The following is a 115,343-nucleotide window of genomic DNA, read 5'->3' on the forward strand; positions in this document are numbered from 1 at the left end:
TACGGCCGCGTACCGGGCGAGCGCCGCCTGCGCGAACCTCGCCCCGTACAGATGGTCCTGGTGGTCGGAGTAGGCGCCCTTCGCGGTGCGTCCGGGGGTCGGGTCCTGAATGCGGACGTGGGTCGGACGGAACCGCTCCAGCAGCCCGGCGACGGTGTCCACGACCTGCCGCTTCGTGTACGCGAAGTCCTCCCGTACCGGCGTCCCGGAGGACAGCCGGGACGCGAGGGAGTCCACCTGGCCGTCCCACAGCCCGTGGAGGCTGTGGGGCCGGTCGCCGTTGATGCTGCCGGCCTCGCGGAGCTGGACCCAGACGAGACTGATCCAGGGCTTGGCACGGAGGGTGTCGAGCTCGGCCGTCCCGCCGCCCGCGGTGCGTACGGCCGAGCGTGACCAGGGGCTGGTCCGGTCTCCGGTGGCCATCTCGGCGTAGGCGGCGCGTATGCCGTTCTGGCGTGCCTCGGCGTACGCGGCCTTGTCGGGGGCCGGGGGATCCGGGTCGTCCCGCCGGGCGTTGACGCCGTCGGCTTCGCCCGCGGTCAGGTACACCGACGTCAGACTGCGGCCCGTGGCCAGGGACTGGGCGGTGTCCGGGTTCATGAAGAACAGGTCGTCGTCGGGATGGGCCACGATCTGCACCACCCGCTCGCCCGCGGTGGTGCGGACGGGCTGCACGGCCGGCCCCGCCGGGGGAACGGCCCGCGTGCCCCGGCGGTCCGCGGCCGCGTCGGGCACGGCCACCAGCGTGCCCAGGACGCCCAGCAGCAGCGCGCTGGCCAGCCCGGCGACCAGCCCTCGCCGGGCGCGGCCGGCCATGGGACCGGAGCGGGCCGCGAGCCCGGTACCGTCCGGTGATCCGGAACCGCCCGGAGCCTCGGGGCCGTCCGCCGAACCGGGACCAGGAGGGGTGCCGGGGCGGGCCGTTGAGGGGCGGCCGTGCGAAGAACCGGAGTCGGCGCGGTCCGCGGCGGCGCGACGGAGCGCGGAGCCGAAACGGGGCGCGGGAGCGCGGGGCGCCACCGAAGGGCGGTTGCTGCGGCGGGGCCGGCTGGGCATGGTGGTCGGTGCTTTCGTGATCGGTGGGGGCCGGTGACCGCCCGGGCGCACGTGCCCGCGGGGGCACCGGTGTCCTGCGGGCGGACGCGCGCCCGCCGGCCACCGGGCGGCCTGCGGGCGATTCGGGGCCCGACCGCGCACCGGCGACCCGCGGGCGCGGGTGGTCCTCGTGAACGTGCTCGTGCCGTCCGGGCACGCGGTGCCCTGACACGACGGAAGACGGAGATTCCAGGAATACGGGTTGTCCCGCACGAACCACGAAGAACATGGCGAACATCACGGAACCGCACCGTCGGCGACGCCCTCCGGGGCGCGGCTCCCGCGCCCCTGCGACTACGCTCGGACCCGGATCCGGACCTTGATCGGAGGCGGCGGGATGACATCGGTGCCGGGGCGCAGAAGCAGTACCTTCACCCGTCTGCTGCGACACGGCTTCACCCACCCCGCCGCGGCCGAGCGCCTGCTGGACCTGCCCGAGATGGCGCCCGTGCGCACCGACTCCGTCCTCCTCGACGCCCTCGGCGCCACCGCCGACCCCGACCTGGCCCTGCGCGGACTCGTGCGCCTGGTCGAGGCGCAGCAGCCGGACGAGCGGCAGGTACTGCTGGACACGCTGCTCTCCGCGAAGCCGCTGCGCGACCGGCTGCTCGGGGTGCTGGGTGCCTCGGAGGCGCTCGGCGACCATCTGGCCCGGCACCCGCACGACTGGCAGGCGCTGGTGATGTACGAGGCGTCCGATCTGCATCCCGGGGTGGACGACTTCGAGCGGGGCCTCGCCGAGGCGACCGACCCGGTGTCGCTGCGCGTCGCCTACCGCCGCTGCCTGCTGTCGATCGCCGCCCGCGACGTGTGCGGCACCACCGACGTGGCGCAGACCGCGGCGGAGCTGGCCGACCTCGCGACGGCGACGCTGCGCGCGGCCCTCGCCATCGCCCGCACCGACGCCCCGGAGGACGCCGCCGCCTGCCGGCTCGCGGTGATCGCCATGGGGAAGTGCGGCGGTCACGAGCTCAACTACGTCTCCGACGTGGACGTGATCTTCGTCGGGGAGCAGGCCTCCGAGTCCGTGGACGAGTCCACGGCGGTGAAGGCCGCGACCCGGCTCGCCTCACACCTGATGCGGATCTGCTCGGAGACCACGGTCGAGGGCGCGATCTGGCCCGTCGACGCCAATCTGCGGCCGGAGGGCCGCAACGGCCCGCTGGTGCGCACCCTCTCCAGCCATCTCGCCTACTACCAGCGCTGGGCGAAGACGTGGGAGTTCCAGGCGCTGCTCAAGGCGCGGCCGGTGGCGGGGGACCCGGATCTCGGCGCCGAGTACGTCGAGGCCGTCTCGCCGCTGGTCTGGCAGGCCGCAGAGCGCGAGAACTTCGTGCCCGACGTGCAGAAGATGCGCCGCCGCGTCGTCGACAACATCCCCGTCGCGCACATAGACCGCGAGCTGAAGCTCGGCCCGGGCGGGCTGCGGGACGTCGAGTTCGCCGTGCAGCTGCTGCAGCTCGTCCACGGGCGAAGCGACCCCACGCTGCGCAGCGGCTCCACCCTGGAGGCGCTGCGGGCGCTCGCGGCGGGCGGGTACGTGGGCCGTGCGGACGCGGCACAGCTCGGCGAGGCGTACCGCTTCCTGCGCTCCATGGAGCACCGGATCCAGCTGTACCGGTTGCGCCGTACGCACCTGGTCCCGGAGGGCGAGGAGGACCTGCGGCGCCTCGGGCGGTCCCTGGGGCTGCGCGCCGACCCGGTGGCCGAGCTCGACAAGGAGTGGCGGCGGCACGGCTCCGTCGTCCGCAGGCTGCACGAGAAGCTCTTCTACCGGCCCCTGCTGGACGCGGTCGCCCAGCTCGCGCCCGGTGAGACCCGGCTCAGCACCCAGGCGGCGCGGCAACGACTGGAGGCGCTCGGCTACGCCGATCCGGCCGCGGCCCTGCGGCATCTGGAGGCCCTGTCGTCCGGGGTCTCGCGCAAGGCGGCGATCCAGCGGACGCTGCTTCCGGTGCTGCTCGGCTGGTTCGCCGACTCGGCCGATCCGGACGCGGGCCTGCTGGGCTTCCGCCAGGTGTCGGACGCGCTGGGCAAGACGCCCTGGTACCTGCGGCTGCTGCGCGACGAGGGGGCGGCCGCGGAGAACCTCGCCCGGGTGCTGTCCGCCGGCCGGCTCGCCCCCGATCTGCTGCTGCGCGCCCCGGAGGCCGTGGCGCTGCTCGGCGATCCCGAGGGGCTGAAGCCGCGGGGCCGCGACCATCTGGAGCAGGAGGTGCTCGCGGCGGTCGGGCGCGCGGACGGCGCGGAGGCGGCGGTCGCCTCCGCCCGCGCGGTGCGGCGGCGGGAGCTGTTCCGTACCGCAGCGGCGGACCTGATCGGCTCGTACGGCACCGAGGAGAACCCCGCCGAGCAGGACCCGGGGGCGCTCGTCGACCGGGTGGGCAACGCCGTCACCGACCTCAACGCGGCCACGATCGCCGGCGCGCTGCGCGCCGTCGTCCGCGAGCGGTGGGGGGACGAGCTCCCCACTCGGTTCGCGGTCATCGGCATGGGCCGCTTCGGCGGACACGAACTGTCGTACGGTTCCGACGCGGATGTGCTGTTCGTCCACGAGCCCCGCGACGGCGACGACGAGCACGAGGCCGCCCAGGCCGCCGCGACGGTCGTGGCGGAGATGCGGCGGCTGCTCCAACTGCCCAGCTCCGACCCACCGTTGCTGATCGACGCCGATCTACGCCCGGAGGGCCGCAACGGCCCGCTGGTGCGCACGCTCGCGTCATACGCGGCCTACTACCGTCGCTGGTCGCTGGTCTGGGAGAGCCAGGCCCTGCTGCGTGCCGAGCCGATGGCGGGTGACGCGGAGCTGGGGGCCCGCTTCATCGAACTGGTCGACCCACTCCGCTACCCGGCGGACGGCCTGGGCGAGGAGGTCCGGGAGATCCGCCGGCTCAAGGCCCGGATGGAGACGGAACGGCTGCCGCGCGGCGCCGACCCGACCCTCCACACCAAGCTGGGCCGCGGCGGCCTGAGCGACGTGGAGTGGACGGTGCAACTGCTGCAGATGCGTCACGGCTGCTCCGAACCGGGTCTGCGCACGACCCGCACCCGTTCCGCCCTCGCCGCCGCCCGGGACGCGGGGCTCCTGTCCCCGGAGGACGCGGAGATCCTCGACGAGGCGTGGGTGCTGGCGACCCGGGTCCGCAACGGCGTCATGCTGGTCAGGGGCCGCGCGGGGGACACCTTCCCCTCGGAGGCGAAGGAACTGGCCGCGGTGGGCCGCTACCTGGGGTACGGCCAGGGGCATGTGGGGGAGATGGTCGACGAGTACCGCCGTGCGACGCGGCGGGCGCGTGCGGTGGTGGAGCGGCTGTTCTACGGGGCGTAGCCGGAGGTTCCCGAGCGCCGGCGGTACCCGCGTCCGCCGGGCGCCGCGCAGGCCCCGTCCTCCGGTCCGGGTGCCGGGGAGGCTGTGTTCGTGGGTCTCGTCCTCCGGGCGGGGTGGAGGGCGCCGCGCAGGCCGCCTCCGCGGACCCCTGTGTCCGGTCCGGGTGCCGGGCGGGCTGCGTTCGTGGGCCCCGGCGTCCGGGTGGAGGGCGCGGCTTCGGGGACGCGGCCTTCCGGGCGTGCTCCGTGCGCGCCGCGCGACCGGCCCGGCTGCGGGTACCGGGAGAACGGGGTCGTGGGCGGGCGTCCCGCCACCACGGACCGTGAGGGCCGGCACCGGCCCGCAGTACGGGAGTCGGCCCGGCGTCGCCGGGCATTCAACCCCGCCGGGCGGAACCGCGCAGTGTGCACCGCGCCGGGCGGTCAACCACGCAGTGCGAACCGCGGCGGGCGAACCGCGGCGCGGGAGGTGCGGTCGCTCCGGGCGCCCGCCGTGCCGGGCGTTCGGCTATGCCGTGAGTACGGCGCCGCCGGGCGCCGGGGCCGGCACATGGCGCGGCAGCCGGTGCGGGAGGGAGCCGTACCAGGCGTAGGACAGGCCGTAGCCGAAGCCGAGGCAGAGCAGTCCGCCGACGGCGTCCAGCCAGAAGTGGTTGGCTGTCGCCACGATCACTATGAGGGTCAGTGTCGGGTACAACAGACCCAGGATCCTTCCCCAGGGCGCCTTCGCCAGCGCGAAGATGGTCAGCCCGCACCATAGCGACCAGCCGATGTGCATCGACGGCATGGCCGCGTACTGGTTGGACATGGTCTTCAGGTTGCCCGAGGCCATGGAGCCCCAGGTGTGGTGCACCAGCACGGTGTCGATGAAGTTCTGGCCGTTCATCAGCCGCGGCGGGGCCAGCGGGTAGAGGTAGTAGCCGACGAGGGCGACACCGGTGGTGGCGAAGAGGACGAGGCGGGTGGGGGCGTAGCGGCCGGGGTGCCGGCGGTAGAGCCACACCAGTACGCCGATCGTCACGACGAAGTGCAGGGTGGCGTAGTAGTAGTTCATCGTCACGATCAGCCATGTCACCGAGTTGGCTGCGTGGTTGACCGTCTGCTCGACGGCGATGCCGAGGCTGTTCTCGGCCTCCCAGATCCAGTCGGCGTTCCGCAGGGCCTGGGCCTTCTGCTCGGGAACGGCGTTCCGGATGAGGGAGTACGTCCAGTAGCTGACCGCGATGAGCAGGATCTCGAACCAGATGCGGGGCCGCCTGACCGACCGCAGCCTGCGCAGTCTGCCCTGCTCCGGGGCCGGGCCGTCCTCGGTCACCATGGGTGACGGGGACGCGGTCCGGCCTTCCAAGGTCTTCACGGTCGCTTCACCCATAGGACGAGAGTCTGCCAGATGGGTGCGCCCGCTCCGATCATCCTTCGGTCGGGTTCGGGAGGGCCCCCGGTCCCTCCTGAGGACTAGTCGGATCCCCCGTGCTTCCCTGGTATGTCGCGGAACTCGGGGGTCCGGTCGAGAGGCCCGCCGACCGGGTGGGGCGGATCAGGGCGAACCGTGCAAAGGGCCCGCCGCGGTCGAGCCGCGTACCACCAGTTCCGGCATGAAGACGAACTCGCTGTGGGGTGCGGGCGTTCCGCCGATCTCCTCCAGCAGCGTGCGGACCGCGGCCTGCCCCATGGCGGGGACGGGCTTGCGGACCGTCGTCAGCGGCGGATCGGTGAAGGCGATGAGCGGGGAGTCGTCGAAGCCGACCACCGAGATGTCGTCGGGCACCTCGAGCCCGCGCTGCCGCGCTGCCCGGATCGCGCCGAGCGCCATCATGTCGCTCGCGCACACCACGGCCGTGCAGCCGCGGTCCATCAGCGCGGACGCCGCGGCCTGGCCGCCCTCCAGGGTGTAGAGGGAGTGCTGGATCAGCTCCGACTCGATCTGCTGCTCGCTCAGGCCGAGCTGGTCGCGGACCGCCTTGACGAAGCCCTCTATCTTCCGCAGGACCGGCACGAAGCGGCGTGGCCCGAGGGCAAGTCCGATACGGGTGTGGCCGAGGGAGACGAGATGGGTCACGGCCAGCTGCATCGCCGCACGGTCGTCCGGTGAGATGAAGGGAGCCCGCACCTGCGGGGAGAAGCCGTCGACGAGGACGAAGGGGACGCCCTGGGCGCGCAGCTTCTCGTAGCGCTGCATGTCGGCCGTGGTGTCGGCGTGCAGCCCGGAGACGAAGATGATGCCCGATACGCCCCGGTCCACCAGCATTTCGGTGAGTTCGTCCTCAGTGGAGCCGCCGGGGGTCTGGGTGGCCAGCACGGGGGTGTAGCCCTGACGGGTCAGCGCCTGTCCGATGACCTGGGCCAGGGCCGGGAATATGGGGTTCTCCAACTCGGGCGTGATGAGCCCGACGAGCCCGGCGCTGCGGCGGCGCAGCTTCACCGGGCGCTCGTAGCCGAGGACGTCGAGTGCGGCGAGCACTGATTCGCGGGTGGTCGAGGCAACGCCCGGCTTGCCGTTCAGCACCCGGCTGACCGTCGCCTCGCTGACCCCCGCCTGGGCTGCGATGTCGGCAAGCCGTGCGGTCATGGGATTGGACTGTACCGGTCGCATGTCAGATTGCCCACCAGACGGTCGAGTCGGCGGGCAGCCGGACCGTCCCGCCGCTGAACTCGGGGGTCGCGGAGGCCAGCAGCGGACTCCCCGGGGCGGGGAGCCCCACGTCCGTGCCGCGGGTGTTCGTCGTGCAGACGAACCCGTCACGGGCGAAGGCCAGCACCCCCTCGGGTGCGTCGAGCCAGGTCACCGCTTCACCCGCGCCGAGGCCCGGGTGGTCGCGGCGCACGGCGAGGGCCGCCCGGTACAGCTCCAGGGTGGAGCCGGGCACCCCGGTCTGCGCCTCCACGCTGAGCTCGGCCCAGTCGGCCGGCTGCGGGAGCCAGCTGCCGCCGCTGCCGAAGCCGTACGAGGAGCCCTCGCGGGTCCAGGGGATCGGCACCCGGCAGCCGTCGCGGAAGCCGTCCTGGCCCTCCGCCCGGAAGAACGACGGGTCCTGGCGCACCTCGTCCGGCAGGTCGAGGACCTCGGGCAGGCCCAGTTCCTCGCCCTGGTAGACGTACACGGAACCCGGCAGGGCCAGCATCAGCAGCGTGGCGGCGCGGGCCCGGCGCAGGCCCACCGGGCCCCCGCCGTAGCGCGTGGTGTGCCGGGGGACGTCGTGGTTGGACAGCACCCAGGTGGTGGGTGCGCCGACGGACGCGGTCGCCGCCAGCGAGGCCTCGACGACCTCCCGCATCCGCTCCGGGTCCCAGGGGCAGCGCAGGAACTGGAAGTTGAACGCCTGGTGCAGCTCGTCGGGGCGTACGTAGAGAGCGAGCCGCTCCGGGCTCGGCGCCCAGGCCTCGGCCACGCCGATGCGCTCGCCGCCGTAGCCGTCCAGCAGCCGCCGCCAGGAGCGGTGGATCTCGTGGACGCCGTCCTGGTCGAAGAACGGCAGCACCTGTGCGCCGATCATCTTGGCCTGTTCCCGGGCCCCGATGTCGGGCAGCCCGGCCGCCTTGACCATCCCGTGGGCGACGTCGATCCGGAAGCCGTCGACGCCCAGGTCCAGCCAGAAGCGCAGCACCGCGTCGAACTCCTCGCGCACCTCGGGGTGCTCCCAGTTCAGATCGGGCTGCTCGGGGGCGAAGAGGTGCAGGTACCACTCTCCCCCGGCCTCCGGCCGGGAGCTGCCCCCGGTGCCGTCGGGGTGCGCCGTCCGGGTCCAGGCCGGGCCGCCGAAGACCGACTCCCAGTCGTTGGGCGGCAGTTCGCCGTGCGCGCCCCTGCCGGGCCGGAAGTGGTAGTACGCGCGCTCCGGGCCGCCCGACAGCGCGGAGCGGAACCACAGGTGCTGGTCCGAGGTGTGGTTCGGGACGATGTCGACGATCACCCGCAGCCCGAGCCGGTGGGCCTCCCGGACCAGGTCGTCCGCGTCGTCGAGGGCGCCGAAGAGCGGATCGACGGCGCGGTAGTCGGCGACGTCGTAGCCGCCGTCCGCCTGGGGCGAGGCGTAGAAGGGGGTCAGCCAGACCGCGTCCACACCGAGTCCCGCGAGGTGGGGGAGCCGGTCGCGGATGCCGCGCAGGTCGCCGACGCCGTCGCCGTCGCTGTCGGCGAAGGAGCGGACGTACACCTGGTAGATCACGGCGTCCCGCCACCAGTCACCGGTCCGGCCGGGACGCCTGGGCGGGGCGACCGTGCTGACCTGCGGCGTGGTGGTCGTGCCGAGCTCCTGCGTCATGGGCGCTCCTTCGGATGCCTGTCTCTCGGTGTTCCGGGCGTTCCGGGTGTTGCAGATGTTCCGTGTGTGCCGGATGTTCTGGAATATCTCGACCTTCCGGATCTTCCGGATCTTCCGGATCTTCCGGATCTTCCGGACCTTCCGGCTCAACGCCGACCTGTCTCGAAGGTAACAGCGTTGCAATCTCTTGCGGAAGCGGTTGCGCAGGCGCATGGAGGCGCAGGGGCGGGTTCAGGCGCTGTTGGCAAGGCGCACAACGGCAACCGTGTGGACACGTGGATGTAACGATCGCAGCTGCTTGCGGAAATCTCTCGCAAGGTCTTTCGGTCTTCTTTCAACCTTGTTACGTTCCTGACCGAATCGGCGCCGTGATGGAGCGGCCCAGGTTGAAGGAGTTCACATGCGACGTGGCATAGCGGCCACCGCTCTGGTCGCGAGCCTGGCGCTCACGGCGACCGCGTGCGGCGGGGACGACGCCGAGAGCGGCAAGAGCGCCTCGGGCAAGCTGTCGGGCACGGTCACCTGGTGGGACACGTCGACCGTCGGCAGCGAGGACAAGGTCTTCAAGAAGCTCGCCGAGGGCTTCACCAAGCTGCACCCCGACGTCAAGATCAACTATGTGAACGTGCCCTTCGGTGAGGCGCAGAACAAGTTCAAGAACGCCGCCCAGTCCGGCTCCGGCGCCCCCGACGTGATCCGCTCCGAGGTGGCCTGGACCCCCGAGTTCGCCGATCTCGGCTACCTCGCCCCGCTGGACGACACCTCCGCCCTCAAGGAGGACAAGGACTTCCTTCCGCAGGCCGCCGCCTCCACGAAGTACAACGACAAGACCTACGCCGTGCCGCAGGTCATCGACTCCATGGGCATCTTCTACAACAAGAAGATCTTCCAGGAGGCCGGCGTCCAGCCGCCGTCCTCGATCGCCGAGCTGAAGACCGTCTCCAAGAAGATCAAGGACAAGACCGGCAAGACCGGCCTCTACCTGCGCGGCGACGACGCGTACTGGTTCCTGTCCTTCCTCTACGGCGAGGGCGGCAACCTCGTCGACGCCGAGAAGAAGCAGATCACCGTCGACAACCCGGCCGGCGTCAAGGCCATGAAGGTCGTCAAGGACCTCGTCGACTCCGGCGCCGCGAAGACCGACGCCACCGACGGCTGGAACAACATGCAGACCGCCTTCAAGGAAGGCAAGGTCGCCATGATGATCAACGGCCCGTGGGCGGTCACCGACACGTACGGCGGCAAGGAGTTCAAGGACAAGGCCAACCTCGGCATCGTCCCGGTCCCGGCGGGCTCCGACGGCCAGGGCGCTCCGCAGGGCGGCCACAACCTCGCCGTCTACGCCGGTTCCAAGAACCTCGAGGCCTCCTACGCCTTCGTCGAGTACATGACCTCGGTCGAGTCCCAGACCACGGTCGCCAAGGAGCTCAGCCTCCTGCCGACCCGCACCTCGGTCTACGACAAGCCCACCGTCTCCGGCAACGAGATGGTCGCCTTCTTCAAGCCGGTCGTCGACAAGGCCGTCGAGCGCCCCTGGATCCCCGAGGGCGGCAGCCTCTTCGCCCCGCTGGTGACCGAGTACACCAAGGTCCTCACCGGCCAGACCACCCCGGAGAAGGGAGCCGAGGCGACGGGCGACGCCTACCGCAAGCTCCTGAAGGACTGGAAGTAAGAGAAGAGGAAGACCGACCGATGGCTGTCCACACCAGCGGCCAGTCGGTGGCGAAGGCCGCGGAGCCCGGGAGGGCCCGCGGCCGCCGCCGCGACACCGCAGGCGCGCCCGGCAAGCTCCGCCGCGCCCTCTCCACGCACTGGTACGCCTGGACCATGGTCGCCCCCGTGGTGATCGTGATCGGGGTGATCATCGGCTATCCGCTCGTCCGCGGCGTCTATCTGTCGCTGACGAACGCCGACGAGCGGAACGTCGAGCGGTCGATCGGGGTGAACCACCTCCCCGCTACGTACGAATTCGTGGGACTCGACAACTACGCCGACGCGCTCACCGGCAGCCAGTTCCTGGACACCCTCGGATGGACGCTGGTGTGGACGGTCTCCTGCGTGGCCGTCACCTTCGGACTGGGCCTCACTCTCGCCAACATCCTCAACCGCAGGATCGCCGGCCGGTCGTTCTACCGGATGATGCTGATCCTCCCGTGGGCCGTGCCCGGCTTCGTCTCCGTCTTCGCCTGGCGATTCCTCTACAACGAGGACAACGGCCTGCTCAACAAGCTCCTCGCGGGCGGCGGCATCGATGCCGTGCCGTGGCTGAACGACCCGACCTGGGCCAAGTTCTCGGTGATCGCCGTGAACGTCTGGCTCGGCGTCCCGTTCATGATGGTCGCCCTGCTCGGCGGACTGCAGTCCATCCCCGGCGAGCTGTACGAGGCCGCCGAGATGGACGGCGCCAACGCCTGGCAGCGGTTCCGCAACATCACCATGCCCGGGCTGCGGTCGGTGTCCACCACCGTCGTCCTGCTGAGCACCATCTGGACCTTCAACATGTTCCCGGTGATCTTCCTGCTCACCCGGGGCGGTCCCGGAGAGGCCACGCAGATCCTGGTCACCCAGGCGTACAAGTTCTCGTTCGAGATCAGCCCCCGCGACTTCGCCCAGTCCTCCACCTGGGGCGTGCTGATCCTCGTCCTCCTGATGGTCTTCGCCGCTGTCTACCAGCGCGTCCTCCGCAAGCAGGGAGAAACCTGGTGACCACGACCAACGTCCCGGCGAACGCCCCGGTGCGCGGCCGCCGCACGCCGCTGGCCTCGACCGCGCTGCACCTCACGCTGCTCGTCACCTCCGTGATCGCCGTCTTCCCGGTGCTGTGGGTACTGCTGACCTCGCTGAAGCCGGCGAGCCACGCGACCACCACGGACTTCGTCAAGGAGACGACGCTCGAGAACTACACGAAGCTGCTGGCGGACACCGAGTTCCTGACCTGGTTCGGCAACTCGCTCCTCGTCGCCGGCCTCACCACGGTCCTCGGTGTCTTCGTGGCCGCCACCACCGGCTACGCCGTCAGCCGCTTCCGCTTCCCCGGCAAGCGGGGCCTGATGTGGACGCTGCTGATCACCCAGATGTTCCCGGTCGCGGTCCTGATCGTGCCGATCTACAACATCATGTCGGGACTGGGCCTGCTCAACGAGCCGGCGGGTCTCGTCATCACCTACCTCACCATCGCGGTGCCCTTCTGCGCCTGGATGATGAAGGGCTTCTTCGACACCATCCCGCGCGAGATCGACGAGTCGGGCCAGGTCGACGGGCTCACCCCGTTCGGCACCTTCTGGCGGCTGATCATGCCGCTGGCCCGCCCCGGCATCGCGGTGACGGCCTTCTACTCGTTCATCACCGCCTGGGGCGAGGTGGCCTACGCCTCCGCGTTCATGGTCGGCGACGAGAACCTGACCCTCGCCGGGGGCCTGCAGAAGTTCGTCAACCAGTACGGCGCCCAGTGGGGTCCGATGACCGCGGCCTCCGTGCTCATCGCCATCCCGGCCGCGATCGTCTTCCTCTTCGCACAGCGCCATCTGGTCGCGGGCGTTTCGGCGGGCGCCGTCAAGGGCTGACCCGCACGTGCCGTACGTTCCCCCCAACCACCACCATCCCAGGGACGAAATGACCCAGCACCTCGCTGCCCCCGCCACCGCGACGACGTCCGGCCACCGTGCCGAGCCAGCGCCATGGTGGCGGGACGCGGTGATCTACCAGGTCTATCCGCGCAGCTTCGCCGACGGCAACGGCGACGGCATGGGCGATCTCGCCGGGATACGCAGCAGGCTCCCGTACCTCAAGGAGCTCGGCGTCGACGCGGTCTGGCTCAGCCCGTTCTACGCCTCCCCACAGGCCGACGCGGGCTACGACGTCGCCGACTACCGTGCCATCGACCCGATGTTCGGCACGCTCCACGACGCCGACGCGCTGATCCGCAGCGCCCACGCACTGGGCCTGCGGATCATCGTCGACCTCGTGCCCAACCACTGCTCCGACCAGCACGACTGGTTCCGGCAGGCGCTGCGCGAGGGCCCCCGGTCCCGGCTGCGCGAGCGCTTCCACTTCCGGCCCGGCAAGGGCGAGGACGGTGAACTGCCGCCCAACGACTGGGAGTCGATCTTCGGCGGGCCGGCCTGGACGCGGACGGTGAACCCGGACGGCTCGCCGGGCGAGTGGTACCTGCACCTCTTCGCCCCCGAGCAGCCGGACTTCAACTGGGAGCACCCGGCCGTACAGGACGAGTTCCGCTCCATCCTCCGCTTCTGGCTGGACCTGGGTGCCGACGGCTTCCGCGTCGACGTCGCCCACGGCCTGGTCAAGGCACCCGGCCTGCCCGACATCGGCTCCGGAGAGCAACTGAGACTGCTCGGAAACGATGTCATGCCGTTCTTCGACCAGGACGGCGTCCACGAGATCTACCGCTCCTGGCGGCGGATCCTCGACGAGTACGAGGGCGAGCGCGTCCTCGTCGCCGAGGCGTGGACCCCGACCGTGGAGCGCACCGCGCTGTACGTCCGCCCCGACGAGATGCACCAGGCATTCAACTTCCAGTACCTCACCACCAACTGGGACGCGAAGGAGCTGCGCGAGGTCATCGACGGCTCGCTCGCCGCGATGCGGCCGGTCGGCGCGCCCACCACCTGGGTGCTGTCCAACCACGACGTCACCCGGCACGCCACCCGCTTCGGCAACCCGCCGGGCCTCGGCACCCAACTGCGCGAGCAGGGCGACCGCGAGCTCGGCCTGCGCCGGGCCCGCGCCGCCACGCTGCTGATGCTGGCCCTGCCGGGGTCGGCGTACGTCTACCAGGGTGAGGAGCTGGGCCTGCCGGACGTCACGGACCTGCCGGACGAGGTGCGCCAGGACCCGTCGTTCTTGCGGGCGGAGGGCCAGGACGGCTTCCGCGACGGCTGCCGGGTGCCGATCCCCTGGACCCGCGAGGGCTCCTCGTACGGCTTCGGCAGCGGCGGCAGCTGGCTCCCGCAGCCGGCCGACTGGGCCGAGCTCAGCGTGGAGGCGCAGACCGGGGTGCCCGGCTCCACCCTGGAGCTGTACCGGGCGGCCCTCGCCGTGCGCCGCGACCACCCGGGCCTCGGCGCGGGTGAAGCGGTGACCTGGCTCGACGCACCCGACGGCGTCCTCGCCCTGTCCCGCGACGGGTTCGTCTGCACCACCAACACCACGGGCGCGCCGGTCCGCCTCCCGGCACCCGGCGCTCTCCTGCTGGCCAGTGCGCCGGTCGCGGTGAACGACGGCTTCGCCGTCCTGTCCGCGGACGCCACGGCGTGGTGGACGGTGTGACGATCCCCAGGCCGAGGGGCACCGCGGGGGCGGGAGCTCCCCGGCTCACCGACATCGCCGCGCAGGCCGACGTCAGCGAGGCCACGGTCAGCCGTGTCCTCAACGGCAAGCCCGGTGTGTCGGCGGCGACCCGCACCCGGGTGCTCGCGGCGCTCGACATCCTCGGCTACGAGCGCCCGGTCCGGCTGCGGCGGCGCAGCGCGGGACTGGTCGGCCTGGTGGTGCCCGAGCTCACCAACCCGATCTTCCCGGCGTTCGCCCAGGTCATCGAGCAGGTGCTGGCCGGGCACGGCTACACACCGGTGCTGTGCTGCCAGCAGCCCGGCGGGGCCAGCGAGGACGAGCTCGTGGAGCAGCTGGAGGAGAGCGGTGTCGACGGCATCGTCTTCCTCTCGGGGCTCCACGCGGACACGGCGGCGGACCAGGGGCGCTACGCCGAACTGGCCGCGCGCCGGATCCCGTTCGTGCTCGTCAACGGCTGGAACGAGCAGGTCTCGGCGCCGTTCGTCTCGCCCGACGACCACATGGCCGCGGGCATGGCCGTGCGCCATCTCGCCGAGCTCGGCCACGAGCGCGTCGGGCTCGCGGTCGGGCCGGTGCGCTACGTGCCGTCGCGGAGGAAGACGGAGGGCTTCCTGGCGGCGGCCGGACCGGATGCCGAACGGTACGTCCGGCACACCCTGTTCAGCGTCGAGGGCGGGCACGCCGCCGCCGCCGAACTCCTCGACGCGGGCTGCACCGGAATCGTCTGCGGCAGCGACATGATGGCGCTCGGGGTGATCCGGGCGGCGCGCGAGCGCGGCCTGGACGTGCCGGGCGACGTGTCGGTGGTCGGGTACGACGACTCGCCGCTCATCCCCTTCACCGACCCGCCGCTGACGACCGTGCGGCAGCCGGTCCAGGCCATGGCGTCGGCGGCGGTCGGCGCGCTGCTGGAGGAGATCCGCGGGAACCCCGTGCCCAGCACCGAGTACGTCTTCCAGCCGGAGCTGGTGGTACGCGGCTCGACGGCGAGGGCGCGGAGCTGACTGGTCGTCAGGGAAGGCCGTCACGCCATCTGCCCGCAGGGTGAAAAACCTTGCAGGCAGATGGCGTCCGTGTTTCCCGGATGTGTCCGAACGGTTGACCGGGCAATCGTTCGGGCCTACCGTCACCTGCGCGGAGGGTCCTTTCAGTTTTGCAGCAAGAACCTTCAACACCCCCACCCCAGGCCCCCGTTCACCACCTCCCACCTCCCTTCCTGAGCCGCAGGAGGAAGCACATGGCCAGCAGATCTCTGGCTGCCGCGCTCGCCGTCGTGGCGGGCACGGCAGCCGCGGTGATCGCGCCACCCGGGGCAGCGCAGGCGGCCCAGCCCGGCACCAAGGACGTCACCGCCGTCCTCTTCGAATGGCGCTTCGACTCGGTCGCGCAGGCGTGCACCGGCACCCTGGGTCCGGCCGGCTACGGATACGTCCAGGTCTCCCCACCCCAGGAGCACATACCGGGCGGGCAGTGGTGGACGTCCTACCAGCCCGTCAGCTACCGGATCGCGGGGCGGCTGGGCGACCGCGCCGCCTTCACGAGCATGGTCGACGCCTGCCACGCGGCGGGCGTCAAGGTCGTCGTCGACACCGTCATCAACCACATGGCCGCCGGGAACGGCACGGGTACGGGCGGCTCGTCGTACACCAAGTACGGCTACCCCGGCCTGTACTCGGCCCCGGACATGGACGACTGCACCGCGCAGATCACCGACTACCGGGACCGCGCCAATGTCCAGAACTGCGAACTCGTCGGGCTCGCGGACCTCGACACCGGCGAGGAGTACGTCCGCGACAGGATCGCGGGCTACATGAACGATCTGCTGTCGCTCGGCGTCGACGGCTTCCGCGTCGACGCCGCCAAGCACATGCCGGCCGGGGACCTGGCCGCGATCAAGGCGAGGCTCGGCAATCCGGCCGCCTACTGGAAGCAGGAGGCCATACACGGCGCCGGTGAGGCCGTCCAGCCCGACGAGTACCTGGGCAACGGCGACGTGCAGGAGTTCCGCTACGCCCGCGACCTCAAGCGGGTCTTCCTCAACGAGAACCTGGCGTACCTGAGGAACTTCGGCGAGGGCTGGGGCTACATGACGAGCGGCAAGTCCGCCGTCTTCGTCGACAACCACGACACCGAGCGCGGCGGCGACACCCTCACCTACAAGAACGGCGCCGACTACACGCTGGCGAACGTGTTCATGCTGGCCTGGCCGTACGGCGCGCCGGACGTCCACTCCGGCTACGAGTGGTCCGACAAGGACGCGGGCCCGCCCAACGGCGGCACGGTGAACGCCTGCTACAGCGACGGCTGGAAGTGCCAGCACGCCTGGCGCGAGATCTCCTCCATGGTCGCCTTCCGGAACGTCGCGCGCGGTCAGGGCGTCACGAACTGGTGGGACAACGGCGCCGACGCGATCGCGTTCGGCCGGGGCGACAAGGCGTACGTGGCCGTCAACCACGAGACCTCGGCGCTGACCCGCACCTTCCAGACCTCCCTTCCGGCCGGCGACTACTGCGACGTCCAGTCGGGCACGGGCGTCACGGTGAACGGCGCCGGCCAGTTCACCCGGACCCTCGGCCCGAACACCGCCGTCGCGCTGCACGTCGGCGCGAGGAACTGCGGCGGCGGATCGTCCGCCTCCGGCGCCTCGTTCGCGGTCAACGCCACGACCGTGCCCGGCCAGAACATCTACGTCACCGGCAACCAGACCGCCCTCGGCAACTGGAACACCGGCAGCGCCCTCAAGCTCGACCCGGCGGCCTACCCCGTGTGGAAGCTCGACGCCGGCCTGCCCGCCGGCACCTCCTTCGAGTACAAGTACCTGCGCAAGGACGCCGCGGGCAACGTCACCTGGGAGACCGGTGCGAACCGCACGGCGACGGTCCCGCCGACCGGCAGGGTGAGTCTCGACGACTCCTGGCGGTCCTGAGATCCGGGCCGGGTGGGCGAGGCCGCCGGTGAACGTCCCGCCGCCCGTCCGGGCCCCTGGGGGCGCACGGTCGTGCTCGCCCGGACCTGCCATGGTCGTGCTCGCCCGGACCCGGCCGGGCACGACCCGCCGGGCGGTGCGGGCGAGATCCACGGCCCTCGGCGCACGGCCTTCCGATCCCGACCAGGCCCGAGGAGCCCCGACCAGGCCCGAGGAGCCCCACGGTCCACGGTCCACGGGCCGCGAGTCACGTGCCACGATCCGCGGGCCACCAAGCACGATCCGCAGGCCGCGAGTCACGGTCCACGGTCCACGTGCCACGGTCCACGGGCCACGATTCACGTGCCATGGGCCAGGGTCCACGTGCCGCGAGTCACGTGCCACGATCCGCGGGCCACCAAGCACGATCCGCAGGCCACGAACCACGATCCGCAGGCCACAGCCGCGAGTCACGGGTCACGGGCCCATGAGCAGCCCATGAGCCCACGGGCACAGACGTGTCCCGACGAGTACCGATGCGTTCCGACACGAGTTCCGACGAGTCCAGACCAGTGAGGAGAACCCTCGTGACACCCCCCTCGCGCGCCCGGCGCAGAACGGTGGCGGCCGGCCTGGCCGTCGCCGTGTGCGCCGCACTCGCGCCCGCCGCCGCGGCGAAGCCGCCCGCCCCACCGTCCGACGCGCGGCTCGCCGCGCAGCCCGCCCGGCACGATCTCACCCGCGAACAGTTCTACTTCGTGCTACCGGACCGGTTCGCGAACGGCGAGCGCGCCAACGACCGCGGAGGACTGACCGGTTCACGCCTGGAGACCGGCTACGACCCCACCGACAAGGGCTTCTACCAGGGCGGCGACCTCAAGGGACTCACCAAGCGCCTGGACTACGTCAAGGGCCTCGGTACGACCGCCATCTGGCTCGCGCCCATCTTCAAGAACCGCCCCGTACAGGGCAGCGGCAAGGACGCGTCGGCGGGCTACCACGGCTACTGGATCACCGACTTCACCCAGGTCGACCCGCACTTCGGCAGCAACCGGGACCTGGAGACGCTGATCGACAAGGCCCATGCCAAGGGCATGAAGGTCTTCTTCGACGTCATCACCAACCACACCGCCGACACCGTGGACTACGCCGAGAAGGCCTACGGCTACCGCCCCAAGGGCTCCCACCCGTACCTCGACAGGAGCGGCCGCCCGTTCGACGACCGCGACGGGATCCCGCGCGGCGCGGTCGACGCCGACTCCTTCCCGTACACCCCGGTCAAGGGCGAGGGCGCCGTCACCAAGGTCCCGGCATGGCTCAACGACCCGACGATGTACCACAACCGGGGCGACTCCACCTGGGCCGGGGAGAGCGCCGAGTACGGCGACTTCGTCGGACTGGACGACCTGTGGACCGAGCGGCCCGAGGTCGTCGAGGGCATGAAGCGGATCTACGAGAAGTGGGTCCGCGACTTCCGGATAGACGGCTTCCGGATCGACACGGTCAAGCACGTCGACCTGGACTTCTGGACCCAGTGGGCGACCGCGCTGGACGCCTACGCGGCCAAGCGGGGCCGTGAGGACTTCTTCATGTTCGGCGAGGTCTACTCCGCCGACACCGCCGTGACGTCGCCGTACGTCACCCGGGGCCGGCTCGACTCGACCCTCGACTTCCCCTTCCAGGACGCGGCCCGCGCCTACGCCTCGCAGGGCGCCGGCGCCGGCCGGCTCGCCGAGGTCTTCGCCGACGACTACCGGTACACCACCGACAAGGCCAACGCCTACGAGCAGGTGACCTTCCTCGGCAACCACGACATGGGCCGCATTGGCACCTTCCTGAAGCAGGACAACCCCGGGGCCGGTGACGCCGAACTGCTGAAGCGGGCCCGTCTCGCCAACGAGCTGATGTTCCTCAGCCGGGGCAACCCGGTCGTCTACTACGGCGACGAGCAGGGCTTCACCGGCGCGGGCGGCGACAAGGACGCCCGCCAGACCCTGTTCGCGTCGAAGACCGCTGACTACCTCGACGACGACCAGCTCGGCACGGACCGCACCCACGCCGAAGACGCGTACGACACCGGGCACCCCGTCTACCGCTCGATAGCCGCGCTGTCGAAGCTCACCCGCGAGCACCCGGCGCTGCGTGACGGCGTCCAGCAGGAGCGCTACGCGAAGGACTCCGTCTACGCCTTCTCCCGGACGGACGCGACGAAGCGCGCGGGAGCCGTCGAGTACCTGGTGGCCGTCAACAACGCCACCACCGAGAAGACCGTGACCGTGCCCGTGGACTCGGCGGAGTTCCGGGCCCTGTACGGCGGTTCCGGCACCGTGCACGCCACCGGCGGCCGGGTCACCGTCACCGTGCCCGCGCTGTCGGCGCTGGTGCTGCGCGCGACCGGGCCCCTCGCGCCCCCCGCCGCGAAGCCGTCCCTGACCCTGAGGGCCCCCGCCGCCGGGGCGACCGGCACCGTGGAGATCTCCGCCGACGTCCGCGGCGGACAGCTCAACCGGGTCGTCTTCGCAGCGCAGGTGGGCAACGGCAAGTGGCGCACCCTCGGCACCGCCGACCACGCCCCGTACACGGTCACCCAGCACATCACGGCGCCCGCCGGCACGCCCCTGCGCTACAAGGCGGTCGTCGTCGACAGTGTCGGCCGCACCGCGAGTGCCCTCGCCGCCACCACGGCCGGCCGGGTCCCGCCGCCCGAGAAACCCACGGCCGTCGAGCGCACCCACGCGGTCGTCCACTACAAGCGCGCCGGTGGGGGTACCTCCCAGGCCGAAGGCTCCGGGGGAGACTACGACGGCGTGCGGCTGAAGGCCGCCGGGACCACGGCCGCGTTCACCGGCCGCGACGCCTGGGGCGCCTTCGCCTGGGTCAAGGTCCCCGAGGGTACGTCGGCCCTCTCGTACACCGTCGAGGAGGACGGCGCCCCCGACGGGCCGCAGCGCACCATCGACCTCGGCCGCACCGGCGAGGTCTGGATCACGCAGGGCCAGGACGGCCAGTCCGACACCGCTCCCGACGGCGCCCGCCCGCCGCAGGACCCGAAGAAGGCCGTGCTGCACTACCACCGGCCTGGGGGCACCTCCCAGGCGGGAGGCTCCGGGGGAGGCGACTACGACGGCTGGGGCCTGCACACCTGGACCGGTGCCGCCGAGCCCACCGACTGGTCGAAGCCGCTGATGCCGGTCCGGAAGGACGCGTACGGTGTCACCTTCGAGGTCCCGCTCGCCGAGGGCGCCACGTCGCTCAGCTACATCGTCCACAAGGGCGACGAGAAGGACCTGCCGACCGACCAGTCGCTGTCGTTCGCCAGCCACGGCCGCGAGGTGTGGATGCTCGCCGGGCAGCCGAAGTACCTGCTGCCGATGAGCGGCGGTGCGCCCGCGCCCGATCTGTCGAAGGCCGAGGCGCAGTTCATCGACCGCGACACCGTCGTGTGGAAGGTGAAGGCCACCGGCGCCACCAGCCGGCAACTCGTGTACGCACCCGGCGGCGGCATCGAAATCGTCGACGGCGCACTCAGCGACGAGGGGCGGTGGCTGCGGCTGAACCCGTCCGCACTGACCGGCGCCCAGAAGGCGAAGTACCCGCACCTGAAGGACTTCCCCGCCTTCACCGTCGACCCGCGCGACCGCGACCGGGTCGAGGACGCGCTGCGCGGCCAGCTGATCGCCACCCAGCGCAACGCGGCCGGTGCCCTGCTCTCCGCGACCGGAGTGCAGATCCCGGGCGTCCTCGACGACCTTTACGCGGGCAAGGCGCAGAAGGCCGCGCTCGGACCGGTGTTCCGCAAGGGACGCCCGACGCTTTCCGTGTGGGCCCCCACCGCGCGCAGGGTCGCCCTCGAACTGGACGGGAAGACCGTCCCGATGCGCCGCGACGACGCCTCCGGCGTCTGGACGGTCACCGGCCCGGCGAGCTGGCGGGGAAAGCCCTACCGGTACGCCGTGACGGTCTGGGCGCCCAGTGTGCGGAAGGTGGTCACCAACAGGGTCACCGACCCGTACTCCACCGCCCTCACCACGGACTCGGCCCGCAGTCTCGTCGTCGACCTCGCCGACCCGAAGCTCGCGCCCGAGGGCTGGTCCACGCTGCGCAAGCCGGCCGCCGTGCCGCTGAAGGACGCCCAGATCCAGGAGCTGCACGTCCGCGACTTCTCGGTCGCCGACCGCACCGCGAGGAACAAGGGCGGCTACCTCGCCCTCACCGAGCGTGAGTCGGACGGGATGAAGCACCTGGCGTCGCTCGCGAGGAGCGGCACCTCCTACGTGCATCTGCTTCCCGTCTTCGACATCGGCACCGTCCCGGAGAGGAAGTCGGACCAGTCCGTGCCGGACTGCGACCTGAAGGCGTATGCGCCGGACTCCGCGGAGCAGCAGGCCTGCGTCGCGAAGGCGGCGGCGAAGGACGCCTACAACTGGGGCTACGACCCGCTGCACTACACCGTCCCGGAGGGCTCCTACGCCTCCGATCCCGAGGGCACGCGCCGCACGGTCGAGTTCCGGCGGATGGTGCAGGGCCTGAACGGTGCCGGACTGCGCACCGTCATGGACGTCGTCTACAACCACACCGTCGCGAGCGGCCAGTCGGAGAAGTCCGTGCTGGACCGGATCGTCCCCGGCTACTACCAGCGGCTCCTCGACGACGGTTCGGTGGCCACGTCCACCTGCTGCGCCAACACCGCGCCCGAGAACACCATGATGGGCAAGCTCGTCGTGGACTCGGTCGTCACCTGGGCGAAGGACTACAAGGTCGACGGCTTCCGGTTCGACCTGATGGGTCACCACCCGAAGGCGAACATGCTCGCCGTCCGCAAGGCTCTCGACGCGCTCACCGTCGGGAAGGACGGCGTCGACGGGAAGAAGATCGTCCTGTACGGGGAGGGCTGGAACTTCGGCGAGATCGCGGACGACGCCCGGTTCGTCCAGGCCACCCAGAGGAACATGGCCGGCACGGGGATCGCCACCTTCTCCGACCGGGCGCGGGACGCGGTCCGCGGCGGCGGCCCGTTCGACGAGGACCCAGGCGTCCAGGGCTTCGCCTCCGGTCTGTTCACCGAGCCCAACGCCTCCGAGGCCAACGGCACCCCGGCCGAGCAGAGGGCCCGGCTGCTGCACTACCAGGACCTGATCAAGGTCGGGCTGTCCGGCAACCTGGCGTCGTACACCTTCACCGACACCCGGGGCCGCGCGGTCAAGGGCTCCGAGGTGGACTACAACGGCTCCCCGGCGGGCTACGCGGCGGCACCCGGGGACGCCCTCGCCTACGCGGACGCCCACGACAACGAGACGCTCTACGACGCGCTCGCGTTCAAGCTGCCGCCGTCCGTCCCCGCGGCCGACCGCGCCCGGATGCAGGTCCTGGCGATGGCGACGGCCGCGCTCTCCCAGGGGCCCGCGCTGTCCCAGGCCGGCACCGACCTCCTCCGGTCGAAGTCGCTCGACCGCAACTCCTACGACAGCGGTGACTGGTTCAACCCCGTCCACTGGGACTGCCGCGACGGCAACGGCTTCGGCCGCGGCCTGCCGCCGGCCGCCGACAACAAGACCAAGTGGCCGTACGCCAAGCCGCTGCTGACCGCGCCCACGCTGAAGCCCGGCTGCGCGGAGATCACCGGCACCTCGGCCGCCTACCGCGATCTGCTGAGGATCCGCACGACCGAGAAGGAGTTCGGACTCGGCTCGGCGGACGAGGTGCAGTCGGCGCTCTCGTTCCCGCTGTCGGGCACGGACGAGACACCGGGGGTGATCACCATGCGCCTGGGCGGTCTGGTCGTGGTGTTCAACGCCACTCCGGACCGCCGGACCCAGCGGATCGGCGCCCTCGCGGGCACGTCCCACCGGCTGCACCCGGTCCAGGCCGGGGGCGCCGACCCGGTGGTCAAGTCCGCGTCGTACGACGGCGCCACCGGCTCCTTCGCGGTGCCGGGACGCACCGTCGCCGTCTTCACCCGCGGCTGACGCGCGGCGGCGCGGCGGGGCCCTCGGGGCTCAGGCGCGCTGCTGCGGAACCCGTGCCGCGGGTGCCGGGGACGGTGCCTGCGGCACGAGGGCCACGAGCCGGCCGACGAGGTCCCCGAAGGGCCCGTCGGCCGGCTCGTCCCGCATGATGCGCTCCAGCACGGCAGCCATGTCCGGGTCGTACGCCGCGGGCACCGCCACCAGCGCCGCGAAGTCGTGGACCAGTTGGAGCTCCAACTCCGCTCGCGGTATCTCCCGGCCGTCCAGCCAGATCAGCGCGGTGGACTCGGCCAGCGACACCCAGGACCGCACCACCAGCCGCAGCCGTGGCGCCGGGTCGGTGACACCGAGATGGGCCATGATCTGCTCGTAGGCCGCCTGGCGGACCCCGTCTATCACCGCGCTGGTGGTGCCGGTGCCCGCCGCGGGGCCGCCCCGCATCAGCGCCGAGAAGCCCGGCCCGTGCTCGTCGACGAAGTCGAAGAACCGGCGCATCACCCTCAGCAGCCGTCCGCCGAGCGGCCCTTCGTGCCGCTCCGAGAAACGGTGGGCGAGGTCCTCCGCCGCGCGCCGCAGCGCGGCCTCGTACAGGCTCTGCTTGCCGGGGAAGTAGTGGTAGACCAGCGGGCGCGAGATACCCGCGGCGGCGGCGATCTCGTCGATCGACACCTCGTCGGGGGAGCGGTGGCTGAACAGCTCCAGCGCCACTCCGATCAGCTGCTGCCTGCGCTCTTCGACGCCCATCCTGCGGCGAACCCCGGTCGTCATGCGAACAGCCTAACGGCCGGGCTTCGGACGCCGTCCGCCGCTCGGCCGTTAGGCTTCCGGAACATGACCGCTTCTGACCAGGAGACACCCGCGGAGTCCCCGGCACCTTCGGACGCGCCCGCGCTCGTGGACGCGCCCGCGCCGACGGGAGTGCCCGCGGTGGACGGGCCCGTATCCGCGGACGGGCCGGCGCCCGCGCCGGGACGCATGACCCCCCGCCAGGCGCGGACGCTCCGGATCGCCGCGGCGTCCCTCGTGCTCGTGGCGCTCGGTGCGGTCCTGGCGGTGCGGCTGGCCAGTCGCACGTCGGTCCTCGTGGTCGGGGCGTACGGACTGGCCATGATCCTGTGCGGAGTTGTCATCGAGCTCAGCCGCCACGGCCGCACCCGGCTGGGCACGTATCTGCTGGGCGCGGGCCTGGCGGCGGCCCTTGCGGCGGACTGGCTGCTGCTGCCCTGAGCCGCTCGGCTCCGGGCGCATCGGGCCCACCCGTCCCGTCCGGGCTCCGTGGTCCGGGCGCCGTTCAGCGCAGGGCACGCATCCGGGATCCGTCCGCGAGCCTGCCGTCGAGCTCCACCCGCACCCCCTGGCGCGCCGGCACGACGAGGTGGTTGCCCCCCGCGCTGCCGGTGACCCCGCCGGAAGCACGTACGGAGGTGACGTCCTCACTACCCGCGGCCAGCACGTACCACTGGCCCGTGCGGGACTTCCACAGCACGCCCGCCAGCACCCGCGGGTCCCGCGGTCCGCACGCGGGGGACACCTCGGAGCGGGCCACCACCACACCGGTCGACCGGGCCGCCGGGCCCGACTGCGGCGGCTGGAACTGGGCGAGCACCCGGCCGCCCGCGCCGCGCCAGGTCTCGGCGCGGGTGCACACCCAGGCTGCCCTGCCGTTCCCCTCCGGCAGCCACTGACGCGTGTACCGCCAGGCGTTGACCTCCCGCACCCCGTTCGAGCGCATCGTGGGCAGCAGACAGGCCGTGCGCGCCCAGGCGGTGCGGGCCTCCTCGGGAGCTTCGGGGACATCGCCGACGGACAGCGGAGGACCCCAGGTCAGCCGGGCCGGAACGATCTCGCCGAGATCGGTGACCAGCCGCCGGGCGCCGCCGCCGGACAGCTCCAGCGCGGGCCACGCCCGGCACTCGCGGGCCGCGGCCGGGCTCGGCAGCACCTCGGTCACCCCGTGCGCGTCGCGCCGCAGTGTCCGGGGCTCCGCGTCCGGATCGAGCAGATCCCGTGCCGAGGCCCCGCTCACCCAGGGTGCCGTCAGGTAGCGGACACCGCCGCTGCCCCGGCCGACCAGCAGCGCCCCGGCGGTGGCCGCGTCCGCCGCGTCGGTCCGGGCGAGGTCCAGCGCCGGGCCGCCGCTCGCGCCCCCGTCCGGCTCCGCGTACCGCACAACACGCAGCCCGTCGTGGAACACCACCACCCGGGCCCGGCCCACCTCGCCCGCGAACAGCAGCTGTGGCGCCCCCATCGGCGGACCCGGCGGGGTGCCGGGTGTCGCGGACACCTGCACCGTCGCACCGGGCCGCGCCCAGACGGCGAGCGCCCTGCGCAGCAGTGCGCGGTCCCCGGTCAGCGAGCCCCGGGCGGGCCACACGGAGAAGTCCGTGCGGCTGGAGCTCCGCCAGGCCTGAGCGCCGATCCGCTGCAGCCGTGCCGGGTCCAGCGCCGCCTCGGCGGCCGGGTGGCGCGCGTACAGCGGAGCGGCCGCCTCCGCCGGTGCCCAGCCCTCTCCGGGCAGGCTCAGCAGTGTGCCGGACACCAGCACGGCCGCGGCCGCCGCCAGCGCGGCCTTCGCATGCCGCCGGCGGCGCATCAGATCGGTCGGCCGGGCCTGCAGCGAGCAGGGGTCGAACTCGGGGGACTCCAGCAGATCGACCGCGGTCCTGCCCTCCGGGGTGCGGAGCCCGTCCGCCGCCGCGAGCGCCGCGTGCGGGTCGGCCACCCCGGCGCCGCTCAGTACCTGCCGCACCGCGGCATCCGTCAGCCCCTCCAGGGCGCGCAGCGCGTATGCGGCACGCGCGGCCCCGGACAGCGCGGACAGCCCCTGGTCCAGGGCGAGTTCATCGGCGCCGCCGGAGCGCGGGAACAACCGCAGCCCCCACACCTGGGGCAGCAGCGGCGGGAACTGCACACGCTTCGGCCAGGCCCGCCGCCGCAGCGGGAGACCCGCGTCCAGCGCCTGCCGCAGCACCCGCCCGCGGACGAACGCGTACCCCGGCGCGGCCGTTCCGCGCGGCGCCGGCACCCGTGCCCCACCGGCCTGCGGAAGCCGGGCCGCACGGCCGCGCGGCAGGGAGCGCTGCACGATCCAGTGAGCGGTCAGCACACGGCGGTTGCGGCCGAGGGAGGGCGGCAGAACGAGGTAGGCGGTCCGCACCAGACGCGGATAGTGCTCCACGAGCGCGGCCTCGGCCTGCTCCACGTCGACGGCGGCGGGGGCGAGTTCCTGGGTGCTCACCTTCAGCAGAACGAGCGAATACTGCGATAGTCACCAGCCCCGGTCGGCAGGCCCGGTGAGACGGGCGCGGATCCGTGCCACGGTCTCGTCGCCCACTCCGAGGCCGTCCCTCACGTATCGCTCCAGCGAGCCGTGGAGCCTGGTCACCTCGTCCCGGGCGGCGGCCAGGTAGTCCGGTGTCACACCGATGAGGGTGAGCGCGATCTCCGGGTCGCCGCCCTGGGCGGTGAAACCCTCCACGAGCGGTGCGAACGCCTGGCGGACCGCCCGGTTCACGGAGAGGTACTCCGCCATCACGGTGTCCTCGTCCGCGCCGAGCAGGCCCAGCACCACGGCCGCGGCCCAGCCCGTGCGGTCCTTGCCCGCCGTGCAGTGGAACAGCAGCGTCCCGGCGTCCGGCTCGGCCAGGGCCTCCAGGAACGCCCCGTAGCCGTGCCTGGCGGACTCCGTGGAGACGAGGGCCCGGTAGGTGTCGGCGAACAGGGCGTGCGCCCGGCCTCCGCCCAGCTCCCGCTCGGCGGCCGCCGGGTCGCCCAGGACCTCCCGCAGCCGTGCGGCCGCGGGCACCGTGCCGGAGGCCAGGAAGTCCGCCAGCACGTCGGCCGCCAGCACCCGGGTGCCCGGCGGAAGGCGGTCGGGCCGGGCCCGGCGCTCCGCCTCCGTGCGGAAGTCGAAGACGGTCCGGACGCCCAGGGCCGCCACCGCCGGGTCCGCCGCGGTGTCCAGCCGGTCCAGCTGCCCGGACCGCAGCAGCAGCCCCGGCCGCACGATGCGGCCGCCCATGAGCGGGGTCGGGCCGAGGTCGCGCAGATTGGCGACGGTGGTCGCGGGGATCGCGGGCATGGCGGCGGCTTCTCCCTGGTGCACATGGGACAGCTGGTGCGGGTGCGACGTGCGGCACGTTACCCCTCGTTCCTCTGCCCACCGGGGCGCCGACCGGGCACGATGGCCCGATGAGTACGCAACGAGCTCGAACCACCACTCCGATGGCCCTGGCCGCGTTGGCGCTGACGGCGGCCATGGCCCTCACCGCCTGCGGCGGGGACGCGGACGAGGCCCCCGACGTGCCGAGGACGGCGACCGGGAGCCTGGAGGAACTGGCGAAGCAGGCCGAGTGCGAGCCGAACATCCAGACGGACGCGAAGGAACTGCGGCAGGCGAACTGCGCGACGAAGGACGGCAAGTACGTCCTCGCCACCTTCGCCACCGACCGCGGTCAGCGCGAGTGGATCAACGAGGCCAACGACTACGGCGGCTCGTACCTCGTCGGCAGGAAGTGGGTGGCGGTCGGCGACGAGAAGGTCGTGACGGCACTGCGCGGCCGGCTCGGCGGGGCCGTGGAGAGCGGTGCCTCGCATGGCGGGCACTCGGGGAGCAGTGCCGGCAGTGGGGGGAACGAGGACGAGCACTCCGGCCATCACTGAGCAGGCCGCGCAGGCATGGGGGAGGGGGAGGGGCGGGGTTCGGCGGAAGGAGGCGCCGAACCCCGGGACTCGGGCGGGGAGTCCGGGGTCCGGCGCCGGCTCAGCGAGCGGTCAGCGGCACTTGCGTCCGCCGTTGATGCAGCTCACCATCTTGTTCATCAGGTTCTCGTCGAAGACGTTGATGAAGTCGCCGTGGTCGGTGATGGGCTTGTGCAGCTGCTCCGGGAAGGAGTCGACCGCGAAGACGCTCGGGTTCGCCCCGTCGAAGACCGGCGGCGGCACGTCGTAGACGATGCGCTGCACGAGCTGCGGAATGGCCCGGAAGCCGTTGGGGCAGGCGCCGTTCGCCTGGGCGAAGGCGACATGGGTGCGGTGGTTGGCGCTGTCGGTGTTCTGACCGTCCCAGCAGCTCTGGAACTTGAACGACCGCACCACCTGGCTGCCCTCGGGGCAGATCGGGTACTTGTCCTTCAGCTGGCGGTTCTCGAACCCGGTGCAGCTCCACGACGCGTTCGCGTTCGCGTCACCGTTGACGAACGCCTTGGCGTCGCCGGTGATGATCCGCAGGAACCGCGGCATGGCCGTCACCTTGGAGCGCGGGTTGCCGACGAAGTTCAGCGTGACCTGGGACGGCGTCTGGATCTCGCCGACGTTCTGGTCCTTGCCGCCGCCGTCGGCGTCGGCGTCGTTCTCCTGCTGCCCGTTCTGCAGCCGCAGCACCGGCCAGTAGTACGTCGACTTGTCGGCCTGGTTCACACAGGTCGTCTCGCCGTTGGCGAGGTCGTCGTCGCTGGCGAAGGCGTCGTTGGCCTGGTTGCCCACGTAGTCGTGCATGTGGTGGGCGCCGTTGGCGACACCGGGAGCGACGATCACGTTGTCCGGGTTGAACTTCCCGTTCTCGTTCACACCGCAGCTGGTCGTGAACGTGCCCCGGGAGGCACCGCGCCGGTTGCGCGGGTTGTCGACGTTCGGCTGGACGGACTCGATGTCGACGAAGTCGGACTGCTCCGGGCCGTTGCCGGCCTGACCGCCGTTCCCGCCGCCCTGGCCGTTGTCCTGACCCTGGTCCTGGCCGCCGTTGTCCTGGCCCTGGTCCTGAGCGCCGTCCTGACCCTGACCGCCGTCCTGACCCTGGTCGTTGCCCTGGTTCTGGCCGCCGCCCTGGTTCTGTCCGTCGTTGTCGTCGGCCCGCAGGGTGCACGACGCCATGGACTCGAGGCCCTTCGGCTTGGGAGCCTTGCCGCGCTCGATGAGCGCCGCGATCCGCTGGAGGATCACCGTCCGCTCGTTCTTCAGCGGAGTGAGGATCTGCTGCTGCCCGTAGCGGGGGTCGCGCTCGATCCGCTGCCTGAGGTCGGCGAAGCGCTTGTACGCCTTGGTGATCTGGGTGTCCAGCGTGGCGAGTTCGCGGTCGACGTTGGCGCGTGCCTTCTGCGGCACCACGTCCAGTTCGTTTCCGACGTCCGGGCAGTCGATGGTGGAGAGCGACCGGCCGGCGGCCTGGGTCCCCTTGGGGTTCTGACCGCGGCTCTCACCCGCGGATGCGTAGACATTGACCGCGACCAGCCCACCCCCGCCCAGAATCAGGGCAGCCGAGGCGGCGATCGCCCGGTTTGCCAGCGTTGAGCGTTTGCGTGTTGTGCGTGCCATGGAACTCCAATCCCGGGGTGGGAGCAACGCGTCGTTCCATACGGAGTCGCGCGGCGCCACGTTCAGACGGGACCGGAATTCGTAGAAAACTCCATCCGCAAAACGGCTGCCACCGGGTGCCAACGGGCATGCCCACGAGGGTGGTTGGCGAAACCTCGCGGATGTGCCCGTCTGCGCCCGCGTGCCCCGGTACGCCCACCGCACTGACCGACTCGATGCCGGACGTGACACCGCGGGCCGGGACCGCCGCGGACGCCCGGAGGTGCGCCCGCCGGGCGCAGCCGGGTCCGGTGCGGCGGGGCAGCGGGCCGGCCCCGGCGCCCCGGGTGCTCAGGAGCCGCCGAGCAGCGCCGACTCCTGGGCCGCGGACAGGCCGACCGGGGGCCGGTCCTCACGCAGGGGGGCGCTTCCGCCCACCCTCCGGAGCCAGGCCCAGGTGTCGGCGACCGTCTCCTCGGCCGGGCGGCAGTGCAGACCGGCGGCCAGGGCCCTGGACACATCGGCGCGGTGCATCGCGTCGTACGCCTCGCCGCGCGGGACCCACACCGGCAGGTCCGTCCAGGGCTCCACCCCGGCCGCGGCGATGCGCTCCGGGTCGAGCCAGCGCAACTCCGCGCCGGAGCCGGTCGCCCGGACGCAGGCATCAAGCAGCCCGCCCATCGTGGTGTGGCCGTGCGGCGACACCAGGTTGAACGGACCGGTCAGCCGCTTCTCCGCCGCGTCGAGGGTCCAGAGGGCGAGGTCGCGTACGTCCACGAACTGCACCGGCAGCTCGCGCGGACCCGGCGCGGGCACCGTACCGCCGCGCGCCATCCGGTTCAGCCACCACGGCAGCCGGCCCACGTTCTCCCAGGGCCCCAGGATCAGCCCCGCGCGCACCAGCAGCGACCGGTCGGAGCCGAAGGTCTCCGTCACGGCCAGCTCGCCGCCCCGCTTGTCGCGGGCGTAGTCGGTCGGCCCGGCGTCCGCCGCGGCACCCTCCACCAGAGGGCCGTCCTCGTCGAGCCCCGCGGCCGCCGGCCACGCGTAGACCGAGCGGCTCGAGACGTACACGTAGTGGCCGACCCGGTCCGCGAGCAGCCGCGCCGGGGCGAGGACGGCGGACGGGGCAGCCGACCAGGTGTCGACGACCGCGTCCCACTCGCCCTCCGCGAGTGCGCCGAGCCCGTCCGGTGCATCCCGGTCGCCGCGCAGCACCCGCGCCCCCGCCGGGGCCTCGTGGCGCCCACGGTGGAACACCGTCACCTGCCAGTCGCGGGCCAGCGCGGCCTCCACGACGGCCCGCCCCACGAACTCCGTACCGCCCAGCACCAGAAGTCTCATGGTGCCGAGCGTGCCCGCTCACCCGCTCCGACGTGCGGAGTTCCGCTGCGGGGGGAATCCGGCCGCGCCCCCCGTCTGCCGGAAGGGCGCCAGGGGCGGCACCATGTGCGGGCCATGACGGATGCCCGGTCGCCGATGCGCGCCTTCCGAGCAGCACTGTTCGCGGCAGTGTGCGTGACGCTTCGCGCCGCTGCTCCTCGCCGCCGTAGGCGTCCCCGAACCGGCCAGGCCCGCGCGTCGTCCTGGGCCTGGTGGCCCGGGCGCGTCGCCGGTCCACGGCGGCCTGACGGCACGGGGCCTGCCCGGGGAGCGTGGCGCTTCGGCGCCCCGGTCCGGCCCGCTCAGGCCCGTGGCCCCGCTCCGGCCCGCTGCGGTCCGCGCCCTGCTCCGTGGCGGAGGACGCGGCGGAGGACCTGACCGCGGACGTGACCGAGCAGGGGGAAACCGGGCCGGGGACGGGATACGCGATCGGAGCGGCGGGCGCCGGAAGCGGCGGCTGCTGGTCGGCGGGCCGTGCCCGCAGTCGCGGTGCTCGTGTCCCGGCGACGCGGAAGGGGCGCCCGCCGGTCAACCGGCGGGCGCCCCTTCCGAAGCGGCTGCGGGATCAGACCTGGCCGGCCTTCTCCAGCGCGGAGCAGCAGGTGTCCACCAGCAGGCGGGTCACCACGTACGGGTCGACGTTCGCGTTCGGACGGCGGTCCTCGATGTAGCCCTTGCCGTCCTTCTCGACCTGCCACGGGATGCGCACCGAGGCACCGCGGTCGGAGACGCCGTAGCTGTACTCGTTCCAGGGGGCCGTCTCGTGCAGACCGGTCAGACGGTCGTCGATGCCGGCACCGTAGTTCTTGACGTGGTCCAGCGGCTTGGAACCCTCGCCCAGCGACTCACACGCGGTGATGATCGCGTCGTAGCCCTCGCGCATCGCCTTCGTGGAGAAGTTGGTGTGCGCGCCGGCGCCGTTCCAGTCGCCCTTCACCGGCTTCGGGTCGAGCGTCGCGGAGACGTCGAAGTCCTCCGCCGTGCGGTACAGCAGCCAGCGGGCGATCCACAGCTGGTCCGCGACCTCCACAGGTGCGAGCGGGCCGACCTGGAACTCCCACTGGCCCGGCATGACCTCGGCGTTGATGCCGGAGATGCCGAGACCCGCCTGCAGGCAGTTCTCCAGGTGCGCCTCGACGACGTCACGGCCGTGGATCTCGTCGGAGCCGACACCGCAGTAGTAGCCGCCCTGCGGGGCCGGGAAGCCGCCGACGGGGAAGCCGAGCGGACGGTCCCCGTCGAAGAAGGTGTACTCCTGCTCGATGCCGAAGATCGGCTCCTGGGCGGCGAACTTCTCCGCCACCTCGACCAGCTGGGCCCGCGTGTTGGACGGGTGCGGGGTCATGTCCGTGTTCAGGACCTCGCACAGCACCAGCACGTTGTCGCCGCCGCGGATCGGGTCGGGACACGAGAAGACCGGCTTCAGCACGCAGTCGGACGCGTGACCCTCGGCCTGGTTGGTGCTGGATCCGTCGAAGCCCCAGATGGGAAGCTCGGAGACGTCTGCGGCGGCACCCGTCAGAATCTTCGTCTTCGAGCGGAGCTTCGCGGTCGGCTCGGTGCCGTCGATCCAGATGTACTCAGCCTTGATGGTCACGGGCCCTCATCCTTTGCGGGTGCAGCGGGTATGAGGCGCAGCTTCGCAACCCCTGGTTTCCCGGCCATTGCTCGATTGTGAACCCCGTGTTACTCGGGGATCCGGCGGTCCCCGGAACCCCCGTGCGCCCCGATTGCCGCCGGATCGCGGGCGAATGACACGGACCGGGGTCCCGGTGGGGCACGGGCGGGTGATCCGGACCGGACCTCCGCGGACCGCGGGGGAGGACGCGCCCGTACCCGGCCGACGGGGACGGGCACGGCGCGTGGTGCACGAGAGCCTCGAGGCGTGCCGGAAGCGCTGCGCGAGGACGCCCGGCCGCGGTACCGCAGCCGTCGTATACGCCCCGGTGATCCGCGTGGGGGGCGGGATCCCGGTGGAGTACGGGCGGGTGATCCGGACCGGGCCTCCGCGGACCGCGGGGGAGGACGCGCCCGTACCCGGCCGACGGGGACGGGCACGGCGCGTGGTGCACGAGAGCCTCGAGGCGTGCCGGAAGCGCCGGGGGAGGGCGTCGTGACGCCCGCCGCGGCGGGCGTCCATCTCACCGGCCGGCCCTACCGGCCGACCGGCCGACCGGCGGTCCGGCCGGGCGGCTTCCCGGGGCTGACGGACGATGTGCCGCGGCCCGGCGGGTGACCACCCGTCACCCGCTCTTCCGCTGCCGCCCGCGGGGGCAGACTGGCGGCATGACGAGACTGCGCATCGGACTGATCGGAACGGGCCCCTGGGCGGAGCGCACCCAGGCACCGGCTCTCGCCGCGCATCCGGGGGCCGTCCTCAGCGGTGTGTGGGGGCGGCGCCCGGAGGCCGCCGCCGCGCTCGCGTCGGCCCACGGGGTCGAGGCGTACGAGGACGTGGATGCGCTCATCGGTGCGAGCGACGCCGTCGCGTTCGCCCTGCCACCCGACGTCCAGGCCCCGCTGGCGGCCCGCGCGGCCGCCGCCGGACGGCATCTGCTCCTGGACAAGCCGGTGGCGACGACCGTGTCCGGGGCCCGTGAGGTGGTGGCGGCGGCGGAGGGTACGGGGGTCGCGTCCGTCGTCTTCTGCACCCTGCGGTTCGCGGCGGACACGGCCCCGTGGATCGCCGAACAGGGCGCCGCGGGAGGCTGGTTCACGGGCCGGGCGCACTGGCTCAGCTCGCTCTTCGGGCCCGGTTCTGCGGGCCCGTACGCCGCCTCGCCCTGGCGGCGGGAGAAGGGCGGGCTGTGGGACGTCGGCCCCCATGTGCTGTCGGTGCTGCTGCCGGTGCTGGGAGACATCACGGAGCTGACGGCGCTGCGCGGACCGGCCGACACCGCCCATCTGGCGTTCCGGCACGCGTCCGGGGCGTCGAGCACGGCCACCGTGGGCCTGAGCGCGCCTCCCGAGGCGGCCGGCGCGAGCATCGACCTGTACGGGGAGCGGGGCCGCGTTCCCATGCCGCCGTGGAGCGACGCGGTCGGCTCGTTCCGCTCGGCGGTGGACGCCCTGCTGCAATCGGTCCGCACGGGCGATCCGCACGCCTGCGACGTACGTCTGGGCCTGCGGATCACGGAGATCCTGGCGCAGGCGGAGGAACGGCTGCAGAAGGCACGGCCCGGGGCGGCCGGGGGCTGAACCCGCACCCCGCGGTTGTGGGACGCCAGGGCCCGAGTGCCGCGGTTTCGAGGCCGTTGCACTGACGCGGAGCCTCCGGCCACGAAGAGGCCGGGCCGGGTGGACGGGACCCTCGGCTTCGTGATCCCGTCCGTACCGGCTTCCCCCGGGTGCCCGCAGGGCGGTCGCAGGCACCCGGGAGCAGGGGGGGCGCGTCAGCCGACGCGCTCGATGCGGGCGTTGCGGATCAGGAACTTCCCGGGCTCCCGGACCTGCTCGAACGCGGCGTTGTTGAGCAGCGCGCAGCTGCCGGATGTCGACGTGACCTCGACGGTCGTCGACTTGTCGTTGTCGAGGTTCGTCACCTTCAGCCGGGTGCCGACCGGGAACTGGCCGCTGGAGGCCGCCGGATCGCCGCCCTCACCGGACAGCGTCACCGTCGATCCGGCGCAGACGACCTCACCGGCGGCACCTGACTGGTCCCCTCCGCCTGCCTGGTCCGCGGGCGGCTGCTCGGCGGCCGGGGGCTCGGCGGCCTCGCCGCCACCGCCCGCGCCGAGGCGCTCGATGCGGACCTCGCGGATCACGTTCTTGCCCGCCTCGCGGACCTGCTCGAAGGCCGCGGCGTTCAGCAGTGCGCAGCTGCCGGAGGTCGATGTGACCTCGACGGTGGTGGTCTTGTCGTTGGCCAGGTTGGTGACCTTGAGCTGGGTGCCGATCGGGAACTGGCCGCTGGAGGCCGCCGGTGCTCCGCCGTCGTTGGAGAACGTGAGGTTCTGGCCGGCGCAGACGACCTCCCCGGCCGCGTCGCCACCCGCGCCCGTACCTCCGGCCGCCTGGCCCCCATCGGCCGGAGGCTGGGCCGAAGCCGCCGCCTGGTCCCCTCCGCCGGAGCCCTTCGCACAGCCGGCGGCTTCCTGCTGGAGGTTGATCTGCCTGATCACCGCCTCGCGGTTGGCGATCCGTGCTTCCGACTGGGCGTCGGGATTGGCCCGTTGGCCCGCGATGAAGTTCTCGTTGTTGCGCACCGCCTGGGCGAGGCCGTCACAGGCCGCCGAGGCATTGCTTGTTCCGGTCATGACAATCACAGTGCCGCCGACCAGTGCCGTGGCACCGATCATGAGCGCGATCTTCTTCTTGCCGCTGAGGGTCTTCTTGCGCGACACGTAAGGCTCCTGTCCCCGGCTCTGAACGGCGGCCGGATCGGTTCCGTGTGCCGTTACGTACGAGTAGGCCGAGGGCCCCGCTCAACGTCTCAGCGGTGACTTCCTTAACTGCGGCTTAAGTTTTCGCAGGTGGGCGGGGGCCTGGAGGTTCAAGGCCGGTCGACGGACGCCGTCATCCCGGCCATCCCGGCATCGTTTTTTCGAACGCCGCCGTCGTCGCAGTCGCCGTCGCCGCCGCCGTCGCCGCTGTCACCGCCGTCGGTGCCGTCACCGTCCTCAGCGGCGTGCCCGTCGGTGCGGTACGTCCGTGCGGTCCGGCGCGATGGGCGCGTTCAGCGGCCGAGTGCGGCCCGTACCGCCTCGTCGGTACGCGCCACCACGGTCGTGCCGTCGTCCGCGGTGATGATCGGACGCTGGATCAGCCTCGGGTGCGCGGAGAGCGCCGCGATCCACCGGGCACGCGAGTCCGCGTCCTTCGGCCAGCCCTTCATGCCGAGTTCCCCGGCGATCGCCTCCTGGGTCCGGGCGATGTCCCACGGCTCCAGCCCGAGCCGTTGGAGGACCTCGCGGATCTCCTGCTCCGACGGGACGTCGTCGAGGTAGCGGCGCACCGTGTACGACGCGCCCTCCTCGTCGAGCAGCCGCAGCGCGCTGCGGCACTTCGAGCACGCGGGATTGATCCAGATCTCCATTGCGGCACTGTACTCCCCGTGCGCCACTCGAACACCCCTGAACGCCCTTTGGCCTGGGGTGATTGTCAGTGGTGGGCGATAAAATCGAACTAGTTCGTGAGGGACCAACCACCGCGCCAGGAGGTCGCCGATGGGCGTTGCCGCAATCACGATGATGACGGGGACGGAGCAGGGCACGAGGAGGGGGGCGAGGACGGGGGCCGCGAAGAGGAGGGCCAGGCGGCCGGAGCACCCGCCGGCACTGCCCGCGCCGGCGAAGAGGCCACTGCCCGCGGGACTCCCGCGCGAGTGGTACGAATCCCACAACCGCCGGCTCAAGGCCATGCGTCTGGCCATCGCGCTGCTCGACACGGGTGTCTACCACCCGGCGAACGCGAGCAACCGGCGGATACGCACCACGGCCGAGCGCATAGGCATCCATCCGCCGTCCGACACGACGTGCCGCATGGTGCGTTCACTGATCCACTACGCGGACTGAGGTCCCGCGAGACCGTCACGGCCGGACCCGCACCGGCGGAACCGGCATCCGCGACCCTCGGGTGACGGACGGCGGCGGTCTGACGGCCGGGACGCGCCTTCCGCGGTCCCCGGGCGCCCCTGCCCGGGGACCGCGCGCGGCGCTCGTCCCGTCCGCCTACCCCCGCCGTCCCGTCCGCCTACCCCCGCCGTCCCGTCCGTCCACCCCGCCGTCCCGGACGGTGCCCCGCCGCCTCGCCCGTGTGACGTGTCACAGACAAGCAGCCGGGGCTGTGGGAAGTTCAACTCTGTTGTTCCTCACTAGAGTTGGGGTCGCCCGCGGCCCGCATGCCGAGAGGATCGAATGAGCACACTGGAAGCCATGACGCTTGCCCAGGTGGTCGACGCGAACCGGTATCCGCTGTCGGAGCTCGACGGCGCCGAGGGACGGGCGGTGGTCGCCCGCGCCCGGCGCGAGCTGTCCGACCTGGGCTGCACCGTGCTGCCCGACTTCATCCGCCCGTCCCTCCAGGACGTCCTGCGCGAGGAGGGCTCGGCGCTCGCCCCCCGTGCGTACCACGACGTCGAGACGGTGAACGTCTACAACATCGCCGTCGACTCGGACCTGCCCGAGGACCATCCCGGCCGGAGGACGTTCCAGCGCGGCAACGCGTTCGTCGCCAGGGACCGCATTCCCGAGGACTCGCTGGTCGGCCGGCTCTACTCGAACGACGTGTTCAGGGAGTTCGTCGCCCGCTGCTTCGGGCTGCCGCGGCTGTACGAACTGGCCGACCCGCTCTCCGGACTGGTCCTCAACGTGGTCCCGCCCGGCATGGAGCACCCCTGGCACTTCGACACCAACGAGTTCACCGTCAGCATGCTCACCCGGGAGCCCGAGGACGGCGGCGTCTTCGAGTACTGCCCCGGCATCAGGTCCGCGCAGGACGAGAACTTCGCCGGCGTGCGGGACGTCCTCGACGGCCGCGGCGGCCGTCTGGTCCGCCGCCTGCCCCTGCGGCCCGGGGATCTGCAGCTCTTCAAGGGCCGTTACTCGCTGCACCGGGTGAGCCCCGTCCGGGGCGGGACCGCCCGCCACTCCGCGATCTTCGCCTACAGCGAGCGCCCCGGCGTCATCGGGAGCGTCGCCCGCACCCGGCAGCTGTTCGGGCGGGTGCTGCCCGAGCACCTGGAGGCGGAGGGCGGTGCCGTGCGGGGCGACCGGCTGCTGGACTAGGGCGTGTTGCGAAAGTAGCTCCGTCCGCCCGCAGGCCAGGAGGGACTCTTGCAACACGCCCTAGCGGCTGTACCGCAATCCCCGGCGGGCGCGCGACGACGGCCACGGCGCCTCGCCGCGTTGTCGGATCATCCGAACACACCCGGTACGAGGACGACTCTCCGCCTTGCGATGCACCGCATCCGACGCCGCGCGCCGGCCCCCCGGGGGGACTGCGGGACAGCCCTCGAGGAGCCGTTCACCCGGGCCGCGCCCGGACCCTCCGGGCCGGCCCGCACGCGGCCCCACGCGGCCACGGCGCCGGCACATCAGCCCACGGCCACCGGCACACGCGCCCCCCGCCCACCACCGCCGGACCACTGCGGCCGGGCAGCGTGTCCGTCCCGGCCCGCAGGCGTTTCCCACACAGCGATCCCCCGGAGGAGCAGAACCCCGTGCGATTCGACGCCACCGGAAAAGTCACCCTCGAACACATCTACACACAGCCGGACCCCCGCACGTATTTCACCGTGCTCCGCCCCCTCGGCTACTGCATCCCCCAGCAGGCCAAACCCTGGTTCACCAAGCTGATCCAGGAGTATCGCGAGTCCCGGCAGGTCACCGTGCCGCAGGTGCTGGACATCGGTTGCTCCTACGGAATCAACGCCGCGCTGGTGAAGTACGACGCGACCATGGACGAGCTGTACGACCGCTACGGCGACACTCGGGCCGCCGACGACAGCCGCGCGGCCCTGCTGGCCCGCGACCGTGAACTGGCCCGCTGCCGCCGCCCGGCACAGCCCCTCCGCTTCGTGGGTCTGGACGCCGCCGGCAGCGCGCTGGCCTACGCCCTCGAGGCGGGCTTCCTCGACGACGCGGTCCACGCCGACCTGGAGAACCACGATCCCACGCCCCGCCAGCACGCCCAGCTCGCCGGCACGGACCTGGTGATCTCGACGGGCTGCCTCGGCTACGTCACCGAGCGGACGCTGATGCGCGTGGTCCGGGCCCAGGGCGGCCACCTGCCGTGGATGGCGCACTTCGTGCTGCGGATGTTCCCCTTCGACCAGGTCGAACAGGCCCTCGCCGGGCTCGGATACCGCACCGTCCGGGTCGGCGAGGTCTTCAGGCAGCGGCGGTTCGCCTCCCCCGAGGAGCAGGCGCTCGTCCTCGACGGCATGGCGGCCGCCGGGGTGGATGCGCGGGGCTTTGAAGCGGAAGGCTGGCTCCACGCACAGCTCTACCTTTCCCGGCCGTACGACACCCCAGGCACCGACGACCCGAAACGAGACCAGTGGTGAACAACCGTCAGACGTCCGCGCCGGAGGCCCCGGCGCCCGGCACGGCCCCCTCCACCTTCGCCAACGAGGCGGGCCTGCCGCGGGTACCGCTGCCGACGCCGGAAGCGAGCTGCGAGCGGTTCCTCGCCTGGTGCGCTCCGCTGCTCACCGCGGACGAACTCGCGGCGACCGAGGCGGAGGTCTCCGCCTTCCTCCGGCCCGACGGCCCCGGCCGCGTCCTGCACGCGGCACTGGAGGAGTACGACGCCACCGAGGGCGTGCACAGCTGGCTGGACACGTTCTGGCCGTACCGCTACCTGGGCCGGCGGGACCGTATCGCGCTCAACGCCAACTTCTTCTTCCTGTTCCAGGACACCGGCGAGGGGCAGCTGGCGCGCGCGGCCGGGCTGATCGCGGGGGCGCTGCACCACAAAGGCCTGCTCGACCGGGAGCAGCTCCCGCCCGTGGTGCAGCGCGGAGTGCCCCAGTCGATGGTGCAGAACACGTTCCTCTACTCCACCACCAGGATCCCGGGAGTGCCCCAGGACACCGTCCGCGCCCCCTACGGGCACGGCCGGCCCGGCCCGTCCGACGCCCGGCACATCGTGGTGTTCTTCCGCGGCGGCATGTTCCGGCTGGACGTGCTCGGCCCGGACGGCGTCCCCCACGGGCTGGAGGAACTGGAGGCCGGACTCGGCGAGGTCGTGAAGGCCGGGGCGGAGCCCGCCGCACCGGACACCTCGGTGGGCCACCTCACCACGATGGCGCGTGCGGAGTGGGCGTCCGCCCGTGCGGAACTGCTGCACGCCGACCCCCGCAACGCGGAGTCGCTGGACGTCGTCGAAACCGCGCTGTTCTGCGTCTGCCTGGAGGACTTCACACCCTCCGGGGTCCAGGAGGCATGCGACGAACTGCTGTACGGCGACCGCGGGAACCGCTGGTTCGACAAGGCCGTGTCGTTCGTCGTCTTCGCGGACGGCCGCGCGGGCATCAACGTCGAGCACTGCGAACTCGACGGCACCACCATCCTCGGCTTCACCGACTTCCTCCTGGACACCCCGGCCGGGGAGCACTCCCGCCGCTCGGGGGCCCGCTGCCAGGGCCTGCCCGTGCCGGAGCCGGTCGTCTTCACGCTGGACGCTCCGCTCAGGGAGAAGGTGCGCGCCGCCGCGGAGTCCTTCGCCGCGTACGGGGAGGCCACCGCGACCACCACCGTGTCCTTCCCGGACTTCGGCAGCGCCACGGCCAAGTCGCTCGGCATGTCCCCGGACGCCTTCGTCCAGTGCGCCTACCAGCTCGCCCACCAGCGGGCCAGGGGGTTCCTGGGCGCCACGTACGAATCGATCGCCACCCGGCAGTACCGCAACGGGCGCACCGAGGCCATGCGCGTCGTCACACCGGAGATGCGGGCGTTCGTCACGGCGATGGAGGATCCCGCCGCGTCCCCGGCCGGGCGCCTCGCAGCGTTCCGTGCCGCGGCCGACGCCCATGTGGCGCGTGCGAAGGCATCCCAGGCCGGACAGGTGCCCGAACAGCACCTGTGGGAACTGGAACTCGTCCAGCGCCGTCGAGGCCCGGAGCTCGGCGTCACCGAGCAGCCCGCGCTCTACCGCACCCCGGGCTGGCTGAAGATGCGCGACGACTACCTCAGCACCAGCTCCGCGCCCTCCGGCAACATCCAGTTCTTCGGCTTCGGATCCACCAGCAGCCGCTGCATCGGGGTGGCCTACGTACTGCTCCCCGAGCGCTTCAACCTCTACCTGAGCACCCCGCTGCCGGTCGCGGACCGGATGCACGCCTTCGCGGACCGCCTGCGCGACGCGGTCGCGGAACTTCGCGCCCTGCTGCGGCCCGGAGGGGCGCAGCAGGACGGCTGACTCCCGCGCCCGACGCGGAGGTTCCGTCCCGCGGACGGCGGGACGGAACCTCCGCGTCCCGGGGAGCTTTGCCGTCAGCCGGCAACGGCCGTATCGAAGGGCCGGGCGCGGCGGGGAAGTCCATCGCCGTGCCCTACATCTTCGCCTTGAGCGCGCGGTCAACGGGGAGGTCCACCACCGTGCCCCGAGGACCTCGACGGTCCGGACTCCGGACGGCACTCCGTGTACGCACAGGAACCGGAGAGCCGTCCACATGGCCACCTCCGTCGATGCTGTGACCGGGCTCGGGGCGGAACGGGCTTCGCCTTCCATCCACCGTCCGGCGAACGGCCTGCTTCATGCAATGCCCTTGGGTCTGACGGACTGCGGTTCGGCGAGAGGATCGAACGAAATTCGAAGGTCCTCGTATTGGGTGGGTTCAATTTTGAGTTCGCCCCTGAAGGGGTCGTCCATTGCCGCAATCACGAAAATCATCAAAGCTAGAGTCGTGCTCGCCATGAGTGAAATCAGAATATGCATCCTCATCGACTTCACGGGCAGTAGGAAAATTGACGCCAGAGTTGAGATCGCCCCAACGTAGACGATGACCCACAGCACTGCAGGAATCGTTTGGTTCACCTCTCCCAGTCGCCCGCGCCGCGCATCCAGGAAGTCTCCGTAAGCTGAAAGTGTTTCTTGATAGATGGCGTTCTGCCTGTTTGTGGTGGGCTCGAATTTGTATAGCTTGTCGAGGAAGTTGGTGACCTCTTGGCGGCATAGGCGTGTTGGGTTTGCGCCCTGACTCTGCGCTGGCCACTCCTTTTCTAGCACGCAGTCGAGGTAGGCTTTGATGTCATCTTGCATTCTCCCTCTGTCCGGCTCCGGGAAGGCCTCGATGAGCCTGTAGGAGTGGGAGATTTCGTTTGCCTCTGTCTGGGTCGACGAGGAGGCTGTCGAAAAGTCCTGATAGGTCGCGACGATGATCAAGGCGACCAGGAGTCCGTAGAACACGATGATGGCATTGGAGAAGACTTGACAAATGTCCCCCCACTTCGGCTCTCTGTCGATGGTTTGCGTGAGGTACTTTCGCGCGGCCAGCGTTCCCGCCATTGCGATTGCACCGAAAACCAGGATGAAGATGAGCGCCGAAGGCCAAAGAGGCACATCGTAGAAGATGCTAATCATTTTTCCTCGGATGGAAACGGAAGTGCAATTTGACCTGAATATACTTGCTCGGCCCGGATCCGCCACGTGACGGTCGGGTGATGGCGGCCAAATGTGAGGAGGTGCCTTTACCAGTCCCACGAAGCAGGACACCGCTGAATCCGGCTGCGCGCCGGATTCGCCGACGGCGGCGGCCATATGATTCCGCAGTGTCCACCCGGCAATATCCGGCTTCCGGGCGATCTCGGACGCGGCCGCTCTTCCCGCGGCAAGCGCCAGGACCCGCGGTTCATACCTGCGGCGGGCCGTCGACCAGGACGGCAACGTCCTGGACATTCTTGTGCAGTCCCGCCGGGACAAGGCTGCGGCCAGGCGCTTCGTCCGCAGGCTGCTGAAGAAGACCGGTGCGGTGCCGAGGGTGGTCGTCACCGACAAGCTCCGCTCCTACGGCGCGGCTCACCGTGAGGTCATGCCCTCGGTGGAGCACCGCTCGCACAAGGGGCTGAAGCAACCGGGCGGGAGAACAGTCACCAGCCCACTCGCCAGCGCGAACGGGCGATGAAGGGCTTCCGCTCCGCTGGAGCAGCCCAGCGGTTCCTGTCCGCGTTCAGCGGCATCTCACCCCACTGCCGGCCCCACCGCCACCGGATGGCCGCACACAACTACCGAGCCGAAATGACCCTCCGCTTCATGCTCTGGGAGCAGGTCACCGGAGTCGCCGGCCTGCCCACCAAGGGCTGAGCAGCAACCCGGAACCGGGCTTCACCACGCCCCGACGCGCCGCCAGACACCCACGCACTCAACAACGTGACAACGCCTCTCGCCCGGGTACCGGTGCCCCTTGTACGACGGCGACACGGATCCCACGAACGGCCCCTCCCGCCCTGATCAACACCAAGATCATCCTACGAGCCAGCCAACGTGACAACGCCGCTGCCGTGACTACTGGCCGCCTGCGGGGCGAACTACACGGCCATTGACACGTGTCGCGCACACCTGTCCGGCCGTGCATAGCTAGAAGTCCGGGCCGGGCCGAGATTAGATCGGCTTCGGAAGGACTATTCGCCCTCGAGACGCTGAGGACACACCATGAGAACTTCGCGCGCGCTGCCGCTGTGCGTACTGACCGTCTTCCCCGCCGTGCTCAGTGCGCCTCTGGCCCACGCGGACACCGGCCACGACAAGGACCGCGTGAAGAAGATCACCCTGACCACCACCGACCCCCAGGGGCAGTTCCCCAATTTCACTGCCGACCTGGTCAACTCGAAGGGCGAGACCGTCGGCTTCGTCACGACCAACTGTGTCCTGGCGGCTTCCACTCCCCAGACCAGCACCTGCTACGGGTCCTATGTCCTCGAAGACGGCCAGATCACGTGGCAGAACGCCACGCGCGATCCGCAGCCCCCCTTTCTGACCGCCATCACCGGAGGAACCGGCAAGTACTGCGACGCCAGCGGCCAGATCCGCGTGGTCAGAACCTCGTCGGACCCCGAAGGCGGCCTCTACCAGCTCGAAGTCATCACCAGCCGCAAGTGCTCCACTTCCCAAGCTTGACCTCGATTCTTCGGTGGCGTGACGGCGTCGCCGTGTGCGGCTGGCTGCCCGGTATGTCCCATGCCGTATCGGGACTGGCCGTCGCGTGACGCTGCGGGGCGTCGGGTTCCACGGGCCCCGGGGGTGCTGCGGTCCTCTCCTCTCCGGTGTCGTCGGGGTGGTGGCCGGTCGTCAGGTACGGGCCGGGAGTTCGGTGGCGCGCTTCCAGGCGGCGGTGAACGCGCCGGCCCAGGGCCAGGTGCGGTCAAGGTGGAGGGTGCGGCGGCGGGCGTGGGAGGTGAGGCGGGCGGGCAGGTGGTAGAGCTTCCTGCGGATCGTCTCCGGTTCGGCGGCGGCGAGTTCGGGCTCGTCGTGCAGGAGGAGGAGCCGGGTCCAGGCGTCGAGGTCGGCGGCGAGCGTGGCGGCCAGCACCCAGGCGGCGTTGAACTGCCAGGATTTCGAGGGCAGCAGCCCGAGGCCGACCCGCTTGATCGCTTTGACGCGGTCCTCGACCTCGGCGTGATCGCGGTACAGGGCGTCGACGAACCAGACCTGGCCGGAGCCGGGTACCCCGGAAAGTCCCTGGTGGGAGGGGATGTTCGTGGCGACGATCTGGTAGCGCCAGCCGGTGCGTTTCTCGAAGGCGGTCAGCTTCTTCGCATCCCGGCGCGAGGGCTTGACCCGGCGCACGATCAACCGCATCCCCTCGGGCCAGCCGGTCAGGTCACGGACCCCGGTCAGCTCAGCGACCTGGTAGGACAGCCATTCGCCGTCGGGGCCCTTGATCTCGTGCAGTTGGCCGTCTTGCCGCAGCGCCGCCGTCCACACCTTCTCCGGCAGCCGGGCGATGGCCTTCTCGTCGGCGTCGTTGATGGCCCAGCCGGTCACCCAGCGCACCCGGCGCCGGCTGGTGGTCAGGCTCTGGAGGTGGCCGAGGACGTCGTGGCTGAAGGCCGCGCCGTCGATCCGTATCAGCAGCTTCGACCACAGCGGCAGCGGGAGCTGCCGAAACGCCGAGGCCAGGACACTCTTGTGGTCGTCGACATCGTTCGGCGGCGCGTTGCCGGGTCGCAGCAGCATGGCGACACACTCGCGGGTGTTGGCCACCCACGCTCCCAGCGGCATGTGGCCGAAGCTGCCCTTGAAGGTGCCGGCCGCACCCTCCTTCTTGCTGCTACAGGTCACGATGGTGGCGTCGAGGTCGAGGACGTACCAGCCGGTGAGTTCTCTGCCGCACACCGCGATCCAAGGGAAGCCGCCGGGGCGCAGGGCGAGCAGGGTCCACACCATGCGCCGGACCACGGCGCGCACGCGCTCGATCCGCGCCGCCACCGGACCGTCGATCGCCTCCAGAGTGCGGCGCAGGGTGCTGTCCGAGACCGGCCGCGGGAACAGGCTCTTCCAGTGGTGCTGCAGTTGCTCGGCTTCCAGGATGTTCGTCGCGCCGAGCACGATCGCGCAGGCCAGCTGGACCAGCGCCATGCCCCGGTCACGCCAGCCAGGCCCAGTGCCCTTCGGCAGCGCCGCGCTGAGCACGGTGGCCAGGCCGACGCGGTCGGCGACCTTCCGCAGCAGCACCACGCCCGCGTGGCCGGTCAGGTTCTTGCCATCGGCCCGCACGGCAAGCCGGTGATCCCATTCGGTAGCCTGCACCTGTTGGGTGTCTCTTCTCTGCGACGGTTTTGATCTAGGAAGTCCAGATCATCGCAGGTGGGAGGCACCCTTCTTCTGTCGGGGCATCAAGTCACGGCCGTAGCTGAATACATGAGGTTGAGCGAAAACACGTCGGATGTGGGTGTGATGGCGGTCATGTCCAGGGGACGCGGCGTGACGGCCGCTCGGTTGCCGAGCCGCGCGCACGTCAGTCCGCTTTTATCAAGAGCCTGGACGAGCCAGCGAGGGCCGCTACCCCGACTATGCGGTAGCGGCCCTCGCAGCGTTTCTGACATCAAGTCAGAGAATTGGCCGGGCGGTGCACACTCGGTGCACAAGGGGGTGGAAAGCAAGCGGTGACAGTGAGAACTACTGAGAAGAGTCTTCGCAGGTCACAGCCAGTTTCCAGGGCCTCAGCCCAGGTCGCCCGACCATGCCTCTTAGATGTCGAAGTAAAGCTCGAACTCGTGCGGGTGCGGACGCAGCTGGATCGGGGCGATCTCGTTCGTGCGCTTGTAGTCGATCCAGGTCTCGATCAGGTCGGCCGTGAAGACGCCGCCGGCCTGGAGGTACTCGTTGTCCGCCTCGAGGGCGTCGAGGACCGCCGGGAGGGAGGTCGGGACCTGCGGGACGCCCGCGTGCTCCTCGGGGGCGAGCTCGTAGAGGTCCTTGTCGATCGGCTCGGCCGGCTCGATCTTGTTCTTGACGCCGTCGAGGCCCGCGAGCAGCAGCGCCGAGAAGGCCAGGTACGGGTTCGAGGACGGGTCCGGCGCGCGGAACTCGACGCGCTTGGCCTTCGGGTTGGAACCCGTGATCGGGATACGCATCGCGGCCGAGCGGTTGCGCTGCGAGTACACCAGGTTCACCGGCGCCTCGAAGCCCGGCACCAGGCGGTGGTACGAGTTGACCGTGGGGTTGGTGAAGGCCAGCAGCGACGGGGCGTGCTTCAGGATGCCGCCGATGTAGTAGCGGGCGGTGTCCGAGAGGCCCGCGTAGCCCTGCTCGTCGTAGAAGAGCGGGGAGCCGCCCTGCCACAGCGACTGGTGGACGTGCATGCCGGAGCCGTTGTCACCGAAGATCGGCTTGGGCATGAAGGTCGCGGTCTTGCCGTTGCGCCAGGCGACGTTCTTCACGATGTACTTGAAGAGCATCAGGTCGTCGGCCGCGGCGAGCAGCGTGTTGAACTTGTAGTTGATCTCGGCCTGGCCGGCCGTGCCGACCTCGTGGTGCTGGCGCTCGACCTGCAGGCCGGCGTTCTCCAGTTCCAGCGAGATCTCGGCGCGCAGGTCGGCGAAGTGGTCGACCGGCGGGGCCGGGAAGTAGCCGCCCTTGTAGCGGACCTTGTAGCCGCGGTTGTCCTCGATCGCGCCGGTGTTCCAGGCGCCGGCCTCGGAGTCGATGTGGTAGAAGCCCTCGTTCGCCGAGGTGGCGAAGCGCACCGAGTCGAAGACGTAGAACTCGGCCTCGGGGCCGAAGTACGCGGTGTCCGCGATGCCGGTGGAGGCGAGGTAGGCCTCGGCCTTCTTGGCGATGTTCCGCGGGTCGCGGCTGTACTGCTCGCCCGTGATCGGGTCGTGGATGAAGAAGTTGATGTTGAGGGTCTTGTCGCGGCGGAACGGGTCCAGACGCGCCGTGGAGAGGTCCGCGCGCAGCGCCATGTCGGACTCGTGGATGGCCTGGAAGCCGCGGATCGACGAGCCGTCGAAGGCGAGCTCCTCGGACGGGTCGAACGCCGTGGCCGGAATCGTGAAGTGCTGCATCACGCCGGGAAGGTCGCAGAACCGGACGTCGATCATCTTCACGTCGTTGTCCGCGATGTACTTCTTGGCGTCGTCGGCGTTCTGGAACATCCAACTCCTCCTACTCCCGTCCCGGGGAGGGGCGGGGTTGTGACTCGGTCGTGCGGCCAGTGCGGTGGCACACGCAGGACACGACCCTAGGCAGCCGGGATTTCTCCAGCATGACTCATTTGTTTCGCGGAAGTTAACCGGGCAGCCGGAGCCCTGAGCCGCGACACGCTTCGCGGACCCCTCGGGCTGCCCTCGCCCGGCCCCGTCCGGGCCGGGGGCCGAGGCCCGGGAACGGGCTGCCCCGGGGCTTCCGGGCACCCGGGAGGCGGTGATCGAAAGCGTGCACAGTACCGTGGACGGGTGGACAACAGGCAAGCAATCGGATCGTGGCTCTCCGGGCCCCGCGCGGCGGCCGAGGACATGGGCGCCGACTTCGGCCACCGGGGCGAACGGCTCGGGCTGCCGGCGGAGGGACCGGGTTCGGTCGCCCCGCTCGGGCGGCGCTTCGGCGCGCTGTTCATCGACTGGGGCCTGTGCGTGCTCATCGCATACGGCCTCGTCACCGGCCGCGACTGGTCCGCGACGGGCAACCCCGCACTGGTGGTCTTTCTCGTGCTCACCGTGCTGACGGTGGGTACCGTCGGCAGCACTCCCGGCAAGCGCCTTCTCGGGCTGCGGGTCGTCGGCGAGAACGGCGGACGGCTCGGCGTCGGCAGGGTCCTGGTCCGCAGCGTGCTGCTCTGCCTGGCCGTCCCGGCGCTCATCTGGGACCGCGACGGTCGCGGCCTCCACGACCGGCTCGCCCGCGCGGTCCAGGTACGCGTCTGACGCGTGTCCCGGGCGCGGTCCGGATACGCGTCTGACGCGCCTCCCCGGCGGGAGCCCGGGGCGCCGGGAAGCGGCTGCGCGTACGCCCCGCCGACAGCCCCGGGTGCCGGGAAGCGGTTGCGCGTACGCCCCGCCGCGAGCGGTGAGCTCGTAGACCCGCAGCCCGGCAGCCCGTAGCCGGCAAGACCGCATGACCGCTCGCTCCCGGCGCCGTGCTGCCCGCGTACCCCGCCCCGCGCGCGTCGTCCCGCCCCGCGTACCCCGCCCCGCGCGCGTCGTCCCGTGCCGGTGCCCGTCCGCGCACCCCGCGCGAACCCGGCCGTAGGCGCGCACCGCGCGCGCTCCTACGGCCACCCGTGCCCGTCCCACCGCATGCGAAGAGGGCGCCCCGATCGGACCGGGGCGCCCTCTTCGTCCGTGTCGAGCGGTCGTGCCCGTCCGCCGGCGAGGCCGGGGACGGGACGGCGTCAGCGCATCTTTCCGCCTCGTGGCATCCGCATGCCCTTCGGCATCGGGCCCTTGGGCAAGGGCATGTTGCTCATCAGGTCGCCCATCGCGCGCAGACGGTCGTTCGTCTGCGTCACCTGCGGACCGGTCAGCACACGGGGGAGCTTCGTCATCGTGGTGCGCAGCTTCTTGAGCGGCACCTGGCCCTCTTCGTTGCCGACGATGATGTCGTGCACCGGGGCGTCCACCGCGACCCGGGCCATCCGCTTCTTCTCGGCCGCCAGCAGGGTCTTGACCCGGTTCGGATTGCCCTCGGCCACCAGCACGATGCCGGCGCGGCCGACGGCCCGGTGGACGACGTCCTGGTTGCGGTTCATCGCGACCGCAGGGGTCGTGGTCCAGCCTCGGCCCACGTTCTGCAGTACGGCGGCCGCCGCTCCCGGCTGTCCTTCCATCTGCCCGAAGGCGGCACGCTCGGCGCGGCGCCCGAAGACGATCGCCATCGCGAGGAAGGCCAGCAGGAAGCCCAGGATGCCCAGATAGATCGGGTGGTCGATCAGGAAACCGATCGCGAGGAAGACACCGAAGGTGACGATTCCCACACCCGCGACGACAAGACCGACCTTGGAGTCGACCCGCCGGGTCATCTTGTAGGTAAGGGCGATCTGCTTCAGTCGCCCGGGGTTCGCAGAGTTCTCTGCCTGATCCTTCCTCGCCATGTCCTGAAGTTTACGTGCCTCAGGAAGAGCGAGTCGCCACGGCCTCCAGGACGTGCTGCGCCTCGACCCGGTCCCTGGCACGGCGCCGGTCCTCGAGGACCGCGGTCCAGGCGTTGCGGCGGGCGGTGCGCTGGCCGCCGCCCAGCAGTACGGACTCGACGGCGAGCAGGGTCTGGGTGAGCGTCGGGAAGGCGTTGGCGCGTACGGAGGTCGCGGCCTGCATGGCGGAGGTCTCCCTCGGAAGCGGGTGGTGAGCGGTGGGAGCGTGCGTGCTGTGCGTGAAGACAGCGTCACTGATTGGTGTTACCAGGGCGTGACTCGCCGGTCAAACGCTGATGAAACCTTTCCGCGCACTACCGGAAGCATGGCGCGGCCCGCACGGGCCCCCGACCTGCGGGGAGCGTACGGGCCGCGACGAACCGGCCATTACCGACCGGTAATTTCTTGTGCGTGAATTCACACGGCCGGGGCGGTGGCCGTGCTCTCCCCGCTCCGCCGTGCGGCTGCCGACCGCCGCTGGTCCACGGCCTGCTGGTAGAGGCGTCCGGCCCGGTACGAGGACCGCACCAGCGGGCCCGACATCACACCGGAGAAGCCGATCCCGTCGGCCTCCTCCTTCAGCTCCACGAACTCCTGCGGCTTCACCCAGCGCTCGACGGGGTGGTGCCGTACCGACGGCCGCAGGTACTGGGTGATGGTGATCAGCTCGCAGCCCGCGTCGTGGAGGTGCTGCAAGGCCTCGCTGACCTCCTCGCGGGTCTCACCCATGCCGAGGATCAGGTTCGACTTGGTGACCAGGCCGGCCGCACGGGCCTCCGTGATCACCTTGAGGGAGCGCTCGTACCGGAAGCCGGGGCGGATGCGCTTGAAGATGCGCGGCACCGTCTCGACGTTGTGCGCCAGCACCTCGGGGCGGGAGGAGAAGACCTCGGCCAGCTGGTCCGGCTCCGCGTTGAAGTCGGGGATCAGCAGCTCGACCTTGGTGCGGCCGGCCTCGCGGTCCGCCGTCTGCGCGTGGATCTGGCGCACGGTCTCCGCGTACAGCCAGGCGCCGCCGTCCTCCAGGTCGTCGCGGGCGACGCCGGTGATCGTGGCGTAGTTCAGGTCCATCGTGACGACGGACTCGCCGACGCGGCGCGGTTCGTCGCGGTCGAGCGCCTGCGGCTTGCCCGTGTCGATCTGGCAGAAGTCGCAGCGCCGGGTGCACTGGTCACCGCCGATGAGGAAGGTGGCCTCGCGGTCCTCCCAGCACTCGAAGATGTTGGGGCAGCCGGCTTCCTGGCAGACCGTGTGCAGGCCCTCGCTCTTGACGAGCTTCTGCAGCTGGTTGTACTCGGGACCCATTTTCGCCCGGGTCTTGATCCACTCGGGCTTGCGCTCGATGGGGGTCTGGCTGTTCCGGACCTCCAGGCGCAGCATCTTGCGTCCGTCGGGTGCTACAGCGGACACGACCGGCTCCCTACACTTCGATTCCTCGGCGGACACCAGGGTACGCCCGTTGATTGTGATGCCCTCACCCGTGGCCAACCTCTGGCCAGGGGTGGGCATTCCTCAGGCCGCCGGGGCGGGCTCCGTAGCCGGGCCCGCGGGCTCCGTCACGTCCGCCGGGCCGGTCCCGCGCTCCACGGCCCGGGGCCGCAGATCGGCGTTCTCCAGCACCTCGCGGAGGTGCTTCTCGACGACCGGCAGCACCTCGGCGATCGTCACGTCACGGCCCAGTTCGTTGGCGAGCGAGGCCACCCCCGCGTCCCGGATGCCGCAGGGCACGATCCGGTCGAACCACGTGTTGTCCGGATTCACGTTCAGCGCGAAGCCGTGCATCGTCACGCCCTTGGCGACGCGGATGCCGATGGCGGCGAGCTTGCGGTCCTCACGGCGCTGACCGGCGTTGGACGGGGCGTACTCCGGGCCGCTGAGGCGGGGGTCGAACTCCTCGTCGTGCAGCCGCGGGTCGAGGTCCAGCGAGAGTCCTCCCAGCGGGCGCTGCTCGACCGGGTCGCCCAGGGCCCAGACGCCGCTGCGGCCCTCGATCCGGGTGGTCTCCACGCCGAAGTCCGCGCAGGTCCGGATCAGCGCCTCCTCCAGGCGCCGCACATGGGCGACCACGTCCACGGGCCGGGGAAGCTGCATGATCGGATAACCGACCAGCTGGCCGGGGCCGTGCCAGGTGATCTTGCCGCCGCGGTCGACGTCGACGACCGGGGTGCCGTCCAGCGGCCGCTCGCTGTCCTCCGTACGCCGTCCGGCCGTGTAGACGGGCGGGTGCTCCAGCAGTAGACAGGTGTCCGGGATCTCGCCGGCGAACCGGGCCGCGTGCACACGGCGCTGCTCGTCCCAGGCCGCCTGGTACTCGACGGCGTCGTCGCCGAAGCCCAGATGGACAAATCGCAGCTCGCTCACCGTTGTGCCTCCCTCAAGCGTTCACGGTGCACTCATCAGGCTCCGGCCACTGTACGACTCGTGCCGCACCCGTCAGCGCTGCCCTCAATCCTCACACGATCGGATGAATGCGCGACGAAGGCGGCGGTTGCGCCGGTATGGGCCGCTAAATTCGCGCCGTTCCTCCCCCAGAGCTGAGCCCGGGGGAACCCCAGGCTGCGAGGGCCGCACCCGGGCCCGGAAGGCAGGAGACCGCACAGCTGATGACGGACCGACCCCCGCAGCGCACCCCGAACCGCCAGCTCGCCGCCCTCATCGCCGAAGCCGGCTTCTCCAACGCGGGGCTGGCCCGCCGGGTGGACCAGCTCGGCCTGGAGCACGGCCTCGACCTGCGGTACGACAAGACGTCCGTGACGCGCTGGCTGCGCGGGCAGCAGCCGCGCGGCACCACACCGGCACTGATCGCCGAGGTGTTCACCCGGCGGCTCGGGCGGCGGCTGTCGGCCCAGGACCTGGGCCTGGACGCGTGTGCGCCGGTCTACGCGGGGCTGGAGTTCGCCGCCACCCCCGAGGAGGCCGTGGACATCGTCAGCGGACTCTGGCGCAAGGACTCGGGCAGCCACGCCGAACTGCGCAAGATCGCGTTCACTCCGGCCGGGCTCGTCGTCCCGAGCCGCGACTGGTTGATCGGCCGCGCCGACGAGCGGGTGGCCCGCGGGGAGCCCGTGCCGAGCGGAGCGCAGGCCAGGGTGCCGGGGCAGGGCGGCCGCGCGTCGGTGCCGCGGCAGCGCGGCACCGACCGCGGCCCGGGCCAGCGGGTCGGGCCCGGCGACATCGCGGCCCTGCGGTCGGTCGGCGAGCTCTTCCGGACCCTCGACCACGCCTACGGCGGCGGTCACGCCCGTCAGGCGCTCGTCCGCTACCTGGAGCACGAGGCCGAGCCGATGCTGCGCGGGGCGTACGGGGAGAGCACCGGACGCCGGCTGTTCGGGGCGGTCGCGGACCTCACCCGGCTGGCGGGCTGGACGTCGTTCGACATCGCCGCCCACGGCCTCGCCCAGCGGTACTTCGTCCAGGCGCTGCGGCTGGCCCAAGCCGCGGGCGACCGTGCCTACGGGGCGTACGTGCTGGTCACCATGGCCCGGCAGGCCGTCTACCTAGGGCACGGACGAGAGGCCGTCCAGCTCACCCGGGTCGCCCAGCAGGGCGTCGGCTCCGCCGCCTCGCCGGCCGTCCAGGCCCTGCTGCACGCGGTCGAGGCCCGCGGGCACGGCGTGCTCGGGGAGGTGCGCTCCTGCACGGCCTCGCTCGTCCGGGCCGAGCGCGCCCTGGACACCGCCCGGCCCGGGGACGACGTGCCGCACTGGGCACGGTTCTTCGACGAGGCGCAGCTGGCCGACGAGTTCGGGCACTGCCACCGGGATCTGCAGCAGTACCGAGCGGCCGTGCAGCACGCCGAGCGCTCCCTCCAGCTGTGCGCCCCGGGTTTCGCGCGCAGCCGCCTCTTCTGCCGAGTCGTCCTCGCCACCTCCCGGCTCGGCCTGGGGGAGCTGGACCAGGCGTGCGCTCTCGGTGCGGAGGCGGCGCAGCAGGCCTCGGAGATGCGGTCGGCCAGGGCCATCGAGTACGTGCGCGACTTCGAGCGACGGCTGGAGCCCTACCGCGACGCGGCCGCGGTCCGCACCTACCGGGACCGTGTCGCGGCGATGGGCTGATCCGCCGATCGCCGGGCCCCGTGGCGGTATCGGGCGGGACGCGCCCGCGGGTGCGACGGGCGTGGGCTCCGCCGTGTCCGCGAACGCGGGTCACGGCTCTGACCACGCGTCCGGAGCCTCGGTGCCCCCGGTCCCGTCGGCCCGGCCCGGGCTGCGGCCCCGGAGCCGGACGGTCCCGTTCCCGGCGGCCCCGATGGTCAGGCCGCGGCGGTACCGAGCAGCGCGGGTGCGAGTTCCGGCTGGATGCCGAAGTCGCGCAGTACCGCGTGCGCCGCCCGGCGCCCCGAATACAGCGCGCCCTGGACGGTGCTCGTGTCCCGGTGGCCTCCGCAGACGTAGAGCCCGCAGAGCAGCCGCACCGGCCGGCGCAGGTCGTGGGGTACGGGCATGGCGGGGACGGCTTCCGGGTCGTGGTGCACGTCCAGCAGCTCCCAGTCGGCGGTGGACGTCCCGTACAGCGTCGCGAGGTGGGCCCGGACCCTTTCGTCGAGCGCGGCGGGCGGATCGCCCAGCACGGCGGAGGTGACCAGCACGCGGCCCTCGGGCGCACGCGACGGGTCGACCTCGCTCATCACCGCCGTGTGCGCGACCGGACCGGAGCCGTCCGCGTCCAGCACCAGGGCCGGCTCGGCCAACGGCGTCGCAGGGGCGGTGTGGTGCACGACCGTCAGCGGGTGGAAGTCCGGCACCCGAAGCCCCGGGAGGAGCTCCGCCGCGGCCCGGGCTCCCGTCGCCACGAGCAGGGAGCGGCAGGTGAAGGTGCCGTGCTCCTCGGTGGTGACCGAGGAGATGGACGCCTCGGTGACCCGGGCACCGGTGAGCACGGTGCCCGGCGGCAGCGCGTCCGCGAGCAGTTCGGGAAGCCTGTCGGCGCCGCCCGTCGGCACACAGAGCCGACCGCGCGCGAAGCCGCGCAGCACGAGGTCGGTGCAGCGGCTGGAGGAGACCAGCTCGGCGTCGTTCAACAGGGCGGCGAGCAGCGGCCGGAGGAAGCCGTGAACGGTCCGTGGGGGCAGACCGCGGCTGAACAGGGCCTCATGTGCGGGAAGTTCACGCCGGGCCAGCAGGCGCCGGGGCGGTGTCGCGGCGAGCCGTCCGAGCGCCGCCGCGAGCCGGGCCTGGTCGAAGGCGCCGCCGAGAGGTGTCCGGGGGGAGCTTGCCAGGGCGCGCGCCGCAGTCAGTGCGCCCCTCGCGCGCCGCGCGCCTCCCGTCCCGCGCATGCCGAGGACCTCTCCGGCGCGGTGGTGCCGGCCCTCGCTGTGCACGAGCACGCCGGGCGAGAACCGGCTCAGCGGGAGGCCGGCCAGGGCGGGGGTGCGGCGGAGTTCCGGATACGAGGTGCTGAGCAGCCGGACCGTCCGGTCGAGCCGGAACCCGTCCAGCTCCCCGGTGGCCGTCCGGCCCCCCACCTTGGGTCCGGCCTCCAGTACGACGACCGTGACTCCCGCACTGGTCAGCCGATGAGCCGCCGCGAGCCCGGCGATCCCGGCTCCGACGATGACGACGTCCGCGTGGCGTGCGCTGCTGAGCACGTGCCCTCCCCGAGGTCGGCGCGGCTGTGGTGGGGTGCTCATGCCCCCAACCGGCTGGCGGAATGCCGAAGTTCGGAACGAGGGTAGAAACCCGGCCGCGGGAATCCACGCGCGCGCGGCGGGCGCCCGGGAGCACGGGGTCGCACGGCCGTGGGACCGTCCTCGGGCCGGCGCGCACGCTGGGGCGTGCGGAGCGCACCACCGTCCTCGCGCGGAACCGCCGGGCGTGAAAGGCAGCGCCCCGGGGTGCCCGCGCCGGGACACGCACCGCCCACGGCGAGGGCCGCTCAGGAGCCCCCGGCGGAGCCCCCTCGGGCCGTCGGTCCCCGGCGCCGCCGGTCCGTCGGGCCTGCCCGTGTCCGTGTCAGGCGAGCGCCGCGCGGATCGCCTCGTCGATGGACGGATGGGAGAAGGCGAAGCCGGAGTCGAGGAGCTTCCTCGGCACGACCCGCTGGCTGCCGAGGACGTCCTCCGCGAACTCGCCGAGATACACCCGCAGGGCGACCGGCGGCACCGTGAGCAGGGTCGGACGGTGGAGCACACGGCCCATCGCCGCCGTCACCTCGCGATTGGTCAGCGGATCCGGAGCGGTCAGATTGACCGGGCCCGACAGCGTGTCCGTGTCCACGATGTGGCGCAGCGCCGCGACCTCGTCCTGCAGGGAGATGAAGCTCCAGAACTGGCGGCCGCTGCCCAGCCGCCCGCCCAGGCCCGCCCGGAACACCGGGAAGAGCCTTCCCCACGCACCGCCCTCACGCGCCACCACCAGTCCCGTGCGGGCGAACGCCACCCGGACGCCCGCCTCCTCGGCCGGTGCCGCCGCGGCCTCCCACTCCTCGCAGACACCGGGCAGGAAGCCCGCGCCGGGGGGCGCGTTCTCGTCGACCGCGCGGTCGCCCGTGTCGCCGTAGTACCCGATCGCCGAGCCGCACACCAGCACTCGCGGCGGCTCCTCCAGTGACGCCAGCGCCTCCGCGAGTGCGGCCGTGCCGAGCACCCGGCTGTCCCGGATCTCCTTCTTGTACGCCTCGCTCCAGCGCCGGTCGCCCACGCCGGCGCCCGCGAGATGGACGACCGCCTCGCAGCCGACGAGCCCCGCCGCGTCCACGTACTGCCGAGCCGGGTCCCACCGGACCTCGTCCGCGGCCCGAGGCGCCCGTCTGACGAGCCGCACCACCTCGTGCCCACCCGCGCCTTCGGCTCGCAGGGAACGCACCAGTGCCGAACCGATCAGACCGCCCGCGCCCGTCACAGCAATACGCATGCGTCACATCCTGCCCCATGACACAGTGACCGCCATGTCCGAACCCGGCACGCCCTTCGTCATACGCCCGGCACAGGGAACCGACGACACCGCCCTCGCCGAACTCGACCGCGCCACCTGGTCGACGCTGCACGCCGTCCAGCCGCGCCCGGTCCCCCCGTACCGGCCGTTCTTCGACGAAGCCCACCCGCCGGAGCAGCACCTGGTCGCCGAACCCGTGACCGAAGGAGCGGTCGGTGACGGAAGAATCGCCGGGTACATCCGTGTCTGCGCCCCCACGCCGCTCTCCTGCAACCAGCACGTACGCCAGATCCAGGGCCTCGCGGTGGCCGACTGGGCGCGCGGACTGGGCGTCGCGCGGGCGCTGCTCCGCGCCGCCGGTGACGCCGCACGCCGGGAGGGCGCGGTCCGCCTCACCCTGCGGGTGCTCGGGCACAACACCCCGGCCCGCCGGCTCTACGAGTCGGAGGGCTACACCGTCGAGGGAGTCCTGCCCGGCGAGTTCTTCCTCGCCGGGCGGTACGTCGACGACGTGCTCATGGGGTGCCCGCTCACCGGGTAGCCCGGGTCGCGGGGGCCAACGGGCGGAGCCCGCCGGACAGTTCGCGCAGACACCGCACCGCCGGGTCGGCCGGCGACCCGGTATCGCCCGCCGCCCCGGGCGGCGCGTCCGACGCGGCCCAGACCTCCAGTCCGATCCGCAGCGCGTCCACGGCGACCGCCGCCGCGAGCCGCAGTTCCAAGGGGTCGGCGTCCGGCCCGGCCAGCCCGGCGAGCACCGGTACCAGGCGTTCCTCCGACTCCTGGTTCACCCGGTACCAGACAGCCCGCAGCGCCGGATCCCGTACCGCCGCGCGCAGCAGCGCCCGGGTACGGCGCAGCCCCTCGGCCGATCCTCCCTCCGGCACCGACAGCGCCGCGGCGAGCGTCCGCTCCAGGACCTCGGGCAGCGGGGTGCCCGGGCCGGCGGCCGCGAGGAGCGCCCGCCAGCGCTCGGCGGCCATGGCGAGCAACGGCCCGGCGGCGTCCTGTTTGTTGCGGAAGTACCGGTAGAACGTGCGCAGGGCCACCCCGGCCCGCTCCGCGATCTCCTCGGCCGACGTGGCATTCGGGCCGCGCTCCGTGAACAGTTCCGCGGCGGCGCGGGCGATCTCCAGCCGGGTCGCGGCCTTGCGGCGCTCGGTCAGCGGCCGGCGAGGTGACGGCGGCTTGGTGCTCACCGGACGAAGGGTACGCCCGCCGGCAGCAGACGGGACCGACCGTACGTCAGGTCCGGAGCGTCACCCGTCCGGCGCCGTACGCTCTCCGTCCGTGCACGCTCGCGGAGCGTTTCGCGCTCCGGCGCGCGCCTGGACGGGGGCACTGGGGCGTGTTTCGAGAGTCCCGTCCGGGCGGGGCGGACGGCGCTGCTTCCGCGACGTCACAGGGAAATACACCTAGGACCCGAAGCGTTCCCACAGCGCCGGGAACCGCTCCGCGAGCACCCGGTCGTTCTCGAGGTCGAACGGGGTGCCCTCCGGTTCCGCGGACTGCGCGGGGATCCCCAGATCGGGTGCGGCCGTTCCGGTGAGCTGCTCGTAGGCCTCGTCGGCCGCGTACCCCAGCTCCTCACCGTCTCCGTCGATCTCCTCGTCGAAGTCGTCCAGAAGTTCGGCGAGGGAGTCCGGGTCGTGCACGGCGCCCTCGAAGACCTCCCGGCCCTGGCCGATCAGCCAGCAGCGGAAGTAGTCGAACGCGTCGTCGCTCGCCCCGTCCAGCAGCACGGTGGCCGCCCCCCACAGATCCCAGCGGTACGCACGGTTGTAGCGGGACTCGAAGTGCCGTGCGAAGTCCACGACGGAGTCGGGGTCGAGCTGCAGCAGCCGCTCGACGAGCAGGTCGGCGTGGTCCTCGGGGTCGCCCTCGGCGGCCTCGCGCGTGCTGTCGACGATCTCCCAGAACTCCGTCTCGTCCATCACGGGACAAGCATCGGGGCTCGCGGGGGGCCGCGCACGTGGAGCGGCCGAAATACAGCCCCTCGGAAATCGGCCGGGACATGCGGCCGGACCACGGCCCGGGAGGCGGCCGGGCCGCGTCCGTGACACGGACCGGAAGGCGGCCGGGAAACGCCGTCGGGAAACGCGGTCGGGAATCGCGGTCGGGAAATGCGGACGGAGGATGTCGGAATTCCGTGCGAGCGTCGCAGCATGACGACCGAAACAGCACTGCAGGGGAAGATCGTGCTCGTCGCGGGCGCGACACGGGGCGCGGGCCGGGCCATCGCCGTACAACTGGGCGCGGCGGGCGCCACCGTCTATGTCACCGGACGCACCACGAGGGAGCGCGTCAGCGAGGTCGGCCGGCCGACCGAGACCATCGAGGAGACGGCCGAACTGGTCACGGCGGCGGGCGGCCTGGGCGTCGCGGTCCCCACCGACCACCTCGACGCGGCCGCGGTCCGCGCGCTCGTCGCCCGCGTCGACGAGGAGCACGGCCGGCTGGACGTCCTCGTCAACGACGTCTGGGGCGGCGAACACCTCGTCGTCTGGGACACCAAGATGTGGGAGACCGACCTCGACCGCGGACTGCGCATGCTGGAACTGGGCGTCCGCAGCCACATCATCACCAGCAGCTGCGCCCTGCCCCTGCTCGCGCGCAGGCCCGGCGGGCTCGTCGTCGAGGTCACCGACGGCACGGCGGAGACCAACCGCCGCTTCCGTGAGAACTTCTACTACGACCTCGCCAAGAACGCCCCGATCCGTATGGCGTTCACCCTCGGCGAGGATCTGAAGGACACCGGCTGCACCGCGGTGTGCGTGACGCCGGGCTATCTGCGCTCCGAGCAGATGCTGGAGGCCTTCGGGGTCCGTGAGGACAACTGGCGGGACGCGGTCGCCCACCAGCCCCACTTCGCCGTCGCCGAGTCGCCGGTGTACGTCGGCCGCGCCGTCGCCGCCCTCGCCGCCGACCCGGACCGGGCCCGCTGGAACGGCCGGTCGCTCTCCAGCGGACAGCTGGCCCGGGAGTACGGCTTCACGGACACCGACGGGAGCCGGCCGGACGCCTGGGCGTACTTCGAGGACGTCGTGTACGGGGGCAAGGAGGGGACGGCGGAGGACTACCGCTGAGCCGCGGTCCCGGCGGGCGGGCCCCCGTAGAGGGCGTGCATGCCGGCCGCGGCCTCCGCGAACCTCTCGCGGAGGCCTTCCGGGCCCAGTACCTCCGACTCCGGTCCGAGCGACAGGAGCTGGGCGAACGCCACCACCTCGGACTCCACCGGCAGCGTGATCGTGCGCCACCCCCGGTCGTCCGCCGGGCCCGCCGCCGCCAGCGCCTCCTCGGCGGCGGCCCGGTCCGTGACGTGGGGCAGCCGGCGGGCCGCCTCCGGGGACAGCCGCAGCACCACCTCGGCCCGCAGGATCGACCGGGCGAACTGCGCGGCGCGCTCCTCCCAGAAAGCGGGCAGATCGAAGGACGCGTCCCGCTCGAAGCGCTCGGCGGTCAGGGAGACGGCCGTGAACCGGTCGATGCGGTAGACGCGGAACGACGTGCCGTCGGCGAGGGCGCACAGGTACCAGACCCCGGCCTTCAGCACGAGGCCGTACGGCTCCAGCCGGCGCTCGGCGTCCCGGTAGCGGGCCGTCACCACCAGGTCGTCCCACACGGCCTCGGCGACCACCGGCAGCAGGTCCGGGGTCTGCGGCTCCTGGTACCAGCCGGGCGCGTCCAGATGGAACCGCTGCGCCGCGGAGCGTGAGGCGTCCCGCAGCGCCGGGATCAGCGCGGCGGAGACCTTGAGTCGCGCGGCGGAGGCCGCGTCCTCCAGTCCCATCTCGCGCAGCGCCCCGGGCACCCCGGACAGGAACAGCGCCTCGGCCTCGCTCCTGGCCAGCCCGGTCAGCCGGGTCCGGTACCCGCCGACGAGCCGGTACCCCCCTGCCCTCCCGCGGTCCGCGTACACCGGGACCCCCGCCTCCGACAGTGCGAGCGCGTCCCGGGTGACGGTCCGCTCGGAGACCTCCAGCTCCCGGGCGAGCTCGGCGGCGGTCATGGAGGGGCGGGACTGGAGCAGCAGGACCATCTTGATGAGCCGGGCAGCGCGCATGGTGGCCATTGTCGCGTCCCGTACGGACGGGGACCGTCGTCCGGGCCGCCGGAGCGGAACGCGGACGCCCCCGCGGCCCGAGGGGGCTGCGGGGGCTGCGGGGGCGTCCGGGAGGGCCGGTGCCGCGTCAGGCAAGGTTCACCCCGTCGCGACGCCCGGCACGGCGACTCGCGGCGTTGCCGAATCAACCGAGTAGGCCCACCACGAGGTCGATCCGGCGCCTTGCGACGTACCGCACCGGCCGCCGCTCCTTGACGGGCAAACCTTGCCCGCCCCGGCACCGGGGGCTCAGAAGCCGTAGCGCTCGCGGGCGTCCTTGACCGCGGACGCGGGGACCTCCCCGCGCCGCGCGAGCTGCGCCAGCGCGGCGACCACGATCGACTGCGCGTCCACACCGAAGTGGCGGCGCGCCGCCTCACGGGTGTCCGACAGACCGAAGCCGTCCGCTCCCAGCGACGACCAGTCCTGCTCCACCCACTGGGCGATCTGGTCCGGCACCTGCCGCATGTAGTCGCTCACCGCGAGCACCGGACCCTCGGCGCCCTCCAGAGCCTGGCGCACGTACGGGATCCGGGACTCGCCGCGCAGCAGCGCCTCGTCCGCCTCCAGGGCGTCGCGCCGCAGCTCGGTCCAGGACGTCGCCGACCACACGTCCGCCGTGACGCCCCACTCGGCGGCCAGCAGACGCTGCGCCTCCAGCGCCCAGTGGATCGCCGTGCCCGACGCGAGCAGCTGGATGCGCGGGTCGTCCGCCGCGCCCTCGCCCTCCCTGAAGCGGTACAGGCCGCGGACGATGCCCTCGTCGACGCCCTCCGGCTTCGCGGGCTGCGGCATCGGCTCGTTGTAGACCGTCAGGTAGTAGAAGACGTCCGGGTCCTCGTCCGGGCGGGCCTCGCCGAACATCCGGCGCAGACCGTCCTTGACGATGGCCGCGACCTCGTAGGCGAACGCCGGGTCGTACGTGAGCGCCGCCGGGTTCGTCGCCGCGATCACCGGCGAGTGGCCGTCCGCGTGCTGCAGGCCCTCGCCCGTCAGGGTCGTACGGCCTGCCGTGGCGCCGACGAGGAAGCCCTTGCCGAGCTGGTCGGCGAGCTGCCACATCTGGTCGGCGGTCCGCTGCCAGCCGAACATCGAGTAGAAGATGTAGAAGGGGATCATCGTCTCGCCGTGCGTCGCGTACGACGACGCGGCGGCGATGAAGTCCGCCATCGAACCGGCCTCGGTGATGCCCTCGTTGAGGATCTGGCCGTTCTTCGCCTCGCGGTAGTACATGAGCTGGTCGCGGTCGACCGGCTCGTACGTCTGGCCCTTCGGCGAGTAGATGCCGAGTGACGGGAACAGCGACTCCATACCGAAGGTACGGGCCTCGTCCGGGACGATCGGGACCCAGCGCCTGCCGGTCTCCTTGTCGCGGATCAGGTCCTTGACCAGGCGGACGAACGCCATGGTCGTCGCCACCGACTGGTTGCCGGAGCCCTTGTCGAAGGCGGCGAAGGCCTTCTCGGCGGGCGCGGGCAGCGGGGCGACCGGGTGGACGCGGCGGGCCGGGGCCGGTCCGCCGAGGGCCGCGCGGCGCTCCTGGAGGTAGCGGACCTCGGGGGAGTCCGCACCGGGGTGGCCGTAGGGCACCTGTCCGTCGGTGAAGTCGCCGTCCCTGATCGGCAGGTCGAGCAGGTCCCGCATGGCCTTGAACTCGTCCGCCGTCAGCTTCTTCATCTGGTGGTTGGCGTTCTTGGACGCGAAGCCCTCGCCGAGCGTGTAGCCCTTGACCGTCTGGGCCAGGATCACCGTCGGGGCGCCCTTGAACTCCAGCGCGGCCTTGTACGCGGCGTACACCTTGCGCGGCTCGTGTCCACCGCGCGAGAGGTGGAAGCACTCCAGGATCCTGTCGTCCGAGAGCAGCTTCGCCATCTCGACGAGCGCGGGGTCCTTGCCGAAGAAGTCCTCGCGGATGTAGGCGGCGTCGCGCGTCTGGTACGTCTGGACCTGTGCGTCCGGGACCTCGCGCAGCCGGCGGACCAGGGCGCCCGTGGTGTCGAGCTGGAACAGCTCGTCCCAGGCGTTGCCCCAGAGCGTCTTCACGACGTTCCAGCCGGCACCGCGGAACTGGGCCTCCAGCTCCTGCACGATCTTGAAGTTGGCGCGGACCGGCCCGTCGAGGCGCTGGAGATTGCAGTTGATCACGAAGGTCAGGTTGTCCAGACCCTCACGGCTGGCCAGGGCGAGCGCCGCGGTCGACTCGGGCTCGTCCATCTCGCCGTCGCCGAGGAACGCCCAGACGTGCGAAGCGGAGACGTCCTTGATGCCGCGGTTGGTCAGATAGCGGTTGAAGCGCGCCTGGTAGATCGCCGACAACGGGCCGAGGCCCATGGAGACCGTCGGAAACTCCCACAGCCAGGGCAGTCGGCGCGGGTGCGGGTAGGACGGCAGGCCGCTGCCGCCCGCCTCCTGGCGGAAGTTGTCGAGGTGCGCCTCGGTGAGACGCCCGTCGAGGAAGGCGCGGGCGTAGATGCCGGGGGAGGCGTGGCCCTGGATGTAGAGCTGGTCGCCGGAGCCGTCCTGCTCCTTGCCGCGGAAGAAGTGGTTGAAGCCGGTCTCGTAGAGCCAGGCTGCGGAGGCGAAGGTGGCGATGTGGCCGCCGACGCCGTGCTTGGCGCCGCGGGTCACCATCGCGGCGGCGTTCCACCGGTTCCAGGCGGTGATCCGGCGCTCCATCTCCTCGTCACCGGCCGGGACGGGCTCGGCGGCGGTGGGGATGGTGTTGACGTGGTCCGTCTCCAGAAGCTTGGGCAGGTCGAGCCCCTCGACGCCCTCGGCGTGCTGGAGGGTGCGGCGCATCAGGTACGCGGCGCGATGGGGGCCGGCGGCCTTGGTGACGGCGTCCAGGGAGGCCGCCCATTCGGCGGTCTCCTCGGTGTCACGGTCCGGGAGCTGGTCGAGCTCGCTCGGAAGCATGGCTACGGGGTCGGTCATGACACCGCCTTCCGGAGAGGAGGGGGAGGTGGAGATGGGGCCTGTCTGGCAGGACGGGGCCGGGCGGACTGGTGAGTCCGTGGTGAACTGTAAGCCGACGATCGATGATCGATCAAAGCGTTGAGCGAAAAACCTCTCCGGACCGAGAAAGTCGGCACAGGGTGCCGCGAAACGGGGCACGCGGTGCCGGTGCGCCGCGCCCCTGTACGGCAGGTTTCCGCCAGGTCCTCCACGTCGCGCCCCCTGCGGACACGCGGGTGCCGGGCGTGGACGCGGCTGCGGGCTTCTGCGACGCCCGGCGGTGCGGGCCCGCCGGGCGCCCGAGGGCGGCGTGCCCACGCCCGCAGCGCCGCGGCGCGGACGGTTGCGGCGCGGACGGCTCCGTGCGGGAGAGGGCTCACCGCGGGCGCGGCTCCCGGCGCGGTGCCATGTGCGGGTTCGGCGCTCCGCGCGGGGCGGGCGCTACGCGCGGACGGTGCGCTCCCGACCGCGGTGCGGGGCCTTCGTCGACCGGGCGCGCACCGGATGGGCGGTACATCCCGGAGCGGTGTCGCACCCGTGTGTCACGCCTCGCACGGGCGACACGGGGCGGCCTCCACGGCGGGCGAAGCACTCCGCCCGGACACGCGGCGCCCGCCCGGACACAGCGCTATGCGCGGGGGGCGCAGCCCAGGACGTGGGCCTTCACGAGGGCGCCGATCTGCGGATCACGCCGGCGGAACGCCTCCACCAGCTCCTCGTGCTCCTCCGCGTACGACTTCTGCTTCGTCCCCAGCCACCGGATGGACAGCGCGGTGAAGACCTCGATCCCCAGACCCTCCCAGGTGTGCAGCAGCACCCCGTTGCCCGCCGCCTTCACCAGCTCCCGGTGGAACGCCACCGTGTGCCGCACCTGCGCCGTCCCGTCCGCGGCACGGTCCGCCTCGTACAGCGCCGCGACGTGCGGCTCCAGTGCCGAGCAGTCGGCGGCCAGCCGCTCCGCGGCCAGCTCGGCGGCGATCTGCTCCAGGCCGGCCCGGACCGGGTAGCTCTCCTCGAGGTCCGCTGCGGTGAGGTTGCGCACCCGGACGCCCTTGTTGGGGGCGGACTCGATCAGCCGCAGGGACTCCAGCTCCCGCAGGGCCTCCCGTACGGGCGTCTGGCTCACGGCCAGTTCCGTGGCGATACGGCGCTCGACGATCCGCTCGCCCGGCTTCCAGCGGCCGCTGACGATGCCCTCCACGATGTGCTCGCGGATCTGATCGCGCAGCGAGTGGACGACGGGCATGGTCATGAACCGCTCCTTCAAGAAGAGAAGACTCCTAGACAATACGGCGGCGGCCCCGCCCGGAAGTACTCCCGGGCGGGGCCGCCGCTGGTGAGGCTGGTTACAGCCGAGGCGCTCAGAGGCCGAGCTCGACCTCGAACTCACCGGCCTCGAGGATCGCCTTGACCGTGGTCAGGTAGCGGGCGGCGTCGGCGCCGTCCACCAGACGGTGGTCGTAGGAGAGCGTCAGGTACGTCATGTCGCGGACGCCGATGACGGTGCCCTCGGGCGTCTCGATGACGGCCGGACGCTTCACCGTGGCGCCGATGCCCAGGATCGCGACCTGGTTCGGCGGCACGATGATCGTGTCGAACAGCGCACCGCGCGAACCGGTGTTGCTGATCGTGAAGGTCGCACCGGCCAGCTCGTCCGGCGTGATCTTGTTGCCGCGGACCTTGCCCGCCAGGTCGGCGGTGGCCTTGGCGATACCGGCCAGGTTGAGGTCGCCCGCACCCTTGATGACCGGGGTCATCAGGCCCTTCTCGGAGTCCACGGCGATGCCGATGTTCTCCGAGTCGAAGTAGGTGATGGTGCCCTCGTCCTCGTTGATCCGGGCGTTGACGACCGGGTGGGCCTTCAGCGCCTGGGCCGCGGCCTTGACGAAGAACGGCATCGGGGAGAGCTTGACGCCCTCCCGCGCCGCGAACCCGTCCTTGGCCTGGGTGCGCAGCTTCATCAGCCGCGTGACGTCGACCTCGACGACCGACGACAGCTGGGCCTGGCCGTGGAGCGCCTTCATCATGTTGTCGCCGATGACCTTGCGCATACGGGTCATCTTGACGGTCTGGCCGCGCAGCGGGGACGGCTCGGTCGAGACACCGGCCGGGGCCTTCCCGGCGGCCGGAGCGGCGGCGGCCGGAGCCGGCGCGGCGGCCTTCGCGGCCTCGGCGGCGGCGACCACGTCCTGCTTGCGGATACGGCCGCCGACACCGGTGCCCTTGACCGAGGACAGGTCCACACCGCTCTCGGCCGCCAGCTTGCGGACCAGCGGGGTGACGTAGGCACCCTCGTCCACGGCCGTCGCGGCGGGAGCCGGGGCCGGGGCGGCGGCAGCGGCGGGGGCGGGCTGCGCCGGGGCCGCGGGAGCCGGAGCGGCCGGCTGGGCCGGGGCGGCGGCGGGCGCGGGCTGCGCGGGGGCCGGAGCGGCCGGCTGGGCCGGGGCCGCGGGAGCCGGGGCCGCGGCGGGCTGCGCCGGAGCCGGGGCGGCGGCCGCGGGGGCGGCCGGTGCGGCACCCGGGGCGCCGATGACGGCGAGCTTCGCTCCGACCTCGGCGGTCTCGTCCTCGCCGACCACGATCTCCAGCAGCACGCCGGAGGTCGGTGCGGGGATCTCGGTGTCGACCTTGTCGGTGGAGACCTCGAGCAGGGGCTCGTCCTCCGTGACCTCCTCGCCGACCTCCTTCAGCCAGCGGGTCACGGTGCCCTCGGTGACCGACTCGCCCAGTGCGGGCAGGACGACGTCGGTGCCCTCGGCGCCGCCGCCACCGGCGGCGGCCTCGGCGGTCGGGGCCGGAGCGGGCGCGGCCTGCTCCGCGGCCGGGGCGGCCTGTTCCGGCTCGGGGGCGGGGGCCTGGGCCTGCTCGGCGGCGGGCTGCGGGGCGGCGGCCGCCGCACCCGAGCCGTCGTCGATGACGGCCAGCTCGGCGCCGACCTCGACGGTCTCGTCCTCGGCGACCTTGATGGACGACAGGACGCCGGAGGCCGGTGCGGGGATCTCGGTGTCGACCTTGTCGGTCGACACCTCGAGCAGCGGCTCGTCGGCCTCGACGCGCTCGCCCTCGGCCTTCAGCCAGCGGGTGACGGTGCCCTCGGTGACGCTCTCGCCGAGCGCCGGGAGGGTTACGGAAACCGGCATGGTTTCGGTTGCTCCTTACGGTGTGGTCTCCCCGGCCCGCGCGAAGCGCGGGGCCGGGGGAAGTGCGGTAGTGGTCGTCGCGCCCGTGGACTCGGCTCAGTCGTGGGAGTGGAGGGGCTTGCCGGCCAGGGCCAGGTGGGCCTCGCCGAGCGCCTCGCTCTGCGTCGGGTGCGCGTGGACGAGCTGCGCGACCTCGGCCGGCAGAGCCTCCCAGTTGTAGATCAGCTGGGCCTCGCCGACCTGCTCGCCCATACGGTCACCGACCATGTGGACGCCGACCACGGCACCGTCCTTGACCTGGACGAGCTTGACCTCGCCGGCGGTCTTCAGGATCTTGCTCTTGCCGTTGCCCGCCAGGTTGTACTTCAGAGCGACGACCTTGTCCGCGCCGTACACCTCCTTGGCCTTGGCCTCGGACAGGCCCACGGAGGCGACCTCGGGGTGGCAGTACGTCACCTTCGGCACGCCGTCGTAGTCGATCGGGACGGTCTTCAGACCGGCCAGGCGCTCCGCCACCAGGATGCCCTCGGCGAACCCGACGTGCGCGAGCTGGAGGGTCGGGACGAGGTCGCCGACGGCCGAGATGGTGGGCACGTTCGTGCGCATGTACTCGTCGACCAGGACGTAGCCGCGGTCCATCGCGACGCCCTGCTCCTCGTAGCCCAGGCCCTGGGAGACCGGGCCGCGGCCGACGGCGACCAGCAGCACCTCGGCCTCGAAGGTCTTGCCGTCGGCGAGGGTGACCCGCACGCCGTCCTCGGTGTACTCGGCCTTCTCGAAGAAGGTGCCGAGGTTGAACTTGATGCCGCGCTTGCGGAAGGCCCGCTCGAGGAGCTTCGAGCTGTTCTCGTCCTCGACCGGGACGAGGTGCTTCAGGGCCTCGATGATCGTGATGTCGGTGCCGAAGGACTTCCAGGCCGAGGCGAACTCGACACCGATGACGCCGCCGCCCAGGACGATCGCGGACTTCGGCACGCGGTCCAGGACCAGCGCGTGGTCGGAGGAGATGATCCGGTTGCCGTCGATGGTCAGGCCGGGCAGCGACTTCGGCACCGAACCGGTGGCGAGGAGGACGTGGCGCCCCTCGACCCTGCGGCCGTTGACGTCGACGGACGTCGGGGAGGACAGCCGGCCCTCGCCCTCGATGTACGTGACCTTGCGGGAGGCGACCAGACCCTGCAGGCCCTTGTACAGCCCGGAGATCACCTCGTCCTTGTACTTGTGCACGGCCGGGACGTCGATGCCCTCGAAAGTGGCCTTGACGCCGAACTGCTCGCTCTCGCGGGCCTGGTCGGCGATCTCGCCGGCGTGCAGCAGGGCCTTGGTGGGAATGCATCCGCGGTGCAGGCAGGTGCCGCCGACCTTGTCCTTCTCGATCAGGGCGACGTCCAGGCCCAGCTGAGCTCCGCGCAGGGCCGCGGCGTAACCACCGCTGCCACCGCCGAGGATCACTAGGTCGAAAACGGTGCTGGCGTCGTTCGCCACGTCACGTCCTCCATGCATGTGCGCCGGGCGCCGGTGTCTCCCAGGGCGGGGGACTACCGGGCGGCGGCTGGTGTTCGGCCGCTTGTCTTCGGCCCTGTGGTGGGGGCCCTGTCCTGCCGAGAACCCATCTTCGCACTTGTCGACGGAAGGCGGGACGCGGGGCCGGGATACGGGACGGCGGTTCGGCCGTCCCCGGCGGTTACCTGTACGTACGAACCTACGGATCTCGTCGAGGGCGAACGGAAGGCCGGCGCCCGATATTCCTGCGGACCCGGGGCGCCGGCCTGGGGCGGCGGGTTCCGGGCGTCCCCCGGAACCCGCCGCGCGGGCGTCAGCCCAGGTCGCCGTGGGCCGTGCGCTCGGCCAGCCTGACCAGGGTGCGGACCGCGGAGCCGGTGCCGCCCTTGGGGGTGTAGCCGAACGGCGCGCCCTCGTGGAAGGCCGGGCCCGCGATGTCCAGGTGGGCCCAGGTGATGCCCTCGCCGACGAACTCCTTCAGGAACAGTCCCGCGACCAGGCCACCGCCCATCCGCTCGCCCATGTTCGCGATGTCGGCGGTCGGGGAGTCCATGCCCTTGCGCAGGTCCGCGGGGAGCGGCATCGGCCAGGAGTCCTCGCCGGCCTCCTCCGCGATCTCGTGGACCGAGGTGCGGAACGCCTCGTCGTTGGACATGATCCCGAAGCGCCGGTGGCCCAGCGCCAGGACCATCGCGCCGGTCAGCGTCGCCACGTCCACGATCGCGTCCGGGTTCTCCTCCGAGGCCTTGGTGATCGCGTCGGCCAGCACCAGACGGCCCTCCGCGTCGGTGTTGAGCACCTCGACCGTCTTGCCGCTGTACATGCGCAGGACGTCGCCGGGCCGGGTGGCGTTGCCCGACGGCATGTTCTCGGCCAGCGCCAGCCAGCCGGTGAGGTTCACGCGCAGCCCGAGCCGGGCCACCGCGACGACGGCGGCGAACACGGCGGCGGCGCCGCTCATGTCGCACTTCATCGTCTCGTTGTGGCCGGCCGGCTTCAGCGAGATGCCGCCGGAGTCGTAGGTGATGCCCTTGCCGACGAGCGCGAGGGACTTCTCCGCGTCCGGGTGCGTGTACGCCAGCTTCACCAGGCGCGGGCCGTGGGCCGCGCCCTGGCCGACGCCGAGGATGCCGCCGAAGCCCCCCTTGACGAGCGCCTTCTCGTCCCAGACCTGCACCTTGAGGCCGTGCTCCTTGCCGGCGGCGGTGGCGACGGCGGCGAACGACTCGGGGTAGAGGTCGTTCGGCGGTGTGTTGATCAGGTCGCGGGCGCGGTTCATCTCGCCGGCCACGGCGACGGCACGCTCCGCGGCGGCCTTGAAGGCCTTGTCGCGCGGCTTGGTGCCCAGCAGCGCCACCTCGGCCAGCGGCTTCTTGGCGTTCTTCTCGTCCTGGTAGGCGGTGAAGGCGTACGCGCCCAGCAGGGCGCCCTCCGCGATCGCCTGGGCGTCCTCGGCGGCCTCGACCGGCAGCGCGAACGCGGCCTTCTTCGAGCCGGCCAGCGCGCGGGCGGCGGAACCGGCGGCGCGGCGCAGCGACTCGGCCGGATACGCGTCGTCCTTCTCCGGCGCGGCGCCGAGCCCGACCGCGATCACGACCGGGGCCTTCAGGCCCGACGGCGCGGGCAGCTTGGTCACCTCGCCCTCGGTACCGGAGGCGCCGAGGGTCTCGAGGACGGTGGCGAGCTTCCCGTCGAACGCCGCGTCCACGGCCTCGGCGCCGGCTGCGACGACCGGGCCCTTGGTGCCCTTGGCGACGCCGACGACGACCGCGTCGGCGCGCAGCGTCGCAGCGCCGGCTGTGCTGAGAGTGAGAGCAGTCACGGTGGTGAAATCTCGCTTCCGTTGAGTTTCCTGGGCCGAAGTGGTGGGTCGGCCGCCCGGCGCATCGTAAGTCGGGCGGGCCGGAGCGCCGCCACGAGCCTACGCGCGCCCGCGATGTTCGCTCGTGCCGACGGGGATTCACCCATCCGTGGTGTCTCCGCAGAGTTGCCCACCCGACCGGCGAGTCCTGCGCCACACTCGGGCCGAATGCGCAAGGGAGCAAGTGGCTGCTTTGCATGATTTCCACATGTCCTCCCCGGTGTCTTCGCAGGGGAGGATCAACAAGGGGTGGGGGAAACACCATGGCACCCGTATTCGCCACGGGGTTCGGCACGCGTGCACTGACGAGCGGATCCGGCCGGGCATCCGCGCCGGGCGCGCTTCACGGGGGAACGGCCGGGCGGGGGCCCGGCCGAGGGGGCAGGCTCGGCGCGGCGGCGGTCGCGCTCACCACGTCGGCGCTGTTCGCGGCGGCACTGCCCGCGTCCCCGGCGGCGGCCGCCGAGCCGGTGCCGAGGGTCGACCTGAAGGTCCTCGTCGTCGACGACGGAGGCTCGGCGGTCGCCGCCGTCACCTCCGAGCTGCGCAGCACCGGCGTCCCGTACAGCGTGCTCGACCTCGGGGACCCGGGCCGTCCGAAGATCGACGCGGAGTTCCTGAGCGACACCGTGAGCGGCCGGCCGCGTGCCAAGTACCAGGGAGTGGTGCTGCCGAACGAGGCCCCGTTCGGGTCGGACTCCGCCGGGACCGCCGAGCAGGCCGCGCTCGTCGCGTACGAGAAGCGGTTCGGCGTCCGCCAGGTCGACGCCTACACCTGGGCCCACCCGGGAGTGGGGCTCGACTACACCAGCGAGGGCGGCTGGTCCGGCACGCTCGACGGCACGGCGGCCGCGGTGACCGCGGCGGGCCGGTCCGGTCCGTTCGGGTACCTCGACGGCGCCCTGGCCTTCGAGGACAACGCGCCGGGGATCAGCGAGAGCTACGGCTACCTGGCCCGCCCGCGCGAGGGATTCACCAGCTTCGTGGACGCCCCGGTGCCGGGCGGCGAGGGCCGCGCCAGCCTCCTCGGGGAGTACGCCCACGACGGGCGCAGCGAGCTCGTCGTCACCTTCGCGTACAACCAGCACCAGCGGCAGTTCCGGCTGCTGGCGCGCGGCATCGTCGAATGGCTCACCCAGGGCGTCCACCTCGGTCAGAGCCGCAACTACTTCTCGGTCCACATCGACGACGTCTTCGCGCCCGACGCCCGCTGGGACACCGAGCGCAACTGCACGCCCGGAGACATCGACTGCGCAGGCGGAGCGGGCGAGCAGACCCCGGACATCAGGATGACCGCCGCCGACGCGCAGTACGCCGCCCAGTGGCAGCAGACCAGCGGCTTCACCCTCGACATGGTCTACAACGCGGGCGCCGGCGAGGAGTGGAAGGCCGAGAACGGCGGTGCGGACGCGCTCACCGCGCAGCTGCTCGCCGACCGGGCCCAGTACCGCTGGGTCAACCACACCTACACCCACCCGTTCCTCGGCTGTGTCCAGGACGTCTCCGTCGTCCCCTGGCAGTGCTCGAAGGACTCGGCGGGCAACATCCGCTGGATGAGCCGCGCCGAGATCTCCGCGCAGATCCGCGACAACCTCGACTGGGCGGTGAGCAAGGGCGTCTCCGTCGACCGCACGGAGCTCGTCACCGGAGAGCACTCGGGGCTGAAGACGCTTCCGCAGCAGCCCGTGGACAACCCCAACCTGGCGCCCGCGCTCGCCGACAACGGCGTCAGGTGGATCGCGAGCGACAACTCCCGCGAGCCGCAGCAGCGCCCCGTCGGCAGCGCCGTCACCGTGCCCCGCCACCCGATGAACGTGTACTACAACGTGGGCACGGCGGCCGAGATGGCCGACGAGTACAACTGGATCTACACCTCCCGGGCCGACGGCGGAAGCGGTATCTGCGAGACCAACCCGGCCTCCACCTGCCTGGACGAACCGCTCGACGTGGCCACCGGCTACGGCACGTACATCGTCCCGCAGGAGGCCAGGATCGCCCTCGGCCACATCGTGGCCAACGACCCTCGTCCGCACTACGTCCACCAGTCCAACCTGGCCGAGGGCCGGATCCTCTACCCCGTCCTCGACCGGATCCTGGACGACTACCGGGCGCTGTTCGCCGACAACACACCCCTCGTCAACCCGCGCCACCGCGACGCCGGCACGGAACTGGGCCGCCGCGCCGCCTGGCAGTCGGCCCTCGACGCCGGCCGGGTCACCGCGTACCGGATCGGCACCACCGTCACCGTCCAGGCCCCCACCGGCGTGGTCGTCCCGGTCACCGCACCCGAGGGCACCCGCAAGCAACTCCTGCTCGGCACGAGCGTCTTCGGCACCGCCTACGCCGGTCAGCGCTCGGCCTGGACCCAGCCGGAGCTGCTGCAGTCCGCCGTCACCCTGCGGCTGCCCTCCTGACCGGGCCGGCCCGGTAGTTCCGCGCGCACCCCGGCCCGCACGGCCGGGGTGCGTCGCCCCGCGCTTCCGCGCGCCCCGCTCGTGCCGGGGGCACCTCACGGGCCCCGGCCCTTCGAGGCCTCAGCACCCTCAGACCCTCAGTACGTCAACACCGTCATGTCCAGGGGGACACAGCACGATGAGCCAGGGACGCCGTGTCACCATGCTCACCGAAGGCACCTATCCACACGTCCACGGCGGTGTCAGCACCTGGTGCGACCAACTGGTCCGGGGCATGCCCGAGGTCGACTTCACCGTCATCTCCCTCACCGGCAGCGGCCGTGAGCCCGTCACCTGGGAGCTGCCACCCAACGTCCGCGCCCACACCGTCGTTCCGCTGTGGGGGCCGCGGCCCGGCCGCGGCCGCTCCCCGCGCCGCGGCGCCGACCGCAGCCGCTTCCTCGACACCCTCGAGCGCTTCCTGCTGTCCCTGCTCGCCCCCGAGGCACACGCCGACTTCGGCCCCGCGCTCGACGAGCTGGCCGACGAGGCGCGCGGGGGCCGGCTCTCCGCCGCACTCCGCACCGAGGCCGCCGTCCGCACCCTGATGCGCCTGTGGACCCGGCAATCCCTGCCCACCGCCGCCGCCGGACCCACCGTCCACGACGCCCTCACCGCGGTCGACCTGCTCGAACACGCTCTGCGCCCGCTGGCGGTGCGCATCCCGGGGGGCAGCGTCGCCCACGCCGTCAGCAGCGGCCTCGCCACCCTGCCCGCACTCGCCGCACAGCGCCTGGACGGGGTGCCGTTCCTCCTCACCGAGCACGGCGTCTATCTGCGCGAGCGCTACCTCGGATACCGCACCGAGGCACCGCGCTGGCCGGTCAAGGCGCTGATGCTCGGCTTCTACCGCGAGCTCAACACACTCGGCTACGAGCGCGCCGATCTGATCACCCCGTGCAACCACTACAACCGGCGCTGGGAGGAGCGCGGCGGCGCGCTCCCCGGAAAGATCCGCACGGTCTACAACGGCGTCGACCCGCGCGCCTTCCCGCACGCCGGGGCCGAACCGTCCGTGCCCACCCTCAGCTGGGCCGGCCGGATCGACCCCGTCAAGGACCTCGAGACGCTGGTCCGTGCCTTCGCCCTGGCCCGGGCGGAGGTCCCGGACCTGCGGCTGCGGCTGTTCGGCGCGGCGCCGGCCGGGTGCGAGTGGTACGCCACCGGGCTGGAGAAGCTGGCCGCCGAACTGGGCGTCGCCGACGGGGTGTTCTGGGAGGGCCGGATCGACGACGTGGCGCGCGCGTACGCCGCGGGGCACGTCGTGATGCTCTCCAGCATCAGCGAGGGCTTCCCGTTCTCGATCATCGAGGCGATGTCCTGCGGGCGCACGACGGTGTCCACCGACGTGGGCGGGGTGCGCGAGGCCGTCGGCGACACCGGCCTGGTGGTCCCGCCGCGCGAGCCCGAGGCGCTGGCCGCCGCCGCCCTGGAACTGCTCCGGGACGACGCGCGCCGCGCCGAACTGGGCCGCCGTGCCCGGCAGCGGGTCGTGGACCTCTTCACCCTGAGGCGTTCGGTGGACGCCTTCCGGCAGATCTACCGGGAGCTCGCCGGTACGCCGGGGGCGGTGTACGAGCCGCCGGCCGCCGAGACGGTCGCCGACTGGACCCTGGAGCTGAGGGACCCCTGGTACCAGGAGCACACGGCCTGGGGGCACCACTGGTCCGAACCCTCCGCGTCCGCCGGAGGGGGCACCCGGTGAGCGGCACGCCGCGGCCGAAGGGCCCGGGGACGGCCGTGCGGGACGCCCTGCCGCCGACACCGGACAAGCGGGGCCCCGCCCGGGCCGGGAGCGACCCGGTCGACGAACTGGCCGGGCGGCTGGCCGGTTTCGTGGCGACCGCGGTCCATCCCGACGAGGTGGCGGCGCTGCTGGAGTCCGACGGGCTGACGGACGAGCAGATACGCCGGCGGTACGGACACGACGACTCCTTCGCCCTCGCGGAGGACCTGTACGCGCGCGTCGAGCGGCGCTTCCCGCGGTCCGAGGAACCGCCGCCGGGCCCCGGTAGCCCGGCGCTCCTCGTGTGTCTGCTGCGGGGCCTGCTGTTCACCCTCCCGGGGCTCGGCCACGTCCTGGCCGCTCCGGTCCTCGGGGCCGGTCGCCCCGCCCACGTCCCGCTGCTGGCGGCGGCGCTGGCCGGCTGGGCCTGGAACCAGGCCCTCGCCCACCGCGCTTACACCTGGCTGGGACTGGGCGAACGCCCGGCGGCGGCCCGGGCGCTGCTGCGGGGCGCGCCCGTGGGGGTGCTGCTCGGCGCTGCCGCCGCCGCGGCCGCCGCACCCGTTCATGTTCCGGCGCTCCTGTTCGCCGCGGGACAGTCGCTCTATCTCGCCGCGGCGACGGTGCTGCTGGTCCTCGGCCGGGAGCGTGTCCTGCTGCCGGCCCTGCTGCCGCTGGTGGGCGGGGTGCTGCTCGCGGCGGTGCACCCGGTGCCCGCCTGGGCGCACCTCGTGCTCCCCCTGGCGTCGGTCACCGCGGCCGTGGGCCTCGCGGCGGGCGCGGTCACGGGCGTGCTGCGGTCGGCGGGCTCAGCCGGCCGTGGCCGGAACGGATGCCGGCGCACGGGGCCGGGAGGGCTGGGCGGTTCGGTGCCGTACGGCCTCTTCGGGCTCGGCTCCGGGGTGCTGGTGCTCCATGTCGCCCTGGAGTCACCGCCGTTCGCGGTGGCCCTCACTCTCGGCATGGGCCCCGCGGAGTGGCTGCTGTACCGGTTCCGCGCCGACAGCCTCGCCGGACTGCGGGCCTGCACCTCCCCGCGCGCCTTCCGGATGTCGGTCGCGGCGGCGCTGGTGCGTGCCCTCGCCGGGTACGCGGGCGCCCTGCTGACGCTCATGGCCGCCGCGCTGCTGCTGTGGCCAGGCGGGGGAGCCGGCCCGGACCCGGCCACCGCGGCCGGTGTGCTGCTGCTCGGGGCGGTGCTGTGGAACGGGCTGCTGCTCCAGGCGTTCGGGGCCGTGCTGAGTCCCGCACTGGTGTGCTGTGCGGCCGCGCTCCTCCCGCCGCTCCTGCCCGGTTCGGAGCTGCTTCTCGTCCCGGCCGCCGCGTCGGCGGTGCTCGTCCTGCTGGTCTGTGCTCAGCTGGGCCGGATCACCGCACATCGCTGAGGGAGCCCCGGACATGAGCCTTCCCGCCCGGACGAGAGGCCTGCTGCTGCCGCTCATGGCCCTGCTGCTGCTCGCCGGCTGCACCTCCGTCCCGGACGACCCCGCGCCGCCGCGCACCACCCGCTGGCTGCCGGGGCCCGGCACGCCGTGGCAGTGGCAGCTCAGCGGCCGGCTGGACCGGGACGTGGACGTCCCGGTGTACGACATCGACGGCTTCGAGCACCCGAGGTCCACGGTCGCCGACCTCCAGCGGCGCGGCCGGAAGGTGATCTGCTACCTGTCCACCGGCGCCTGGGAGGAGTTCCGCCCCGATGCCGCGCGGTTCCCCCGGGAACTGCTCGGCAAGGGGAACGGCTGGCCGGGGGAGCGCTGGCTCGACATCCGCCGCACGGACGTGCTGGAGCCGCTGATGGCCGAGCGCTTCGACATGTGCCGGGACAAGGGCTTCGACGCGGTCGAGCCCGACAACATGGACGGCTACGCCAACGACACCGGCTTCCCCCTCACCGCCGGCGACCAGCTCCGCTACAACCGGCTGATCGCCCGGATGGCCCATGAGCGGGGGATGTCGGTCGGGCTGAAGAACGACCTGGACCAGATCCCCGAGCTCGTCGGCGACTTCGACTTCGCCGTCAACGAACAGTGTGCGCAGTACGCGGAGTGTGCGGCGCTGACGCCGTTCGTCGAGGCGGGCAAGGCCGTCTTCCATGTCGAGTACGAGGTGCCGGCCGGCCGCTTCTGCCCCCAGGCGCGGCGGCTCGGACTGAGTTCGATGCTGAAGCGCTACGAACTGGACGCCTGGCGCCGGCCCTGCTGACCCGGCTCCACCGGGGACCTGCCGCCCGTGCGGGTGGGCAGGCAGCGGGACCGGGCGGCCTCCGGGGTCCGGTGCGGGCTCCCGCCGCTCGCCCGTGCCCGCCGCTCGCCGGTGCCCGCCGCTCGCCGGTGCCCGCCGCTCGCCGGTGCCCGCCGCTCGCCGGTGCCCGCCGCTCGCCGGTGCCCGGCGCGGCCGGCTACCAGGGCGACCCGACGACGAGCGCGAGCAGCACCGCGGTGGCCGCCGTCTCCGCGATCCCCCCGAACACGTCGCCCGTGACCCCGCCGAAGCGCCGGACGCAGTGCCGCAGCAGCAGTTCGGCGGCGGCGGTCCCGGCGAGTACGGTCAGCGCGAGCCGCAGCGGCCCGTACCCGCCCGGCAGCGTTCCCCAGGCGGCGCAGACGGCGGCGACCACGAGGGTGACCGCCAGCGCCTGCCGCACCGGGACGGTGGCGGCGACCATCGCGCCCAGCCCCTCCGGGCGGGCTGCGGGGACGCCGGTGCGGGAAGCGAGCGTCAGCGCCAGTCGGGCCACGACTCCGGCGGTGGCCGCCGCCGTCGCCCCGTACGCCCAGCCGCGCCCGTAGAGTTCGTACAGCGCCGAGACCTGGGCCAGCAGCACGAACAGCAGGGTGATCACCCCGAACGGGCCGATGTCCGACCGCTTCATGATCCTCAGCGCGTCCTCGGCGGGCTTGCCGCTGCCCAGGCCGTCGGCGGTGTCGGCGAGTCCGTCCAGATGCAGACCGCGGGTGAGCACGGCGGGCACGGCGGCGGAGGCGACCGCGGCGAGCAGCGGGCCCGCGCCGAGCAGCAGGAGCATCCCGCCGGCGGCCGCCGCACAGAGGCCGACGGCGAGCCCGGCGAGCGGGGCCCAGCGCATTCCGGAACGTGCCGCGTCGCGGTCCCAGCGGGTCACGCGCACCGGCAGCACCGTGAGGGTGCCGAAGGCGAACCGCAGGCCCACGGGTCCGTCTGTGTTGAGGGAGCTCACCGCGCGCAGGGTAGCCGGTGCGCCACGACGGTAAATTGCGCATGACGGACAAAACGGGAGCGGGTGGCATGGGTCACTGGTTTTACCGCAACATCGTGGAGCCCGGGAAGCTCCCGCTGCTCCTCGCGCTGGCCTCGTTCGTCCTGACCTTCCTGGTCACCCGGACCGTCACCCGGATGATCCGGGCGGGCAAGGGGCCCTTCGGGAACGTCAAGGCGGGCGGACTCCACATCCACCACGTGGTGCCGGGCGTCGTGCTCACCGTGGTCGGCGGCTTCGGCTCGGTCGCCAGCAGCCAGCACACCGGCGCCGGGACCGTGGTGTTCGCCCTGGTCTTCGGCGTGGGCGCCGGGCTCGTCCTGGACGAGTTCGCGCTGATCCTCCACCTGGACGACGTCTACTGGACCGAGGACGGCCGCAAGAGCGTCGAAGTCGTCGTCCTCACCGCGTCCGTGCTGCTGCTCACCCTCGGCGGCTTCGCGCCGCTCGGCGTCAACGACCTCACCGCGGACGAACGCGACGACCGGCGGGCCTTCCTGCTGACCCTCGCCGTCAACTTCATGTTCGTCCTGATCACACTCTTCAAGGGCAAGCTGCGCATGGCGGTCATCGGCACCCTGGTGCCGTTCGTCGCGATCATCGGGGCGCTGCGGCTGGCCAGACCCACCTCGCTCTGGGCCAGGCGCTTCTACCGGCACCGCCCGCGCTCCCGGGCCAGGTCGATGCTGCGCGCCTTCCGCCACGACCGGCGCTGGAGCGGGCCGCGCCGGAAGTTCCAGGATCTGATCGGCGGCGCCCCGGACCGGCTGCCGATGACCGGCGCACCGGGATCCGGCCGGGACCGCGAACCGCGCTGAATGCACGCCGTCACGGCCAGTGCCACGAACACCCCGGCGATCGCCGCCAGGTGCTCCTTGCCGGCCAGATTGGGCTTCACCACCACTTCCACCACCATGGCGACGACCACCAGACCCATCGTCAGCCGTGCGGCGTAGCGGGCGCACACGTACACGGCGAGGCCGACCACCGCGGCCGACGGCCCGGTGTCCACGACGTGGGCGTCCGAGGCGGGCAGCCCGAGCGGATGGTCCGGCCCGAGCGCGACCCCGGCCCGGGCGTACAAGGTCCCGGCGAGCGTCGCCGCGTACGCGACCGCCAGTGTGCGCGGCCGGCCCAGGCAGATCTCGGCGATGCCGAACACCAGGAGGATCTGCGCCAGCGCGCCCCACACCGGAAGGTCGAGCGCCGGGACGAACAGGGAGAGCGGAGTGCGCAGCAGAGCGAGCCAGAGCGGGTCGTCGGCGCGCACCGAGCCGATGCTCTGCACCGGCCCGTATCCCCAGGGCCGGTTCTGTACGAGCTGACAGAGGGCGGTGAGGCAGACCGCGGTGAGTGTGAGGGGGATCGCGCGCCACGACCTCGTCGTGAGGGCCGTGCGCACGGTCCGGTACAGCGGCCCCCACTCACGGCGCGCGAACGCGCGCGCCCGGTTCACCGGCCGTCCGCCGAGGGCGCGCGGCGGGCCGGCCCGGGCGGGCGGCGGACGGTGCCGGTCCGCAGGGGATCGGCGGCCTCGTGGGCGAGCATGGAACGCGGCTCCCGGACGGGTCGGTACTCGGCATGGGCGCGGTACGACGACTCGTTCCACCACCGGCGGGGCGGTTCCCGGGGCCGGATGGCGAGCACCCCCCGGCGCCGTTCCGCCCGAGCGTCGCGCCGTGTTCCAAGACCCGGCGGAACACCCGGAAGTTGACTCGGGCCGGAGTGATCCCGATCTCTCGCCGGCGGCCGGCGAACGGGTCCGTCGGCGGGCGCGCCGGCGGCGCGTGGTGGGTGCGTCGGCGGGTGTGCCGGCGGCGCGTGGTGGGTGCGTCGGCGGGTGTGCCGGCGGCGCGTGGTGGGTGCGTCGGCGGCGGGCGCCCGGTGACTGGCGGGTGCGCCGGTGGCGCGTGGCGGGTGGTGGGTGCCCGGCGCCTCGTCGGGTGGCGGGTGCGCCGGTGGCCAGCGGCAGGTGCGCCCTGCGACTGACCGGGTGGGCTCGGTCGGCGGTTCGTCGTCCCCGCTCGTGTCGGTGGGCCTCGCCGTGGCCTGCGGGCGGGCGGGCCGTGTCGGTGCCTCCGTGAGCGGGCGGCCGGGCCCGGGTGGTGCTCCGTGAGCGGGCGGGTGGGCGCGGCCGGCTGCTCGCCGCACCCGCTCGTGTCGGTGGGCCTTGCCGTGGCCTGCGGGCGGGCGGGCCGTGTCGGTGCCTCCGTGAGCGGGCGGCCGGGCCCGGGTGGTGCTCCGTGAGCGGGCGGGTGGGCGCGGCTGGCTGCTCGCCGCACCCGCTCGTGTCGGTGGGCGTCGCCGTTCAGCGGGCCTCGCCGTCGCCGGCGGCCACGCTTCCGCTCCCCGCCTCGGCCGGGGTGGCCTCCCCGGCGTCGCTCCCGCTGCCGGCCGGGCGCTCGGGCAGCTCCGCGGCGAGCGCGGCGGCCGCCTGGACGAGGGGGAGGGCGAGCAGGGCGCCGGTGCCCTCCCCGACCGTGACCCCGTGCTCCAGGAGCGGCTCCAGAGCCATCCGGTCGAGCGCCTTCGCCTGGGCCGGCTCCCCGCTGACCTGCCCCGCGAGCCACCAGTCCGGCGCCCGGAACGCCGCCCGCTGGGCGACGAGGGCGCACGCGGCCGACACGACCCCGTCCAGGATCACCGGCATCCGGCGGACCGCCGCCTGCAGCAGGAAGCCGGTCGTCGCGGCCAGATCCGCGCCGCCCACGGCCGTCAGCAGGGCCAACTGGTCGCCCAGCACGGGCCGGGCCCGGCGCAGTGAGTCGCGGATCGCCGCACACTTGCGCATCCACGCCAGGTCGTCGATGCCTGCGCCGCCGCGGCCGGTGACGACGGAAGCGTCCGTACCGCACAGCGCGGCCACCAGAGCGGAGGCGGGCGTCGTACCGCCGACGCTGAGGTCGCCGAGCACGACCAGGTCGGTGCCGGCGTCGGCCTCCTCGTCGGCGATCGCCACGCCGAGACGTACGGCCCGCTCGGCCTCCTCGGGGGTGAGTGCGTCCTCGACGTCGATCCGGCCGCTTCCGCGCCGCACCCGGTGCCGGACGACGTCCTCCGGAAGCAGGTCGGGGTCGCAGTCCAGACCGGCGTCCACGACCCGCACCGGCACGCCCATCCGCCGGGCCAGCACCGCGACCGGGCTCGCACCGTCCAGCACGGACCGCACGAGTTCGTGCGCCGAGCCCGCCGCACGGCCGGACACACCCAGTTCCGCCACCCCGTGGTCTCCGGCGAACAGCACCACCCGGGGCCGCTCGACGGCCCGAACCGGTACGGCACCCTGCGCCGCCGACAGCCACTCACCCAGTTCGTCCAGCCGCCCCAGGGCACCCGGCGGTACGGCCAGCCGCTCCCGGCGTTCCTCGGCATCGCGCCGCACACCGCTGTCCGGGCGCTCGATCAGATCGGAGAAGTCGTCGAGATTCAGCGAGCTCATTCGCCGAACAGTACCGGCCCGCGCCCGGTGTCCCGCCGCCGGGCCGCGTCGGGATTCCGGCGGCGGGAGCAGCACCACGGCCCTGCTCCCGCGCCCGCGGTCCGGGGGCCGGGAGGGTCGGCTGCGCCGGTCGCGCGCGGTTCACCGGTGGTGCGGCCCGGCCCGCGGGGCGTCTCCGGGCGGGGAACGTTCGGGAGGCGCTGTACCGGCCTCGTCCCGCGCCCCGGCGACGGGGCGGGCCGGCTCGTGCGGGGCCGCCACGGGACCTCCCCGGGCCCGGAGTCCGTCGCCGGGCCCGGAACCGGCGTCGGCGGGCCGGGGCGGTGCCGCGCTGGGGCCGTCGCCCCCGCCCGGGGTCACCGGAGCGGCAGCGCCTGCCCCGCCACCACCAGCAGCACGTGCTCGCACTCGGAGGCGAACGCGGCGTTCAGACGGCCCAGTTCGTCCCGGAAGCGGCGGCCCGAGGAGGTCGCGGGGACGACGCCCGAACCGACCTCGTTGGTGACGGCGACGACCGTGCGGCGCGTGGCGCGCAGAGCCTCGACGAGCGCGGTCGTGCGATGGCGCAGGGCCGCACGGCCGACCGCCTCCCAGCGCTCGTCGTCCCAGGCGCCCACCTGGTCCATCGCGTCCGTCAGCCACAGCGCCAGGCAGTCGATGAGCAGCGGAGGGCCGTTCTCGGCCAGCAGCGGGACGAGGTCGCAGGTCTCCACGGTCCGCCAACTCCCCGGCCGGCGTTCGCGGTGGGCCGCGACCCGCTCCGCCCACTCCGTGTCGCTGCCGCGCGTCCCGCCCGTCGCCACGTACACCACGTCGGGGAAGGACTCCAGCCGCCGCTCCGCCTCCAGCGACTTCCCGGACCGCGCCCCACCGGTGACGAGGGTCCGCCGGGGCACGTCCGGCACGTCCTGGTACTCGCCCACGTACAGCGTCGTCCCGTCCGGTGCGGTACGGGCGCCCGCCGCCGCCAGCCGCCGGTCGAGTTCGGGGCCGGGCGGGACGTCGTGGTCGATGTGGACGGCGACGATGTCGGTCGCCGGCCCGACCGCACCCCGCGCCCGCAGCTTCGCCAGTCCGTCCGGCCGCCCCAGCACATCGGCGACGACCATGTCGTACGGGAGGGGATCGCCGTCCGTGGCACCGGCCGGTGCCCCGCCGGGCGGCAGGTACAGCAGCCGCTCCCCGTCGGGCGAGGTGACCTCGTAGCCCGTGCCCGGAGAGTCCAGCGCCACCGCCCGCACCCGGTGCCCGCTGATCAGCGTCAGTTCCTGGCCGTCCGGCACCCGCCCCGCCGACGGCAGCCCCGCGGGCAGTTCCACGGCGGGCCCGCTGTGCGGGTGCGACAGGAGCACCTGGCGTACGCCCACGAGCGAATGGCCCGCGCGAGCCGCCGCCAGCGCGGCACCGGGCGTCAGGTCGAGCAGCAGTGCGCTGTCCACGAGCAGGGCCGTCGCGGCGCGCGCCCGGTCGCCGCGGGCGGCGGCGCAGACGGCACAGGTGCAGTCGGGGCGGGGGAGTCCGGTGGGGGCTCCGGTGCCGAGCAGAGTCAGTTCCACGGTCACGATCTTCCCGCGTCCCCGCGGCGGGTGCGCGCCCGGCTACGCTGCGGGCAGCAAGGTGATCGGCAAGGACGATCGGCAGAGCGATCACGTGGTGGGACCGGGAGGCGCACATGGCATGGACGTGGCGGTTCGAGAAGTCCGACGGGACGGAGGTCCAGCCGGCCGTCGAGCCGGAGGAGTTCAGCACGCAGGGGGACGCCGAGTCCTGGATCGGCGAGGTCTGGCGCGATCTCCAGGAGGGCGGCGCCGACCAGGTCTTCCTCTATGAGGACGGCAGCCGCGTCTACGGCCCCATGAGCCTGCACGCCGAGAGCTGACCCCTCGCAGCCGCGGGGCCCGGGGCGCCGCCGACGCGGCGCCGCGGGCCCCGCGGTCTCTCGTTCCGGCCGGGCCTTCGACGGGCCCGCGCTCCGGGTCTGTTTCCGGCGGGCCCCGCAGTCCACGGCGGCATGGGCCGGCCCGCTTTCCGGCGGGTCTGCCTTCGACGGTTCCGCAGTCCACGGGCTGCATGGGTCGGGGCTGCTTCCGACGGGCCCGCGTTCTGCGGCCCTCGTCCCCGCGCCTCCGCGGCGACGGCGTCCCCGCGCCTCCGCGGCGACGGCGTCCCCGCGCCTCCGCGGCGACGGCGCCTCCGCCCTCTCACCGCGCCGCGGACAGGAACTGCGTCGCCGCGAGTTCCCCGTAGAGCGGGTCCTCCGCCACCAGTTCCGAGTGGGTGCCGACCGCACGGACCCGCCCCGCGTCCATCACCACGATCCGGTCGGCCAGCGTCACGGTGGAGAGCCGGTGGGCGACCACCAGGACGGTCACCTCTCGGGCGGCCTCGGCGACGACGTCCCGGAGCGCCAGTTCGTTGACCGCGTCCAGCTGCGAGGTCGCCTCGTCGAGGAGCAGCAGCCGGGGCCGGCGGAGCAGGGCGCGGGCTATCGCGACCCGCTGGCGCTCGCCGCCCGAGAGCTTGGAGCCGCGGTGCCCGACCACCGTATCCAGCCCGTCCGGCAAGCGGTCCACGAGCGCGTCCAGCCTCGCCCGGACGAGGACGTCCCGGATCTCGTCCTCCGTCGCGCCGGGCGCCGCGAAGACCAGGTTCTCCCTCAGGGTTCCGGCCAGCACCGGAGCGTCCTGCTCGACGTAGCCGATGGCGGAGCGCAGTGCGGGCAGGGACCAGTCCCGTACGTCCCTGCCGTCGACCAGCACCCGTCCGCCGGACGGCTCGTAGAACCGCTCGACGAGGCCGAAGACCGTCGTCTTGCCCGCGCCCGACGGGCCGACGAAGGCCGTCATCCCGGGGCCGGGTACGTCGAAGGTGACCCCGTGGTGGACGTACGGTAGATCGTCCCGGTAGCGGAAGCTCACGTCCTCGAACCGTACGGACGCCGCCCCGCCGGGGGCGCCCGGCCCCGCCTCCGGCCTCCGCGCCCCCGCCGGCTCCGCCGCCACCTCCGGCCTCCGCGCCCCCGCCGGGCGTTCCGGTCCGGCCGGGTGCAGCTCCTCCGTCTCCAGCCGCTCCGCCTCCGCGATCCGGGCGACGGCCGCCGACCCCACCTGGTACTGGGAAGCAGCCTCGACCAGCTCGGTAACCGGCTCGATCAGGTAGAAGAGGTAGAGCAGGAACGCCATCAGGGTGGACACGGATATCGCCCCCGAGGCGACCCGCGCCCCACCGATCCCCAGCACCGCCAGGAACGACACCTGCACGGCGAGCCCTACGGACGACGCCGCCACCGACTGCCACTTCGCCGTCCGCACGCCGTACCGCCACGCGCGCCGCGCCGCCGTCTCCACGACCGCGGTCTCGCGCTCCTCGGCGCCCGACGCCTTGACCGTACGGAACGCGCCGAACACCCGCTCCAGCACGGTGGAGATCTCCCCGACCGCCTCCTGCGACCGCTGGGTGGCCTGCGCGATCCTCGGCATCACCAGTGCGACGGCCCCGCCGATCAGGACGATCACCCCCACGGTGACGCCGAGCAGAACGGCGTCCAGGACCGCCATCAGCACGAGCGTCGCGACGCACGAGAGGGACCCGGTGACGGCCGAGACGATCGACTGGGTGGTGACGGCCCGCAGGAGGGTGGTGTCCGAGGTGACCCTGGACATGAGATCGCCCGGCTGGGTGCGCTCCACTTCCGGCACCCGCAGCCGCAGCAGGCGGCCGATGAGCGTCCGGCGAGCGGCGAGCACGACCGATTCGGCGGTGCGTTCCAGTACGTAGGCGCCGAAGGCGTGGATCGCGGTGCCGAGGACCACCAGCGCGGTGAGCACCAGCAGGATCCCGTTGATCGACTCGCCGGCGCCGAGCCGGTCCACCAGGGACTTCGCGGCAAGCGGCTGGAGCAGTCCGCTCACGGCCCCGAGCAGGGCGAGGACCGCCCCGAACGCGACCGTCCAGCGGTGCGGCCGGAAATGGCGGTAGAGCGCCCGGAACGTCTCTCGGGCGGGCAGACGGGGGATGTCCGTCGTGGTCGTGTCTGATGCAGTGGTCACAAGGAGACGGACGCACCGACGGCAGCGCCGCCTGAGCGGGTGCCGCCTTTCGTGCGATCGGGTGCCGCGGGCGCCACCCCGGGCGAGCCGGCCCGGCGTCCGCCGGAGTCCGTCACCGCCCCGGTGCGCAGGCACCCGCCCGCACGGCGGACCGCGCGGCCCGTACGGCCTGCGATCCGCACGGGCGCCGGCCCGTACGCGTCGCTACTGGCCGCGCACTCCGCAGAGATGCAGCAGCGCCGCCACCGAGCGGTACGGGTCCGTCCGGCCCGCGCGGTCCTCGGCCGCCAGCAGCCGGGTCAGCTCGTCCCCGGACGGCGGTTCGGCGTCGTCCGCCGCGGTGTCCGTGAAGACCCGCACCCCGTACCAGGCGTGCAGCGGCGCAGCGCTCCCCGCCAGGGTCGCCGTCAGCGACGCCAGCCGGTCGCCGCGCACCTGGAGGCCGAGACGGTTGGTGTACGTGTCCGTGTCGAAGGCGGTCAGCGCCCTGTCCCAGTCCCCGGCCAGTCCGGCCCGCATCGCCAGCGCGTCCGCGTTCCGCACGAGCAGCGACAGCAGACCGCCCGGTGCCAGCATCCGCGCCAGACCCGCCAGCATCGCGTCCCGTTCCTCGACGTACATCAGCACGCCGTGGCACAGCACCACGTCGAAGGAACCGGGCAGGAAGTGCACGCCCGTGTCCCGGCCGTCGCCCTCGATCATCCGGAAGCGCTCCCGGATGCCCTCGGGCTCGTGGGCCAGGGCCTCACGCGCGACCTGCAGCATCCCGGAGTCGGACTCCAGACCGGTGACCTTGTGCCCGGCCCGCGCCAGACGCAGCGCCTGGGTGCCCTGGCCCATCCCGACGTCGAGGACGCGCAGCCGCTGCCCGACGGGGAAGCGGGCGGCCAGCTGCTCGTCGAGCTGCCGGGCCACCAGCTCCTGCCGGACCGTGTTGCGCAGCCCGCCCAGGCCCTGCAGCCAGGCGGCGGCCCCGCTCGCGAAACCGGAGACGTCGCCTCTGCCGGAGACGTCGGACTTCGAGGAGACGTCCGTGCTCAGGGCCGCTCTCCGCGCTTGACCTGGGGCTTGGGCAGACGCAGTCGGCGGATCTGGAGCGTGCGCATCAGGCCGTAGGCCACCGCGCCGCGCTTCGGCTCGTCCGGGAAGCGCTCGTTCAGCTGCTTCTTGAGCCGGAACCAGATGCCGATCGAGTCGATCACGATCATCACGATCACGCCGAGCCACAGCAGCATCGCGATGTTCTGCAGCTGGGGGATGCGGATCATGGAGAGCACCAGGATCACCACCGCCAGCGGCAGGAAGAACTCGGCGATGCAGAACCGGGAGTCCACGAAGTCGCGGACGAAGCGACGCACCGGGCCCTTGTCGCGCGGCGGCAGATAGCGCTCGTCGCCACCGGCCAGCGCCTCGCGCTGCTTCGCCAGGTCGGTACGGCGCGCCTCGCGCTGGCGGCGCATGGCCTCCTTGCGGTCGAGGGGGGTCGACTGCGCCCGGCGGCGCTGGGTCTGGGCCTCACTCCGCTTCGGGGTCGGGCGGCCCTTGGGGGCCTCGGGGTCGCGGGGCTGCTTGGAGAGGTCCGCCGTCACCTTGCCGGTGGGGGCCTTCTCTTCCTTGGAACGGCTACGGAACACAAAACACAAGGGTACGGGGTGGCGGGCGACTGCCCCAGCCCCCTGGGGAACGATCCGGCAACGGCGCGCGTCTTCACGGGGCAGAGCAGCAGGAACGCGCCCCGGGCGACACGACCGCCGCCTCCCCCGAAGACCACCTACTCCTTGCGCGGGAGCGGGACGGCCCGCAGGTCGTCCTTGGGGATGAGCGCATCGGCGCCCGAACAGTGCGGTAATGGATGCAGGGCCCGTACTGTGGGTTCTGGAGAAGCCGGAGCTGAGTCCGTCAGAAGGGGGCGCGCGAAGCCCATGAGCGGTGTCATGAAGCGTATGGGGATGATCTTCCGCGCGAAGGCAAACAAGGCCCTTGACCGGGCCGAGGATCCGCGCGAGACCCTCGATTACTCGTACCAGAAGCAGCTGGAGCTGCTGCAGAAGGTCCGCCGCGGCGTCGCCGACGTGGCGACCTCCCGCAAGCGCCTGGAGCTGCAGCTGAACCAGCTCCAGAGCCAGTCCTCCAAGCTGGAGGACCAGGGCCGCAAGGCGCTGGCCCTCGGCCGCGAGGACCTGGCGCGCGAGGCGCTGTCCCGTCGCGCCGCGCTCCAGCAGCAGGTCACCGATCTGGAGACCCAGCACCAGACGCTGCAGGGCGAGGAGGAGAAGCTCACCCTCGCCGCCCAGCGGCTGCAGGCCAAGGTCGACGCCTTCCGCACGAAGAAGGAGACCATCAAGGCCACGTACACGGCCGCCCAGGCCCAGACCCGGATCGGCGAGGCGTTCTCCGGCATCTCCGAGGAGATGGGCGACGTCGGTCTGGCGATCCAGCGCGCCGAGGACAAGACCGCCCAGCTGCAGGCGCGGGCCGGTGCCATCGACGAGTTGCTGGCGTCCGGGGCGCTGGACGACCCGACCGGGATGGCGAAGGACGACATCGCGGCGGAGCTGGACCGCATCTCCGGAGGCACGGACGTCGAACTGGAGCTGCAGCGGATGAAGGCCGAGCTGGCCGGAGGCGGCACCCAGCAGCAGGCCATCGAGGGAGGCGACGGCTCGGCGCAGGACCAGGCCCAGGGCCGTACCCAGCACAAGTTCGACAAGCAGTAGGGACGGCGCGTCATGATCGTACGGATCATGGGTGAGGGCCAGTGGACCGTGGCGGACAGCCACTTCGCCGAGCTGAACAAGCTCGACGACGAGTTGCTGGCCGAGATGGAGACGGGTGACCGGGACGGCTTCCGCCGCACGTTGTGCGCACTGCTCGACGAGGTGCGCCGCTGCGGGGCACCGCTCGCGGACGACGCACTGGAGCCCTCCGAGCTGATCCTGCCCTCCCCGGACGCGACGCTCGACGAGGTCCGCGCCATGCTCAGCGACAACGGCCTCATCCCGGGCTGACCCCGGCTCTCGCTTCGACCACGGCCCTCGGCCGGACACCACGTCCGGCCCGGCTCCCGCTTCGACGACGGCCCGCGCCCGGACAACCCCGTCCGGCCGCGGGCCGCGTCGTTCCCGCCCCCGGTCCGACCCGGGACGTGTCGTCCGGCCCGAGCGCCTGCGTCCGGCCCTGGGGCCCGCCTCCCGCCATCCGGCCCCGGTTCCGCCTCGGTCCGGACCCGCCCCGGTTCCGCCTCGGCCGGACCGCCTCCCGCCCGCCGCCCGTGCGTTCGGATGCTTCCCTCCGGCCCGCGGTTCGTCCGCCCGTCCGCCCCGTCCGCCCGTCCGCGCGCCACGGGCCCACTGCCCCCGGCTCCCGCCGCCCGGCCCCGGGGCTCTGCCTCCGCCCGGACCGCGCGCGGACCCGACCCCGTACCGTTGCCTGACGTGACCGCACCTCTGACCGGATTCAGCCGGCTCGCGCCGACCCGCTCCTGGCTGCGCGCGCATCCGACGGCGTTCGACGCGGGCCTCGCGGCCGCGGTGCTCGTCTGCATGGTCGTCGCGTCGTTCGCCGACCCCCACGGGCCGCACGGGCCGACGTTCGGCACCCGCACGCCCGAGCTCCGCAGCCTGCTGCTGATGACGGCGGCCGCCGGCGCCCTCGTGTTCCGTCGCGGCCGCCCCGTGACCGTGCTCGCGGTCACCGGTGCCGTGTCCGTCGCCGAGCTCGTTGCCGGCGACCCGCCCGCGCCCGTCGCGATGTCCGCGGTGATCGCCCTCTACACGGTCGCCTCCCGCACCGACCGGCCGACGACCTGGCGGGTCGGCCTGCTGACCATGACCGTGCTGACCGGGTCGGCCATACTGTTCGGCTCCGCGCCCTGGTACAGCCAGGAGAACCTCGGCATCTTCGCCTGGACCGGCATGGCGGCGGCCGCGGGCGACGCCGTACGGAGCCGGCGTGCCTTCGTCGACGCCATAAGGGAGCGGGCCGAACGGGCCGAGCGCACCCGCGACGAGGAGGCCCGCCGCCGTGTCGCCGAGGAGCGGCTGCGGATCGCCCGCGACCTCCACGACGTCGTCGCCCACCACATCGCCCTGGTCAACGTCCAGGCCGGAGTGGCCGCGCACGTCATGGACAAGCGCCCCGACCAGGCCAAGGAGGCCTTGTCGCACGTGCGGGAGGCGAGCCGTTCGGCGCTGAACGAGCTGCGGGCCACCGTCGGTCTGCTGAGGCAGTCGGGGGACCCCGAGGCGCCCACCGAACCGGCCCCCGGACTCGCCGTCCTCGCCCCGCTGCTGGACGGCTTCCGGCGGGCCGGGCTGCCGGTCGAGCTGGCCCGCACCGACCAGGACACCGCACTGCCCGCCGCTGTCGACCTCGCCGCGTACCGGATCGTCCAGGAGGCGCTCACCAATGTGCGCAAGCACGCCGGGGCGGCGGCCAAGGCGGAGGTGAGCGTCGTACGGGTGGGCCGGACCGTGGAGGTCACCGTCCTCGACGACGGCTGCCCCGCCGGCACCGTGCGGGAGGGCGCCGGCGGCGACCCGGCGGCCGGGGGCGGCAGCGGCGGGCACGGCCTGATCGGCATGCGTGAGCGCGTCACCGCACTCGGCGGCACGATGACCGCGGGCCCCCGCTTCGGAGGCGGCTTCCGGGTGCAGGCGATACTGCCGGTCAAGGCCGGCGCGGAGGGGGACGAGGACGGATGACGATCAGGGTGCTGCTCGCCGACGACCAGGCTCTGCTGCGCAGCGCGTTCAAGGTGCTGGTGGACTCCGAGCCCGACATGGAGGTCGTGGGGGAGGCCGCGGACGGCGCCGAGGCCGTGGAACTCGCCCGCTCGGCTCGCGCCGACGTCGTCCTCATGGACATCCGGATGCCGGGCACGGACGGCCTCGCGGCCACCCGCATGATCAGCGCCGACCCCGGACTCGCCGAGGTGCGGGTGGTGATGCTGACGACGTTCGAGGTGGACGAGTACGTCGTCCAGTCGCTCCGGGCCGGGGCCTCGGGGTTCCTCGGCAAGGGCGCGGAACCCGATGAACTGCTGAACGCGATCCGGATCGCAGCCGCCGGCGACGCGCTGCTCTCGCCCGCGGCCACGAAGGGGCTCATCGCCGAGTTCCTCGCACAGGGCGGCAGTTCGGAGGACGGACGGGGCTCCGGGGCGTACTCGGAACGGCTGGCCGCGCTGACGGGCCGCGAGCGCGAGGTCCTCGTCCTCGTCGCAGGCGGCCACTCCAACGACGAGATCGCGGACCGGCTGGAGGTCAGCCCGCTCACCGTCAAGACGCATGTGAACCGGGCGATGGCGAAGCTCGGCGCCCGCGACCGGGCGCAATTGGTGTTCATCGCGTACGAATCGGGCCTGGTACGCCCACGGGTGGACTGAGCCGGGGCGGCGGCCGTCTCCGCCCCGGGCGGGTGTGGGCTCTCGCGACGCGGCCTGCGTGTCCGTCCGGCGCCGGACGGGTTGGCGGACCCCTGACGGCCCCTCGACCGGCGCGACGCCGTGCCCGCTGCGGGGCTCGCCCGCGGGAGGCACGGGGGCGGTGGGGAGCGTTCGGCAGCCACCCGTTCCGGCCCCCGGGGCGGCGGCCGTTCCCGCTCCGCGCGGCCGTTCCCGGACGCTTCTTGATCTGCGAGGCGAACCGACCCACGACTCCCGCTCCGCGCGGCCGTTCCCGGACCGCCCAGCGGGGTCCCCCGGCCCCGCCTCGCGGGAGAACGCCGTCGCCCCGGCACTCGGGCGGGCCGTGTGCCGGGGCGACGCGAGGTCAGCGGACGCGGAGGGCGCGCCCGTCAGCGTCAGGGAAGCGCCAGCATGCGCTCCAGGGCGAGCTTGGCGAAGCTCTCCGTCTCGGCGTCGACCTGGATCCGGTTGACCAGGTTGCCCTCCGCCAGGGACTCCAGCGCCCACACCAGGTGCGGCAGGTCGATCCGGTTCATCGTCGAGCAGAAGCAGACCGTCTTGTCGAGGAAGACGATCTCCTTGCCCTCGGGGGCGAAACGATTCGCCAGACGGCGCACCAGGTTCAGCTCCGTGCCGATCGCCCACTTGGAGCCCGCCGGCGCGGCCTCCAGCGCCTTGATGATGTACTCCGTGGAGCCCACGTAGTCCGCCGCCGCGACGACCTCGTGCTTGCACTCGGGGTGGACCAGGACGTTCACACCCCGGATGCGCTCGCGGACGTCGTTCACGGAGTCCAGCGAGAAGCGGCCGTGCACGGAGCAGTGGCCGCGCCAGAGGATCATCTTCGCGCCGCGGAGCTGCTCGGCGGTGAGACCGCCGTTCGGCCGGTGGGGGTTGTAGACGACGCAGTCGTCCAGGGACATCCCCATGTCCCGGACGGCGGTGTTCCGGCCGAGGTGCTGGTCGGGCAGGAAAAGGACCTTCTCGCCCTGCTCGAAGGCCCAGTCCAGCGCGCGCTTCGCGTTCGAGGACGTACAGATCGTGCCGCCGTGCTTGCCGGTGAACGCCTTGATGTCCGCCGAGGAGTTCATGTACGAGACGGGAACGGTCCGCTCCGCGACGCCGGCCTCGGTGAGGACGTCCCAGCACTCCGCGACCTGCTCGGCCGTGGCCATGTCGGCCATGGAGCAGCCGGCGGCGAGGTCGGGGAGGACGACCTTCTGGTCGTCGCCGGTCAGGATGTCCGCCGACTCGGCCATGAAGTGCACACCGCAGAACACGATGTACTCGGCCTCCGGCCGCGCCGCCGCGTCCCTCGCGAGCTTGAAGGAGTCGCCGGTGACGTCCGCGAACTGGATGACCTCGTCGCGCTGGTAGTGGTGACCGAGCACGAACACCTTGTCGCCGAGCTTCTCCTTCGCCGCGCGGGCGCGCTCCACCAGGTCCGGGTCGGACGGGGAGGGAAGGTCGCCGGGGCATTCGACGCCCCGCTCGCTCCTGGGGTCGGCTTCGCGTCCGAGCAGCAGCAGGGCGAGCGGCGTCGGCTGGACATCCTGGGAGCCCCCTGCCGCGCCGGGCGCGGCGAGGGAGGGCTGGGCGGTGGTCACGTCACGCACCCTTTCTACTCTTCGGTCGGGGCGGCGGAGCCGCCGCCGGTGGATCCCCGGGGTGCACCGGAGAACCTTTTCGTCTATTTGACGCTATCTATCATAACCGCTTCACGTCACTTTGACGAAGTCCATAGCGTCGATGTGACGTGAATCCCGGTGCCGAGCCGTCCACAGGTCGATGACCCGAAGGGAGGGCATGTGCGAGCATGAAAGGGAAAGACCGGGGCCGGTCCGGAATGAATCCGGAGCCCCGCCGGTTGCCAACCTCGGCAAGCAGTCTCCGTACAACCCGGGAGAGAAGCAGATGTCCGTATCGGACGAGACCACCACCGTGAGCGACGGCATCCTCCTGTCCGACGCCGCCGCGGCCAAGGTGAAGTCCCTGCTGGAGCAGGAGGGCCGGGACGACCTGGCGCTGCGCGTCGCGGTTCAGCCCGGCGGCTGCTCCGGCCTGCGCTACCAGCTCTTCTTCGACGAGCGTTCGCTCGACGGCGATGTCGTCAAGGAGTTCGACGGGGTCAGGGTCGTGACCGACCGTATGAGCGCGCCGTACCTCGGTGGCGCCTCCATCGACTTCGTGGACACGATCGAGAAGCAGGGCTTCACGATCGACAACCCGAACGCGACGGGCTCCTGCGCCTGCGGCGACTCCTTCAGCTGAGCCGGCCGTCCGGACGCCGGAGGGCGGTGACCCGGAACAGGGCCACCGCCCTCCGGCGTCCGGACGCCCTCACCTGCGGAACACCCGCTCACTTGCGGGGCACGGCGTCGCCGCTCTCCACGTCGACGACCGTGCGGTCACCGAGCGGCTCGTCCAGTGTGACCTTCTCCGTCAGCTCCTTGGCGATCAGGATGCAGACCCGCCCCGGATCCGGCCGGGACTCGATGATCCTCACCTTCACCTCGGTGGCGGTCTCCTGCGCCTCGGCCGAGTAGCTGCTGCACACCCCGCCCCAGAAGCGCAGGGTCAGGGTGCGCCCGTCCTTCGCCACGGCGTAGGACTCCACGCCCCGGACCGTCGTCTCCGGCAGCTTCGAGGCGTCGGGCGGCGACGGCACCGCGGTGCCGGACGGCACGGGCGCCTGCCGGGCGGCCGGTTTCAGGTACTCCGGCGCCACGGCGGGCTGGACGATCGTGGACCGGTTCGGACCGGTCTTCGGCTCGGTCGTGAACAGCCACGAGGGCACCAGCGCGGGCCGCCCCTCGACCGAGTGCACAGCCAGCCCGAACTCGGCCCGTGTGATCGTCACCACCTCGACCGGGGCCGGCGTACCGCTCTCCGGCTCGCACGGAGCGGCCGGCTCCTTCTCCGCGAGCGGCCCCGGCGTCGCGCAGCCCCCGATGCCGACCCGGCCACCGCCCCCGCGCTCCGCGTTCAGCCGCTTCAGCGCCTCCTCGGCGCCGACCACCGGGTACTCGGGGCCCTCGGCCGGCTTCACCAGTTGCCCGCTGCCGTTCCCCACGGTGCCGTCGGCGCCCACATGGACGCTGGTGGACCAGCCGTACGTGGGCAGACCGCCGACCAGCGGATCCGCGCGCACGACCCGGTACGCGCCCAGGACCTGCTTCGCGTCCAGCCGGGCGTCGCCCAGGCCCAGTGCGGCCAGCACGGGAGCGGCGGCCTTCTTCGCCGCCTCCTCGCCCACCGTCCCGACGTCCGGCAGCCAGTGCGCGGAGGGGATGGTCCCGCTGGGCCGGCAGACGTTCTTGTCCTTCACGCAGTCGTCGCCCTTGGGTAGACCGAAGGAGCTGAACGTCCACGTGCCCGGGGCCTGCCGGTTCACCTGGAGGAGGGGGCCGCCGCCGTCGCCGTCCGTGCCGGACTTCCACACCCCGCCCTCCAGCCGCGGTGTGCCCGGTACGCCGAGTGCCTCGGCCAGCGCCTCGACCTGTGCCCTGCCGACCGTCCCGTTCGCCTCGTACACGCGGGCGGAGCCGGGGCCGTCCGGCAGCTCCCCCCGGGCCCGGTACTCCACGCCGTGGGGGCCGGGCTCGCCGACCGCGATGCCCGCGCCGCCGTCCAGTGCCAGCGGCGGGGGCTTGGGATCGGAACCCGGTGTGCCGCCCCCGCCGCCGGCGGTCGTGGCGAACCAGGCGCCGCCCCCGCCCGCGACCAGGACCGCGGCGGCCACGGACGCGACGGCCAGCGGAGACCTCCGAGGACGCCGGGCCGCGGTGGCCTCGGGACCACTGGCGCCGTCGGCGCTGTTCTGGGGGCGCTCTGTGCTGCTCACCGCATCGCTCCTTCGGGGACCCTTTCCGGGGACACCCATGGGACGGAGTGGGGGAGCGCGCGGTTCCCGGGATGCGCCGTGTGCCGTAACGGAGGCGGCGGAGCGCGTCAGTCGCCGTACACGGGCATCGAGCCGACCAGCCGCGCGGAGGCGGGGGAGACGACCACCCCGTGGATCAGCGACGGAGACACCGGGGCGGCCGTGGCCATCGGAGGCACCACCCAGTGCGGCGCCATCCGCGCGCTGTCGCCGCGCAGCTCCGCCAGGCTGATCTCGAACTGACCGGGCCCGGCCGACCGGCGCTCCCGGAAGGCGGTGTGCGACGTGGGGTTCGGCATACGGGCACCGTACGCAGGGTTACGCTGAGGCAAAAGCCCTACTATCGGGTAGTTTCCGTACTACAGGGGAACCGGTGTTAACCGGTAGCGTTAACCGTCAACTCCGCCTCCCCTCCAGGAGCACTCAGCCGTGCGAATCGCAGTCACCGGCTCCATCGCCACCGACCACCTGATGACCTTTCCCGGCCGCTTCGCCGACCAACTGGTCGCGGATCAGCTCCACACGGTCTCCCTCTCCTTCCTCGTCGACAACCTCGACGTGCGCAGAGGAGGGGTCGGCGCCAACATCTGCTTCGGGATGGGTCAGCTCGGCACCGACCCGGTCCTGGTCGGAGCGGCGGGCTCCGACTTCGACGAGTACCGCGCCTGGCTCGACCGGCACGGCGTCGACACCGCGTCCGTACGGATCTCCGAAGTGCTGCACACCGCGCGCTTCGTCTGCACGACCGACGCCGACCACAACCAGATCGGCTCCTTCTACACGGGCGCGATGAGCGAGGCGCGCCTGATCGAGCTGAAGTCGGTCGCGGACCGGGTCGGCGGACTGGACCTGGTGCTGATCGGCGCCGACGACCCCGAGGCGATGCTGCGCCACACGGAGGAGTGCCGCTCCCGTGGCATCCCGTTCGCCGCGGACTTCTCTCAGCAGATCGCGCGGATGAACGGCGACGAGATCCGGATACTGCTGGACGGGGCGACCTACCTCTTCTCCAACGAGTACGAGAAGGGGCTCATCGAGGCGAAGACGGGCTGGACGGACGAGGAGATCCTGGACCGCGTCGGCCACCGCGTCACCACGCTCGGCTCGCGCGGGGTGCGCATCGAGGGCAAGGGCGAGCCGACGATCGAGGTCGGCTGCCCCGAGGAGGACTCCAAGGTCGACCCGACGGGCGTCGGCGACGCGTTCCGCGCGGGTTTCCTGTCGGCGCTGTCGTGGGACGTCGGCCTGGAGCGCGCCGCGCAGGTCGGCTGCATGCTCGCGACGCTGGTCATCGAGACTCTGGGCACCCAGGAGTACACGCTCCGCCGCGCCCACTTCATGGACCGCTTCACCAAGGCGTACGGCCACGACGCGGCGTCGGACGTCCGGGCGCACCTCTCCTGACGTCCGGGCCGCGCCCCGAACGCCGCGCCCGCAGGGCCCCGTGCCCCGCGGGCGCTGCGTTCCGCCCAGCGCCCCGTTCCTTCCACCGCGCGTCCTGGTGCCGCCGGCGATGACGTCGCCGCTACGGCGACGCGCCTGCGAGGGGTGCGGCGTTCCGTTCGACGCCCCGCCGGCGGTCCCGGCGCTTCGGTGTCCGTGACGGCAGCGCGCCCGCGAGCTGACGCGCCCCGCCGCGCTCCCGCCGCGGCGTCAGCCGCGGCGGCGCACCACGTACGCCGTTCCTCCCGGCGCCGGGGACTCGCCCACGTACTCCTGGTCGCGCATCTCGCACCAGGCCGGGATGTCGAGCCGGGCCGCCTCGTCGTCGGCCAGGACCGTGACGGTGCCGCCGACCGGGACGTCCCCGATGACCTTGGCGAGTTCGATGACGGGGACGGGGCAGCGCTTGCCGAGGGCGTCCACCACGAGCGCCCTGGACGCGGCGGACGTGGGTGCCGCCTCCGTCGGTGCCCCCAGCCTGCCGCGGACCCCGGCGACGACTCCGGGCAGGACCTCCAGGAAACGGTCGACGTCCTCCTCCGCCGTGCCCGACGGCAGGGACACCCGCACGTTGCCCTCGCTCAGCACGCCCATCGCCCGCAGTACATGGCTCGGGGTGAGCGTCGAGCTCGTGCAGGACGAGCCCGAGGAGACGGAGAAGCCCTCGCGGTCGAGATCGTGCAGCACCGTCTCCCCGTCGACGTAGAGACAGGAGAAGGTGACGAGATGGGGGAGCCGGCGCACCGGGTCGCCGACCACCTCGACATCCGGCACCAGCTCCGGGACCCGGGTGCGGATCCGGTCCACCAGCTCCCGCAGCCGCCGGGCCTCCGACTCCGCCTCGTCCCGCACCGCCCGCAGCGACGCCGCGGCCGCCACGATCGCCGGGATGTTCTCGAAGCCGGGGGCGCGCCCCGACTCCCGTTCGTCCGCCGGGTCCTGGGGGGCGAAGCGGACGCCCTTGCGGACCACGAGGAGTCCCACACCCGCCGGACCGCCCCATTTGTGCGCGCTCGCGGTGAGCAGCGACCAGTCCCCGTCCACCGGGCCCCAGCCGAGGGACTGCGCGGCGTCGACGAGCAGCGGCACTCCCGCCGTCCGGCAGAGGCCGGCCACCTCGGCGACCGGCTGCTCGGTGCCCACCTCGTGGTTCGCCGACTGCAGGCACGCCAGTGCGGTGTCCTCGCGCAGTGCCTCCGCGAACACTCCCGGTGACACCGCGCCCCAGCGGTCCACGGGCACCTCGGTGACGGGCCGGCCCTCCGCCGCGTGCAGCACGGCCGAGTGCTCGACCGCGGACACCACCAGGTGGCTCCCGGCGCGACGGCGGCCCGCGAGTGCGCCCGAGATGCCCGCATGGAGGGCTCGTGTCCCCGAAGAGGTGAAAACGAGCTCGTCCGGTCGGCAGCCCACGGCGTCCGCCGCCGCCTCCCGCGCCGCGTCCAGGAGCAGCCGCGCACGCCGACCCTCGCGGTACAGCCGGGCGGGGTCCGCCCATCCCTCGTCCAGGGACGCCTGGAGCGCCTGCCGGGCGACGGGGTGCAGGGGAGCGGAGGAGGCAGCGTCGAAGTAGGGCACGGGCCCACGCTAACGCGCGGGTCGTAAGAAGGCGTCAGAAGGCGGCCGCGAGCGCACAGTCGGGGGCCCTTGGCCAGGCGCGGCAAGGCTTCCGGAACCTTGCAGTCCACCCCTTCGGGTCGTCGGACGGCGCGTTGGGCACCCTCCATGCGCGACCCCAAATAGCGTCCAGTAGGGTTTGGTCCGCATAAACATCCAAACCCCTGCCCGCGTCAGGGCCGGCGACCGACCAGCGAGACGGCCGCGGGCGGTCGCGCGGGCGAGACTCTCGGGAAGGCGCTACGTGAGTCCCAACGGCTCCGACCTCCCCCACCGCCCGAACGGCGGGGGCGGTACCCCCATGTCGCGGCGCCCGATGCGGCGGAAGCTGCCGCAGGTGCTGACGGCGGGCTTGATCGTGGCATCCGCCACGGGTTGCTCCCCCACTTGGGAGGACTTCCCCCGCCTCGGTATGCCCACCCCCGTCACGGAGGAGGCTCCCCGGATCCTCTCCCTCTGGCAGGGCTCGTGGGCGGCTGCCCTCGCCGTGGGCGTGCTGGTGTGGGGTCTGATCCTGTGGAGCGTCATCTTCCACCGGCGCAGCCGGACCAAGGTCGAAGTTCCCCCGCAGACCCGGTACAACATGCCCATCGAGGCGCTGTACACCGTGGTCCCGCTCATCATCGTCTCGGTGCTGTTCTACTTCACCGCGCGTGACGAGTCGAAGCTCCTCGCCCTCTCCGACAAGCCCGCCCACACCATCAACGTGGTCGGATACCAGTGGAGCTGGGGCTTCAACTACCTCGAGGACGTGGACGGGAACCCGGCCACCGGCGATGCCGCGGCCCAGAAGACCCTGAACGCGATTCCGGACAAGTACACCAACGACTTCCCCAAGGGTGCCGAGGGCGTGTACGACGCCGGCATCCCGGGCGACCGGAACCCGCAGACCGGCAACCCCGGCCCCACGCTGTGGCTGCCGAAGGGTGAGAAGGTCCGCTTCATCCTGACGTCGCGGGACGTCATCCACTCCTTCTGGGTGGTCCCCTTCCTGTTCAAGCAGGACGTCATCCCGGGGCACACCAACGTCTTCGAGGTCACTCCGAACCAGGAGGGCACCTTCCTGGGCAAGTGCGCCGAGCTCTGCGGTGTCGACCACTCCCGGATGCTCTTCAACGTCAAGGTCGTCTCCCCGGAGCGCTACCAGCAGCACCTGAAGGAGCTGGCCGAGAAGGGGCAGACCGGCTTCATCCCGTCGGGCATCGCGCAGTCTGACCCGGCCCGGAATGCGGAGAAGAACCAACTGTGAGCATCCTCAACGAACCCCAGGGTGCCGCGGCGGCCGATGACTCGTACGAGAACGAGCTCCCCGTCCGGCGCCGGCAGCCCGGCAACGTGGTCGTGAAGTGGCTCACCACCACCGACCACAAGACGATCGGCACGCTCTACCTGGCGACCTCGTTCTTCTTCTTCTGCATCGGCGGCGTCATGGCGCTCTTCATGCGCGCCGAACTCGCCCGTCCGGGTACGCAGATCATGTCGAACGAGCAGTTCAACCAGGCGTTCACGATGCACGGCACCGTGATGCTGCTGATGTTCGCGACGCCGCTGTTCGCCGGATTCGCCAACTGGATCATGCCGCTGCAGATCGGCGCGCCCGACGTGGCGTTCCCGCGGCTGAACATGTTCGCGTACTGGCTGTACCTCTTCGGCTCGCTCATCGCGGTGGGCGGCTTCCTCACCCCGAACGGTGCGGCCGACTTCGGCTGGTTCGCCTACTCCCCGCTGTCGGACGCCGTCCGCTCGCCGGGCGTCGGCGCCGATCTCTGGATCATGGGTCTGGCCTTCTCCGGCTTCGGCACGATCCTCGGTTCGGTCAACTTCATCACCACGATCATCTGCATGCGGGCCCCGGGCATGACGATGTTCCGCATGCCGATCTTCACCTGGAACGTCCTGCTGACCGGTGTGCTGGTCCTGCTGGCCTTCCCGGTGCTCGCCGCGGCCCTGTTCGCGCTGGAGGCGGACCGTAAGTTCGGCGCCCACATCTTCGACGCGGCCAACGGCGGCGCCCTGCTGTGGCAGCACCTCTTCTGGTTCTTCGGCCATCCGGAGGTGTACATCATCGCGCTGCCGTTCTTCGGCATCGTCTCCGAGATCATCCCGGTGTTCAGCCGCAAGCCGATGTTCGGCTACATCGGCCTGGTGGCCGCGACCATCGCGATCGCCGGTCTGTCCGTGACCGTGTGGGCCCACCACATGTACGTCACCGGCGGAGTGCTACTGCCGTTCTTCTCCTTCATGACCTTCCTGATCGCGGTACCGACCGGTGTGAAGTTCTTCAACTGGATCGGCACGATGTGGAAGGGCTCGTTGTCCTTCGAGACCCCGATGCTCTGGACGATCGGCTTCCTGATCACCTTCACCTTCGGTGGTCTGACCGGTGTCATCCTGGCCTCGCCCCCGATGGACTTCCACGTCTCCGACTCGTACTTCGTGGTCGCCCACTTCCACTACGTCGTCTTCGGCACCGTGGTGTTCGCGATGTTCGCCGGATTCCACTTCTGGTGGCCGAAGTTCACCGGCAAGATGCTGGACGAGCGCCTCGGCAAGATCACCTTCTGGACGCTGTTCATCGGCTTCCACGGCACGTTCCTGGTCCAGCACTGGCTGGGCGCCGAGGGCATGCCGCGCCGCTACGCGGACTACCTGGCCGCCGACGGCTTCACCGCGCTGAACACCATCTCGACGATCAGCTCGTTCCTGCTCGGCCTGTCGATCCTCCCGTTCGTCTACAACGTGTGGAAGACGGCCAAGTACGGCAAGAAGATCGAGGTCGACGACCCGTGGGGCTACGGCCGTTCGCTCGAATGGGCGACGTCCTGCCCGCCGCCGCGGCACAACTTCCTCACCCTGCCGCGGATCCGCTCCGAATCCCCGGCGTTCGATCTGCACCACCCGGAGATCGCGGCTCTCGACCAGCTCGACCACGCCGGTCACGGTGCCATCACCGCTGACAAGGAGGCCGGCAAGTGAAGATCCAAGGCAGGATGTTCATCTGGCTGAGCGTCTTCATCCTCGCCATGGCCATCCTCTACGGCGTGTGGTCGAAGGAGCCGGCCGGTACGACGGCGCTCTTCCTGGCCTTCGGCCTGAGCATCATGATCGGCTACTACCTGGCCTTCACGGCCCGGCGGGTGGACGCCATGGCGCAGGACGACAAGGAGGCCGACGTCGCGGACGAGGCCGGTGAGGTCGGCTTCTTCTCGCCGCACAGCTGGCAGCCGCTCTCGCTCGCCTTCGGCGGCGCGCTGGCCTTCCTGGCCGTCGCGATGGGGTGGTGGATCATGTACTTCTCCGCCCCGCTGATCCTGGTCGGCGTCTTCGGCTGGGTGTTCGAGTACTACCGCGGCGAGAACCAGAACCAGTAGCGGACACACCGCTCCGGACCACGCAGGGGCCCGGACACTGACCCGTAAGGGTGGTGTCCGGGCCCCTCGTTTGCAGTCATCCGGCGCGCCGCCGCGGGGGGTTCTCCATAGCGTGTGCTCATGAACGTCACGCCGCGCAAGCGCACCGTAGCGAGCTGCACCGTGCTCGCCCTGGCCCTCGGGGCAGGGACGACCGCGTGCGGCGGCCAGGACAGCCACCCGTTGTCGGCGAGGCCGTACGACGCGGCGCGCCAGGTCGCCTTCAACGCGCCTCCCTCGGGCACCAAGGCAGACCCGGACAAGCCCCTGGTGGTCACCGCCAAGGGCAAGGACGGCCGGATCACGGACGTCACCGCAGTCGACACCGCCGGCCGCTATCTGGCGGGCGAACTCTCCGCGAACGGTGCGCGATGGCGCTCCACGGGCCCTCTCGCGGCCGGAACGCGCTACACCGTACGGGTCTCCACGGAGAACGGCGGCGGCGCTCCCGGCGTCCGTACACTCACTTTCGAGACCGCCTCCCCGAAACGCCTCCTGGGCGTCGAACTGGGCCCGAAGACGGGTACCTACGGGGTCGGCCAGCCCATCACCGCCGAGCTCAGCCGCCCCGTGGCCACCAAGGCGGACCGGGCCGCGGTCGAACGGTCCCTCAAGGTCACCTCGACGCCCGAGGTGGAGGGCGCGTGGCACTGGGTGGACGACAAGAAGCTGCACTACCGCCCGAAGCAGTACTGGCCCGCCGGGGCCTCCGTCGAGGTGCACAGCACCCTGGACGGCGTGAAGGTCGGCGACCGGCTGTACGGCGGCCCCACGAAGCCGCTGGAGCTGACCATCGGCGACCGCGTGGAGGCCATCACCGACGCCTCCACGCACCAGATGACGGTCAAGCGCAACGGGGAAGTGATCAAAACCATGCCGGTGACCACCGGCAAGCCGGGCTTCTCGACGCGCAACGGCGTCAAGGTCGTGCTCGGCAAGGAGTACTTCGTCCGCATGCGCGGTACCAGCATCGGCATCCCGGTCGGCAGCGCGGAGTCCTACGACCTGCCCGTGTACTACGCGACGAGGGTCACCTGGAGCGGCGAGTACGTCCACGCCGCGCCCTGGTCCGTGGGCTCCCAGGGGTACGCGAACGTCAGCCACGGCTGCACCGGCATGTCCACCGGCAACGCGGCCTGGTTCTTCAAGACCGTCCGCGAGGGCGACATCGTCAAGGTCGTCAACAGCCTGGGTGCCCGGATGGACCCGTTCGGGAACGGCTTCGGCGACTGGAACCTCGAATGGGACGAGTGGCGCTCCGGCAGCGCGCTGCTGGAGGGCACCCGGGACGGCGGCAGCGCGGCCGACGGGGCACGGCTGCGCCCCAGAGTCTGAGGCGTACCGGCGGTGGGCCCCGCGGGCGTCAGGCCGCTGCCCGTCGCCCGCGCAGCAGCCCCGCCAGGGCCTCGGCGAACTCCACCGGTTCGACGGGGAGCGTCACCGCCGCGTCCGCACGGCTCCAGGTGGCCAGCCAGGCGTCCTGCGGGCGCCCCATGAGCACCAGGACCGGCGGGCAGCGGAAGATCTCGTCCTTGATCTGGCGGCAGACGCCCATGCCGCCCGCGGGCACCGCCTCGCCGTCGAGCACGCACACGTCGATCCCGCCCTTGTCCAGCTCCTTGAGGACCGCGGGCAGGGTGGCGCACTCGATGAACTCGACCGCGGGAACGTCGGCGGCCGGGCGGCGGCCCGTGGCGAGCCGCACCTGTTCGCGGGTGCCGGCGTTGTCGCTGTACACCAGCACCGTGGCGGTCGACTGCATTGTTCCTCCGGGTTCGTCGGGGGAGAACTGGGCTGCACCGATGCGCCGGATGCTACTCCTCACAGGGCCCGAACAGCACCGCCCGTACCGGCTCAATGACTGCTTTTGATGGGCCGTTCGGGCTGGACACGACTCACTGACACACCGAACGGCACCCCCCGGAGTGAGGGCTGGATAAGCGACCGACATAATGTCGGTCGTGGCGACAGCAACGACAGTAGAAACCGGGCACGCGCACCCGTCGGTCAATCGGCCGAACCTCACCAGCGTCGGAACCATCATCTGGCTGAGTTCCGAGCTGATGTTCTTCGCGGCCCTCTTCGCGATGTACTTCACCCTGCGATCGGTGACGGGGGCCGAGTACTGGGCAGAACGGGCCTCGACCCTGAACTTCCCCTTCTCGGCGACCAACACCACGATCCTGGTGCTCTCCTCCCTCACCTGCCAGCTCGGCGTCTTCGCCGCCGAGCGCGGTGACGTGAAGAAGCTCCGCACCTGGTTCGTGATCACGTTCGTGATGGGTGCGATCTTCATCGGCGGCCAGGTGTTCGAGTACACCGAGCTGGTCAAGCACGAGGGCCTCTCGCTCTCGTCGGACCCGTACGGCTCGGTCTTCTACCTGACCACCGGCTTCCACGGACTGCACGTGACAGGCGGTCTCATCGCCTTCCTGCTCGTTCTCGGCAGGACGTACGCGGCCCGGAGGTTCACCCACGAGCAGGCAACCGCCGCCATCGTCGTGTCCTACTACTGGCACTTCGTCGATGTCGTCTGGATCGGCCTCTTCGCCACGATCTACATGATCAAGTAGCCGGGCTCCGTACCCGCACACATTCCAGAAGCATCGACGCAGAAGATCCTGACACCGGGGTAATCCGTGAAAAAGCTCTCCGCACGACGACGCCATCCGCTGGCGGCGGTCGTCGTCCTACTCCTCGCGCTGGCGGCCACTGGGGGGCTGTACGCCGCGTTCGCGCCCGCGGACACGGCGCAGGCCGATGAAACCGCCCAGTCCCTCGCCATCGAGGAGGGCAAGAAGCTCTACACCGTCGGCTGCGCCAGCTGCCACGGAACCGGCGGTCAGGGCACCTCCGACGGGCCCTCCCTGATCGGCGTGGGTTCTGCCGCCGTGGACTTCCAGGTCGGCACCGGGCGTATGCCCGCCCAGCAGCCGGGCGCCCAGGTGCCGAAGAAGCCGAACATCTACTCGCAGGCCGAGATCGACCAGCTCGCGGCGTACATCGCCTCCCTGGGCCCGGGTCCGGTCACGCCGACCGAGAAGCAGTACAACCCCGAGGGTGCGAACATCGCCCGAGGCGGTGACCTGTTCCGCACCAACTGCGCCCAGTGCCACAACTTCACGGGAGAGGGCGGTGCGCTGACGCACGGCAAGTACGCCCCGAACCTGGAGGGCGTGAGCCCGAAGCACGTCTACGAGGCCATGCAGACCGGCCCGCAGAACATGCCGTCCTTCCCCGACACGACGATGCCGGAGCAGGAGAAGCGCGACATCATCGCGTACATCCAGACGGTGAACAGCGGCGAGTCGGAGACCCCGGGCGGACTGAGCCTCGGTGGGCTCGGACCCGTCAGCGAGGGACTGTTCGCATGGGTGTTCGGTCTGGGTGCGCTGATCGCCACCGCCATCTGGGTCGCGGCCCACACCGCTAAGGCCAAGAAGTCATGAGTAGCCAAGACATTCCCGAAGAGACCCTGCCCTCCGAGCAGGAGCACGCGCACGGCGCCGTGGCGACGAAGGACCCCTTCGCCGACCCGGGCCTCCCGGCCCACCGGCCGCGTATCCAGGACATCGACGAGCGGGCGGCCAAGCGGTCCGAGCGTACGGTCGCCCTGCTGTTCACCGTGTCGATGCTCGCGACGATCGCGTTCATCGCGTCGTACGTGATCTTCCCGGTCGACAAGATCGTCTACATCTGGCCGTTCGGTCACGTCAGCGCGCTGAACTTCTCGCTGGGCGTGACGCTCGGTGTCGCCCTGTTCTGCATCGGCGCGGGCGCGGTCCACTGGGCCCGCACCCTGATGTCCGACCAGGAGCTGGTGGACGAGCGTCACCCGATCGAGGCCCCGGCGGAGGTCAAGGCCAAGGTCCTGGCCGACTTCGCCGCAGGCGCGGAGGAGTCCGGCTTCGGCCGGCGCAAGCTGATCCGCAACACCCTCTTCGGCGCGCTGGCCATGGTGCCGCTGTCCGGTGTGGTGCTGCTGCGCGACCTCGGTCCGCTGCCGGAGGACAAGCTCCGCCACACGCTGTGGGCCAAGGGCAAGCAGCTCATCAACATGAACACGCACGAGCCGCTGCGTCCCGAGGACGTGGCCGTGGGTTCGCTGACCTTCGCCATGCCCGAGGGTCTGACCGAGCACGACCACAGCTTCCAGACCGAGATCGCCAAGGCCGCCCTGATGATCGTCCGGATCCAGCCGGAGGACATCAAGGACAAGCGCGAGCTCGAGTGGTCCCACGAGGGCATCGTCGCGTTCTCGAAGATCTGCACCCACGTCGGCTGCCCGATCTCCCTGTACGAGCAGCAGACGCACCACGTGCTCTGCCCGTGCCACCAGTCCACTTTCGACCTCTCCGACGGCGCCCGCGTCATCTTCGGCCCGGCCGGTCACGCCCTTCCGCAGCTGCGGATCGGTGTGAATGACGAAGGCTTCCTCCAAGCGCTCGGCGACTTCGACGAGCCCGTCGGTCCTGCTTTCTGGGAGCGCGGATGAGCACTGCAACTGACAAGAGGAAGGCTCCGGCCGGCGAGCGCGTCGCCGACTGGGCCGACGGCCGGCTGGGGATCTACTCCCTCGCCAAGGCCAACATGCGCAAGATCTTCCCGGACCACTGGTCCTTCATGCTGGGTGAGGTCGCGCTCTACAGCTTCATCATCATCATCCTCACGGGTGTGTACCTGACGCTGTTCTTCCACCCGTCGATGAACGAGGTGGAGTACCACGGCAGTTACGTCCCGATGCAGGGCGTGCTGATGTCGGAGGCCTACGCCTCGACCCTGGACATCAGCTTCGACGTCCGCGGCGGTCTGCTGATCCGGCAGATCCACCACTGGGCGGCGCTGATCTTCCTCGCGGCCATGATGGTCCACATGATGCGCGTCTTTTTCACGGGCGCCTTCCGTAAGCCGCGCGAGATCAACTGGCTGTTCGGCTTCCTGCTGTTCGTCCTGGGCATGTTCACCGGTTTCACCGGTTACTCGCTCCCGGACGACCTGCTCTCGGGCACCGGTGTCCGCTTCATGCAGGGCGCCATCCTGTCCGTGCCGATCGTCGGTACGTACCTGTCGATGTTCCTGTTCGGCGGGGAGTTCCCCGGCGGCGACATCGTGGCCCGGTTCTACTCGATCCACATCCTGCTGCTGCCGGGCATCATGCTCGGCCTGCTGGTGGCGCACCTGATCCTGGTCTTCTACCACAAGCACACACAGTTCGCGGGTCCCGGCCGGACGAACAACAACGTGGTCGGCATGCCGCTGCTGCCGATCTACATGGCCAAGGCCGGCGGCTTCTTCTTCCTGGTCTTCGGCGTCATCTCGGTCATCTCGGCGATCGCCACGATCAACCCGATCTGGGCGCTCGGCCCGTACCGGCCGGACCTGGTGTCCACGGGCGCCCAGCCCGACTGGTACATGGGCTTCTCCGAGGGCCTGATCCGCGTGATGCCCGGCTGGGAGATCAACCTCTGGGGCCACACCCTGGTCCTGGGCGTCTTCATCCCGCTGGTGATCTTCCCGCTGGTGCTGGCGTCCATCGCGGTCTACCCGTTCATCGAGTCCTGGGTCACCGGGGACAAGCGCGAGCACCACATCCTGGACCGCCCGCGCAACGCCCCGACCCGTACCGCCTTCGGTGTGGCGTGGCTGACCTGGTACTTCGTGCTGCTGATCGGTGGTGGAAACGACCTCTGGGCGACCCACTTCCATCTGTCGATCAACTCGATCACCTGGTTCGTCCGGATCTTCTTCTTCGCCGGACCGGTCCTGGCCTTCGTCATCACCAAGCGGATCTGCATGGGTCTGCAGCGGCGCGACAAGGACAAGGTGTTGCACGGACGCGAGTCCGGCATCATCAAGCGCCTGCCGCACGGTGAGTTCGTCGAGGTCCACGAGCCGCTGACGCAGGAGGCCCTGCACACGCTCACCGCGCACCAGCAGTACACGCCGGCCGAGATCGGCCCGACGGTCGACGAGAACGGCGTGGAGCGGAAGGTCTCGCGTACCGAGAAGCTCCGGGCGCGGCTCAGCAAGGCGTACTACGGCAAGGACAACCAGGTCGCGAAGCCGACCGTCGAGGAGTACAAGGAGATCACCAGCGGCCACGGCCACCACTGATCCCCTTCCCTGATCGCAGCGATCGCCACGGCCGGGTGACCACCCGGCGACCGCCAGGCGGAGAGCCCCGTCCATCCGATGGACGGGGCTCTCCGCCGTCCCGGGGGTCGATAGGGTGGGGGCATTCCCATCCGGACGGACCCAGGAGCGACCATGAGCGCTGTGACCCCCGCAGGTGGATCCACCGCGGCGGGCCTTTCCTGGCCCGAGGTGCTGGACTCCCTGCTGTACGGCCGTGACCAGAGCGCGGAGGCGACCGCCTGGGCCATGGACCGCATCCTGCGGGGCGAGGCGACCGACGCGCAGATCGCGGGCTTCGCCGTGGCTCTGCGGGCCAAGGGCGAGACCGTCGAGGAGATCTCCGGGCTCGTGCGGACGATGTACGAGCACGCCCGGACGATCGAGGTGCCCGGTGACACGGTCGACATCGTGGGCACGGGCGGCGACGGCGCCAAGACCGTCAACATCTCCACCATGTCCGCGATCGTCGTGGCCGGCACCGGCGCGAAGGTGGTCAAGCACGGCAACCGGGCCGCGTCGAGCGCGAGCGGCGCCTCGGACGTCCTGGAGAAACTCGGCGTCAATCTGGAGCTGACGCCGGAGCGGGTCGCCGCGGTCGCCGAGGAGGCGGGGATCACCTTCTGCTTCGCGGTGAAGTTCCACCCGGCGCTGCGGCACGTCGCAGCGGCCCGCAGGGAGCTCGGAATCCGTACGACTTTCAACTTCCTGGGTCCGCTGACCAACCCCGCTCGGGTGAGGGCCCAGGCCACCGGCGTCGCGGACGCCCGGATGGCCCCGATCATGGCCGGTGTGCTGGCCGCGCGGGGCTCCAGCGCGCTGGTCTTCCGCGGTGACGACGGCCTGGACGAGCTCACGACGACCGCGACCTCGCGGGTGTGGGCGGTCCGGGACGGTGCCGTGCACGAGGAGGCCTTCGACCCCCGTGACGTGGGCATCGAGCTGGTCCCGGTGGAGGCGCTGCGCGGTGCGGACGCCTCGTACAACGCGGATGTCGCCCGCCGGCTGCTCGCCGGGGAGACCGGGCCCGTGCGGGACGCGGTCCTGCTGAACTCGGCCGCGGCGCTGGTCGCGCTCGGCAGGGACGAGGGCGATCTCGTGGACCGGCTCAGGGCCGGGATGGCGCGGGCCGCGGAGTCCATCGACTCGGGGGCGGCGAAGCAGGCGCTGGACCGCTGGGTGGCGGCGAGCAACGCGTGACGTGACGCGGGGCGCGGTCCGGATGGCGGACTGCGCCTTGCACACGGTGGGGCGTATGGCAGGATGCTTCCCAAGGTCATGAGTGACAGCGACTACGGCCCCGGCCCGCTGTCCGGCAACCCTCCGTCCGTGGCGGGGTGCCCCGGGTGAAGACCAGGCCGTGGGCAGCGAGGTCCACGGCAAGCGCGGACCCCGCGGACATCGGTGAATGTCGCAGCCCTGGGGTCCTGGTCCTCGAGGGAGCTGTCTCGTGAGCAAGCGAATGCGTTAGGGCCCTCCGGCCCCTTTCCCCCTCCGTACGCGCCTGTTGTGCCGTGCGTCGAGGCAACACCCGTACGCGGAGCGGCCGTTGCCGGCCGTCGTGCCGCGGTGCGGGTCCTTCACGCCCATTCGCCCTTACCTGCCGGGAGATACCGCCATGTCCGTGCGCCCGCACACCGTCGAGACCGCCACCCCTGCCGCCGCGTCCGCCACCCCTGCCGCTGCGTCCGCCGCCCCGTCACCGGACGGCCCGACCGGAGCCGTCGCGGCCGTCGTCCGAACCGCCGCCGGCGACCAGGATCCCTGCTGTGGCGCCCCGCTGCCGGTGCTCGGCCGGGACGTCACCGTGCCGCTCGTGACCGCCGGCGAAGTCACCTACGCCGCACTCGACTACGCGGCCAGCGCCCCGGCCCTGCAACGTGTGTGGGACGACGTCGCCGCGTACGCCCCCTACTACGGCAGCGTCCACCGCGGAGCCGGGTACCTCTCGCAGCTGTCCACCGACCTGTTCGAGAACAGCCGGGCCACCGTCCACGAGTTCCTGGACTGCCGCGACGGCGACCAGGTCGTGTTCACCCGGTCGACGACCGACTCGCTGAACCTGCTGGCCGGCGCGCTCCCCGCCGGCTGCGAGGTCTTCGTCTTCGAGACCGAGCACCACGCCGCCCTGCTGCCGTGGGCGAGCGCCCGTGTGACGTACCTGAACGCCCCGCGCACCCCGGGCGAGGCCGTCCGGACGCTGGAGTCGGCGCTCGCCCGCCGCGACCCCTACGGCCCCGCCCTGGTCTGTGTGACCGGTGCGTCCAACGTGACCGGCGAGCTGTGGCCCGTACGGGAACTGGCCGCCGCGGCGCACGCCCACGGCGCGCGCATCGTCCTGGACGCCGCCCAGCTCGCCCCGCACCACCGCGTCTCCGTGCGGGACCTGGACGTCGACTGGGTCGCCTTCTCCGGGCACAAGCTGTACGCGCCCTTCGGCTCCGGCGTCCTCGCCGGGCGCGCGGACTGGCTGCAGGAGGCCGAGCCGTACCTCGCGGGCGGCGGCGCCTCGCGGAAGGTCTCGCGCCGCACCGACGGCGGCGTGGACGTCGAGTGGCACACCACCGCGGCCCGCCACGAGGCCGGTTCGCCGAACGTCATCGGCGCCTACGCGATCGCGTCCGCCTGCAGGGCTCTCACGGAGGCCGGCTTCGACGCCCTCGTCGAGCGCGAACGGCACCTGATCGCGAAGGTCCGTGCGGGTCTCGCCGAGGTGCCCGAGGTCCGGGTGCTGTCGCTGTTCGGCGACGACTCCCCCCGGGTCGGCGTCATCTCCTTCGTGGTGGAGGGCTGGAACAGCTCGCACTTCGCGGCCGCGCTGTCCGCCGAGTACGGCATCGGCGTGCGCGACGGACTGTTCTGCGCCCACCCGCTGGTCCGTACGCTGCTCGGCGGTGACCCGCGGGAGGCCGGCGAGTGCGGTGCCCCGGAGGACGGGCCGGGCGAGCGAAGCGAGGCGGGGGTCCACCCGGCCGAAGGTCGGGGGAGGTCGCTGAACGCGATCCGGGTCAGCTTCGGGGCCGGTACGCCGGACGAGCACGTGGAGCGGTTCGTTGGGGCGGTCACGGAACTGGTGCGCCACGGTGCGAAGTGGAACTACCGCACCGAGGACGGGCGTTGCGTTCCCGCCGTGTGAGCGGTGCGGGCCGAGTGAGCCGCGCGAGCGTTCCCGCCGTGTGAGCGGTGCGAACGCGCCCGACGCGGCACTACGCGTCGAGCCCGATCGCGAACGCTGCCTCCAGGTCGTGCTGGGAGTACGTACGGAACGCGACATGGGTGTCGGTGGCCTCGACGCCGGGGATCTTGCTGATCCGCCCCGGGATCACATCGGCCAGGTCGTCGTGCTTGGCGACCCTGACCATGGCGATCAGGTCGTAGGTGCCGGTGACCGAGAAGACCTCGCTGACGCTGTCCAGGGAGGCGATCGACTCGGCGATCTCGGGAATGCGGTCCACACTGGTCTTGATGAGCACGATCGCGGTGATCACGGCTGTCCTTCTCCCTCGGTGGCCGCTGCTGGGGGTTTCACTCTAGCGGCCCGCCGGAATCGGCCCCACGCGTAGAGGAACCCGATGCCGAACCCCACCAGATGTGCCAGATACGCCACCCCGGGACCCGTGGACGAGCTCTGCGCCTCCGCAAGCCACTGCAGCACGAACCAGAAGATCAGCACGATCCACGCGGGAAAGCGCAGCGGCAGGAAGAACAGGAAGGGATAGAGGCTTGTCACCCGCGTCCTCGGGAAGAGGCAGAGAAAGGCGCCCAGCACGCCCGAGATGGCTCCGGACGCCCCGACGAGCGTGTGGTCCGACTCGGCGTTGGCCGCCGCGTAAGCGAGGAGCGCCAGATAGCCGCAGCCCAGGTAGAAGAGCGCGAACTCCGCGTGTCCCAGGCGCTCCTCGACCATGGCGCCGAAGACGTGGAGGAAGAGCATGTTGCCCAGCAGATGGAGCCAGCTGCCGTGTACGAAGAGCGCGGTCAGCGGGGTGAGCAGGGCCCTCGGGGAACCCTGCAGCAGTTCGCTCGGGATCACGCCCCAGCGTTCGAAGTGGACGGCCTGGGCGGTGAGCAGGGTGTCCCCGGTGCCGTACGACGGGTTGAGCCCGGAGACCGGACCGACGACGAACAGGAGGCAGCACATGCCGATCGCTCCGTAGGTCACCACCGGGCCGGTCGTCACGCCCCGTACCGCCGTCCACCGATCGATCATGCCCAGAGCATGGCGTACCGGGACCGATGCGGGCAGACCGCCTCGCCGTGTCACGGCGACCCGTGAGGTCGTAGGGTGACGGGCAGTACGCACGAGGAGACGAGGACGGCCGATGACGACGGTACCCATGCCGACGGAGACCACCCGTTGGCGCTGCACCCTGTGCGGCAATCTCACCCGTTTCGACGTGACCCGGTCCTCCAAGGTCGTCGAGTACGTCCATCTGGATCTGGCGGGGGAGCCCAAGGTGGAGGAGCGCGATGTGGTGAGTGAGACCATCGAGTCGGTCCGCTGCCGCTGGTGCAACGCCGTGGACCAGATCGAACTGGTGGACAGGCCGGGCAGCGGCTCCTGACGGAGCCGTGCGACCCGCGGGAAGACAGTGGGGTGACGGATCGTGGAGCAGCCCGAGAGCGGCGCCGGGCCGGCCGGTGCCGGCGACGCCGCCGAGGCGCTCGACCGCCCGCTGCCGGAAGGCGTGCGGCGACGGGTCGTCGCACTGGTCTCGGACGCCTTCGGCGGACTGACCGTCACCGAACTCCCCGCCCAGTTGAGGCAGTACGCCCGGTTCACCCCGACCCGCCGGGCGAAGTACGCGGGCAACGCCATGGCCGCGGCTCTGGAGGGCGACCCCGTCTTCCGGCAGCGCATCGGTGAACGGCTCCGCGACTCCCAGCCCGAGCTCGCCTCCGCGCTGGAGTCCGGGACGCCTCCCGCGGCCGCCGACCCCGTCGACGTGGCGGCCGCCGCCTATGTGCTGCGGCCGGCCGGCTGGGGCAAGCTGGTGGCCGCCGCCGGCGAGGAGGCCCAGCGGGTCGACGCCGAGCGCGCGGACGACGAGAGCAGGCGCGAGCTGCAGCGGCTCCGCGAGGAGCTGGACCGGCTGAAGGCCCAGCACAAGGCCGAGACCGAGCGGCTGCGCACCGAGCTGGACGCGGCCCGCAAGGAGTCGGACGCGCTGCACCGCAAGCTGCGCAGCGCCCAGAGCGACGTCAAGCGCGCCGAGGCGGCCGTGCGCCGCGGCAACGCGGAGCACGAGGGCGCCAGGGCCGAGGCGCACGCGCAGGTCTCGGCGGCCGAGAGCGAGGCGCGCCGGCTCAAGGCCAGGCTCGCCGAGGCGGAGGCCGCGGTCGAGGCGAGCCGCAGGGCCGCCCGCGAGGGCCGGTCGATCGAGGACATGCGGGTGCGGCTGCTGCTGGACACCGTGCTGGACGCGGCTTCGGGGCTGCGCCGCGAACTGGCCCTGCCACCCGCCTCCGTGCATCCGGCCGACACCGTCGACGCCGTGGAGCCCGGCCGGATGACCCCCAAGGACATCGCGGCGCGCGCACTGTCCGAGACCGACCCGGCGCTGCTGGACCAGTTGCTGGCGCTGCCCCAGGTCCATCTGCTCGTGGACGGGTACAACGTCACGAAGACCGGCTATCCGACGATGCCGCTGGAGAAGCAGCGGCTGCGGCTGCTGGGCGGACTCGCGATGCTGGCCGCGCAGACCGGCGCCGAGATCACCTGCGTCTTCGACGGCGCCGAACTCGCCGCGCCGGTGCTGCTGGCGCCCCCGCGCGGGGTGCGGGTGCTGTTCTCCAAGCCCGGTGTGACCGCGGACGAGCTGATCCGTCAGCTGGTCCGGGCCGAGCCGCCGGGCCGGCCCGTGGTCGTGGTCTCCACGGACCGCGAGGTCGCCGACGGGGTGGCGAAGGCCGGGGCGAGGCCGGTCGCGTCCGCGATGCTGCTGAAGCGGCTTTCGCGCGTCTAGTGCGACTCGTAACTCCTGGGCTTAATGCCCGATTTAGCGGAACGTACCGTCAAGTCGCCGCTACTGCCCGTGGGGTGTGTGTAAAGAATGCGCCCCGTGGGCCAGATTTTTCTCATGAGGATTTGAAGTGATCACAGGAAGGTCACTAGGGTCAGGCCTCGAACCTTCGCGCGGTTGATCGTCCATCCGGGATGACAGCGAAGGAACCGCCGATTTCGCGCAGTTCGCCCCTTTTTCGTGGGGGGTCGAGTGTGCGCGGAGCCGGGGATCCCCCCCCACGGCCCGGCAGGCGGCTCGAGGAAGAAGGAGCTCGCCTTCGTGGCGTCCCACCGTCGTCCCAAGCAGCCGAGCCGCGCCCGTGTGACCGTGCTCACCGCGACCGCCGCCGCGGCCGTCGCCCTCACCTCGCAGGCCGCCCAGGCCGCTCCGGCCAAGCCGAGCAAGGGCGAGGTCAAGGCCAAGGTCGACGCCCTCTACCACGAGGCGGAGAAGGCCACCGAGGACCACAGCCTGGCCAAGGAGCAGCAGACCAAGCTCCAGAAGGAGATCGACGCGATCCAGGACCGCGTCGCCCGTGGGCAGGACGAGCTCAACACCATGCGGGACAAGCTGGGTTCGGTGGCCAGCGCCCAGTACCGCTCCGGCGGCATAGACCCGTCCGTCCAGCTCTTCCTCTCCGGTGACCCGGACACGTACCTGGACAAGGCGTCCGCGATGGACCAGCTCGGCGCCAAGCAGGCGACCGCGCTCGAGGACATCCAGTCGAAGCAGCGCGACCTCGCCCAGCAGCGCGCCGAGGCCACCCGCAAGCTCGGTGACCTCGAGGACGTCCGCAAGACGCTCGGCGAGAAGAAGGCCAAGATCCAGGGCAAGCTCTCCGAGGCCCAGAAGCTCCTCAACACCCTGACCGCCGCCGAGCGGGCGAAGATGCAGGAGGAAGAGGAGCGCGCCAGCCGTGCCGCGGGTGAGCGCGTGAACCTCGGCAACGAGGTGCCGGCCTCCCAGCGCGGCGCCGCCGCGCTGAACGCCGCCGCCACCCAGCTGGGCAAGCCGTACGTCTCCGGTGCCGAGGGCCCCAACTCCTACGACTGCTCCGGGCTGACCCAGTGGGCGTACCGCCAGGCCGGCGTGAGCCTCACCCGGACCACCTACACCCAGCAGAACGACGGTGTGAAGATCGGCCGCAGCCAGCTCAAGCCGGGCGACCTGGTCTTCTTCAACAGCCTTTCGCACGTGGGTCTGTACGCGGGCAACAACCAGATCCTGCACGCCCCGAAGCCCGGCACCGTCGTCCGCTACGAGTCCATGGACTACATGGGCACCTTCCAGTTCGGCGTCCGGATCTGACACCCCGCCAACCGGCGCCCGATCGGGCGAATTGCGGTATGCGCCGCTGACCGTGCGCCCCGCCGGTGACCTGTGGTCTCCCGCGGGGCGTCACTGTATGTACTCGATGCGGCTTTTGGCCGTCCCCTTCCCCGGCCGTTACTGTCTGCCGCGCAGCAGCCGCTCAGGCTGCGTCCAGCGGAAGGGAGTACGGCTCCTGTGGCGTCCCATCGCCGACCCTCAGCGCCCGGTTTCGACCGGGGTGCCCGGGTCACCCTCCTTTCAGCCGCGGCGGCGACCGCCGCGGCCGCGCTCGGTACCGCACCGGCCGAAGCCGACCCGACCGGCGGCCCCGCCGCCACCCGCGCCCAGGTCGACCGGCTGTACGAGCAGGCCGAGAAGGCGACGGAGCAGTACAACAAGGCGGGCGAGCACGCCGACGAACTGCGCGCCCGGGTGGCCCGGTCCCAGGACCGGGCCGCCCGCGGCCAGGAGGCCGTCAACCGGATGCGGGAGGCGCTCGGTTCCGTGGCCGGGGCCCAGTACCGCTCCGGCGGGGTGGACCCGGCGCTCGCCCTGCTGCTCTCCGGCGATCCCGACACGTACCTCGACCGGGCGGCGGTGCTGGACCGGCTCGGCGACCGGGAGGCGACCGTGCTGAGCGACCTCCGGCGGGCCCAGCGGGGGCTCGGCCAGGAGCGTTCCGAAGCCGCCCGGACACTGGCCGAACTGGAGCGCACCAGGACCGCCCTGGCCCGCCACAAGCGGGTCGTCGAGGCCAAGCTCGCCTCGGCCGAGCGGCTGCTGGCCTCGCTGCCGGCCCCTGAGCGGGCTGCCTACGACCGGGCGTCGCGCTCCGGCCGCGGCGTCCCCGACCTGTCGGGCGGGGCGGGCCCCTCGTCCGCGCGTGCGGGCGCGGCGGTGGCGGCCGCGCAGAGCGCCGTCGGCAGACCGTACGTCTGGGGTGCCAACGGACCGAACGGCTTCGACTGCTCCGGCCTCACCCAGTGGTCCTACGCCCAGGCCGGCGTCGGGCTGCCCCGCACCTCCCAGGCGCAGCGGTACGCGGGACGGCAGGTCCCGCTGTCCCAGGCGAGGCCCGGTGACCTGGTCACGTACCGCTCCGACGCCAGTCACGTGGCCATGTACGTCGGCAACGGGCAGGTCGTCCACGCGCCCTACCCCGGGGCGGCGGTGCGCTACGACCCGGTGGGGATGATGCCGATCGCCTCGGTGACCCGGCCCTGAGCGGGGCAGGTCCCGCCCGACCGGTCCGGGGCAGGGCGGGTCCTGCCGGGAAACGGGGCTTCCCGGGCCCGCTCCCCGACCGGCCGCGGCCCCTCCCCGGACCGTCCGGGACCGGGCCGGCCCGGTCCACGGTTCGCCTACGATCGGCAGGGTGGCCGATCAGGGGTTCTTCGGGCGGACGGCGGGACGGCGGCGCGGGGCGGCGCTCGTCCTGACCGGGCTCCTCCTGGCCGGGTCCCTGCTGACGGGCGGCTGCGCCGACGCACCGCGGCCTGACACCATCGGGCACGACGTCCAGCGCACGCTCGACGCCCGCGCCGCCGCGGTGCTCCGCCACGACGAGGCGGGCTATCTGGCGGCCCTCGACCCCTCCGCCCGGCAGCTGAAGGCGGCGGCGCGCGCGGAGTTCGCGAACCTCGCCGAGGTGCCGCTGAGCTCCTGGGAGTACCGGCTCACCGGCGTACGGCGCTCCGGCGTCCGGGCCACGGCCGACATCGAGCTGCGCTACCGGCTCGACGGGTACGACCCCTCGCCGGTGACCGCCGAGCGCCGCCTGGAACTGGCGGAGCGGAACGGCCGCTGGTACGTCACCGCCGACCGCCCCGGCCGCGGCGGCGGACAGCAGCTGTGGGAGCAGGGCGACATCGAGGCGGTGCGCGGCACCCACAGTCTGGTCCTCGGCGTCGGTCAGGAGCCGGCGCGGCTCCGGCGGATCGCGTCGGACGCCGACCGGTCCGTCCCCGCGGTCTCGGCCGCGTGGGGAGGGGCCTGGGCGGGGCGGGTGGTGGTCGTGGTGCCCGCCTCGCTGGACGCCATGGGACGTCTGCTGGGCGCGCCCGCCGCGCAGTACCGGGGCATCGCGGCGGTCACCACGGGCAGCGCGACCGCCCCCGACAGGGGCGGCGGCCCGGCGCCCGCGGACCGGGTCACCGTCAACCCCGAGGCGTACGAAGTGCTCGGCGATCTCGGCCGACGCGTCGTCCTCACCCATGAGACCGCGCACGTGGCCACCCGTGCGCAC

The 115,343-nt window shown here is 72.2% G+C and carries 89 protein-coding genes, 3 pseudogenes and 1 riboswitch (2 of these 93 only partly in view); of the genes and pseudogenes, 49 read left to right on the plus strand and 43 right to left on the minus strand.

Annotated elements, in window-relative coordinates; genetic code table 11:
- Positions 1–816 carry the beginning of a PIG-L family deacetylase gene (locus FEF34_RS28595; protein ID WP_138055723.1) on the minus strand. 1,569 nt of this gene lie to the left of the window's left edge, so only the first 816 of its 2,385 coding nucleotides appear in the window; the start codon lies at positions 814–816; its stop codon lies off the left edge, out of view.
- A 616-nt stretch (positions 817–1,432) separates the two neighbouring features.
- Here FEF34_RS28595 and FEF34_RS28600 point away from each other — a divergent pair.
- On the plus strand, positions 1,433–4,423 hold the full coding sequence (locus tag FEF34_RS28600) for a bifunctional [glutamine synthetase] adenylyltransferase/[glutamine synthetase]-adenylyl-L-tyrosine phosphorylase (protein ID WP_138055724.1): 2,991 nt from the start codon (positions 1,433–1,435) through the stop codon (positions 4,421–4,423).
- 507 nt (positions 4,424–4,930) lie between these two features.
- Here FEF34_RS28600 and FEF34_RS28605 read toward each other — a convergent pair.
- From FEF34_RS28605 to FEF34_RS28615, 3 genes are all read right to left on the minus strand, one after another.
- A complete protein-coding gene (locus FEF34_RS28605; protein ID WP_138055725.1) occupies positions 4,931–5,794 on the minus strand; it encodes a phosphatase PAP2 family protein in 864 nt (287 codons plus the stop codon).
- 165 nt (positions 5,795–5,959) lie between these two features.
- A complete protein-coding gene (locus FEF34_RS28610; protein WP_138055726.1) occupies positions 5,960–6,991 on the minus strand; it encodes a LacI family DNA-binding transcriptional regulator in 1,032 nt (343 codons plus the stop codon).
- A 25-nt stretch (positions 6,992–7,016) separates the two neighbouring features.
- Positions 7,017–8,684: a glycoside hydrolase family 13 protein gene (locus FEF34_RS28615; RefSeq protein ID WP_138055727.1), complete on the minus strand. Its 1,668-nt coding sequence runs from the start codon at positions 8,682–8,684 to the stop codon at positions 7,017–7,019.
- Positions 8,685–9,084: 400 nt separating this feature from the next.
- Here FEF34_RS28615 and FEF34_RS28620 point away from each other — a divergent pair, with 400 nt between their 5' ends.
- The 7 genes from FEF34_RS28620 (at position 9,085) to pulA (ending at position 22,868) form a co-directional block, all read left to right on the plus strand.
- A complete protein-coding gene (locus FEF34_RS28620) occupies positions 9,085–10,356 on the plus strand; it encodes an extracellular solute-binding protein (protein ID WP_138055728.1) in 1,272 nt (423 codons plus the stop codon).
- 20 nt (positions 10,357–10,376) lie between these two features.
- Positions 10,377–11,390, plus strand: a complete 1,014-nt coding sequence (locus tag FEF34_RS28625) for a carbohydrate ABC transporter permease (protein ID WP_138055729.1) — start codon at positions 10,377–10,379, stop codon at positions 11,388–11,390.
- Complete coding sequence (locus FEF34_RS28630) at positions 11,387–12,247, plus strand: sugar ABC transporter permease (protein ID WP_138055730.1); 861 nt, start codon at positions 11,387–11,389, stop codon at positions 12,245–12,247. Before FEF34_RS28625 ends, FEF34_RS28630 begins: the two co-directional genes overlap by 4 nt.
- A gap of 49 nt (positions 12,248–12,296) precedes the next feature.
- Complete coding sequence (locus FEF34_RS28635) at positions 12,297–13,973, plus strand: glycoside hydrolase family 13 protein (RefSeq protein WP_138055731.1); 1,677 nt, start codon at positions 12,297–12,299, stop codon at positions 13,971–13,973.
- Entirely contained in the window at positions 13,958–15,001 is a 1,044-nt protein-coding gene (locus FEF34_RS28640; protein ID WP_138055732.1) for a LacI family DNA-binding transcriptional regulator, read from the plus strand. Before FEF34_RS28635 ends, FEF34_RS28640 begins: the two co-directional genes overlap by 16 nt.
- A 233-nt stretch (positions 15,002–15,234) precedes the next feature.
- A complete protein-coding gene (locus tag FEF34_RS28645; RefSeq protein WP_138055733.1) occupies positions 15,235–16,923 on the plus strand; it encodes a carbohydrate-binding module family 20 domain-containing protein in 1,689 nt (562 codons plus the stop codon).
- 566 nt (positions 16,924–17,489) lie between these two features.
- Entirely contained in the window at positions 17,490–22,868 is a 5,379-nt protein-coding gene (pulA, locus tag FEF34_RS28650; RefSeq protein ID WP_138055734.1) for a pullulanase-type alpha-1,6-glucosidase, read from the plus strand.
- Positions 22,869–22,898: 30 nt separating this feature from the next.
- Here the strand turns inward: pulA and FEF34_RS28655 are convergent, their stop codons facing one another.
- A complete protein-coding gene (locus tag FEF34_RS28655; RefSeq protein ID WP_138055735.1) occupies positions 22,899–23,636 on the minus strand; it encodes a TetR/AcrR family transcriptional regulator in 738 nt (245 codons plus the stop codon).
- A gap of 63 nt (positions 23,637–23,699) precedes the next feature.
- Here FEF34_RS28655 and FEF34_RS43285 point away from each other — a divergent pair, with 63 nt between their 5' ends.
- Positions 23,700–24,095 (plus strand): hypothetical protein, encoded by a 396-nt coding sequence (locus tag FEF34_RS43285; RefSeq protein WP_234042601.1) that lies wholly within the window; start codon positions 23,700–23,702, stop codon positions 24,093–24,095.
- Positions 24,096–24,159: 64 nt separating this feature from the next.
- Here FEF34_RS43285 and FEF34_RS28665 read toward each other — a convergent pair whose 3' ends face one another.
- Together FEF34_RS28665 and FEF34_RS28670 are read right to left on the minus strand one after the other, a co-directional pair.
- Positions 24,160–26,070 (minus strand): hypothetical protein, encoded by a 1,911-nt coding sequence (locus tag FEF34_RS28665; protein WP_138057779.1) that lies wholly within the window; start codon positions 26,068–26,070, stop codon positions 24,160–24,162.
- 66 nt (positions 26,071–26,136) lie between these two features.
- Positions 26,137–26,949 carry a tyrosine-protein phosphatase gene (locus FEF34_RS28670; protein ID WP_138055736.1) on the minus strand — a complete coding sequence of 271 codons (813 nt, stop codon included), beginning with the start codon at positions 26,947–26,949 and terminating at the stop codon, positions 26,137–26,139.
- Positions 26,950–27,092: 143 nt separating this feature from the next.
- On the opposite strand from FEF34_RS28670, the gene FEF34_RS28675 reads away from it, so the two are divergent.
- The gene (locus tag FEF34_RS28675) at positions 27,093–27,530 is read left to right on the plus strand and encodes a hypothetical protein (protein ID WP_138057780.1); all 438 of its coding nucleotides are present in this window, start codon (positions 27,093–27,095) and stop codon (positions 27,528–27,530) included.
- 111 nt (positions 27,531–27,641) lie between these two features.
- Here FEF34_RS28675 and FEF34_RS28680 read toward each other — a convergent pair whose 3' ends face one another.
- The 3 genes from FEF34_RS28680 to glnII all read right to left on the minus strand — a co-directional run bounded on the left by FEF34_RS28680 (position 27,642) and on the right by glnII (position 32,139).
- The gene (locus FEF34_RS28680; protein ID WP_138055737.1) at positions 27,642–29,180 is read right to left on the minus strand and encodes a DUF1996 domain-containing protein; all 1,539 of its coding nucleotides are present in this window, start codon (positions 29,178–29,180) and stop codon (positions 27,642–27,644) included.
- Between the two features lie 330 nt (positions 29,181–29,510).
- Positions 29,511–30,503 (minus strand): NAD-dependent epimerase/dehydratase family protein, encoded by a 993-nt coding sequence (locus FEF34_RS28685; RefSeq protein WP_138055738.1) that lies wholly within the window; start codon positions 30,501–30,503, stop codon positions 29,511–29,513.
- A gap of 604 nt (positions 30,504–31,107) precedes the next feature.
- On the minus strand, positions 31,108–32,139 hold the full coding sequence (glnII, locus tag FEF34_RS28690) for a glutamine synthetase (protein WP_138055739.1): 1,032 nt from the start codon (positions 32,137–32,139) through the stop codon (positions 31,108–31,110).
- A gap of 489 nt (positions 32,140–32,628) precedes the next feature.
- Between glnII and FEF34_RS41535 the strand changes: the two genes are divergently transcribed.
- Positions 32,629–32,778, plus strand: coding sequence for a hypothetical protein (locus tag FEF34_RS41535; protein WP_171053130.1), 150 nt, complete (start codon positions 32,629–32,631; stop codon positions 32,776–32,778).
- A gap of 50 nt (positions 32,779–32,828) precedes the next feature.
- Entirely contained in the window at positions 32,829–33,740 is a 912-nt protein-coding gene (locus tag FEF34_RS28695) for a Gfo/Idh/MocA family protein (RefSeq protein WP_138055740.1), read from the plus strand.
- A gap of 194 nt (positions 33,741–33,934) precedes the next feature.
- On the opposite strand, the pseudogene FEF34_RS44335 reads toward FEF34_RS28695, so the two are convergent.
- A pseudogene (locus tag FEF34_RS44335) lies at positions 33,935–34,252 on the minus strand (hypothetical protein); the annotation flags it as partial.
- Positions 34,253–35,217: 965 nt separating this feature from the next.
- The gene (locus FEF34_RS28705; protein WP_138055742.1) at positions 35,218–35,577 is read right to left on the minus strand and encodes an arsenate reductase family protein; all 360 of its coding nucleotides are present in this window, start codon (positions 35,575–35,577) and stop codon (positions 35,218–35,220) included.
- A 130-nt stretch (positions 35,578–35,707) separates the two neighbouring features.
- Between FEF34_RS28705 and FEF34_RS28710 the strand changes: the two genes are divergently transcribed.
- The 4 genes from FEF34_RS28710 (at position 35,708) to FEF34_RS28725 (ending at position 40,403) form a co-directional block, all read left to right on the plus strand.
- Positions 35,708–36,055, plus strand: a complete 348-nt coding sequence (locus FEF34_RS28710) for a hypothetical protein (protein WP_234042602.1) — start codon at positions 35,708–35,710, stop codon at positions 36,053–36,055.
- 342 nt (positions 36,056–36,397) lie between these two features.
- The gene (locus FEF34_RS28715) at positions 36,398–37,267 is read left to right on the plus strand and encodes a HalD/BesD family halogenase (protein WP_138055743.1); all 870 of its coding nucleotides are present in this window, start codon (positions 36,398–36,400) and stop codon (positions 37,265–37,267) included.
- Positions 37,268–37,701: 434 nt separating this feature from the next.
- Entirely contained in the window at positions 37,702–38,547 is an 846-nt protein-coding gene (locus FEF34_RS28720; protein ID WP_138055744.1) for a class I SAM-dependent methyltransferase, read from the plus strand.
- A complete protein-coding gene (locus tag FEF34_RS28725) occupies positions 38,544–40,403 on the plus strand; it encodes a choline/carnitine O-acyltransferase (protein WP_138055745.1) in 1,860 nt (619 codons plus the stop codon). The genes FEF34_RS28720 and FEF34_RS28725 overlap by 4 nt, the downstream gene beginning before the upstream one ends.
- A 336-nt stretch (positions 40,404–40,739) precedes the next feature.
- Here the strand turns inward: FEF34_RS28725 and FEF34_RS28730 are convergent, their stop codons facing one another.
- A complete protein-coding gene (locus FEF34_RS28730; RefSeq protein ID WP_171053131.1) occupies positions 40,740–41,567 on the minus strand; it encodes a bestrophin-like domain in 828 nt (275 codons plus the stop codon).
- A 271-nt stretch (positions 41,568–41,838) separates the two neighbouring features.
- Between FEF34_RS28730 and FEF34_RS28735 the strand changes: the two are divergent.
- Together FEF34_RS28735 and FEF34_RS28740 are read left to right on the plus strand one after the other, a co-directional pair.
- Positions 41,839–42,159: pseudogene (locus FEF34_RS28735) on the plus strand (IS6 family transposase); the annotation flags it as partial.
- A 476-nt stretch (positions 42,160–42,635) separates the two neighbouring features.
- A complete protein-coding gene (locus FEF34_RS28740) occupies positions 42,636–43,100 on the plus strand; it encodes a hypothetical protein (protein WP_138055747.1) in 465 nt (154 codons plus the stop codon).
- A gap of 171 nt (positions 43,101–43,271) precedes the next feature.
- Here the strand turns inward: FEF34_RS28740 and FEF34_RS28745 are convergent, their stop codons facing one another.
- Positions 43,272–44,732 (minus strand): IS1380 family transposase, encoded by a 1,461-nt coding sequence (locus tag FEF34_RS28745; protein WP_234042603.1) that lies wholly within the window; start codon positions 44,730–44,732, stop codon positions 43,272–43,274.
- Between the two features lie 440 nt (positions 44,733–45,172).
- Positions 45,173–46,582, minus strand: a complete 1,410-nt coding sequence (gene glnA, locus FEF34_RS28750) for a type I glutamate--ammonia ligase (protein WP_093660179.1) — start codon at positions 46,580–46,582, stop codon at positions 45,173–45,175.
- 300 nt (positions 46,583–46,882) lie between these two features.
- On the opposite strand from glnA, the gene FEF34_RS28755 reads away from it, so the two are divergent.
- Entirely contained in the window at positions 46,883–47,350 is a 468-nt protein-coding gene (locus FEF34_RS28755; RefSeq protein ID WP_138055748.1) for an RDD family protein, read from the plus strand.
- 467 nt (positions 47,351–47,817) lie between these two features.
- Here the strand turns inward: FEF34_RS28755 and FEF34_RS28760 are convergent, their stop codons facing one another.
- The 4 genes from FEF34_RS28760 to lipB all read right to left on the minus strand — a co-directional run bounded on the left by FEF34_RS28760 (position 47,818) and on the right by lipB (position 50,916).
- The gene (locus FEF34_RS28760) at positions 47,818–48,516 is read right to left on the minus strand and encodes a DUF4191 domain-containing protein (protein ID WP_138055749.1); all 699 of its coding nucleotides are present in this window, start codon (positions 48,514–48,516) and stop codon (positions 47,818–47,820) included.
- A gap of 19 nt (positions 48,517–48,535) precedes the next feature.
- On the minus strand, positions 48,536–48,739 hold the full coding sequence (locus FEF34_RS28765; RefSeq protein ID WP_017949918.1) for an SCO2195 family GlnR-regulated protein: 204 nt from the start codon (positions 48,737–48,739) through the stop codon (positions 48,536–48,538).
- 233 nt (positions 48,740–48,972) lie between these two features.
- Complete coding sequence (lipA, locus tag FEF34_RS28770) at positions 48,973–49,965, minus strand: lipoyl synthase (RefSeq protein ID WP_138055750.1); 993 nt, start codon at positions 49,963–49,965, stop codon at positions 48,973–48,975.
- 102 nt (positions 49,966–50,067) lie between these two features.
- Entirely contained in the window at positions 50,068–50,916 is an 849-nt protein-coding gene (gene lipB, locus FEF34_RS28775; protein ID WP_138055751.1) for a lipoyl(octanoyl) transferase LipB, read from the minus strand.
- Positions 50,917–51,158: 242 nt separating this feature from the next.
- Between lipB and FEF34_RS28780 the strand changes: the two genes are divergently transcribed.
- Positions 51,159–52,610: a regulator gene (locus FEF34_RS28780; RefSeq protein ID WP_138055752.1), complete on the plus strand. Its 1,452-nt coding sequence runs from the start codon at positions 51,159–51,161 to the stop codon at positions 52,608–52,610.
- A gap of 197 nt (positions 52,611–52,807) precedes the next feature.
- Here FEF34_RS28780 and FEF34_RS28785 read toward each other — a convergent pair whose 3' ends face one another.
- Complete coding sequence (locus FEF34_RS28785; RefSeq protein ID WP_138055753.1) at positions 52,808–54,142, minus strand: NAD(P)/FAD-dependent oxidoreductase; 1,335 nt, start codon at positions 54,140–54,142, stop codon at positions 52,808–52,810.
- A 364-nt stretch (positions 54,143–54,506) separates the two neighbouring features.
- Positions 54,507–55,406 (minus strand): TIGR01777 family oxidoreductase, encoded by a 900-nt coding sequence (locus FEF34_RS28790; protein ID WP_138055754.1) that lies wholly within the window; start codon positions 55,404–55,406, stop codon positions 54,507–54,509.
- Between the two features lie 34 nt (positions 55,407–55,440).
- On the opposite strand from FEF34_RS28790, the gene FEF34_RS28795 reads away from it, so the two are divergent.
- Entirely contained in the window at positions 55,441–55,968 is a 528-nt protein-coding gene (locus tag FEF34_RS28795) for a GNAT family N-acetyltransferase (RefSeq protein ID WP_138055755.1), read from the plus strand.
- Here FEF34_RS28795 and FEF34_RS28800 read toward each other — a convergent pair.
- A complete protein-coding gene (locus FEF34_RS28800) occupies positions 55,958–56,626 on the minus strand; it encodes a TetR/AcrR family transcriptional regulator (RefSeq protein WP_138055756.1) in 669 nt (222 codons plus the stop codon). The two genes, FEF34_RS28795 and FEF34_RS28800, sit on opposite strands and share 11 nt — an antisense overlap.
- 216 nt (positions 56,627–56,842) lie before the next feature.
- Positions 56,843–57,361, minus strand: coding sequence for a DUF4240 domain-containing protein (locus tag FEF34_RS28805; RefSeq protein ID WP_138057783.1), 519 nt, complete (start codon positions 57,359–57,361; stop codon positions 56,843–56,845).
- Between the two features lie 231 nt (positions 57,362–57,592).
- On the opposite strand from FEF34_RS28805, the gene FEF34_RS28810 reads away from it, so the two are divergent.
- The gene (locus tag FEF34_RS28810; protein ID WP_138055757.1) at positions 57,593–58,513 is read left to right on the plus strand and encodes an SDR family oxidoreductase; all 921 of its coding nucleotides are present in this window, start codon (positions 57,593–57,595) and stop codon (positions 58,511–58,513) included.
- On the opposite strand, the gene FEF34_RS28815 is transcribed toward FEF34_RS28810, so the two are convergent.
- From FEF34_RS28815 to FEF34_RS28845, 6 genes are all read right to left on the minus strand, one after another.
- The gene (locus FEF34_RS28815; RefSeq protein ID WP_171053132.1) at positions 58,504–59,490 is read right to left on the minus strand and encodes a helix-turn-helix transcriptional regulator; all 987 of its coding nucleotides are present in this window, start codon (positions 59,488–59,490) and stop codon (positions 58,504–58,506) included. The two genes, FEF34_RS28810 and FEF34_RS28815, sit on opposite strands and share 10 nt — an antisense overlap.
- A gap of 288 nt (positions 59,491–59,778) precedes the next feature.
- A complete protein-coding gene (gene aceE / locus FEF34_RS28825) occupies positions 59,779–62,463 on the minus strand; it encodes a pyruvate dehydrogenase (acetyl-transferring), homodimeric type (RefSeq protein WP_138055759.1) in 2,685 nt (894 codons plus the stop codon).
- A 649-nt stretch (positions 62,464–63,112) separates the two neighbouring features.
- Positions 63,113–63,736, minus strand: a complete 624-nt coding sequence (locus tag FEF34_RS28830; protein ID WP_093660153.1) for a GntR family transcriptional regulator — start codon at positions 63,734–63,736, stop codon at positions 63,113–63,115.
- A 109-nt stretch (positions 63,737–63,845) separates the two neighbouring features.
- Positions 63,846–65,624: a 2-oxoglutarate dehydrogenase, E2 component, dihydrolipoamide succinyltransferase gene (gene sucB, locus FEF34_RS28835; protein ID WP_138055760.1), complete on the minus strand. Its 1,779-nt coding sequence runs from the start codon at positions 65,622–65,624 to the stop codon at positions 63,846–63,848.
- Positions 65,625–65,720: 96 nt separating this feature from the next.
- A complete protein-coding gene (gene lpdA, locus FEF34_RS28840) occupies positions 65,721–67,109 on the minus strand; it encodes a dihydrolipoyl dehydrogenase (RefSeq protein WP_138055761.1) in 1,389 nt (462 codons plus the stop codon).
- A gap of 331 nt (positions 67,110–67,440) precedes the next feature.
- Positions 67,441–68,949: a leucyl aminopeptidase gene (locus tag FEF34_RS28845; protein WP_138055762.1), complete on the minus strand. Its 1,509-nt coding sequence runs from the start codon at positions 68,947–68,949 to the stop codon at positions 67,441–67,443.
- A 302-nt stretch (positions 68,950–69,251) separates the two neighbouring features.
- Here FEF34_RS28845 and FEF34_RS28850 point away from each other — a divergent pair, with 302 nt between their 5' ends.
- The 4 genes from FEF34_RS28850 to FEF34_RS28865 all read left to right on the plus strand — a co-directional run bounded on the left by FEF34_RS28850 (position 69,252) and on the right by FEF34_RS28865 (position 75,369).
- Positions 69,252–71,402, plus strand: a complete 2,151-nt coding sequence (locus tag FEF34_RS28850) for a hypothetical protein (protein ID WP_234042604.1) — start codon at positions 69,252–69,254, stop codon at positions 71,400–71,402.
- 178 nt (positions 71,403–71,580) lie between these two features.
- Positions 71,581–73,146: a GT4 family glycosyltransferase PelF gene (gene pelF / locus FEF34_RS28855; protein ID WP_138055763.1), complete on the plus strand. Its 1,566-nt coding sequence runs from the start codon at positions 71,581–71,583 to the stop codon at positions 73,144–73,146.
- Positions 73,143–74,552, plus strand: a complete 1,410-nt coding sequence (locus FEF34_RS28860) for a hypothetical protein (RefSeq protein WP_138055764.1) — start codon at positions 73,143–73,145, stop codon at positions 74,550–74,552. Before pelF ends, FEF34_RS28860 begins: the two co-directional genes overlap by 4 nt.
- Positions 74,553–74,565: 13 nt before the next feature.
- Positions 74,566–75,369 (plus strand): endo alpha-1,4 polygalactosaminidase, encoded by an 804-nt coding sequence (locus FEF34_RS28865; RefSeq protein WP_138055765.1) that lies wholly within the window; start codon positions 74,566–74,568, stop codon positions 75,367–75,369.
- A gap of 196 nt (positions 75,370–75,565) precedes the next feature.
- On the opposite strand, the gene FEF34_RS28870 is transcribed toward FEF34_RS28865, so the two are convergent.
- Positions 75,566–76,363, minus strand: a complete 798-nt coding sequence (locus FEF34_RS28870; protein WP_138055766.1) for an adenosylcobinamide-GDP ribazoletransferase — start codon at positions 76,361–76,363, stop codon at positions 75,566–75,568.
- 68 nt (positions 76,364–76,431) lie between these two features.
- Here FEF34_RS28870 and FEF34_RS43990 point away from each other — a divergent pair, with 68 nt between their 5' ends.
- A complete protein-coding gene (locus tag FEF34_RS43990) occupies positions 76,432–77,220 on the plus strand; it encodes a hypothetical protein (RefSeq protein ID WP_138055767.1) in 789 nt (262 codons plus the stop codon).
- Here the strand turns inward: FEF34_RS43990 and FEF34_RS41540 are convergent.
- The 3 genes and pseudogenes from FEF34_RS41540 to FEF34_RS28890 all read right to left on the minus strand — a co-directional run.
- Positions 77,142–77,858, minus strand: a pseudogene (locus FEF34_RS41540) (hypothetical protein); the annotation flags it as partial. The gene FEF34_RS43990 and the pseudogene FEF34_RS41540 overlap by 79 nt on opposite strands.
- 852 nt (positions 77,859–78,710) lie before the next feature.
- Positions 78,711–79,832 carry a nicotinate-nucleotide--dimethylbenzimidazole phosphoribosyltransferase gene (cobT, locus tag FEF34_RS28885; protein ID WP_407698361.1) on the minus strand — a complete coding sequence of 374 codons (1,122 nt, stop codon included), beginning with the start codon at positions 79,830–79,832 and terminating at the stop codon, positions 78,711–78,713.
- A gap of 365 nt (positions 79,833–80,197) precedes the next feature.
- Positions 80,198–81,397 (minus strand): bifunctional adenosylcobinamide kinase/adenosylcobinamide-phosphate guanylyltransferase, encoded by a 1,200-nt coding sequence (locus FEF34_RS28890; protein ID WP_171053133.1) that lies wholly within the window; start codon positions 81,395–81,397, stop codon positions 80,198–80,200.
- A 116-nt stretch (positions 81,398–81,513) separates the two neighbouring features.
- On the opposite strand from FEF34_RS28890, the gene FEF34_RS28895 reads away from it, so the two are divergent.
- Complete coding sequence (locus FEF34_RS28895) at positions 81,514–81,720, plus strand: hypothetical protein (RefSeq protein ID WP_138055769.1); 207 nt, start codon at positions 81,514–81,516, stop codon at positions 81,718–81,720.
- A 322-nt stretch (positions 81,721–82,042) separates the two neighbouring features.
- Here the strand turns inward: FEF34_RS28895 and FEF34_RS28900 are convergent, their stop codons facing one another.
- The 3 genes from FEF34_RS28900 to FEF34_RS28910 form a co-directional block, all read right to left on the minus strand.
- Positions 82,043–83,890 carry an ABC transporter ATP-binding protein gene (locus tag FEF34_RS28900; protein WP_138055770.1) on the minus strand — a complete coding sequence of 616 codons (1,848 nt, stop codon included), beginning with the start codon at positions 83,888–83,890 and terminating at the stop codon, positions 82,043–82,045.
- 204 nt (positions 83,891–84,094) lie between these two features.
- Positions 84,095–84,805, minus strand: a complete 711-nt coding sequence (locus FEF34_RS28905; RefSeq protein WP_138055771.1) for a class I SAM-dependent methyltransferase — start codon at positions 84,803–84,805, stop codon at positions 84,095–84,097.
- 122 nt (positions 84,806–84,927) lie between these two features.
- Complete coding sequence (locus FEF34_RS28910) at positions 84,928–85,524, minus strand: DUF3043 domain-containing protein (RefSeq protein ID WP_171053134.1); 597 nt, start codon at positions 85,522–85,524, stop codon at positions 84,928–84,930.
- A gap of 288 nt (positions 85,525–85,812) precedes the next feature.
- Here FEF34_RS28910 and FEF34_RS28915 point away from each other — a divergent pair, with 288 nt between their 5' ends.
- The 4 genes from FEF34_RS28915 to FEF34_RS28930 all read left to right on the plus strand — a co-directional run bounded on the left by FEF34_RS28915 (position 85,813) and on the right by FEF34_RS28930 (position 89,276).
- Positions 85,813–86,607, plus strand: a complete 795-nt coding sequence (locus FEF34_RS28915) for a PspA/IM30 family protein (RefSeq protein ID WP_138055772.1) — start codon at positions 85,813–85,815, stop codon at positions 86,605–86,607.
- Positions 86,608–86,619: 12 nt separating this feature from the next.
- Positions 86,620–86,898 (plus strand): PspA-associated protein PspAA, encoded by a 279-nt coding sequence (gene pspAA, locus FEF34_RS28920; RefSeq protein ID WP_138055773.1) that lies wholly within the window; start codon positions 86,620–86,622, stop codon positions 86,896–86,898.
- Between the two features lie 426 nt (positions 86,899–87,324).
- Positions 87,325–88,593 (plus strand): sensor histidine kinase, encoded by a 1,269-nt coding sequence (locus FEF34_RS28925; RefSeq protein WP_138055774.1) that lies wholly within the window; start codon positions 87,325–87,327, stop codon positions 88,591–88,593.
- The gene (locus FEF34_RS28930) at positions 88,590–89,276 is read left to right on the plus strand and encodes a response regulator (protein ID WP_138055775.1); all 687 of its coding nucleotides are present in this window, start codon (positions 88,590–88,592) and stop codon (positions 89,274–89,276) included. Before FEF34_RS28925 ends, FEF34_RS28930 begins: the two co-directional genes overlap by 4 nt.
- Positions 89,277–89,692: 416 nt before the next feature.
- Here the strand turns inward: FEF34_RS28930 and nadA are convergent, their stop codons facing one another.
- Complete coding sequence (gene nadA / locus FEF34_RS28935; RefSeq protein WP_407698312.1) at positions 89,693–90,913, minus strand: quinolinate synthase NadA; 1,221 nt, start codon at positions 90,911–90,913, stop codon at positions 89,693–89,695.
- Positions 90,914–91,211: 298 nt separating this feature from the next.
- Between nadA and erpA the strand changes: the two genes are divergently transcribed.
- Positions 91,212–91,568 carry an iron-sulfur cluster insertion protein ErpA gene (gene erpA, locus FEF34_RS28940; RefSeq protein WP_093660113.1) on the plus strand — a complete coding sequence of 119 codons (357 nt, stop codon included), beginning with the start codon at positions 91,212–91,214 and terminating at the stop codon, positions 91,566–91,568.
- A gap of 88 nt (positions 91,569–91,656) precedes the next feature.
- On the opposite strand, the gene FEF34_RS28945 is transcribed toward erpA, so the two are convergent.
- Entirely contained in the window at positions 91,657–93,141 is a 1,485-nt protein-coding gene (locus FEF34_RS28945) for a hypothetical protein (RefSeq protein WP_138055777.1), read from the minus strand.
- Between the two features lie 107 nt (positions 93,142–93,248).
- Positions 93,249–93,479: a hypothetical protein gene (locus FEF34_RS28950; RefSeq protein WP_138055778.1), complete on the minus strand. Its 231-nt coding sequence runs from the start codon at positions 93,477–93,479 to the stop codon at positions 93,249–93,251.
- Between the two features lie 130 nt (positions 93,480–93,609).
- Here FEF34_RS28950 and FEF34_RS28955 point away from each other — a divergent pair, with 130 nt between their 5' ends.
- The gene (locus FEF34_RS28955; protein WP_138055779.1) at positions 93,610–94,584 is read left to right on the plus strand and encodes a carbohydrate kinase family protein; all 975 of its coding nucleotides are present in this window, start codon (positions 93,610–93,612) and stop codon (positions 94,582–94,584) included.
- Positions 94,585–94,833: 249 nt separating this feature from the next.
- Here FEF34_RS28955 and FEF34_RS28960 read toward each other — a convergent pair whose 3' ends face one another.
- On the minus strand, positions 94,834–96,201 hold the full coding sequence (locus tag FEF34_RS28960; RefSeq protein WP_138055780.1) for a cysteine desulfurase/sulfurtransferase TusA family protein: 1,368 nt from the start codon (positions 96,199–96,201) through the stop codon (positions 94,834–94,836).
- A gap of 283 nt (positions 96,202–96,484) precedes the next feature.
- Between FEF34_RS28960 and ctaC the strand changes: the two genes are divergently transcribed.
- The 4 genes from ctaC to FEF34_RS28980 all read left to right on the plus strand — a co-directional run bounded on the left by ctaC (position 96,485) and on the right by FEF34_RS28980 (position 100,985).
- Entirely contained in the window at positions 96,485–97,489 is a 1,005-nt protein-coding gene (gene ctaC / locus FEF34_RS28965; protein ID WP_407698313.1) for an aa3-type cytochrome oxidase subunit II, read from the plus strand.
- Positions 97,486–99,216 carry an aa3-type cytochrome oxidase subunit I gene (gene ctaD / locus FEF34_RS28970; protein ID WP_138055781.1) on the plus strand — a complete coding sequence of 577 codons (1,731 nt, stop codon included), beginning with the start codon at positions 97,486–97,488 and terminating at the stop codon, positions 99,214–99,216. The genes ctaC and ctaD overlap by 4 nt, the downstream gene beginning before the upstream one ends.
- Positions 99,213–99,611, plus strand: coding sequence for a cytochrome c oxidase subunit 4 (locus FEF34_RS28975; RefSeq protein ID WP_138055782.1), 399 nt, complete (start codon positions 99,213–99,215; stop codon positions 99,609–99,611). Before ctaD ends, FEF34_RS28975 begins: the two co-directional genes overlap by 4 nt.
- Positions 99,612–99,731: 120 nt before the next feature.
- The gene (locus tag FEF34_RS28980; protein WP_138055783.1) at positions 99,732–100,985 is read left to right on the plus strand and encodes a L,D-transpeptidase; all 1,254 of its coding nucleotides are present in this window, start codon (positions 99,732–99,734) and stop codon (positions 100,983–100,985) included.
- A gap of 28 nt (positions 100,986–101,013) precedes the next feature.
- On the opposite strand, the gene FEF34_RS28985 is transcribed toward FEF34_RS28980, so the two are convergent.
- The gene (locus FEF34_RS28985; RefSeq protein ID WP_138055784.1) at positions 101,014–101,412 is read right to left on the minus strand and encodes a hypothetical protein; all 399 of its coding nucleotides are present in this window, start codon (positions 101,410–101,412) and stop codon (positions 101,014–101,016) included.
- Between the two features lie 190 nt (positions 101,413–101,602).
- Here FEF34_RS28985 and ctaE point away from each other — a divergent pair, with 190 nt between their 5' ends.
- From ctaE to FEF34_RS29015, 6 genes are all read left to right on the plus strand, one after another.
- On the plus strand, positions 101,603–102,223 hold the full coding sequence (gene ctaE, locus FEF34_RS28990; RefSeq protein WP_093653333.1) for an aa3-type cytochrome oxidase subunit III: 621 nt from the start codon (positions 101,603–101,605) through the stop codon (positions 102,221–102,223).
- A gap of 66 nt (positions 102,224–102,289) precedes the next feature.
- Entirely contained in the window at positions 102,290–103,099 is an 810-nt protein-coding gene (gene qcrC / locus FEF34_RS28995; protein WP_138055785.1) for a cytochrome bc1 complex diheme cytochrome c subunit, read from the plus strand.
- A complete protein-coding gene (qcrA, locus tag FEF34_RS29000) occupies positions 103,096–104,145 on the plus strand; it encodes a cytochrome bc1 complex Rieske iron-sulfur subunit (RefSeq protein ID WP_138055786.1) in 1,050 nt (349 codons plus the stop codon). The genes qcrC and qcrA overlap by 4 nt, the downstream gene beginning before the upstream one ends.
- Positions 104,142–105,764: a cytochrome bc1 complex cytochrome b subunit gene (gene qcrB, locus FEF34_RS29005; RefSeq protein ID WP_138055787.1), complete on the plus strand. Its 1,623-nt coding sequence runs from the start codon at positions 104,142–104,144 to the stop codon at positions 105,762–105,764. The genes qcrA and qcrB overlap by 4 nt, the downstream gene beginning before the upstream one ends.
- A 153-nt stretch (positions 105,765–105,917) precedes the next feature.
- Positions 105,918–106,982 (plus strand): anthranilate phosphoribosyltransferase, encoded by a 1,065-nt coding sequence (gene trpD / locus FEF34_RS29010; RefSeq protein WP_138055788.1) that lies wholly within the window; start codon positions 105,918–105,920, stop codon positions 106,980–106,982.
- Positions 106,983–107,056: 74 nt separating this feature from the next.
- Positions 107,057–107,174: riboswitch (SAM riboswitch) on the plus strand.
- Positions 107,175–107,400: 226 nt separating this feature from the next.
- On the plus strand, positions 107,401–108,918 hold the full coding sequence (locus FEF34_RS29015; RefSeq protein WP_171053135.1) for an aminotransferase class V-fold PLP-dependent enzyme: 1,518 nt from the start codon (positions 107,401–107,403) through the stop codon (positions 108,916–108,918).
- A gap of 70 nt (positions 108,919–108,988) precedes the next feature.
- Here the strand turns inward: FEF34_RS29015 and FEF34_RS29020 are convergent, their stop codons facing one another.
- Positions 108,989–109,270, minus strand: coding sequence for an Lrp/AsnC family transcriptional regulator (locus FEF34_RS29020; RefSeq protein ID WP_017949877.1), 282 nt, complete (start codon positions 109,268–109,270; stop codon positions 108,989–108,991).
- The gene (locus FEF34_RS29025) at positions 109,267–109,992 is read right to left on the minus strand and encodes a rhomboid family intramembrane serine protease (protein WP_138055789.1); all 726 of its coding nucleotides are present in this window, start codon (positions 109,990–109,992) and stop codon (positions 109,267–109,269) included. The genes FEF34_RS29020 and FEF34_RS29025 overlap by 4 nt, the downstream gene beginning before the upstream one ends.
- Before the next feature lie 112 nt (positions 109,993–110,104).
- On the opposite strand from FEF34_RS29025, the gene FEF34_RS29030 reads away from it, so the two are divergent.
- The 5 genes from FEF34_RS29030 to FEF34_RS29050 form a co-directional block, all read left to right on the plus strand.
- On the plus strand, positions 110,105–110,347 hold the full coding sequence (locus tag FEF34_RS29030; RefSeq protein WP_138055790.1) for a hypothetical protein: 243 nt from the start codon (positions 110,105–110,107) through the stop codon (positions 110,345–110,347).
- 42 nt (positions 110,348–110,389) lie between these two features.
- Positions 110,390–111,748 carry an NYN domain-containing protein gene (locus FEF34_RS29035; RefSeq protein ID WP_138055791.1) on the plus strand — a complete coding sequence of 453 codons (1,359 nt, stop codon included), beginning with the start codon at positions 110,390–110,392 and terminating at the stop codon, positions 111,746–111,748.
- Positions 111,749–112,066: 318 nt separating this feature from the next.
- Positions 112,067–113,095, plus strand: a complete 1,029-nt coding sequence (locus FEF34_RS29040) for a C40 family peptidase (RefSeq protein ID WP_138055792.1) — start codon at positions 112,067–112,069, stop codon at positions 113,093–113,095.
- A gap of 198 nt (positions 113,096–113,293) precedes the next feature.
- A complete protein-coding gene (locus FEF34_RS29045) occupies positions 113,294–114,322 on the plus strand; it encodes a C40 family peptidase (protein WP_138055793.1) in 1,029 nt (342 codons plus the stop codon).
- A 151-nt stretch (positions 114,323–114,473) separates the two neighbouring features.
- A protein-coding gene (locus FEF34_RS29050) for a gluzincin family metallopeptidase (protein ID WP_138055794.1) crosses the window boundary here: on the plus strand, positions 114,474–115,343 show its 5' portion. It continues 390 nt past the right edge of the window; 870 of the gene's 1,260 nt are visible here — the first part of the coding sequence; the start codon lies at positions 114,474–114,476; the stop codon falls past the right edge of the window.

Source organism: Streptomyces marianii (assembly GCF_005795905.1).
Classification (GTDB): Bacteria; Actinomycetota; Actinomycetes; order Streptomycetales; family Streptomycetaceae; genus Streptomyces; species Streptomyces marianii.

Coding starts and splice junctions, on each gene's coding strand:
- FEF34_RS28600 (WP_138055724.1), top strand. CDS start 1,433: ATGACATCGGTGCCGGGGCGCAGAAGCAGTACCTTCACCCGTCTGCTG.
- FEF34_RS28605 (WP_138055725.1), bottom strand. CDS start 5,794: ATGGGTGAAGCGACCGTGAAGACCTTGGAAGGCCGGACCGCGTCCCCG.
- FEF34_RS28610 (WP_138055726.1), bottom strand. CDS start 6,991: ATGACCGCACGGCTTGCCGACATCGCAGCCCAGGCGGGGGTCAGCGAG.
- FEF34_RS28615 (WP_138055727.1), bottom strand. CDS start 8,684: ATGACGCAGGAGCTCGGCACGACCACCACGCCGCAGGTCAGCACGGTC.
- FEF34_RS28620 (WP_138055728.1), top strand. CDS start 9,085: ATGCGACGTGGCATAGCGGCCACCGCTCTGGTCGCGAGCCTGGCGCTC.
- FEF34_RS28625 (WP_138055729.1), top strand. CDS start 10,377: ATGGCTGTCCACACCAGCGGCCAGTCGGTGGCGAAGGCCGCGGAGCCC.
- FEF34_RS28635 (WP_138055731.1), top strand. CDS start 12,297: ATGACCCAGCACCTCGCTGCCCCCGCCACCGCGACGACGTCCGGCCAC.
- FEF34_RS28645 (WP_138055733.1), top strand. CDS start 15,235: ATGGCCAGCAGATCTCTGGCTGCCGCGCTCGCCGTCGTGGCGGGCACG.
- FEF34_RS28655 (WP_138055735.1), bottom strand. CDS start 23,636: ATGACGACCGGGGTTCGCCGCAGGATGGGCGTCGAAGAGCGCAGGCAG.
- FEF34_RS43285 (WP_234042601.1), top strand. CDS start 23,700: ATGACCGCTTCTGACCAGGAGACACCCGCGGAGTCCCCGGCACCTTCG.
- FEF34_RS28670 (WP_138055736.1), bottom strand. CDS start 26,949: ATGCCCGCGATCCCCGCGACCACCGTCGCCAATCTGCGCGACCTCGGC.
- FEF34_RS28675 (WP_138057780.1), top strand. CDS start 27,093: ATGGCCCTGGCCGCGTTGGCGCTGACGGCGGCCATGGCCCTCACCGCC.
- FEF34_RS28680 (WP_138055737.1), bottom strand. CDS start 29,180: ATGGCACGCACAACACGCAAACGCTCAACGCTGGCAAACCGGGCGATC.
- FEF34_RS28685 (WP_138055738.1), bottom strand. CDS start 30,503: ATGAGACTTCTGGTGCTGGGCGGTACGGAGTTCGTGGGGCGGGCCGTC.
- FEF34_RS28695 (WP_138055740.1), top strand. CDS start 32,829: ATGACGAGACTGCGCATCGGACTGATCGGAACGGGCCCCTGGGCGGAG.
- FEF34_RS28705 (WP_138055742.1), bottom strand. CDS start 35,577: ATGGAGATCTGGATCAATCCCGCGTGCTCGAAGTGCCGCAGCGCGCTG.
- FEF34_RS28710 (WP_234042602.1), top strand. CDS start 35,708: ATGGGCGTTGCCGCAATCACGATGATGACGGGGACGGAGCAGGGCACG.
- FEF34_RS28715 (WP_138055743.1), top strand. CDS start 36,398: ATGAGCACACTGGAAGCCATGACGCTTGCCCAGGTGGTCGACGCGAAC.
- FEF34_RS28730 (WP_171053131.1), bottom strand. CDS start 41,567: ATGATTAGCATCTTCTACGATGTGCCTCTTTGGCCTTCGGCGCTCATC.
- FEF34_RS28740 (WP_138055747.1), top strand. CDS start 42,636: ATGAGAACTTCGCGCGCGCTGCCGCTGTGCGTACTGACCGTCTTCCCC.
- glnA (WP_093660179.1), bottom strand. CDS start 46,582: ATGTTCCAGAACGCCGACGACGCCAAGAAGTACATCGCGGACAACGAC.
- FEF34_RS28760 (WP_138055749.1), bottom strand. CDS start 48,516: ATGGCGAGGAAGGATCAGGCAGAGAACTCTGCGAACCCCGGGCGACTG.
- FEF34_RS28765 (WP_017949918.1), bottom strand. CDS start 48,739: ATGCAGGCCGCGACCTCCGTACGCGCCAACGCCTTCCCGACGCTCACC.
- FEF34_RS28780 (WP_138055752.1), top strand. CDS start 51,159: ATGACGGACCGACCCCCGCAGCGCACCCCGAACCGCCAGCTCGCCGCC.
- FEF34_RS28790 (WP_138055754.1), bottom strand. CDS start 55,406: ATGCGTATTGCTGTGACGGGCGCGGGCGGTCTGATCGGTTCGGCACTG.
- FEF34_RS28795 (WP_138055755.1), top strand. CDS start 55,441: ATGTCCGAACCCGGCACGCCCTTCGTCATACGCCCGGCACAGGGAACC.
- FEF34_RS28805 (WP_138057783.1), bottom strand. CDS start 57,361: ATGGACGAGACGGAGTTCTGGGAGATCGTCGACAGCACGCGCGAGGCC.
- FEF34_RS28810 (WP_138055757.1), top strand. CDS start 57,593: ATGACGACCGAAACAGCACTGCAGGGGAAGATCGTGCTCGTCGCGGGC.
- FEF34_RS28815 (WP_171053132.1), bottom strand. CDS start 59,490: ATGCGCGCTGCCCGGCTCATCAAGATGGTCCTGCTGCTCCAGTCCCGC.
- aceE (WP_138055759.1), bottom strand. CDS start 62,463: ATGACCGACCCCGTAGCCATGCTTCCGAGCGAGCTCGACCAGCTCCCG.
- FEF34_RS28830 (WP_093660153.1), bottom strand. CDS start 63,736: ATGACCATGCCCGTCGTCCACTCGCTGCGCGATCAGATCCGCGAGCAC.
- sucB (WP_138055760.1), bottom strand. CDS start 65,624: ATGCCGGTTTCCGTAACCCTCCCGGCGCTCGGCGAGAGCGTCACCGAG.
- FEF34_RS28850 (WP_234042604.1), top strand. CDS start 69,252: ATGGCACCCGTATTCGCCACGGGGTTCGGCACGCGTGCACTGACGAGC.
- pelF (WP_138055763.1), top strand. CDS start 71,581: ATGAGCCAGGGACGCCGTGTCACCATGCTCACCGAAGGCACCTATCCA.
- FEF34_RS28865 (WP_138055765.1), top strand. CDS start 74,566: ATGAGCCTTCCCGCCCGGACGAGAGGCCTGCTGCTGCCGCTCATGGCC.
- FEF34_RS43990 (WP_138055767.1), top strand. CDS start 76,432: ATGGGTCACTGGTTTTACCGCAACATCGTGGAGCCCGGGAAGCTCCCG.
- FEF34_RS28895 (WP_138055769.1), top strand. CDS start 81,514: ATGGCATGGACGTGGCGGTTCGAGAAGTCCGACGGGACGGAGGTCCAG.
- FEF34_RS28915 (WP_138055772.1), top strand. CDS start 85,813: ATGAGCGGTGTCATGAAGCGTATGGGGATGATCTTCCGCGCGAAGGCA.
- pspAA (WP_138055773.1), top strand. CDS start 86,620: ATGATCGTACGGATCATGGGTGAGGGCCAGTGGACCGTGGCGGACAGC.
- FEF34_RS28930 (WP_138055775.1), top strand. CDS start 88,590: ATGACGATCAGGGTGCTGCTCGCCGACGACCAGGCTCTGCTGCGCAGC.
- erpA (WP_093660113.1), top strand. CDS start 91,212: ATGTCCGTATCGGACGAGACCACCACCGTGAGCGACGGCATCCTCCTG.
- FEF34_RS28950 (WP_138055778.1), bottom strand. CDS start 93,479: ATGCCGAACCCCACGTCGCACACCGCCTTCCGGGAGCGCCGGTCGGCC.
- FEF34_RS28980 (WP_138055783.1), top strand. CDS start 99,732: ATGAACGTCACGCCGCGCAAGCGCACCGTAGCGAGCTGCACCGTGCTC.
- FEF34_RS28985 (WP_138055784.1), bottom strand. CDS start 101,412: ATGCAGTCGACCGCCACGGTGCTGGTGTACAGCGACAACGCCGGCACC.
- ctaE (WP_093653333.1), top strand. CDS start 101,603: ATGTCGGTCGTGGCGACAGCAACGACAGTAGAAACCGGGCACGCGCAC.
- qcrA (WP_138055786.1), top strand. CDS start 103,096: ATGAGTAGCCAAGACATTCCCGAAGAGACCCTGCCCTCCGAGCAGGAG.
- qcrB (WP_138055787.1), top strand. CDS start 104,142: ATGAGCACTGCAACTGACAAGAGGAAGGCTCCGGCCGGCGAGCGCGTC.
- trpD (WP_138055788.1), top strand. CDS start 105,918: ATGAGCGCTGTGACCCCCGCAGGTGGATCCACCGCGGCGGGCCTTTCC.
- FEF34_RS29015 (WP_171053135.1), top strand. CDS start 107,401: ATGTCCGTGCGCCCGCACACCGTCGAGACCGCCACCCCTGCCGCCGCG.
- FEF34_RS29025 (WP_138055789.1), bottom strand. CDS start 109,992: ATGATCGATCGGTGGACGGCGGTACGGGGCGTGACGACCGGCCCGGTG.
- FEF34_RS29030 (WP_138055790.1), top strand. CDS start 110,105: ATGACGACGGTACCCATGCCGACGGAGACCACCCGTTGGCGCTGCACC.